This is a genomic window from Peptoclostridium litorale DSM 5388 (assembly GCF_900141635.1).
Classification (GTDB): Bacteria; Bacillota; Clostridia; order Peptostreptococcales; family Peptostreptococcaceae; genus Peptoclostridium; species Peptoclostridium litorale.
This window is the reverse complement of record NZ_FSRH01000001.1, coordinates 1-115343: the sequence shown is the minus strand read 5'-3', so window position 1 is coordinate 115343 and position 115343 is coordinate 1. Positions and strand designations below refer to the sequence as shown.

Here is a 115343-nt window from a genome sequence, read left to right as displayed (position 1 = left end):
TGATTATGAGGATGTCTTTGAATTCCATGTCGTTTTCAGAGCCTTTTACTAGCTCCTTTATAAAATCAACTTCTATATCCACACCTACTACCCCGTAGTATTTGCCGTCTATGACAATTGGCGATGAGCAGGTTGTCATTAGAACTTCTTTTCCTTGGACTTCATATATGTACGGCTCAATCATGACATTTGAAAGAGTCTGTTTTGGCACTATGTAGTAATCCGATATTTCAAGGTCACGAAGAGGCTCTTGTGTTATTGTTGAATACATGTCTTTGCCGCTGTTTAAATTGCCCCTGACAAAATAAGTTGCAAATTGTCCCTTTTCATAATACCTGCTGTCTCCATCAAACTGAGCATCTAACGAGTCAAATGCATTTGGCTCAAACGCTATGCTTATTCCTATAAACTGAGGATTGTCGGCAAGTGCATTTTTAAATATCTCGCTTACTTCATCCCTTGTAAGCGTTGCATTCTCGTTCCTTATTCTACCCTTTAGCATTGAACCCAAATTTTCAGCAACTGTAATCGCCTGCCCCAGCTCATCCGATATTTCCTTTGAATAGTTTTTTGCCACAATCTGAGCTCTTTTTTGAGCCGCATTGAGCGCCTCGTTCCGTGCGTTGATATATGAAAACAAAGTGTTCACAACTACTGTTATGAGTATGCAAAGCGTTGCCCAGTAGAGTATCCTTTTCCTTATGGACTGCTTTTTCACTCTGAAAAGTCTTTTCATTAATCTCCTCCTCGTTTTTTGAATTTTGTAGTATTTTAAAATAAAATGTCTACAAAATACATATTCTTTCAATAATATTAATTTTACCATATATTCGAAGTTTTTCTATATTAAAAAAATAGCAAAAAAACTGCCGCCATAACATTAATACGGCGGCAGGGCTACTTAACATAAGCCTTTGTTTATTACAGTCTCTTGTCTTTAAAACTCAAGCTTTTCTTCTATATAAGGGACAAGCTCTTCTATTTTGATTCTAACCTGCTCCATTGTGTCTCTGTCTCTAACTGTAACTGCACCGTCCTCTAAGCTGTCATAGTCAAAAGTTATGCAATATGGTGTTCCAGCCTCGTCCTGTCTTCTGTATCTCTTTCCTATGCTTCCTCCAAGGTCGTAGTCCGTCATGAACTTTTTAGAAAGCATTTCGTAAACCTTAGTCGCCTCTTCGTCAAGCTTCTTAGTAAGAGGAAGCACTGCAGCCTTGAAAGGAGCAAGTGCAGGGTGGAATCTCAGCACTGTACGTTCTGTTCCATCTTCAAGAACTTCTTCATCATATGCGTCAACAAGGAATGCAAGAGTTACACGGTCAGCTCCAAGAGATGGTTCTATGCAGTATGGAATATATTTTTCATTTGTAACCGGATCCTGATAATTAAGCTCCGTTCCTGAATGCTGGCTATGCTGCTTAAGGTCGAAGTCTGTTCTGTCAGCAACTCCCCAAAGCTCCCCCCATCCAAACGGGAACCTGTACTCTATGTCAGTAGTTGCATTACTATAGTGTGAAAGCTCTTCCTTGTCGTGGTCTCTAAGCCTTATGTTATCCTTTTTCATTCCAAGATTTAAAAGCCAGCTTTCACAGAAATTCTTCCAGTAGTCAAACCACTCGAGGTCTTCCCCTGGCTTGCAGAAGAATTCAAGCTCCATCTGTTCGAATTCCCTTGTTCTGAATGTAAAGTTACCAGGAGTGATCTCGTTTCTGAAAGACTTTCCTATTTGAGCTATTCCAAAAGGAACTTTCTTTCTTGAGCTTCTTGCTACATTTTTGAAGTTTACGAATATTCCCTGCGCAGTTTCAGGTCTTAGGAATATCTCTGCCTGAGAGTCCTCTGTAACTCCCTGGAAAGTCTTGAACATAAGGTTGAACTGTCTTATGTTTGTAAAGTCGCTCTTTCCGCATTCTGGGCACTTTATGCCATTTTCAGCTATGAAGGCTTCCATCTGCTCGTTTGACCATCCATCGGCGTTCATGTCCTCGCCCTTTTCATTCATGAAATAGTCTTCTACAAGCTTGTCGGCTCTGAATCTCGACTTGCATGCCTTGCAGTCTAAAAGCGGATCGTTAAATCCTCCAACGTGTCCTGAAGCAACCCATGTTTGAGGGTTCATAAGTATTGCAGCGTCAAGACCCACATTGTACTTTGATTCCTGTACAAATTTTCTCCACCATGCTTTTTTCACATTGTTTTTAAGTTCAACTCCAAGAGGACCGTAGTCCCAAGTGTTGGCAAGTCCGCCGTATATGTCAGACCCTGGGAATACAAAACCTCTTGATTTTGCAAGCGATACGACCTGAGTCATTGTAAGTTCCTTAGACATTTCAATTACCTCCTCATTTTAGTATGTTTTTGAGTATAAAAAAAAGCCCTTCATCCCCAAAGGGACGAAAGGCTTGCTTTCGCGGTTCCACCCTAATTGATGCAAATTTCTTGCACCCACTTTTGGAAGTTCTGCTCCAAAGCTCCCTTCATCCATACTATCTGCTGGATTTTCACCGTCACCAGCTCTCTAAAAGAATTACACGGACTACTCCTCTTCTTCAACGCAGAGTCTTTAGTTGTTAGTGGAAATTATACCATGAAGATTTTTTTTTGTAAATGATTTTTTGCAAAATTGTATACAGTACTTTTTTAAAGTATGTCCATAAGCTGCCTTACGTCCTTATCTCCCCTGCCTGAAAGGTTTATTATGACTATTTGCTCCTTCGAAAGACCCTTTGCAAGCTCGACTCCATGACTTATAGCATGAGAGCTCTCTATCGCAGGTATTATTCCCTCGGTCTTGCAAAGCAGCTGAAACGCTTCAAGGGCCTGACTGTCAGTGACGCTTACATAGTCGGCCCTTCCTGAATCATTATAGAAGCAGTGTTCAGGTCCAACACCAGGATAGTCAAGACCCGCAGCTATGGAGTAAACCGGAAGGTCCTTTCCGTCCTCGTCCTGTATGGAGTAGCATTTGAATCCATGTATTATCCCCTTTATTCCCTTGCCTATTGACGCCGCATGTTCTCCTGTCTCAATCCCAAGACCCGCAGGCTCCACTCCCACTATTTTGACGTCCTTGTCGTCGTAAAACGGATTGAAAAGCCCTATTGCATTGCTTCCCCCTCCGACGCATGCAACTATATAATCAGGAAGTCTTCCTTCCTTCTTCAGGATCTGCTCTCTCGCCTCCTGGCCTATTATGCTCTGGAACTCCCTTACCATTACAGGATATGGATGAGGGCCCACTGCAGATCCCAGAAGGTAGAACGTGTCTTCGCTGTTTTTGACAAAATCCTCAAGCGCCATGTCAACCGCATCCTTCAGGGTCTTTCTTCCATTTGTTGCAGCTACAACCTTGGCGCCAAGCTGCTTCATTTTGAACACGTTAAGGCTCTGCCTTTCAATGTCAGTCTCTCCCATGTATATAGTGCAGTCCATGTTGAAAAGTGCACATACCGTTGCAGTTGCAACTCCGTGCTGCCCAGCGCCAGTTTCTGCTATTATCCTGTTTTTTCCCATCCTCTTTGCAAGAAGAGCCTGGCCGATGGCGTTGTTTATCTTGTGAGCGCCAGTATGATTGAGGTCCTCCCTTTTAAGATATATCTTTGCTCCGCCATTTTCCTCTGTAAGGTTTTTTGCAAAGTAAAGAGGGTTAGGCCTTCCTATGTACTCCCTGTAGTAATACCTCAGTTCTTTTTTGAAGTCCTCATCTTCTATATACTTGAAAAATGCATTTTCAAGCTCCGAAAGTACCTTTTCAAGCTCTTCTGGAACATATGCCCCTCCAAATTCTCCAAAATATCCGTCTCTGTTTTTCATAATTTTCTCCCCTTTCAAAATATTTCGATTATTTTAATTACTGCTATATCTAAGTATGATCATAACTTGTACAACAAATCAAAAAAGCCCTCTGGAAAAAACCAGAGGGCGAATATACGCGGTACCACCTCAACACATGCAAACTTAGCACGATCTTTAAATACGGGATTTTCATCCGATATTTTTTCTCTGTAACGCGAGAAACGCGGGTTGCCTACTCATACTCACTTTCAGCTTCCTCTCATGAGCCCATTCAAAAATTATGCTACTGCCGAAATCCCACCTCAATCGACTCTCTTTATAGCGCATTTGACTTTTTACTCTCCTCAATCAACGATTTTAAATATTTGATTTTTATAAATTATACAGCCTAAAAATTTAAAAGTCAATAGTTTTTTATACTAATCTGTATGCATGCTTATCCCTTCTGCTCTTGCAGCCTTTAAATTGTCGCTTATATTCTTTATCCTGGACTGCGAATTGAAATTCTTAAGGTTGAGCTTTGCATTCTTAAGTCCGCAGACAGATACAGGACCTCCTATGCAGCCCTGCTCGCACATCATGCCTTCTATAAAATTGCCGTTTAGCTTTCCGAGCTGTGCCAGCTTTAGCGCCTTTTTGATTTCCAAAGCTCCAAGAGCCTTTACAGGCCTCACGTCCACCTCTATTCCAGATTCTTTCACATACTGAACCACGGCATCGCTTACGCCCCCACCAAATGCAAAATTTCTCGCATATATGGACCCATCCTCTATCTCCTCGTGGCTACACGCTCTCAAGTTTAAATCAAACGCATTCAAAAGAGCTGTAAGTTCTTCAAATGTCATTACATAGTCTGTGATTCCCGAGAGGCTTTCATTTTTAATTTCATTCTTTTTCGCAACACAAGGTCCTATAAATACAATCGTGGCGCTTTTATCCAGCTTTTTTATGCACTTCGCCGTTGCTGTCATGGGAGAAACCGTAGAAGATATGTTCCTTTCAAGCTGTGGGAATTCTCGCTTTATGTAATTCACAAATGCAGGGCAGCAGGACGTGGTCATAAATTCATCGCCTTCGGCCATTCTCTGAGCAAACTCCTCGGCTTCAACAGAAACCACTATATCTGCACCAAGAGATGCCTCCACCACATCATGAAAGCCTATCTGCTTTAGCGCATTTTTGAGCTTGCCAAGAGTGATATCACTTCCCAGTTGTCCACCTATAGCCGGCGCCAATACAGCATATATCCTATTGTCTTCACTGTTCATCAATTTATCCATTACAGCCACTATACAGCTTTTATCCGATATGGCGCCAAAAGGACATGCAGTAATACAAGCCCCGCAGTTTATACAGTCATCCTCGTTTATAAGAGCCTTTCTTTCCTTCTGGTCTATGCTCAGCGAACCTGTTGGACATGAAACCCTACAGGGTCTGAGTACTTCCGAGATTGCATTATAAGGACATACCGACTTGCACAGTCCGCATTCCCTGCATAAATCCTGATTGATATATGCTCTTGAATTGACCCTTACAATCGCGTTTACAGGACATACGTCCATGCACTTGTGCTCTATGCACCCCCTACAGGCCTCTGTAACTGTAAATCTATTTATGGGACAGCTGTCGCATGCTGCTCTTATCACATGGACTATCTGTTTGTATTCCATTATGTTTTTCAGTTCAAATTCATCCTCAGCTGGAGAACAGCCGAGTCCAAGCCTGATCTTCTGGGCTGCTATTGCCTTTTCCTTGTATATGCAGCATCTGAAATGCTCTTCCTGATTATCTGCAAAATTGCTCGACAACTTCTCGATTTCGTCTTTTTCCAGCTTTCCATCTTTGAAAAACGTTATGATTTCCTTTAGAATGTCACATTTTTCTTTTTTAAGGAGCGTCTCAAATTTAACTGATTGCGACAAGAATTCCCCCGCCTCTAAGCGTAGCGAAGGCGGCGGGATGAATTGTCGTTTTTCTTTTTCTTGAAGAAGTAAATGAGAAAAGCTGTTATTTTTTCTTGTTTTTGATAAAAAATGCTGTTTTTGAGCTGGTTATAGTGTATAATAAACATACGGAACACCAGTTCTTTTGATGGGAGGTGAACACATGCTAAAGGCTTATAAATACAGGCTTTATCCTAATCGTGAACAGCAAGAGTTTTTTGCAAAATGCTTCGGCTGCGCCAGATTCATATACAATAAAATGCTTTCTGACAGGATTGATCACTATAAAGAAACCGGCAAAAGCCTAAAGAACACGCCAGCTCAATATAAAGCCGATTTTCCATGGCTCAAGGAAGTTGACAGCCTTGCCCTCGCTAACGCGCAGGTCAACCTAAATAAGGCCTATAACAACTTCTTTAGAGATAAGACCGTTGGATTCCCTAAGTTCAAAAGCAGAAAGTTCAACTACTTCAGCTACACTACAAACAATCAAAAAGGCACAGTACATATTGAAAACGGCTACATCAAGCTGCCAAAGCTGAAATCGCCGGTAAGGGTCAAGCAGCACAGGCAGTTTACCGGAACCATAAAGTCTTGCACTATATCAAAGACTCCCGCAGGGAGATACTTCGTATCTGTGCTTGTAGAAACCGAAATTAAACAGCTCCAGCCGATTTCTTCAAAAGTGGGCATCGATGTAGGCCTAAAAGAGTTTGCTGTCCTTTCGGACGGATCAAGATTTGCCAACCCAAAGCACCTTAGAAAGTCCGAAAAAAGGCTCGCAAAGCTCCAAAAGGATCTATCGCGTAAGCGAAAAGGTAGTAACAACCGCAATAAAGCAAGACTCAAGGTTGCAAAGCTTCACGAGAAAATATCCAACCAGCGCAGTGAGTTTCTGCACAAATTAAGCACTAAGATTATTCGCGAAAACCAAGCTATAGTAATCGAGGACCTTAAAGTGAAGAACATGCTTAAGAATCATAAGCTGTCCAAGGCCATTTCAGAAGTCTCTTGGAGCATGTTCAGAACCATGCTCGAATATAAGGCTGAGTGGTACGGCAGAGACATTATTATTGCCCCATCAAACTATGCAAGTAGCCAGCTATGCTCAAGCTGCGGCAACAAATCGAGCCAAACCAAAGACTTGTCATGCCGGGTGTACATATGTCCTGAGTGCGGCCTAGAAATAGACCGGGACTATAACGCAAGTCTGAACTTACTAAAGTTGGCCCTATAATACAAGATATTCGGTCAATCGGGGCAGGTCCTGCCCTTAGAGCCTGGGTAAACTTGTGGCGTTAGCCATATTGACCAGGAAGCCCCCACTTCTAAGCGTTAGCGTAAGTGGTGGGTAGTTCACCCATAGATTTCACCTCATTCAAATAAAATAAAATGACACAGAAACTTCAAAAAACATTTTGTATACAATACATTCCACCTCATAATTATGCACAACTCAATACTTTTTATGCACATTTATGAGATTTTTATTTTTTGACAAAAAACAAACAACCCGTTCGTGGGATCCCAGCCAAAACCATGCGTGTCCCTTGATATCACAATTGTTTGCAATTTGACTTTTTCCGATGACAGCCATGTATATTTCAGAATAATTTTACTTTTTTACATACTTTCATAAAAATAAGGCGCCCGGCAAATTATACCAGGAACCTTATTTTGCATATTGTTACAGATATGTTATAATTTTTATTCACTTCGATTTATTTTACGCTCCTAGTCCAACAGCTCTACTCTAATCCCTCAATTATATCTTTATATATTTCATAATTTTCATCTCCAAAGCATGCGAATATGACCCTTTCTATTGAATCATCCACTTTTATAAACTCTGTAACAGCTTTAATAGCTATAACTGCAGCTTTTTTTGGGGGAAACTTGTATACCCCAGTGCTTATGTTTGGAAAGGCTATACTCTTTATGCCGTTTTGGACTGCGATATTCAAGCTGTTTCTGTAGCAGTTTGCAAGAAGATGTTCTTCATTTTCAAATCCGCCTTTCCAGATTGGCCCTACAGTGTGTATTACATATTTTGAAGGCAAATTCCCTGCTGTAGTAATAACAGCATCACCTGTGGGGCATCCCCCCTGTTCCTTTACTATCTCCTTGCATTCCCTTAGAATTTCAGGGCCACCAGCCCTGTGTATGGCTCCGTCAACGCCGCCCCCTCCCATAAGTGAGCTGTTTGCTGCATTTACTATTGCATCTACACTCAGCTTTGTTATATCACCATTTAAAAGCTCTATGGTCGCATTTTCGACCTTTTTTTCCATAGCAATCCCTCCTTTGCAGGTTATTTATATACCCAATATTTTTTTCTGTATTATAATTTCCCGCTTTATTTAAACGTATTTTAACCTATAGCATCTATCAGCACGCAGTGCCACGTGATTGAACTTTCACCTTCCCACTTTATTTTATTATAATATGAATTTTTCTATTGCATATGCCACTCCTGATTCATCATTTGTAAGTGTTACAAATGATGCATGTTTTTTTACCTCTTCCTCGGCATTTCCCATCGCAACTGAAAGCCCCGCCTCCATAAGCATGCTTATGTCGTTGTGGTTATCTCCAAATGCCGCTATCTCTTGTTTTGAAATCCCCATATTATCTGCAATGCATCTTACCGCACTGCCCTTGCTCACATCTTTTCTCATAAAATCATAAAGGCCGCTTCCGGACTGCACCAGTGTCATTCCTTCTATTTTTTCAACTTCTAACCTTACAGCCTCATATATGTTTTCATCCTGCGGGCACAATATGCCCTTTATTATAGGTGTTCCTCCAAGTACCACTTCGGTGCAGTCTCTTACAAGTCTTATGTCTATTTTATCTTCTTCAGGCAGAGTCTTATTGTATTCGTAAAAAAACTTCGCCCTTCCCTCAATTTTTTCCGTAAACATCGTAGACCTTGAATACATGTGGAACACAGCCCCTTTTGATCTACATATATTTATAAATTTTATGATTTTTTCAGGTTGTATTGTAAATTCCGCAATAGCATTATCTGAACCCAGCTTTCTTATTAGGCCCCCATTACATGATATGACAGGCAAGTCGAGCCCTATCTGTCTCATGTAGTTTTTGACCATGGCATCCATTCTGCCTGTGGCTATTACAATTTGAACTCCTCTTCGGGCCAGTCTCTTGAGAGCATCAATATTCCTCTTCGGTATACTGCTGTTGCTGTCCAAAACAGTACCATCCATGTCGAACACGCACAATTTATAGTTCAATTACATTCCCCCGCCTTCACATAATAGCCGCCTATATTTTTCGGAACAATCGCAAATATTAAATAAATCAAAATAAATTGATATTGGCAGTATATTTTGTTAGAATTGTATGGTGTGTAATAATTTGTCCACCAATTCTAACGTTTTACCCCTGCAGTGTGCCTCTCTAATACGCAATTAAATTTTTAAAAGGAGTTGATTATTTAATGATTAATATCATTGAAAAAATAGTATCTTATTGCAACAATATTCTTTGGTCGTACGTTCTAATAGCACTTCTTATTGTTCTTGGTATATATTTTACAATAAAATCCGGATTTGTACAGTTCAGGTTTCTAGGGGACATGTTCAGACTTCTTGGCGACGGAGCCAGCGACAGCATATCGTCAGAAGAGAAAAAGGGAGTTTCTTCATTCCAAGCATTTTGCATAAGTACGGCCTCAAGGGTTGGTACGGGAAATCTTGCCGGAGTTGCAATAGCAATTTCACTTGGAGGTCCCGGCGCAGTATTTTGGATGTGGCTAATAGCCTTTATCGGAGCGGCTTCAAGCTTTGTCGAAAGTACCCTTGCTCAGATATACAAGGTAAGTGATAAGCACGGCTTTAGAGGCGGCCCGGCATATTACATGGAGACAGCACTTGGTAAAAGAGGTCTTGGAATTGTATTTTCAGTACTCATAACGGTGTCTTTTGGACTTATATTTAACTCGGTACAGTCAAATACAATATCATTTGCATTTGAAAAAGCTTTCGGTGTGGACAGAAACATAATAGGCCTAGTTCTTGCAGCCGCCACTGGATTTATTATTTTCGGGGGAGTAAAGAGGATTGCAAAGGTTACTGAAATAATAGTACCTATAATGGCTGTAAGCTATGTACTAGTTGCACTTTTTGTGCTAGTGAAGAATTTTTCAAGTATACCTTCAGTATTTTCTCTTATAATGAGCAATGCATTTGAATTCAAATCTGCAGCAGGCGGAGGAATGGGCGCCGCTGTTATGATGGGTATAAAAAGAGGACTCTTTTCAAATGAAGCGGGAATGGGAAGTGCTCCAAATGCCGCAGCCACGGCAGGCGTATCTCACCCTGTAAAACAGGGACTCATACAGACTCTTGGCGTTTTTACTGATACAATATTAATATGCAGCGCAACGGCTTCAATAATACTTCTTTCAGGTATGTATACAGATAAAACGCTAGCCGGAATACAACTTACTCAGGCCGCACTGAGCTCTCAGGTAGGTCCGTGGGGAAACAACTTCATAGCACTATGCATACTCCTTTTTGCATTTAGCTCGATAGTTGGAAACTACTACTACGGGGAGACGAACATAGAGTTCATGAACACGAATAAAGCATGGCTTCTTGCATATAGAATATCAGTGGTTTCAATGGTGATGTTCGGTGCAAGATCGGAAATACAGATAGTCTGGGATATGGCAGACCTTTTCATGGGAGCCATGGCTCTTATAAATCTTGTTGCGATATTCTTCCTTGCAAACAAGGCATTTGACGCACTAGGTGACTATGCCGCGCAAAAAAGGCTCGGCATCGATCCTGTATTTTTTAAGGACAGCATTCCCGGCATAGAAAATGCAACTTGCTGGGAATATAAAGACGGAACAAATCTCAAAAAGAAAAAAATGACAAGGTAATAAAAATCCAGCACGGGAATTCCCGTGCTGGATTTTTTATATTCAAAAAAATATTCAAATAAGCGACATTTCATCCGATTCAATCACATGTGTGGTTTACAGCATATCTACCATATCCTATTTCAAATGCCCGAAGGTTCATATATAGATATTTGGAAGGCACATTGTTTTTTATCGCTTCCTCCCATATCTCGTTCGGTATTTCCATGTGCTTTGCCATCATACCAACCAAAAAAGTGTTTGCGATTTTGTCTGAGCCAAGCACCTTTCCCTCTGACGAGGCGTCCATCGTCTCAATATTGAAGCTTTCGGCAAGCCTCTCTTCTATGTCCTGAGGATACTCTTCCACCTCAGCCATCACGTGGGCTGGTGGTATCTTTGCCGTATTCATTATTATAAGTCCGTCTTTTTTAATGTACGTGCTCCACCTGTCACCCTCAAGCGCTTCAAGCGCAAGCAGTATATCTGCTTCTCCAGCTGGTATGTTGGGAGAAAACACTTTTTCTGACATCTTTACGCTTCCCCAGACCTTGCCTCCCCTTTGTGAGAGCCCTATCACGTCATTGCTCTTTACGTCGTATCCATAGGCAAATGCAGCCTCGCATATCAGCTTTGTCGTAAGGACAAGGCCTTGGCCTCCAACTCCAGCAAGAATTATATTGTAACTTTTCAAGCAAATCCCCCCTATTTAGACCTTTTAATTGCATTTACCGGACATACCTGCGCGCATACTGAGCATCCTACGCACATGTCCGGATTTATTGAAGATTTGAGCTTTTCAATGCCCTCGTATTTTTTCATCTGTATCGGCGGGCAGTTTGTCTTTACACATTTCCTGCAGCCTATGCACACTTGCGGATCAACATAAAACTGCGGCTCTTTGACCTTGAATTTGAGTGCGCAAGGCCTTGTGGTTATTATTACTGAAAGCCCGTTGTGTTTCATCTCCGCCTCTATTGTCTCCTTGGCACTTTTGTATTTAAACTGGTCTACAATTTTCACCCTGTCAAAACCCATTCCTTCAAGAAGTTTTCTCATGTCCACATTCATATCGTCCTCTTTTGAATAGCTTCCAGAGCTTGCAGTATGCTGTCCTCCTGTCATGGCGGTGGTTCCGTTATTCAGTATTATTATTGTCATGTTGTCTTTCGGATCAATCTGGTGAAGCATATTGACCATGCCAGTCATGCCTGAGTGGAAAAACGTCCCGTCACCTATTACGGCTACAATGGGTTCCGCCTTCCCCCTTAAAGCATTTGCCTTGGCTATCCCCTTCATTATTCCGAGTGAAGACCCCATGCTTATTTCAACGTCCAAAACCTCCAGCGGGAAAATAGCTGCAAGTGAATAGCAGCCTATGTCTCCTACCACAGTCTTTCCTGATTTTTTGAGTATGTCAAATACCGGCCTGTGAGGGCATCCAGCGCAAAACATGGGCAGCCTTGGAACTGCATGGTCATTCTTCTTCAAAGCATACTTGACCTCTTTTACAACGCCGGCTTCCTTAAGCCCCATTTCTATCTCTTCTATTCCGAGTTCTCCCGTAAACGAGAAGTATTTCTTCCCTTCGCAGGATATTCCATTTATTTTAAGTTCATTTTCGATAAATGGAGTCATCTCCTCTATCACTATAATATTCTTATATTCACTGGAAAGCTCTCTTATCTTGTCTATCGGCAAAGGATATATCATTCCGAGCTTGTATATTGGAATATCTAGTCCAAGCTCCTTGATGTTGTTATATACAATCCCCGACGTTATTATCAGGAAGTCCTTGTTTTTTGACTCCTCAAATATGTTTATATCCATATTTACTGCCTTTTGCTGCAGTTTTTCTATCCTACTTTTCATGCTGTGCTGCTTTTCAAAAGTGTTTGGAGGTATCATGTTGAAGTTCGACTTGTCTTTTTCAAATCCGTCAGGTTCGGGCTCAAACCTTTCGCAAAGCTCGACTGCGCTTCTGCTGTGGCAGAGCCTGCTTGTTATCCTCAGCATTACTGGCGTTGAATTCTCCTCGCTGACTTTTAGGGCAAGTTTTGTAAACTCCTTGGCCTCCTGGCTGTCCGAAGGGTCCAGTATGGCCATGTTTGCGAATTTTCCCATTATCCTGTTGTCCTGCTCATTTTGAGAACTTGCCATTCCCGGGTCGTCACCGGTGACAAGAAGAAAACCACCATTGGTACCACTTTGGGTAAATGTCATCATCGGGTCTGCAGCTATGTTAACGCCCACATGCTTCATGCTCACCATAGCCCTTGCGCCCGAAAAAGATGCTCCAATTGCAACTTCAAGGGCAACCTTTTCATTTACAGAAAACTCCGAGTATATCTCAGCTTTGTAATTATCTTTTACACTTTGGAGTATGTCCACCGTTGGAGAACCAGGATAGCTCGAAGCCACTTGTCCTCCCGCCTCATAAAACCCCCTGGCTATGGCCTGGTTTCCGGTCATGAGAACCTTATTTTCATCCATCATATAATCACCTCTTGTATTTTAAGCATATTATTTAAATACATATATACCCATTTGGGATGCTTTACTCTAAATATATTTATGGCTTTCTCGTTTTCACATCACGAATAAAATTTAATATTGCGTTGTATAAGTTCATGTGTTAGAATACTTAGTATTCCAATTCAATACAAGTCTTCCGGCTGAAGAGGGCAGAATACAATAAGTAAACTGCCTTTGGACGGAGCTCTGGAGAGATCCTTATATGGACACCGAAGGGGAAAGCCGCAAATGCGGTGAAACTCTCAGGTAAAAGGACAGAGAATGATGGCGTATATCGCGTTTTCAGTAGCTTTTAATATTGTATACTGTATTAAAAGCTGCAACCAGTTTTTGCGCCGCATCACGCTGTTCCTCCAGAGACCATTGACTATATGGTCTCTTTTTGATTCTTGGAAAACAAATATATAAATATTCAAGTGGAGGGATATGAAATGAAAGCTTTTATAACCGTAATAGGAAAAGACAACATAGGTATAATACACGGTGTCACTGAAGTCCTGGCGCAAAACAGGGTCAATATACTTGACATAAGCCAGACAATTCTGCAGGATTATTTTACAATGGTTATGCTTGTTGACCTTTCAAAAATGGAAGTGGAGCTCGAAAGATTGAAAGAACTTTTAGAGGAAAAAGGGTCTGAGCTTGGAGTTTCAATAAAAGTACAGCATGAAGACATATTCAATTCAATGCACAGGCTATAATTAAGGGGTGGTAATTATGATGACAATGGACAATATACTTCAGACAATAAAAATGATAGAACGCGAAAAGCTCGACATAAGAACAATAACAATGGGAATATCACTTTTTGACTGTGCCGATGGCAATATAGACAAGTGTTGCGCAAAGACATACGACAAGATAACAAGTCTTGCCCAGAACCTGGTGTCTGTAGGAAGGGATATAGAATCAGAATATGGAATACCCATAATAAACAAGAGGATATCAATAACGCCCGTTTCGCTGTTTTGCCATTCGACTGACGAAGAGGATTATGTGAAAATGGCAAAGACATTGGACAAGGCTGCAAAGGCAGTAGGGGTTGACTTTATAGGTGGTTTTTCAGCGCTTGTCCAAAAGGGTTTCTCATCAAGCGACAGGGCCCTTATATCATCTATTCCAAGGGCCTTGTCTGAAACTGACATAGTCTGTTCGTCAGTGAACATCGGTTGCACTAGAAGCGGTATAAACATGGATGCGGTTAAAATGATGGGAGATATAGTAAAGCAGACGGCATATCTGACTAAGGATAGCGATAGTATAGGCTGTGCAAAGCTGGTTGTATTTGCAAATGCAGTGGAAGACAATCCCTTCATGGCCGGCGCATTCCACGGACCTGGAGAGGCCGAATGCATAATAAATGTTGGAGTGAGCGGTCCTGGAGTTGTAAAATCTGCTCTTGAACAGGTAAAAGGAGAGCCATTCGATATAGTTGCCGACACAATAAAAAAGACATCGTTTAAAATAACCAGAGCGGGACAGCTTGTCGCAAACGAAGCTGCAAAAAGGCTTAACGTCCCCTTTGGAATAGTAGACCTTTCACTAGCGCCCACTCCAGCTGTTGGAGACAGCATAGCAAGAATACTAGAGGAGATGGGGCTTGAAAAATGCGGAACCCATGGAACAACAGCAGCCCTTGCTCTTTTAAATGATGCCGTGAAAAAGGGGGGCATAATGGCATCTTCTCATGTAGGTGGGCTGAGCGGTGCATTCATACCTGTAAGCGAGGATGAGGGAATGATAGATGCAGTCAAGAGCGGCTCACTCACACTTGAAAAGCTTGAGGCAATGACATGTGTGTGCTCTGTAGGCCTTGACATGATAGCTATTCCTGGCGACACGAGCGCCGAGACCATTTCAGCAATAATTGCGGATGAAGCGGCAATAGGCGTGATAAACCACAAGACCACAGCTGTAAGGCTAATCCCAGTATACGGCAAATCCGTAGGTGAACATGCAACATTTGGAGGGCTCCTCGGAGAAGCCCCCATAATAGGGGTCAATAAATTTTCGAGCAATGACTTCATAATGAGGGGCGGAAGGATTCCAGCTCCTGTTCACAGCTTTAAAAGCTAAAAAACAGCTTTAATATAAAAAACAGGAAGCTTTCGCAGTTTGCGAAAGTTTCCTGTTTTTTATATCGCTAAGCAGAACACTTCTACTTTAACTCTTAAATCCTGCCTCCTGCTACCATTTCTACGATGGCAGATATGGCCTTTTCAGCGTCTTCACAAGGCCTCAAATCCGACATATCCCCCGTGTAGTGCATAAGACCGTATGCTGGAAGGCTTTTCCCCGGAATCAGGTTTGAAGGCACAGGCATTGGAATCATGCCCATATGATGTGCAAATGTGTTTATAGCGCCAAGGCAAAAGTCTCCTCCGCCTTCTGGAGTTCCGCATGTTGTAAATGATATAAGCTTTGTGCCGTAGAGCTTCGCATCCACCCAGAAATCACAAAGCGAATCCATGTAAAGCTTCATCTGGCCCGACACGTTACCGAAATACGTCGGGCATCCCATGAAAATATAGTCGCAATCAAGCGCGTCTTTTGCACTTGCAACAGGCACTGCCTTTATTTCGTCCAGATGCTCCCTTGCGACTTCGAACATTCCGGCTATCTTGTCTATATTTTCGTCTTGCACACGGAAAAGAGATGAATCTATTCCATGCCCATTTAGTTTTTCATGAATCATTTTTGCCATTATATAAGTGTTTCCGCAAACACTGTGAAATATTACATTTGCCTTCATAAATTCCTCCTACTCAAAAAGTTTCTTATATTCAGCATAGCCCTCCTTTTCAAGCTCATCCTTAGGTATGAACCTCAGGGCCGCCGAATTCATGCAGTACCTGAGTCCCGAAGGCTCTGGACCGTCAGGGAACACATGCCCCAGATGGGAATCCCCATACTTGCTCCTGACTTCTATCCTCTTCATAAAAAGCCCCCTGTCCTCTCTTTCTACTATGTTACCAGGTTCAAGCGCTTTTGAAAAGCTTGGCCATCCAGTTCCCGAAGCGTATTTGTCAATGGAGCTGAAAAGCGGCTCTCCCGACACTATGTCAACGTATATTCCTTCTTCCTTGTTGTCCCAGTACTCATTTTCAAAAGCCCTTTCAGTTCCGCTTTTTTGCGTGACCTTGTACTGCAGCTCTGTAAGCTCTTCAAGCCTTTTTTCCTTGTCAAAATCCTTGTATCTTGACGAGTCATCACCCTCTCCTTCAGGGAAAACATGGTCTTCTTCTATCCCCTCCCACTGCTTTTTCAAAAAGCCTTTTCTTCCCGAGCCCTGAGTGTATATGTTGTATCTTACGGGATTTTTTATATAGTAGTCCTGATGGTATTCCTCTGCGGGATAGAACTCGCTTGCCGGAAGAATTTCAGTAACTATAGTCCCGTCAAATACACCCGACTTTCCAATCTCCTCCTTCGACTTTTGAGCCTTTTCTCTTTGCTCTTCGTCTTGATAGAATATCGCACTCCTGTACTGGCTACCTCTGTCCGCAAACTGGCCTCCGGAATCAGTAGGATCTATCTGCCTCCAAAACACATGGAGTATCTGCTCGTATGAGACTTTTTCAGGGTCATATATTACCTGGACAGCTTCATAGTGCCCTGTCGTTCCGGACGACACCTCCTCATAAGAAGGATTTGCAGCATCCCCTCCAGTATATCCCGATATGACTTCCTCAACCCCGTCCACCTTCTCAAGGGCTGCCTCCATGCACCAAAAGCACCCCCCTGCAAAAGTCGCCTTATCGTACCTTTCATCGTTTATGTCTACTTTCGCCTTTTTCATGTCCAGTCTCCTTTCAATTATAAAATTGTTGTATGCAAAATATGAAACTAATGCAACTACTAAGGCCAACGCTACAAGTTTTTTAATACTCATAATATATCATCCTCCAAACTTTTCGCCGTGCCTTTTATAGACCACGATATAGTTTAAAAGTGCCAAAACAGATGCCACTGCAGCAATATACATGATCACAAGTCCGATGCCCGGGCTGAAATACAGCGTGAAAACTGCGGCGTAAAAAAACACAGTAGCCAGTTTTCCGAATATATTAGACTGTACTACAACCTCTTTCTTGTATAGCATGGATGATCCTATTATCATGATAACTTCCTTTGCCACAAATACAATAATAATCCAATTTGGCAAATACCCCACATATGCAAGCACTCCAACAACACAAAGAGTCATCATCTTGTCAGCAAGCGGATCTAGGAGCTTTCCAATATCGCTTTCCATTTCGAATTTTCTTGCCACCCATCCATCAAGCACATCTGTTATCCCCGCAAGTGCAAACACCAGCATCGCCTGCAGCTTCATATCTGAAAGAAATAAAAATGCGAAAACCGGAACGAGAAGCATTCTGAATATTGTTAGCATGTTTGGTATGGTCATATGTTCTCCTCTTTTCCCTTTATTTTAATCTTACCCTTTCATCACTAATTTCCACAGCAGTGGCTGTATTTATGGCATTTTAATAAAATTTTAATATTTGCTTATTTAAATGTTCATAAAAAAAGTCTATTATTATAAGTAAAGCACCTATAATGCAAACAGGAGGTTACAATGACAATAAAAAAAAGACTGCAAATGTCTTACATAGCAATGACACTCATATCAATGACCCTTATGATATTTCTCAACTATTTTGTCAATATTAGAGTTTTTAATTCAATAGGCGAAGGCAATACTTCAACCAACCCATACTCCATGCTCAGCAACATATTTGCCGTACAGGAGAGTATAACAAGAAGGATAAATATAGCCGATTTGGAATTTGCAAATGATCCTGATTCACAGGAAGCCGTGGAATTTTTAAAGTCATTTGAATCCGACCTCGCCGAAATACACAGCGGAGTGCTTATTAGAAACAGTGATGATATCGTATACAGCTCGGACATAATAAAAGATTCAATCGGAAAGATATATCTTCCAAAATTCAAAGAGCCTTTTGAGGAAAATCATTTTTTTGTCTCTGATAAGCAGTACATGCTGATTTCACAGCATGATTTTTATCTTGACGACGGTTCAGAATACAGCATGTTTGTAGTGCTAGATACAAAGTTGCTGCATGCCGCTATGGGGCATATGCGAACTAAGTTTTCACTTATAATATCATTTGCAATACTATTCACCTCGGGAATAATAACTTATTTCATGCACAAAAGCATAGCCCTGCCGCTTCAAAGACTTAAAATGGCTTCACAGGAAATCAAAAATGGAAATCTTAATTTCAGCATAGACCCTTTTTCTGATGATGAAATAGGGGAGCTCGGCATAGCTTTCGAGGATATGAGAAAGCGGCTTAAAGATATGCTTCACCTCCACATGAAATATGAAAAGGACAGGCAAAACATTATAGCAAACATATCACACGATTTAAAAACGCCTATAATGTCAATAAAAGGACATATAGAGGGAATACGCGATGGAATAGCAAATTCACCTGAAAAGCTTGAAAAATATATGGATATAATATATAAAAAGGCTTCTGAAATGGAAGTGATGATAGGCGAGGTGTTCACATGTTCAAGGCTTGACCTTGGAAAGGTTTCATTCAATTTCAAGGACATAGACATATGCGACTATATTGATTTTTGCGTTGAGGACCTGAGCCTTGCCGTTGAAAAGAGAAATGGGACACTCGGATTTGAAAAACCGGCTGCAAGCCCGGTAGTAATTGCAGACCCCGAAAAGCTAAGGAGGGTTTTCACAAACATAATAACAAACGCACTCAAATACATGGATAAGGGAATCCCAAAGATTTGGATAACACTTGACGAATGCCATGAAATGGTCAAAATAGGAATACATGACAACGGGATGGGTATTCCAGAAGAATCTCTGCCCTTCATATTCGACAGGTTCTACAGAGCTGATGAGTCAAGAAACACAATTGTTCCAGGAAGTGGAATCGGCCTTGCAATATCAAAACAGATAATAAGCACTCACGGCGGAGATATATGGGCAAAAAGCCACTACGGCAGTGGAACAAGCATGTATTTCACGCTTAGAAAAAAATTGGAGGATGGTAATATTGAAATTGAAAAGGATACTTATAATAGAGGATGATTTGAGCATAGCAGAGCTCGAAAAAGACTACCTTGAAATGAGCGGCTATAGCGTTGAAATAAGCCTTACAGGGATAGAGGGGCTAAATCTTGCAAGAAAAAATGAATACGACCTTATAATCCTGGACATAATGCTTCCCGAAATAGACGGGTTTCACATATGCAAGTCACTGAGATCGGAGATTGACATACCCATACTCATGGTGTCTGCAAAAGGGGAAGGCATAGACAAGATAAGAGGACTGGGGATCGGAGCCGATGACTATATAACAAAGCCATTCAGCCCAAGCGAGCTTGTTGCCAGGGTGAAAGCCCACATCGAACGATATGATAGGCTTACAAACAAAAACTCTTCGAGTGCGGACACCATAGAAGTGAACGGCCTTTTCATTGACAAATTCTCAAGGCGTGTGACTGTTGACAATGAAGAGCTTCACCTTTCGACAAAGGAATTCGACATACTGCTTCTTCTGGCCTCAAACCCAGACAGGGTGTTTAGCAAGAATGAAATATTTGAAAGAATATGGGGCGTGGACTCTCTTGGCGACATATCCACCGTGACAGTGCACATACGAAAGATAAGGGAGAAGGTCGAGTCAGATTCTTCAAATCCAAGGTACATAGAGACCATATGGGGTGTGGGCTACAGATTCAAAATTTGACTATAAACAGGTCTCTTGCCCGTTAAATTGACCATGAGCGGTTTATTCTATGCAGACCTTGTTGAGTAAACCTGCAATCTGACATTGAAACTGCAAACACAATATTAAAATAAAAGTCTGAAAAACTATGTTTTTCAGACTTTTATTTTATTTATTCATTCATATTCAGCCTGTTAATCCCCTGCTGCAAACCTTCTTATCATAGACAGCAGAAGGTCGACTTCTTCAATTGTAGTCCTGTAATTCGAAAAGCAAGCCCTTAAGCAGTGCTCTCCCTTTAGGCTTGCGGGAGATATGAAAAACTCTTCTTCTATTTCGCTTAAAAATTCCATGTTTTCAGAAGCACTGCCAAATGAAAAGCATACAGCGCTTGTCTGGGGCCTGTTTAAAAGTCTCACCCCGTCCATTTTTCCGATCTCGCCTGCAAAATAATATGCATTGTCCATGTTCACATCCACAACCTGGGAAAGCTTTCTGATTCCGTAAGTCTTAAGGGCAAACCACGTCTTTATGGCCCTTGAAGTCCTAGTCGACTGTATTCCGTAGTCAATATAGTTTATGGGGGCATCAGCGTCAAACTCTGCAATGCCTGTACTGTATGCATTGTAAAGATGCCTCCTTTCTTTTACAAGCACGCATCCCGCCTCAGCTGGAACAAAAAACCACTTGTGGGGGTCCACCGATATTGAATCGGCCTTTTCTATCCCCTTTAGAAGCTCTCTCCCCCTTTTTGAAAGTATGGCCCCTCCTCCGTATGCTCCATCGACATGAAGCCATATTCCATATTTCTTTGCAATGCCAGAAAGCGCCTCTATGTCGTCGACAGCGCCACAAAGCGATGTTCCAGCCTGAGCTATTATGCAAAATGGCCTGAAGCTGTTTTTGATGTCATTCTCTATGCGCCCTTCAAGGTCTTGAACGTCTATCCTAAAGTCGTCATCCACGGCCACTTTCCTGAGCATTTTCTTTCCGATTCCCATAACTCCCACGGCCTTGTCTATAGACGAATGTGCTTTTTGCGATGTATATAGGGTAAGGGGCTTTGAAACAGCTTGAATCCCATCCTGGGCGCTTCCAGGCAGAAAAGCTTCCCTTGCGGCTCCAAGTGCCGTAAGGGTAGATATGCTTCCCCCGCTTACAAGAATCCCCCCTGACTCCTTTCCATATCCAAAGAGCTGCGCCATCCAGCTTATCACCATTTCCTCTACTACAGTGGCCGCAGGGCCCGCCGTGAAATTAAAAGGGGCCTGGCTTATCCCTATGTTTGCAATTTCCCCAAGTATCCCCGCCTGAGAAGGGCTCGTTATTATCCACGAGAGAAACCTCGAGCTTCCCACTTTCGTAGAATTCGGTATGACCTTATCCTTGAACTGCTTTATTACATCATTTGCGCTGAGGCCTTCGACTGGGAGCTCTTCAAATAAAAGCTTCTCAATGTCATTTCTCGAAGTCTTCGGAACAACCCTTCCAGTAGATATGTCTCTTTGATATTCCTTTATTGTATTAGAGACCATATCCAAGTATTCATCAAACTTTTCAAGACTTAGCACATCGCCACCTCCGAATATTTTAAAATTGGAATTAATACATCTATTTACATTTTATCATCAATCCTCTTTTTTACACATATATTTCAATCTGCACTAGCCAAAATTCTGTTCATGCACTATGCTCTGATGCAAAGCTTAAAATTATCATAATTCTTGTATGAATGGATAATATTGTATCCATGCGGTGCTATAATTGACTAGTACATCAACTTTGACAAAAACTCGTGTCATAAATTTCAAGGGGGAATTGCAATGAAAAAGCCATCCATATTAAACGTATTTATGATTTCAATGTGCATGAGCCTTGCATATATAAGCCTGGCATATTGTGATTCCAGTGGCTTATACGAAGGAACAGAAATACTTTTTAATAGTTTCATTGGAGAAGACGAAAGCAACATCTACATTGACAGCAAGGAGATCTTCTGGAATCCTGATGCCTATGGCGAAAGGCATTCAAATGAAAATCCCGTGTTTGTGCTTCCAAAATCGAACATTTCGGGAATTTACAAGGAAGACGCCGGCTCATTTTATAAGAGAAATGTGTATGAATACGGCGGTCCGGATTCGGGCACTTACTTTAAATCTGCAGACTGCAATGTAATGGGATCGAACCTGTATGTCGACGGAGTGCTTGTTGACTATGTTGAAAACTACCATGACTCATCAAATCCAGATATGGTAACCCACATATATGCAAGAAAAGCTCCTCTTCCAAACTCGAAGGAATTGATAATTGTAAACAGAGAAGACCTTCCTCCGGGAGTGGTTCCCCCACATTCTTATTACGATAGAACCCTGTATGTCAAGGACTCTTACGGCATAAAAAAGGTGAATATAGACTCATGGTTTTCAATGCAAAGCGCAACTGTATGTTCAAACGGCTCGGTAATACTCTTTGGAAAGACCAATCATCCGGTGTTCTATTTCAATACTGCATACATAATGGATCAGGATATGAACATGACATCGGCCGCAGACTTTATCTCACAAAAGCTCGGAGTCGGAATTGTTCAAAACAGCAGCACCAAAAACATATTCGTAATTGGAATGTCGGGTGAAAGCGTAGTCATGCTTGTCGCTCCAAATCCAGAGAAATCCCTGCTGGATCAGCTTTCACACTCAAACTCCTATGGATTTTACAATCTTAACGGCGACCTTTCCATGGAAAAGAGGGTCGAAAGCTATGATGTGTTTTCGAAGCTGCAGCATGAACTGGACAGTATTGATTCTGATGAAATTCAAGTTTCAGATTCAAAGCATATATATGTCATTTCAGACTCTTTCGACACCGTGGCCAACCTGTCTTCCGGGGAAAGCTTCGAAATCCACAAATTCGGCGAAGAAATAGGGCGGTTCAAAGCTGCCGGAAGTGCAAAAGTAAGCTTTGAAGGCGTATTCAAAGACAAAATGATACCTGTCTACAAATACAAGACCGGAACATGCATATGCGCTGAAGACCTTGTAATCTACGGCTTTGAAATGAAGTGGGACCCAGATAAGAGGAGGACCGACTTTAACACGACGGGCACTCTTAGAAGTGGGAAGCACAGGAATTTAAGAGATGGTCCCGTATACAAAAGTGACGTTGGGATATATGTGAACGGAAAATACACGGAAAGCTTCAATACGGGGGGATATTCTCTCGTTGACATATACAGCCTTGAATACCTTACGGATTATAAAATGGATTTTAGTCTTGAAAACTAGACTATATGGGATCAGATTAAATCCATCTCTGTTTCAAATTGAGTTTCCATCCGCTGTATACAAGTGTAAACTATGCAATTCCAATAATTTGCAGTTTTTAATGCAGAATGCCGGGCCTTTCACAATGAGGTGCCCGGCATTTTGACCTTTTTGGCTTTCCAGTATTCCCCATGCGTCGTTTTACACCCCACACCGAGAGGGTATATAATAATAGTCAAATAGTATACAATGAAACTTGTGAAAGCAGATCATATTCCATATATTTTTAGAAGGGAGCCATATAATGCCTGTAAAGCATCTTATGAAATTAGTCGCAATCACAATCGTGATATTCATAATATCCGCCTTGGTCTTTGCAAATAACATGAAAACCCAAAGCGAATACGAATTCAAGCAGACTGGAGAGTTGCTTACAACCGAAATTTCAGATATGATGGAACTTTGGACTCAGGATCAGCTTAGAATTTTAGCCGGCATTGCAACAAATGAATATGTCATAGACATGTGCCTTGACCCGCAAGACCCTCTCAAGGTCGAAAAGTGCGAAAACTTCCTTAAAGAGCTTCACAGCAGGTATCCTTACTATGAAAATCTTCCCGTCGCGGTAAATCTTGAAAGCCCTGTGAATCGGGCAATAAACGGCAGCAGCATATCCGTTGACTACGGGGAGTTCTTAGTCGACACCGTCGCTGGAGAGACTATAGGGAAAGGAGGGCCTCAGTATTCATATATAAAAGAAGTGTTTGCAGGCAAGCCATATTATATAAGCGAAATATATCCAAGCATACTAAGGGGAACTCCCATTTGCGTCATGAGCATGCCCATAGTTCATGACTCCAGCATAATAGGAATTGCCATAATCTCACCCCAAATGCACTATTTCACAAAGATGTTCGTAGACAACGCAAAGCTTGGAAGTACCGGATACATGTTCCTACTAGACGAGAATTCAAAGATAATAGCTCATCCAAACAGGGATTTCATACTCTCAGATGATGCTGATACTTTAGAAAAATCTTCATTCATAATATCTCAAATTCAAAACAAAAACAATTTCTTTAAGGCCTCGCTTTTGGAGCGCAGCAAGCACTACTACGGCAAAGCCATAAGCCTTGGAGACGGGAATGTAAAGGACAAGTGGTATATAGTCTTCAGCCAGGAGACAGCAGAAGTCCACAGCGACGTTTACGATTTCCTAAAATTAATGGCCCTAATAGCCATAATGTCAACGGCGCTGTTTGTAGGCTGCGTCGCTATAGTCGCAGACATAAACAAAAAAGAGCAGTCGAAGCTTCAGCTCATAGAAATGAATTCAAAGCTTGAACTCCTTGTTGAAGAGAGGACTTCAGAACTTAGAATACTTGCCTACACGGATGGGCTTACGCAGCTTTACAACCACAGGCATTCGTATGATCTCCTTAACAAAATCATAGAGGATGCGCAAAAATCCAGTTCCCAGATTGTCGTGCTGCTTGCTGATTTGGACAAGTTTAAGATAGTAAACGACGTATACGGTCACCCCGTAGGCGATATGGTGCTTAAAGAGTGTGCCGATGCAATAAGGCAAAACATAAGAGCCAACGACATAGCCGGCCGCTATGGAGGAGAGGAATTCTTGATAATCCTTCCTGATTGCACATTCGAATCCGGCGAAAAAATCGCTGAAAGAATCCGAAAATCCATAGAAGACAAGGAGTTTGACATAAAGGGACTTCGCATAACAATAAGCATGGGACTTACCATGTGGAACGGGCAAAACTCAAGCGAGCTGGTAAGTTCCGCCGACGAGCTTCTTTACAAGGCCAAAAATAACGGAAGAAACAGAGTTGAAATAGACCCTTCTATAATATCATTGTTTGCAAAAAACAAGTTGAGTGATTCACAGCCAGGAATATAGAAATAACTTTTTTAAGATGAAAAATACAAAAGGCCAGAAGATCTTGTTTATCACAGATCTTCCGGCCTTAGCACCGGCAATTTTCAGAGCTACCCTCCCCAAGGAGTCCTCATATACTCTTCCATTCTCCTTTGGTATTCTTTTTTAAAAAGCGCCGCATGGCCCTGCTCCCAGCTTGCAAGCATTTCAAATATGTTTTTCAGATTTTCGTCTTCCGTTTCACTGGCAACTCTATTGTAAAAATCAACAGCGTCTTTTTCTATAAGATATGCCATTTTGAGTATTGTGATGTCTGGAATATCCGACTCCACAATTGTCTCTTTTAGGTGCTCAGACTTTTCACGATCTTCAAACATATTCCTTTCGATTCTCATGCGCTTTAGCAGTTCCTCTTTAGTGGCTTTTATTGCGCCCGTCTTTTCGTAGTGCTCAAGTTCTTCCTTCAAAAATTCGTAATGCTCTCTTTCCGTATCAACCAGTTCTTCAAATATGGCTTTGCCCGTTACATTTGAAAGCTTTGCTGCATTTTCATTATAAAATTCAATGCCTTGCAGTTCAATGCCCATTGCATATTTAAAAATAGATTTTATATCCTTCATAAAATTTCACTTCCTTTCGGTAATTATATGCTGTTAGATATTCAATACCCAATATGCCTGCAGAGTTCACAATTTCATGCGCACTTATCAATCCAGCTCGAGCCCTGCAAGTGCGTCCGCAAATCCTAAATCGATAGGAGAATCATCATTGTTATTTGTAAGTTTTTGTTTTTATACCCTATTATTAAGCGCAACCAGAAATTTTTTTGTTTGGATTTTTACAGCTAAACGGCCAAGTTTTCGAGAAATGTCCCCCCAATATGTTCGAACAATCCGTTTTGGCACGCTTATTGCTTTATATACTATAAGGATATATGAAAGGGGGCTATTCACCGGCGAAACCATGAAATTATGCATTAAGCAGACTGGTTGAGTGTGTGAAAACAAGCATACACTGTGTCATATGACACACAATACTAAATTGTAAAAGGAGAATATATTAATATGAGACAGGAAACGTTAAAAATCGGCGGAATGAGCTGTGCGGCCTGCGCAAAGGCTGTCGAAAAGACAGTCGGGAGAATTCCGGGGGTGGAGAATGCAAACGTAAATTTTGCCACAGAAAAACTGAGCGTAACATATAAGGATTCCGTCATTACAATGGAGGATATGAAGCAGGTAATAAAAAAGGCCGGGTTTACAGCACAGAATGACATTGAACTAAGGGAAGTGACCATTCCCATAGGCGGAATGAGCTGCGCCGCATGTGCCATGGGGGCGCAGAAAAAGATAGGAAAGCTTGATGGAATAAGCGATGTGAGCGTGAACTTTGCCACTGAAAGGGCGAATGTGGTCTATGATCCTTACAAAATCAGAATATCGCATATAAAGGAAGTCATAAGGCAGGCGGGATATGAGCCAATGGACATGGATTCATCTTCCAAAATGGACGATGAAGGAATTAGAAGGCAAAGGGAGATAGGCGGCCTCAAGCTCAAGTTCATAGTGTCGCTAATATTTACATTGCCGCTTTTGTATATCGCAATGGGACATATGATGGGGCTTGCAGTGCCAGCGTTCGTAGAACCTTCGGCAAACCCGATGAATTTTGCAGTGGTACAACTGGCTCTTACAATACCGGTCATGATTGCAGGAAACAAATTCTACACGATAGGGTTCAAATCCCTCTTTAGAAAAAGCCCTAACATGGACTCGCTTATAGCAATAGGTACCGCGGCGGCTGTAATATACGGCATATATGCGATTTTACAGATATCAAACGGTAACGTTCACTATGTAAAGGATCTATACTTTGAGTCGGCAGCGGTCATAATCACCCTTATACTGCTTGGAAAATCGCTTGAGGCGGTTTCAAAGGGAAAGACTTCAGAGGCCATAAAAAAGCTTATGGGCCTTCAGCCAAAGACGGCGATTGTCATAAGCGGCGGAAAGGAAATTGTAATGGCTGTTGAAGAGGTTGAAGTTGGAGACATAGTGCTTGTAAGGCCGGGAGAGAAAATACCTGTTGACGGGACTGTTGTTGAAGGATATACGCTTGTTGACGAATCAATGCTTACAGGGGAGAGCATACCGGTTGAAAAAAGCACAGGAGATGCGGTCATAGGGGCCAGCATGAACAAAAACGGGGCGATAAGGCTTAAGGCCACAAAGGTTGGGAAGGATACGGCATTGTCTCAGATAGTAAAGCTTGTAGAGGATGCGCAGGGCTCCAAGGCGCCAATAGCCAAAATGGCCGATGTCATATCCGGGTATTTTGTGCCTGTTGTAATAGCTGTGGCGTCTGGAGCGGCTCTTATGTGGTATCTTTATTCAGGCGATGCGACATTCGCGCTTACAATATTCATATCAGTCCTTGTAATAGCTTGTCCTTGTGCGCTGGGGCTTGCTACGCCTACGGCAATAATGGTGGGTACGGGAAAAGGTGCGGAATGCGGAGTCCTTATAAAAGGCGGAGAGCCTCTTGAAACCACTCATAAAATAGGCACTGTTGTGTTTGATAAGACCGGGACTATAACCCAGGGCAAGCCCCAGGTTACGGACATTGTATCGGCTGGGACATACTCACAGGACAAAATTCTGGGACTTGCGGGCTCTGCTGAAAAAGGCTCTGAGCATCCTCTTGGCGAAGCTATAGTCATAGAGGCTCAAATCAAAGGAATTGAATTTAAAAAGGTCGAGGCTTTCAAGGCAATACCGGGACGAGGAATACAGGTATCCATAGAAGGGAAAGAAATACTTCTTGGAAATAAAAGGCTGATGGATGAAAGGAATATAACTGTTTCGCTTCAGGAAGAATCTGATAAATTGGCCGAAGAAGGAAAGACGCCTATGTTCATGGCTGCAGGCGGAAAGCTCGCGGGAATAATAGCAGTTGCGGACACTGTGAAGGAAAGCAGCTTTGAGGCAATAAAAAAGCTCCATGGCATGGGTATAAAGATTGCTATGATAACGGGGGACAATAAAAGAACTGCCGATGCCATAGCAAGGCAGGTGGGAATAGACATAGTGCTTGCGGAAGTGCTTCCGCAGGACAAGGCAAACGAGGTGAAAAAGCTTCAAGGCCAGGGCGTAAAGGTTGCCATGGTGGGGGACGGAATAAACGACGCACCGGCTCTGGCCCAGTCGAATGTGGGGATGGCCATAGGTTCGGGAACTGATGTGGCAATAGAATCCGCGGACATAGTGCTTATGAAAAGCGACATCATGGATGTTGTAACAGCTATAGAGTTGAGCAGGGCCACAATAAAGAACATAAAACAGAACCTTTTTTGGGCTTTTGCCTACAATACTGCGGGAATACCTGTTGCAGCAGGGCTTCTTTATGCATTTGGAGGGCCCAAGATGAACCCGATGTTTGCAGCCGCGGCGATGTCTTTGAGTTCAGTTTCAGTGCTTAGCAACGCACTCAGGCTAAAGGCGTTTAAGCCGTCCAAAATGAATTAGGGGGCGAGTCAATTGCAAAAAGAGACTTTTAATGTAGGCGGCATGGTGTGCGGAAGCTGTGAGGGCATAATTGAGGAAGAACTGCTGCAAATAGAAGGCGTCAAAAGTGTAGATGCAAGCTTTGGGAAAGGGACTGTTTCGGTTGAATATGATGATGAGAATCTGGATCGGACGGTTTTTAAGGAGGCCATAGGGCAGATGGGATATTGTGTGCTTGAAAAGCCCAACGACTCTAAAAGGAAAACTTTCGCACTCGCTGCAATTCTATTTGGACTCTACTACATTGTAAAAAATACCATAGGATTCAACTATATTCCTCAGATAAGCGAGCAAATGGGATATGGGCTGATATTCACAGCCGGGCTGGTTACTTCTGTCCACTGCATTGCCATGTGCGGCGGCATAGCCGTTTCACATGGCATTGGAAGCGGCGGCAAGACGGGCAATATAAAACCTTCGCTGCTGTACAATGCCGGGAGAGTGGTTTCCTATACCATTGTCGGCGCCGCGGCCGGGGCCATAGGACAGGTGTTGACACCCTCGGGACAGCTAAAGGGCGCAGTTGCAATTTTGGCCGGCATGCTTATGGTTCTTATGGGGATGAGGATGCTGGGGGTCATATCCCTTCCCGACTTTTTAAGTATCAGGATTTCAAAGTTTGTGCCAGGAGGGACTGGAATACTCAAAAAAAGCCCCTTCACGCCGTTTTATGTGGGGCTGGCAAACGGACTCATGCCGTGCGGACCGCTCCAGACGATGCAGATTTACGCTCTTGGAACGGGAAGCGTGCTCAGGGGCGCTACGGCAATGTTCTTGTTCAGTCTCGGCACTGTCCCGCTAATGCTCGGGTTTGGCGCTGTAACCTCGGTAATCGGAAAGGGTCTGGGCAATAAAGTTGCAAAGCTCAGCGGCGCAATGGTAATTGCACTTGGAGTGATAATGACCGGAAGGGGCATGGCGCTGTCAGGGATTTCACTGGAATTTGCGCAGGAGCAAAAAAACGCCCAAGTTGCAGAAATCGAAAACGGGGTTCAAACTTTGAACATGGCAGTAACCGCCTACGGCTACGATGTTGACGCCCAGATAGTAACGGTGGGTACTCCCGTAAGGATAAATGTAGATGCACAAAATATCAACGGATGCAACAATCCAATATCGATTCCCCAGTACGGCGTGGAGGTCGACATTATGGAAGAAAATATAATCGAATTCACTCCAGACAGTGAAGGCGCCATAACCATAAGCTGCTGGATGGGAATGGTCACGACTAAAATATACGCCGTGAATGACACTTCCAGTATTGACGAAAGCTCATTTGAAGCCGATGATGAATATGCAGGGGGAGGCTTTGGAGGATGCTGCGGCGCACAGGGCGAAAGCGAAGCGGCAATTGCAGAAATGGACGGGGAAGGACAGACCGTTAAGATGAATGTAGGCTGGGACGGCTTTTCTCCGAATGTGCTTGTGGTACAAAAGGACATACCTGTGACATGGGAAATATACGGGGACGAGATAAGCTACTGCAACAAAACCATAACCATTCCCGGGACAGACGTTTCAATCGATGTGGAAAAAGGGAAGAAAGAGGTGAGGTTCACACCTAACGCCACAGGTGAGATTCGATTCACATGCTGGATGGGAATGCTTCAGGGGAGGATTGTAGTGGTCGACGATATAGAAAATGTGGATTTGGATTCACTGTAGTATGTTTTGATGCAGTTGCCTTGCAGTCCGGATGGAATAAATACTCCTTCTGGACTGCGGCCTGTTTTATTGGAAAGGAAGGTGTTTGATTTGAAAAAGTGGTTTGAAAATTTTCTAAAAAAGCTTGAGAAGGCGAACAAAAAAAGCCTCGGGAGTGAAAGGCTGGACTGTTGCAGGCTTAATTCCCAAAATCCGAGCCAAAGCAAATAGCACCATATGACGCAGCTACAGTGTCATATGCTACAGTATGTATGAGTCTTGTGTGATACAATGGGTATTAGGGAAAATGTAGAATCAAATGAGACTTGTCATTTGAAATGCTTTTAAATAAGAAAAGAGGGGAGATTCTGTGAGAAAGAGGGACATAAGGGACGCCGCATTTTTGGGGGCGGCCATAATGGCAATAACGTTCGCCCACTACTACACCGCCACATGGAGATGGGACATACATGATTTTTTGAGGAGACTTTACTATATTCCTCTCATAATGGCTGCATTCAGGTTCAGGCTAAAGGGAGGAGTATTGTGCAGCATAATAATATCGGCGGCATATGCGCCCCATTTCCTATTTCCGCACATAAACTGTTGCGACGCTCAGGGGGTTGGGATTTTAAACCAGCTTCTTGAAATGGTTATGTTCATAGGCATTGGAAGTATTACCGGATTTCTGGTGGAATCGGACTACAAGAAAAAAGCTGAGCTGAGCAGTCAGATAGATCAGCTCACCAGGCTTGAGGAACAGGTGCGAAGGGCTGAAAAGCTTTCGGCGGTGGGAGAGCTTGCCTCCGGCGTGGCTCATGAAATAAGAAATCCGCTTGGAATAATAAAGACAATCGCTCAGACCATACTTCCTGACATTCACGATAAAGAGGCCAGCGAAGGCGTCGAGATAATAATACACGAGGTGGACAGGGCCAATGCTGTCATAAAGAGTTTGCTTGACTTCGCAAAGCCTGGAATATCCCATAAAAAGAGTGTCAGTCTGGGCAGAGTGGTAGATGAGGTGCTCATGATAGCTACAAAATATGCAGGAAAGCACAATGTCCAGATAAAATCAGATATTGTGCGAGATATAAGCATTAATGCCGACATAGAAAAGCTGAAACAGGCATTTATAAACATAATATTCAATTCCATAGAAGCGATGCCGTCGGGAGGCACTATAGAGATTCTGGCAGATGAAAATGACGGCATGGCCCAAATCCACATAACTGACAGTGGCAAAGGAGTACCAGATGATATAAGAGACAGGATATTCGATCCGTTCTACACTACAAAGGACAAGGGGACGGGCCTAGGCCTTTCCATAGTGTACAGCATAATAGATGAACACGGCGGACAGATAATATTGGAGAAAAGCGACAGCAGTGGGACTGTGTTTTTAATAAGCTTGCCTGTAGATGCTGGTGAGGAGGCTGAATATGAGAAATAAAATACTTGTTGCAGACGATGAAAAAAACATGCTGTGGGCAATAAAGGCGGCCCTGAAAAAAGAGGATTACGACATAATCACGGCTTCTGACGGAATGGAGGCCTTGGAAAAATTCAAAGAAAATATGCCTCAGCTGGTGATACTGGATCTCAAGATGCCAGGAATGGATGGAATGGAGGCTTTGAGGCAGATAAAAAGCATAAGCCAGAAAGTCTCAGTGATAATGATAACGGCTCACGGAAGCGTAGATTCCGCCATAGAGGCCATGAAGATAGGCGCATTAGATTATATATCAAAGCCGTTTGACGTCGAGGAGCTGAAAATAACAATCAAAAAGGCTCTTGACGTGGAAAAACTCAAGGATACCGTGGACTTTCTGACGGGAGAGATAAAGAGCAAGGAAAAGCAGGTCATAATAGGAAAGAGCCAAAAAATGAAAGATGTATTCGAACTTGTTGACAAGGTTTCAAAAAGCGACGCCACGGTTTTGATAACAGGGGAAAGCGGCACGGGCAAGGAGCTTCTTGCAAATGCCATACACTATAGAAGCAAGAGGAAAAGCGGTCCGTATGTCAAGGTTAACTGCGGCTCAATCCCAGAAAACCTTCTGGAAAGCGAACTATTCGGATATGAAAAAGGCGCGTTTACGGGAGCTGCCGCAAGGAAGATTGGAAAGTTTGAAAGGGCTGACGGGGGCAGCATATTCCTTGACGAGGTCGGGGAGTTGCCCCTGGCAATGCAGGTGAAATTTCTCAGGGTGCTCCAGGAAATGGAAATTGAAAGAGTCGGTGGAACGGAGTCCTTAGGCGTAGATGTGAGAATAATTGCAGCTACAAACAAAGACCTTGAGAAGATGGTGGAAGATGGGCTATTCAGGGAGGATCTTTACTACAGGCTAAATGTAATACCGATTGCCATGCCTGCACTTCGGGAAAGGGCCGAGGACATACCACTTTTGATAGAGCACTTCCTTAAAAAGTATTCTAAAAAGATGAGCATGGACAAACTGGAAATTGACTCGAAAGCCGTAGAGGCAATGGAAAAATACAAATGGAAGGGAAACATACGTGAACTTGAAAACCTCATAGAAAGAATCGTAATCTTATGTGAAAGCGACACTGTAGGGGTGGAGGACCTTCCTATTGAGCTATTGCGAGCAGGTGGAGAGGATTTCGAATTTGCGCTTCCTAAGTCGGGAATAGATCTTGAAAAAGTGGAAAAAAGCTTTATAGTCCAGGCTCTACAGGCTTCTGGCGGAAACCAGACTAAGGCGGCAAAGCTGCTTGGGATAACGAGGCATACACTTATATACAGGATGGAAAAATACGATACAAGACAATAAGTGAAGGTGTTTTTTTATTTTATAGCTGCCGCAGTTTTAAAATAATGCCCTGGGTTGTATAAAAAGATGTTAGGGATATACTGAAGTGGGTAAAATGTATAATATGAAAATATTTAAAAAAATATTATTTTTTATGAAAAGGCAAACTTGTCGAAAGATGAGGACGCAAAGCTAAGGGTCTAAAGTAAATTCAACTATTCTATGATCGCCTGGCTGCCATATTTATGGCAGCCTTTTTATATGCCACTATTTCAAATTATTTAAAAAAGGGAGGTATAGAATTTTAAATTGGAAAGTTTGACTTTACTCGTTCTACGCAACTAGATTATATTGTTCATAACTATGCTAAATAAGTATGAAAGGAGATGTCTTTATGAAACGCAAAATGTTACCGTTGACTATTTTGACCATATTGCTACTGGCGATAACTGCTACTACATAATTGGCAGGCCAAAATAAGGGATTTGTACACGGGATAGTAGTCGAAGTCGATGGCGAAGAGTACTATCTTGACGGTGCTCCAGACGGTCCTAACGGAGAAACAGACGTTCCGGGCCACTACTGGGTAATTGCGGGCAAAAAGCAGCTTGTCGGCAAGCACTATAACACCGGGCCTTTCGGCGCACCACAGTGGTGGTCATCAGATGCGCCCGATGGCGAACTGCTCTATATAGTGCATGGAATAATAGACACTTGGACAGAAGAAAAATCCGAAGAGTATGCAGCCAAAGGCTATACACACTATCATGAGTTAGTTGAAGTAGACGGTGGAGATCCCCACCCAACAAAAGTTGTGTGGTTGAAACACACCGCTAGGACATCATTTACTTTGGACGGCGGTCCTGCGCCACAGTTTAGTCATGAAGTAACACCTGGAATAGACTACGAATTCATACCAAACTATGAAACTCCATATTCACCTTAATATATAATTCAATTTGCATATGAACTACTCAACACTACAAATCCCTGAAAATTCATTCAATGAATTTTCAGGGATTTGTAATTAATCCACCTTCAAAAGTTTTGCGTTGATTGCAACAATTACTGTGCTTAAAGACATGAGTATCGCCCCGACTGCCGGGGAAATTATAATCCCCCACCTGTAAAAGACACCTGCCGCGAGCGGTATGGCGAACAGGTTGTATCCTGTAGCCCATACCAGGTTTTGTATCATTTTTTTGTATGTGGCTCTTCCAAAGATTATAAGCGATGTGACGTCTTTCGGGTTGCTCTCCACAAGTATTATATCCGCTGTTTCTGCTGCAATGTCTGTTCCAGAGCCTATGGCAATACCCACATCAGCCTGGGCAAGTGCAGGGGCGTCATTTACACCGTCTCCAGTCATGGCTACGTATTCATTTTGGGATTGAAGCTCTTTTATTTTTTCAAGTTTTTCGTGGGGAAGCACTTCGGCGAAATAGCCGTCGAGATTCAGCTCGTCATGTACCTTCTTGGCTATCTGATTGTTATCGCCAGTAAGCATCCAGCATTTAATTCCCAGTTCTTTCAGTTTTTGAATCGCATCATATGAATCCTCTCTTATTCTGTCTGAGAGGCTTATTGTTCCTATTATCTTTTCATCCTTCAGCACAAATACGACTGTAAGCTGTTCGTCTTTCGCGTGATCTGGAATATCGATACCCGCTTCCTTCAGGTACCCGGGGCTTACGACTTTTACCTTTTTTCCATCGACAATTCCCTTTACTCCTTTTCCTTTTATTGCTTCAAAGTCTGAAACATCGGGAACGGAAAGCCCAAGTTCCTGAGCTCTGTCTAAAATCCCACGGGCAATAGGGTGTTCAGAGCTTTTTTCAAGGGCCGATGCAAATTGTATTATTTCCTTTTCGCCATAGCCAGTATCAGAGCTTTTGACTGAGCTGACCCCGAATTTTCCTTCTGTCAGCGTACCTGTCTTGTCAAATACTACAATGCTTATATTCCTGGCGTTTTCAAAAGCGGTCCTGTTTTTAATGAGCAGACCGTTTTTTGCGGAAAGGGACGTGGACATGGCGACAACGAGCGGAATGGCAAGTCCAAGTGCATGGGGACATGTAATAACCATAACGGTAGCCATCCTCTCTATGGCAAATGTAATGCTCTGTCCGACTGAAAGCCATGCTGCAAGAGTTGAAAATCCTACGGTCAATGCTATCATAGTAAGCCAGAATGCGGCCTTGTCAGCCAGAAGCTGTGTTTTTGATTTTGACTTTTGCGCCTCCCTCACCAGGTTTATGACTTTTGAAAGGTATGAATTCTCACCGGTGTTTTTCACCTGCATTTCAAGGGAGCCATCCACGTTAATAGAGCCTCCTATAAGTCCGTCGTTTTCCTTTTTCTCAACGGGTACGGATTCTCCCGTCAGCATGGACTCATCGACATAACTCCTGCCCTTTACAATAACGCCGTCTCCTGGAACCTTTTCTCCGGGTCTGATAAGCACGATGTCTCCCTCGGAAAGCTCACTTACACTGATATCCACGATATCTGATCCCTTTAGCAGATGAGCCTCGTCAGGCATAAGCTCGGCCAGTTTTTTGAGGGCGTTTGAGGCGCTTACCACAGATTTCATTTCAATCCAGTGGCCCAGTAGCATGACATCAATCAAAGTCGCCAGTTCCCAAAAGAAGAGCTTTCCTTCAAGTCCGAAGACAACAGCACTGCTGTATAGGTATGCCACGGCTATGGCCAGTGCTATAAGGGTCATCATCCCAGGGGATTTGTCCTTAAGTTCGTTAAACAGCCCTGTAAGAAACGGCCAGCCTCCATAGAAAAACAAAAAAGATGCAAGCAAGAAGAGTACATAACTGCTTCCGTAAAATTCAACCTTAAAACCAAACCACTCTTGTATTATAGGGGAAAGAATTAATATTGGAATTGTTACTACAATTGATACATAAAATCTCTTTTTAAAGTCCTCAATCATCATTTCATGGTGGGCTATGTGGTCGTGTTCTTCGTGGTGTGAATGTTTATCTCCTCCATGATTGTGCATGCTATGGCTGTGCTGCATTATGACACCTCCTTAAAATCTCCAGTTTTATAGGTGAATTTATAGTGAATACATACCCAGTAAAAAGTGTCTTGAATTTCCATTCTAATAAAATTCCTTGTTTTTATTGTTATTATATTTGTCTTGTTAGGGTATAACATTTATGGTAAATCCATATTTAAATAAATATAAAACGGGGGTATGTCAGATGGAAATGAATTATGAAGTCAGGACTAATAAGTCATTTGAAGAGGCTATCAAATCAGTAAAGGAACATCTGGAGAAATACAAATTCGGAGTTTTATGGGAGGTCAATTTCAAAGAAAAGCTTGCAGAAAAGGGATTTGAATTCGGTGGTGACGTCAAAATACTTGAGGTATGCAACCCTGCAATTGCCAGCAAAATTCTTGAAAAAAACATAGAAGTCTCTTACCTTTTACCGTGTAAAGTTGTTGTCTATGAAAAGGATGACGGCATGTATATCGGCATGGTGCGCCCTGAAAAACTTATGGAACTGCTTGGGGATGAGAGTTTGTATGACATGGCTAAGGATGTTGAATCTGACTTGAAAAAAGCTATTCAAGATGCTTCTAAATAAGTCTGAATATATGTGTGGTCTAGATATTAAATAACAACATTATTTGTTTTAGACTATATGCGAGTTCATATATAGTTATATACACTTGAAACCTATACTTTGTATAGGTTTTTTGAATTTGAAGATTGAGCTTTAATAAGAATCATTGCTTTTTCAGAATTAAGCCAGCGGGAACAATCTTTTTTGGAAAAAGTGATTTTTATAGAGTGAATTTGAGCACAGGTTTTATCTCCATGATAATGTTCCTTTCTGTTTTAAAAAGGTTTAGTAAATAGCATGTATATTAAACTTTCCCCAGTGAATAGACCTGCTTTGCACCAGCTGCGTCGCAAGCTATAAATATGCTGCAGCTATTAAGCGGACTTTCAGTATACTCATCTAAAAACAAAATCCATTACAAAATAAAACCTTAAGAATTAAATATATTACTAGAGTACCCAAATATACGGTCTCGAATTTAAAAATGCATAACGAATATTTGTTTGGTGTTTGCGATTTTCATTGAGACAGCAATAGATTTTATAGTGGCAGATGACATAAGAGGTGTGTTATTTGACACGAAAAAATCTCGCGGCAATTGAAAAATTTACGCATATATTGAAAAACACAGGCATATTTCATGTTGGCATGAAATTTGCTTAAACATATAAGTGGATATGTGACGATATGAGGATTTTTTTGAAAGAGCTTTGTAGAATTGGGCATTTTAGCATTTATTTTCTAGGCACAACCATTGGCTTGGGAATGTCAGTGGGGTTTTGGATTACTATGAAGGGAGCGGAAAGGGCTTAAATTATGGACATTTCCATATATATGATTTTGGACTCTATAATAGGTGCTAGACTATATTATATTTTTACTCAGGGAGGAGGGATATAGGGGGATTATCGGAGGTGTTTTATTTGCCTTTTGGTATACAAGGAAGAATATTCCATTTCGGAAACCTGCAGATAGTTTCACACCAGGGATTACCATGAGGCAGGCAATTGATGTGGCGGGGCCTTGGGCCTATTACTTTATACAATAGAGATCATAAGGAGGAAACAAAATGATAAATTTAAACAAAAAAAACCAGCTTGGAAATAATAACGGGGAGTCAAAAAATCATATGAAACACGGCCTGCTGATGATGTTGTGCTGCTTGCTGCCTATTGTAATTATAGCGGGATTGCCTCTGTTTGGTATTAGAAGCGGAATATTATCATCTCTTGCATTCTTGATATGCCCATTGATGCATGTAGGTATGATTTTGATGATGAGAAAATCAGGAAACAGTGGAACTTGCTGTGGGGATAAGAACAACAGTGCCAATGAGTAGGGGACATGACTGCGATGCAATAAGATGTAAATAGATATAAAAATTTTAAAAGCCTCGGACGAAAATGCCTGAGGCTTTTAAAATAACGAATATGATGCCGCCATAAAACCAGTCCTGAAAGCTGGCATGAATGTTACTGTAAAATAAATTGAGAATGCATTAGTAAATTTGATTTAAAAAAGATTAAAATGCAAGGCTTCACTATTAACTAACTGATGGGAGGACACAGCCGAAACCACTGCAGTAAAAGAGAGGAGTGATTCTGAAATGAAACAAGCCAGATCAAGGTTGAAGAGAATTTCGAGGCAAATCAATATAAAGCAGCGGATACGCTGCTTTATATGACTTTTTGAAAGGTTGTTTTAAAGAAAATAAAAACGTTATAGATATTAGCTTTGACTTCCATCAGAATTTAGGCTCAACTGTTTGTTTAAAAATATTTGAGCTTTGCGAATAGCTTTTTGATGGTCTGGGTTTATGCGATTTGTACCATGTGTCTTGCTCTTGAGAAAGTGTACATCAAAATGCCCTTTCATATTATTATCCCCTATAAAATCAGCACCATGGGGCATTCCAGCCATTGAAGCCGCAAGCTTATAATTGCCGACTTCAACGATGATGGGCCTCCTCATCCAAGACCAAGCGTCACCGTATATTTCTTTCATAATCAGAGTGTCTTCCTTGGTTAGTGTTTCAGAATCCGCATGGTTGGTTCCATAGGTACGCTTTACATTAAAAGATTTGCCGGTTTGAATATCCGTAACTCTATATACAGTTCCCCTTGGCAGTATGTCTGTTATTTTTCCGAACCAGGTCCACTCTTCTATTGGTTTAATTCTGCTGGATCCCCTAGATACCAAAATATTCTTTTTATCGCCTGAAATCACTTCATGTGTGCTCTTGCCTACAATGCCGTCAGCCGTCAAATTATAATCCTTTTGCAGTTTCAATACAGCTTTTTGGGTGATACTGCCAAAATAGCCGGTTGTCCTATGATTGAAATATCCCAATTCTTTTAACTTAAGTTGCAGGTCTTCAACCGATTGACCATGCATGCCCATTTTCAATGTAGTTGAATTATATGTCTGGCCGGTGGCATGAGAATTGGTCAATGCAACGGGCTGGGATAACAGGGCAATACTTATGATTCCCACAATTAATCTTTTCTTATTCATTATGTCCTCCTGTTTTGAAAAGTCATATATTAAAAATATGATATACACAGTGTATTAATAAAGCAATTTACATGCCAATAATACATCTGCTCTTTAACCATCAAAACGGAACCCTATTTTGATATTAAACATATTGATATAGTGGGATTTTTGAGATAAAGTTTTTATTTTTTTTGAAAAGGTTGACTTTCAATCTAATTAAAATTATAAAATATAATCATATACTGTTGGATATGCCACACAAAGTGTAGTATATCTACCGTATAGCTTACACTAAAATGGAACCATCATGGTTGATTTGGAAACAAAGTTGACACTTACATATAAACAGCACAAAATGCCAGAAAAGCCTGCTTGCCGCAGACTTTCTGGCATTAATTAACACAATTTTATGCGCGCTTATCAGTCCAGCTTGAGCCCTGCAAGTGCATCCGCAAATGCCGAATTTATAGGAGCCTCGTCAGTGTTCTTTTTAAGATATTTTTGTACATCACTTTTGGATACCTTGGTTCCGCCTTCCTTTTTCCTCTTGTTGAATGCCGAAAGCTTTTCCCTGTGACCGCACGGACACACGAATATCTTGCCTTCCCCTTCGCCTCTCAGCTCCAGCTTTTTGTGGCAATTTGGGCATCTAGCATTAGTCTTTTTTGCCACGCCTTTTCTATGTCCGCACTCCCTGTCCTGGCACACTAGCATCTTTCCTCTTTTTCCGTTGACTTCGAGCATGTATTTCCCGCACTCAGGGCATTTGTTCTTAGTCATATTGTCATGCTTGAAGTTATGGCTGCTCGACTTTATCTCGCCCACAATCTCCTTTGCATAGCCCTTCATTTCGCTTATAAAGGCTTCTTTCTTGAGGCTGCCCTTTGCAATATGTGAAAGCTTTCTCTCCCATTGAGCCGTAAGAGTCGGCGATTTTATGTCATTTGGTACAAGCTCAAGAAGCTGTCTTCCCTTGCCTGTTATTTGTATTTCATTTCCCTTTTTTTCAATAAGAAAGCTTGAAAACAGCTTTTCTATTATGTCTGCCCTTGTTGCAACAGTTCCAAGTCCACCTGTCTCTCCTATGGTCTTTATGAGCTCCTTACTCTCTGTGTTCATGTATTTTGCCGGGTTTTCCATAGCTGACAGGAGTGTTCCCTCGCTGAAGTAAGGGGGTGGACTTGTATGCCCCTGTGTAGGTGATATTTTTTCTATTCTCACGCTGTCCCCTTTGTCTATATGGGGCAATGTCTGGTCTGAAATTCCATCTTCGTCGTCTTCTTCAAGCTCATTTGAATATATGTCCTTCCATCCAGTGTTTGTCACAAGCTTTCCCCTTGCTTCGAATCTACATCCTTCAATTTCCATTGTGAGTGTCTTTTGCTCGTACTCGAAAGGAGGAAACATTACGGACATAAATCTTTTGACCACAAGGTCATATATCCTCTGCTCACTTGCACTGAGGCCGCTTAAAAACACAGGCTCCTCAGTCGGGATTATTGCATGGTGGTCTGAAACCTTGCTGTTGTCCACAAATGACTTGTTTCCATTTACCGGCCTTTTCAAAAGAGATGCTGCAAACTTTCTGTAAGGCCCCACACCACATGCTCGTATCCTGTCTTTTAGCGTTTCCACCATGTCGCTTGTTATATATCTCGAGTCAGTTCTGGGATATGTCAGGAGCTTGTGGTTTTCATAAAGCCGCTGCATTATCGAAAGTGTCTCTTTTGCAGAATATCCGAATATTCTGTTGGCATCTCTTTGAAGCTCAGTGAGGTCGTAAAGCTTTGGAGAAAACACCTTTTTATGCGCGCTTTTGGCCTCACTGACCCTTCCAAGCCTCCCTGATATTGAGTTTACAGTTTTGTCACGCTTTTGTATGTCAAATGTCCTTGTCTGTCCGCTCTTCTCGTCTTTCCAAGTCCAGCTCAACCCCCCGGCAGACACTGATATCCCGTAGTATTGTTTCGGCTTGAAATTCCTTATCTCATCATCCCTTTGGGCTATTATCCCAAGAGTCGGAGTCTGGACCCTTCCGCATGAAAGCTGGGCGTTATGCCTGCATGTAAGCGCCCTTGTAGCGTTTATTCCCACTATCCAGTCGGATTCAGCCCTTGCCATTGCAGATGCATACAGATTGTCATACTCACTGCCAGGCTTCAGCTTTTCAAAGCCTTCCTTTATGGCCCTATCTGTAACTGACGATATCCAAAGCCTTTTTATCCTCTTTTTGACGTTGGCCTTTTCTATTATAAGTCTTGCAACAAGCTCGCCTTCTCTTCCGGCATCTGTCGCTATGACTATTTCAGATACGTCCTTCCTGTGCATCTGCTCCTTTACAGCACTGTACTGCCTTGAGCTTTGCCTGATCACCTCGAGTTTCGGCCTGTCGGGGATTATTGGAAGATCCTCAAGCCTCCAGCTCTTATACCTTTCGCCGTAGCTTTCCGGATCCGCAAGTGTTACAAGGTGTCCAAAAGCCCAGGTTACAATATACTTGCCGCCTTCCATATGGCACTTGCTCTTCTTGCTGCAGCCTAAAACCTTTGCTATGTCCGCTGCAACAGATGGCTTTTCGGCCAGAACTAATGTCTTTCCCATTTTCAAAACCCTCTCTATTTGCCTGTTTTATTGCTGTTTATCTGTCCCTTGATCCCGACTTTCTTGAACTCCCCTTTTTAGGGCCAGACCAGCGGCTATTCGCACTCTTGCCTGAGCTTTTGCCGTTTTTATTGTTTCTGCCGCCCTTAAATTCTGAATTTCTTCCACTTTTGAATTCCCTGTCAGACTCTTTGTTTTTGCGGTCATTCGATCTAGATCTGCCTTCATCTCTTCTTTTTCTTGAAACCCTGTCCTCGCCCCTCTTCTCATGAGAAGATCCGTTTTCATTTGACGATTCTATTTTTCTTCTTTCAATGTCCATCATTATGTCGGCTTCGATCTGTCTGACTGCGTCCATGTCCCTTTGCGTTGCAAAAGTGATTGCCGCACCTTCATTTCCGGCCCTTCCTGTACGTCCTATCCTGTGTATATAGCTTTCAGAGTCCAGTGGTATGTCGTAGTTGAACACGTGGGTCATGCCGTCAACGTCAAGTCCTCTTGCCGCTATGTCAGTCGCTATCAGGAACTGGAATTTCATCTCACGAAATCCCTTCATTACCTTTTCACGCTTTGCCTGCGTAAGGTCTCCGTGCAGCTCGTCGCAGCTGTATCCAAGAAATCCGAGGTTGTTGCAAAGCTTGCTGGCTCTTTTCTTTGTACGGCAAAATATCATGCCCATGAAAGGCCTCTGCTCGTTTATTATCTTGCAAAGCGCATTTTGCTTCCCTCTGTCTGTAGTCTCAACCACAAGCTGTGATATTTCATCAAGAGTCACCCTCTTGCTGCTTACGATGATTTGCTCAGGATTTTTCATGTACCTTACAGCCAGCTTTTTAACCGATTCAGGCATAGTCGCTGAAAACAGCATTGTCTGCCTGCTCTTTGGAGTTTTGGACATTATAACTTCTATGTCCTTTAAAAATCCCATATCCATCATCTGGTCAGCCTCGTCAAGTACAAGCATTGAAAGACCGTCAAGCTTTATAGTTCCTCTTCTTACGTGGTCCAAAAGTCTTCCAGGAGTCGCCACTATCATCTGTATGTCGTTTTTAAGCTTGTGCACCTGTGCAAGAACATCCTGTCCTCCGTATGCCGCCAGTATCCCAACACCCTTGGCTTGGGCAATCTTCTTTGCCTCTTTGCTTACCTGGAGCGCAAGCTCCCTTGTAGGCGTTACGATTAGCGACTGTACGCATTTTTTGTTCGTATCTATCCTTTCCATCATTGGAAGAAGGAATGCAAGTGTTTTTCCAGTTCCCGTCTGCGCCTGCGCTATTACATCAATCCCCCCCAAAAGAGCCGGGATTGACCTTTTTTGAATAGGCGTTGGGTTTACTATGTTGTTTTGCATTAGAATGGACTCAAGCGAGCTGCTGAGTCCTAGATTTGAAAAATTCGTTTTCATTATATCTACCTCATTTATTCTCTCTATTTTTTGTTTTGTCTTATATCTTTATAATTCAAGCCGGCCACTTGGCTTTATATATTTTTTTTATTTTATTTGCACCAACTATTATATTTAAAGACACATATTCCATTTTACCACATTATGAGTCATTGTGTACGCTGTATTTGGGTAAAATCCATGTGTTTTTGATATTTATATAAAATATCCCCTTGATTTTTTCACATCCTTCATGTTATAATTTGGCATAATAAGACAAAATCATAAATGCTTTGAAGGAGATAAGTAGCTTTTTGCGGTTACAACCAAGAGAGTTTGCCGGCGGTGAGAGGCATTCAGCACGCAAAAATGCAAAATACAGCTCTGGAGCTTCGGGGGAGTATCCCGGCGGCTATCCGTCCGTTACAGCGGTCTTAAGGCGCATACATATCTATAGTTTTACGTATCGGTGCGCAAAATAAGGTGGTACCACGTCCCTGTTCGTCCTTAATTCGAACAGGGCTTTTTGTATTATAAAATAAATTAAATAATATATTATTTGACTGCAGGCATACTACCCAGATGATTTCACTTGGATACTGTGCACATAAAAAGGAGGAATAGCAATGGAGAGAAACGTATTTGACGTACTTCAGGAACGTGGATTCATAAAGCAGGCAACACATGAAGACGAGATAAGAGAGCTTTTGGGAAAAGAAAAGGTTACATTCTACATAGGATTCGATCCTACGGCAGACAGCCTTCACGTTGGACATTTCGTGCAGGCAATAGTAATGATGCACATGCAAAAGGCAGGCCACAGACCTATAGTTCTTCTTGGCGGAGGAACTACAATGGTAGGAGACCCTACTGGAAAGACTGACATGAGAAAGATGATGACTAAGGATACAATTCAGCACAACGCTGAATGCTTCAAAGAACAGCTTTCAAAATTCATAGACTTTTCAGATGGCAAGGCAATAATGGTAAACAATGCCGACTGGCTTTTGAATCTGAACTACATCGACTTCCTTAGAGAGGTCGGAGTTCATTTTTCTGTAAACAGAATGCTTACTGCCGAGTGCTTCAAGGCCCGTATGGAAAAAGGCCTTTCATTCCTTGAGTTCAACTACATGATAATGCAGGGATACGACTTCCTTGAACTTTACAGAAAGTACAACTGTAGGCTCCAGTTCGGAGGAGACGACCAGTGGTCTAACATAATAGCTGGAGCGGATCTTATAAGAAGGGTTGAATCAGCACCTGCATTTGGAATGACATTCAAGCTTCTTACTACAAGCGAAGGAAAGAAAATGGGTAAAACTGAAGCCGGCGCGGTTTGGCTTAACCCTGAAAAGACTTCTCCATACGACTTCTACCAGTACTGGAGAAATGTTGCCGATGCTGACGTCGAAAACTGCCTTTCGCTTCTTACTTTCCTTCCTATGGACGAGGTAAAAAGACTTTCTTCACTTGAGGGTGCCGAAATAAACAAGGCAAAGGAAATTCTCGCATACGAAGTCACAAACCTAGTTCACGGAAAAGAAGAGGCTGACAAAGCCCAGGCGGCCGCAAAGGCGCTTTTCGAATCTGGCGCTATGGCAGGTTCAATACCTACAACTTCAATGCCTGCTTCAGAGTTCGACGGAGGAATGGATATACTAGAACTACTTGTAAGAACCGAGCTTGCAGCCTCAAAGAGTGAGGCTAGACGCCTTGTGACTCAGGGTGGAATTTCCGTAGAAGGCGAAAAAGTTGCAGACATATCATTTGCTGTAAATTCTGACAGCTTTACAGACGGAAAAATAATGATCAAAAAGGGCAAGAAAGTATACCACCAGGTGGAACTTGCATAAACCCAATATATTTAAGATTGATGAGCGCTGTGCCTTCTGTATAAATGACGGTACAGTGCTTTTTTATGAAAAATATTATATTATTTAGAATAATCCCGCTCTCTTTGGCTATAAAAATACATATGCAAATGGATTTCTACAGTTAGAAATTACAATTCAACAGATAATGAAGGAGGGTTCCAATGAGTGTCATAAGAAGTGCCAAAAAAATTTTAAAGGCCTCTGCTGTTCTTGAAGGCGCAGGCGTGAAGCTTGACAGGGTGTTTGGCTATAATGAGGTTCCCCTTTTTGATCCTTTCCTGCTGCTTGACCATTTCAACTCTCAAAATCCAAGCGACTACATGGCGGGATTTCCCTGGCATCCTCACAGGGGAATCGAAACGGTTACATACATGCTAGACGGACAGGTTGAGCATGGCGACAGCATTGGAAACAAAGGTGTGATAGAGTCAGGTGACGTTCAGTGGATGACTGCGGGAAGCGGAATAATACATCAGGAAATGCCAAAATCAGAAACTGGAATAAATGGATTCCAGCTCTGGGTCAACCTTCCCGCAAAGGACAAGATGACAATGCCGAGGTATCAAGAGATAAAGTCAAATGAAATACCGGTTGTCACTCTTGAAAGCGGATGCTCCGTCAAAATAATATGCGGTCAGTTTAGCGGAGTCAGGGGCCCTGTAAGCAATATCGCCGCAAATCCGAACTATCTTGACATTCAAATGCCCGAGGATGAGGTTTTTGAACTGGACATAGATGAGTCTAAAAACGCATTTGCATACGTCTACTGCGGCGAAGGTCTTTTTGGAGAAAACCTTGAATTGGCAGAAGAAAAGAGCGCGGTACTGTTCGGCCCTGGAGACCGAATTAAAATCAAGTCCCAATACAGCCCCCTTAAATTTCTACTTGCATACGCTAATCCTCTGAATGAGCCCGTGGCTTGGAGAGGGCCCATTGTAATGAATTCTGACGAAGAGCTAAAAAAGGCCTTCTGGGAGTATAAAAACGATCAGTTCATAAAATAAGTGCTGCAATCAAAAAAACAGCGTTCTCGCGCTGTTTTTTTTGATTGCAGCAAAGTCAGTGACCTCTTTTTTTATCTTTTCTCTTTTGCTGCCTGATTTCAAACTGCCTGTCCTTTTCAACCTTCTTCATTTCTTTTGACTTTTCTTTTCTCTGCAGCTTTTGGCCCTCCCGCTGCTTCTTTATGGCATTTTGAGCTTTCGTCCCAATTCCGGTGCTTTGAAGCTCCTTTTTAATCTTCCTTTGGAGCCTTTTGGGACTTATCTCCTTTTCCACGATTTTATGGTCTGACACCGGCTTGCCAAACACTATGGAATTGAACCTCTTGTTTATAAGATCTAAAATTTCGCCGTCCTTGGGCTCCGGTCCGAATATCACCCTTGCGACCTCATACTTGCCGCCTGATGAGCTTTCAAAAATCCCCACCCAGAACTGGCCTTCAAAAAAAACTGTAAGACTGCCTTTGACTTTCATATTGTTTCCTCCCCTTGGTTTGCATTTTACAAACGAAGAACGGACGACCCGAGGAGGGAAGGTTACTTCTGCCAGTGGCCGGTCCGGACTACCAACCGGACTGTGTTTTTATCTTCGCCTTAGATAATTATACCTTTTTTTGCCTCTTCCATCAAATCCCCTTTTTCTGATTCTCCAAGTCCATAGCCCCTCTTGATTTGAGGGATGAACCATACAAATAGTATTATGCCCTTTATTATGCTGGTCATACTAAATATCCACCATATGGCATTGAGTCCAAACCCCTTTGATGCCGCCCACATTGCAAAAGGCACCCTCATTCCTGTAAATACTATTCCCACTATTGAAGGCGGAAGTGTTTTTCCTATTCCGTTAAACGCACCTGATGCAGTTATCTCTATGCACATCAGTATCTGGGAGTACCCCAGTATCCTCAAATAGTCGGCTCCATATAAAAGAGCCTCCTTCTCGTTTATGAATATCTTGAATATGGGCTCTGCCCAAAACACGAATGCGAAAGTGGCGGCGGCCCCCACAGCCGAAACCATTCCCATTGATGCAAAAAATCCCCGCGTTATCCTGTGTGCTTTTCCGGCTCCGTAGTTTTGTCCTGTAAAGGCCCCAAGGGCTGTCGAAAACCCGACCGATGTCATCCATGATATGGCCTCCACCTGAGCCCCCACCTTCTGGACCGCTATGGCTGCGCTTCCCCACTGCGCTACTACCCTTGCAACAATCATTGTAAATATTGTAAACAATCCGTTTTCAAGCGCTATGGGCATGCCCAGCGTGAATATCCTCTTCACCCTGTAAATTTTTGGCGTTCGGAATATGTTCATGGTCACCAAAAGATCAGTCTTTATTTTAATCATGTATATAAACAATGTAAATGCCACGACCTGTGAAATCACAGTGGCTATTGCAGTCCCATTCACTCCCATTTCAGGAAATGGTCCAAGTCCGAATATTAGAAGGGGATCGAGCACTATGTTCGTCAATAGCCCCGCCGCATTCACCCAAAATGGAGCTCTACTGTCGCCATATCCATTGAATATTCCAGTAAATACCGGGTTTAGAAAATAAAAAACCATGCCCAGTGATATTATAGAAAGGTATCCCATAGCCCAGTCCACCACAGCCTCTTCTCCAAGTCCAAAAAATCCTATTAGGTTTTTCCTGAAAACAATAAGAAATATCGAATAAAAAAGGGCCAGCACTGCCGCTATTTGAATGCTGCATCTTGCATAACACCTGGCCTGCTCTTTATCATTACTGCCTATGGACTGCGAAACACCTATTTCGGCGCCTATTTTGGGTATTAATATGAATGCCATCGCAAGCCATGTAAAGAATCCTGCCGTTCCCACTGCTGCCACGCTACTACTTCCAAGCCTTCCTATCCATATCATGTCTGTCATGTTATATGCCATTTGGATGAATGAAGTCCCCATTATCGGAAGTGCCAGATTTATTAGTGATTTGACTATTTTCCCTTCTGTCAGTTTTGCCCCGCTTTTCATATTAAAATCTCCATTCCAATAGACAAGCCCGAAACCAACGGCCTCGGACTCAGTAGTCATTTATTTTCAATTTTTATTTTCTAGGAAGGTTTATTCCATAAAATATCTCGGTCATTTCCCTTTCAAGCCTTGCCATTATATCATTTCTTTCATCTTCAGCCAGGTTGTCCTCTTCTATTTCAAACAGGTAGTTCGAAAGCTCCATATCACTTAATTTCATCTTGGTGTGGAATATATTGGACTGGTATATGTTCATGTCTATAAGGTTGTATCTGCCTTTTGTATCTTCCTCTATGAAATCCTGTATGGAATTTATATCATGATCTATATAGTGCTTTTCTCCATTTACATCCCTTGTAAAGCCCCTCACCCTGTAGTCAGTAGTGATTATGTCTGAGTCAAAGCTTCCTATGAGGTAGTTTAGCGCCTTTAGCGGAGATATCTCACCGCATGTCGACACGTCTATGTCTACCCTGAAAGTGCTTATGTCATTTTGAGGGTGACTTTCAGGATAAGTGTGTACTGTTACGTGACTCTTGTCCAGATGGTCGACAACGCTTCTTCTCGGCGGCACAAGTATGCCCCTGTTGCATGAAGGATCCAAAACGCAAAGAGGAACTTCCTCTTCCGATATCAATAATGTGACACTTGCTCCCTGAGGATCATAATCCTGCTTTGCAACGTTAAGAACGCTAGCACCTATTATATGCGTAACCTCAGTAAGTATATTAGTTAGCCTTTCTGAATTGTACTGCTCGTCTATATATTCTATATACTTCTTTCTGTCCTCTTCTGTCTTTGTGTAACAGATGTCGTAAATGTTGAAGCTGAGAGTTTTAGTAAGATTGTTAAATCCGTATAGCTTCAGCTTTCCTTCAGTCTTTTTTGTCAATTATCCTTCCCCATTTCTTCAAAATTTTATTTTTCAAAAACCTATTAAAAAATATTGCACAGGCCGCATCTGAGCCTGATACTCCCTAATATCAGTTTCCATTATCACATATTTGCTTTTACGCTTAGTTGCCGTTTTGAATGCCCAGCAGATAATTTGCAACACTGTCTATATCATTTTCACCTATAACAACCTTGGCTGACAGCTTGACCTCTTTCAGTGCATTTGCAACGGCAACACCTATATCTGCACTCTTTATCATTTTTATGTCGTTTACATTGTCACCAAATGCGACAACCTTGGAGTCTGAAAGGCTTGAAAACTCCTTGAGCAGCCTTATGCCATTTTCCTTTGTGGCATACTTACTTTGGGCCGTAAGCCAGCACCACCCTCTGAGGTACATGTCCTCAGAATAGTGTATTTCGAGGCTGTCCCCAAGCTCCGCTTCGAGATTCCCCGCAAGCCTTTCTATCTTGTCAAACTCGTTTATCACATTAAATGTGACAACCTGCTCGAAAAGTCTTCCGTAAAGATCTTCTGTCTTTTTAAGCCTTCTATCCTTATTTTCTACCCTATCTCTATAGAATATATTCATGCCTTCGCAGTTGATATTCGAAAAATACAAATTGTCGCTTCCATTATTGTGCGAAGATATGAAAGGCTCACAACCGCCAGAGTGTATTATCTCAAGGGCTCTTTTTTTAACGCACTTTTCAATTTCACTTACATGTATGTGTCTGTGCGTTTTAAAATCTGTTAAAAAAGCGCCATTTGCAGTGATAACCGGAAGACTTATTTCAAGCTCTTTCGTTATGGGCTTCGAACTTTCTATGCTTCTCGCAGTTGCAAATGTAAAATTCATCCCCTCTTTTATGAGCTTGTTTATAGTGTCTCTCGAATAATCAGAAAGAGTCGCATTGCTTCTAAGCAGCGTTCCGTCCAAATCAGTTATATAAAGATGCTTTTCCAATGTACCCCTCCTAGAATATAACCTTTATTATTTATCTATAACAGTTGTAATAAATGCAATTTTATCTTATCATTATATTATATCATTACTGTGCATAATTTTATTGTAATTTTATATATCTATAATATAGCAGTTAAAAGCTTCACTATGCAATGATAATATTTAAAAATTTATTTATAATATATATTTTTGTCTGGAGAGATTATTATGAGAATAACACAAGAAGCCGATTACGCCTTAAGGGTGATCCTGTTCCTTTCAAAGCTTGGCTTTGGCAATAAGATAGAGGCTAAATCTATTTCTGAAAGTGAGGGAATTCCACTTAGATTTCTTCTGAAGCTTTTGAGAAAACTAAAGCAATCCGGAATAGTCGAGTCTTATAGAGGTGTCCATGGAGGATATTCTCTTGGAAAAAAGCCCCGAGAAATCACTTTGAAGGATGTAATAGAGTCAATAGACGGTCCCATATGCATGAACAGATGCCTTTACGACCCTCAGGCCTGTAATATAGGAAGGACAAGCGAGTGTGAAATACACCATGCTATGGACAAAATACAATCCATGCTTTTAAAAGAGCTTGAAGATATAAATTTCGAACAGCTTATAAACAAGTAGACTTCACGGCGATGGCACCCAATTGAAAGCCAGGGGCAAATCCGCCTGCAAAACACATAATACCTAAAACATCCGCATGTCTTATGCGGATGTTTTAGGTATTATTATTGTAAAGCAAGTTCCAACGTCTATTTCACTTTCTACGTGAACCATTCCCGAGTGCGAATCCACTATTATCTTTGCTATGGCAAGTCCAAGGCCGCTGCCTGAGCTCTTTTTGTCTTCTTCAAGCCTCGTTCTCGACTTGTCAGCCCTATAGAACCGTTCGAATACATGGGCCATGTCATCTTTTGAAATTCCAATACCCGTATCCGATATCGATATTATAACGTCCCTTGATGTACTTTTGAGGGAAATCCCTATTTTCTCTCCATCTGGAGTGTACCTTATGCTGTTGTCTACAAATATTCTTATTGCCTGTTTTAATTTTTCCGCACTCCCATATATAGTGCAGCTGTCCTGTATACTCTCCTCGATCACATGGCTGCCATCTATCAGCTTAGTCTGCCTTGCGATCTCTTCCACAAGCTCCGAAATGTTAAAATCCTCTTTTTCCATTTTGAGTGTGTCCTTGTCGCTTCTCGCTATAAAAAGAAGACTCTCCACAAGGCTTTGCATTCCATCGGCTTCATCTTTTATGGCAGTTATTGACTCTTCCAATATTTCCTCGTCAGTTTTCCCCCATCTTGAAAGCATGTTGGCATATCCCTTTATTACAGCTATAGGCGTTCTCAGTTCATGAGACGCATCTGATACGAACTGCTTTTGCTTTTCATATGAGCTTTCTATGTCATCCATCATTTTATTGAATGTAGAAGCCAAGTCCTTGAGTTCATCCTTGGTTCCCCTTATGTCCAGCCTGGTGCTCAAATCACTGGACGATATGTGCATAACCTTGTTTGTCATTGTCTTTATTGGCTTTAGATGCTTTTTTGACATTCTTTGCGCTAATGCAATTGCAAGCACATAAAGCATTAATGAAACCACCGACAGTATGGCAAATGTCTTTTGGAGCATATTAACAGAATCACCCATGTAGCTTCTAAAAACTATTGTGATTGAATCCTGAATGCGGATTTTTCTGTATATCCATTTTGGAAACCTCAGATCAAAATACCTGTGGCTGTAATCTGGAATGGTACCAACTTTGTCAATCCCACTAAAACCATTGGAATAGAGTATGTTAGACTCTTCATCAACAACTGCAAACTCCACTCCGTTGTCGCTCAAATAGGAATATGAAGGCCTGTCTTCCAGCATGCTTTCATATTGAAATTCGGCTATCACAAGGTCTACGCTTTTCCTTAATCCATCCACTTCATTTTCATATGCAATGTTTCTAATGCTCAAAATAAGCGCAAAGTTAAATATATTTACAAACAAAAACATTATCCATGCAAACCCCAAGGTGAGCTTGAATGTTATATTGAACCTGAAAAGAGAAAGAAACTGATCCCTCATTTGCCCCATTCCCGAAAACAAGAACCTGAAAAGCATTGATATGGCCCTGAAGAAATGCCTGAACACCATAAAAACCCCGACTATTACGGCCTTTATATTGCCTGCAAACCCAGCTGCCCTCTTTATATACGAGTCTTCCCTTTTACCGTATTTGCTGGTACTTTTATTTTTCATGTTTGAATAAATAACCCACCCCTCTTACAGTGTGAATAAATTCCTTTGAAAACCTGTTGTCTATTTTGCTTCTCAAATACCTTACGTATACGTCCACTATATTTGTATCCCCGTAAAAGTCATATCCCCACACATTTTCAAGTATCTGATCCCTTGTAAGGGCTATTCCCTCATTAGTCATAAGGTATGCTAAAAAGTCAAATTCTCTCTTTGTAAGCGATATCTCTTCGCCACCGCAAGTCACCTGATGGCTGTCCATATCAAGCACAAGCATTCCCTTTTTTATGACATTCGACTCTTCCCTTTGCGCTGTTTCAGACCTTCTGAAAAGCCTTCTTATCCTGGCAAACAGCTCCTCTATCGCAAAAGGCTTTGTCATGTAGTCATCTGCTCCAATGTCAAGCCCCATGACCTTGTCCATTGTATCGTCCTTTGCGGTAAGCATTATTATGGGAACATCCAGCTGTCCTCTTACCCTTCTGCACACTTCCATCCCATTAAGACCCGGAAGCATTATGTCCAGGACGATAAGTGAAAATTCACCTGAAAGGGCCCTTTCAAGCCCGCTTCTGCCGTCATGACATGACTCGACCTCGTAGCCTTCGTGCTCCAGCTCCAGCTGCAAAAATCTTGCTATCTTTTTTTCATCTTCAACTATGAGTATCCTATTCATCATATGCACCCCTTGGATTCAAAGCAATGTGTATTTAGCCAGCGCTAAACATACTTGTACATATCTGTACAAGCCCTTTGTTACAATTATAAGCTTTAATCCCTTGATATTACAAGTATATATGATATATTAATACGATCTTTTCTCTCAAAACAACCGTAGAATAAGGCGGCAAAATGCCGCCTTTACATGTGATTCTATTCAATTTGCATATTTATATTTCTATTCGCTTTTATTTTTCTCTTCATTCTCAAAGGCCTCGTCTATTTTCTTTTTCAAATCCAGCTTTGCGCCGTTTTTCTTCTTTATTACAACCTTGCATCCCATTAATATTGCTGCAAACAAAGCTATGACAGTCATTGGGAATGCGAACAGCAAAAGAAGCAGTGCTATTGTAGAAGGAATGTTTATTATACTTTCAGCGTTTTTTTCTATTATGAAGCTGTGGCTGTGTATTTCCTTTACAAAATCCTTTATCCTCTGTCCAAATGTGCTTTCATTCACCCTTCGTCCTATTGAAATTCTTTCCTTTCTTATCTTTTCATCCTTTTCAAGATAAATAAGGGCTTCCACTATGTCTCCCGATGATTTTTCAAGTGCATCCTTTGCCTCTTCATAGCTCACATTAGCCCTTTCCCTTATTAAATCCACCTTGTCTATAGATACTGTCATATTAATCCCTCCAAATTTTGATTGATTTATTCTATGCTTTAATAATACCCTTCAAAACTTAGAGGATTTTTAAACAAAGATTAGAAAGTGATTAAAATCAATCCGTCAAATGCAAAATACCCTATGGAATTGACTTCTAACAAGTCTGTCCTACAGGGTATTTTTAATATAATAAAGTCTAATTAAAAGCAGTTTCTAGTTTCCCGAATTTATGCACCTGTATACAGTGGCCTCTGAAACTAGGAGCCTGTTTGCAACTGATTTTACGCTGCCCTTTATAAGGAAAAAGCCCTTGCCGTCGAGCTCGCATATGATCTCCTTCTTTTCGTCAAGAGACATCCTTTCAACCGGTATCACGAATTTTGATATGGATTCATTCATCATATACTGGGCCACATCTTCTATTGAGTCACACAGGTTCTGGGAAAGGCCTTTTGTAAACGGCACTTCCACCTCTTCAACAGGAGGTATTGTCTTTTGGCCCCTTATTATGTCCTGAAGGTATTCGTCAAATAGCATGGCCTTTGTAACATCAACGTTTATGCAAAGTATGCCTATAAGCTCTCCATATTCATCCTTTATGAAATATGTCGCAGACCTTATTGTCCTTCCGTCAGAAAGAGTGCTTGTATAGTTGACGCAGTATTCTTCATTTTCATATGTCTTTTCCTTTATGAATCTGAGGCCTAGCTGGGTTATGAAGCCTCCTGTCTTCCTGCCCGAAAAATTGTTTTTGATATACACTATTGAATTTTCTATGTCCGATACGTCATGAAGCACCATTTCATAATCCGAGCCGAGAAAGTCGGCAAAGAAATCCATGAGCTTCATATACATTTTTAAAATTTCATCGTTACTTTTATTTTGCAACCTAAAAACCCCTTTTTTTCTATAGTTATAAGACATTATGCAGCCAGGCCAATCAGGCAGTTAGTGCCACATTTAGACTTCCGGCCGTATGAGCTTAGCATATATTGGTTTTTTCTTATGTTTAAATAATACCCTTTCGTATAAGTTTTGTAAATTAAAAATCTCAGACTGAAAATTTTTTCACAAATTTATCCAGTATAAATTATAGCTGAAAATCAGGGTTTTAAATGCTGCGCAATATTCATATTAAACCAAGAGGCTCTTCTATATTTCCTGCGGAATCATTTTTTCAAACTCATCAAATGTAACCGGGCGGCTGTAATAGTATCCCTGGATTAGGTCGCATTCCTTCTCCCTTAAAAACTCCACCTGCTCAAGGGTCTCAACCCCTTCGGCCACAACCTTCATATTTAGTATCTTGGCTATGGCTATTATAGTTGATACTATTGCCGTATTGTTCGGGTCTATATTTATGTCACTTATAAATGATCTGTCAATTTTCAGCTTCCTTACCGCAAATTTTTTGAGCTTGCCTAAAGATGAATACCCAGTTCCAAAGTCATCTATAGAAAGTGCTATTCCCATGTCGTCCAGCTCGCGCAGTATCTCAGTCCTGTTTTTGAGGTTTGTCATGGATATACTCTCAGTTATCTCAAACTCCAAATGCCTTGGATTAATGCCTGTCTCCCTTATTATTCTCTTTACATTATCCAAAAATTCGAGACTTTCAAGCTGCTTTACAGATATGTTTACTGCAATAAACCTCACTGGATAGCCGCTGTCTATCCATTTTTTCATCTGCCTGCATGCCTTTTCCAAAACCCATTCCCCTATGAATCCTATCATACCCTTTCTCTCCGCAAGAGGTATGAATTTTGCCGGAGAAACAAAGCCATGTTCCTTGTGGTTCCACCTTATAAGGGCTTCAACCCCCACTATTTTTTCGCTTGAGACATCTACAAGAGGCTGGTAATTCAATGAAAATTCCTCTCTTTTTATGGCATGCCTAAGCTCATTTTCGAGAATGAACTCCTCAAGCGCCTTCTTCTTTAAGTCTGAGTTGTAAAATTCAAAATTGTTCGACCTGTTCATCTTTGAATTATACATGGCCATGTCGGCCTTTCTTATGAGCATTTCCGCCTCGTATCCGTCATCTGGAAACAGCGATATTCCTATGCTCACACCCACATGGAATTCCTTTTCATCATAAATTATTGGTTCTTCCAGGCTTTCCACTATTTCTCTTGCTATATTTGCAACACATACTCTGGAATCTACATTTTTCAAAAATACGGTGAATTCATCCCCGCCCATTCTGGCCAGGTATCCCTTTTCGCCTATGCATTCAACTATCCTCTTTGAGATCTGCCTTAGTATCATATCCCCCACATTGTGTCCCATATTGTCGTTTATCCTCTTGAAATCATCCACATCTATGAACATAACTGCAAAACCATTGTGTGAGTCTGCTTTTCTGTGCATTATCTCCTTCATTAGGTTCTCTATAAAATAACTTCTGTTGTATGTCCCCGTCAGGCTGTCTTTCATTGCAAGATATTCTATCTTTTTTTCTCGCTTCTTTTTTTCTGTTATGTCTGTATATATGGCATATATACCTACCTGAACACCATCATGTATTATAGGATATCCCAGTATTGAAACATCTATATCCTCTCCATGTTTTGTACATCTTATGCTATCTCGCTTTACAGTCTTTGCACATACAACGTCACCTGAAAGAGTGCTGGCTTCAAGCTTTAATTCCTGTGACACTATCAAATCATTTATGTAGTTTCCCTTTATTTCAATATTGGAATACTTGAATAATTCCTCAAAGCCTCTGTTTACCTTTACGACTCTGTCTTCATTGTCAAGTATTGCTATTGCCTCGGGAGAATTTTCAAATAGCTGCTGAAAGTATGACTTTCTAAGTTCCAGCTCCTTTTTAATATGTCTGATTTCACTTATGTCGTTTACTATGAAATATGAAATGTCCTCATCTGAAGCTGACGGCACCTTGAGCACCTCAACCTCCCTGCACTTTCCCCCAGAAAGCCTGTGAACTACGGTTTTGCTTTTGCCCACTGTCTTATTTGTATTTTCCCCTATAGACAGCATTTCTATATCTTCGATATATTCTATCTCTTCTATCTCGGCATCCTTCATATGCGGTCTTTCATATCCATAAAGCATGCATGCCGCATTGTTGGCGTCTATTATTCTTCCTGTCCTGCTGTTTACAATAAGTATTGCGACATGGCTGTTTTCAAACAGGTCCAAATGATTGCTTATGCCTACGCTTTGAAAAAACTCTCCTTCATATTCGTTTTCAGCAGAAAAATTTGAATCCTTATCAGAATCTGCAAACTTGTCTTTGCCGGTCATATTCAAAATCACCTCCAAAAATTTGCACTTTAATCAGTCTTGTAATACGTATCGCTTTTAATCATGATTTCCATTTGCAAATACATAGTAAAAGTGTCTTCAGCAATCATAAATACACTTTACAGTTTACAATATATGAAAAGACCTTTGGTATACAATAACCATAGGCCTTCTTAGCATCAGTCGATCTTATGGGCTTCACATCTGAATATTTTCATACCCTTTTGAGCGAATTTTTCTTCATACTCCGTAGTAATATTTCCCTCATAGTCACTTGCGTGAAGGTCAAATGTAATGTTTTTAAGCCTTAGCCCGCTGCCACTCATTTCATTGAGGGCAAACTCAAACAATTTTTCATTGTCCGTCTTAAAATGAATTTCGCCCCCAGGGATTAGTATTTCCTTGTATACATCCAAAAACTTTCTGTACACGAGCCTTCTCTTTGCATGCCTTCTCTTTGGCCATGGATCGCAAAAATTGATGAATATCCTTTCAACCTCTCCGTTTGAGAAGTATTCATTCATTCTCAGTGCATCTCCAATGATGAACTTGATGTTTTGAAGTTCCATATCCTCAGCTTTTTTGACAGCCTTTATGAGAACCTCTTCCTTGCACTCTATACCCACATAATTCAAGCCTGGGTTGTTTTTTGCAAAAGATGTTATGAACTTGCCTCTTCCCGTACCTATTTCAATATTTACGGGTCCTTTTGAATCGAATTTATCGGAAATCGAAAAATTTGCTGCATCCTCTTCTTTTACAACATATTTCGAATAGGAAAGAAGCTTTTCCATGGCCCCTCTTTGTTTTCTAAGTCTCATAAATAATCTCCCTCTAATGTCGTTTGCAAAATCAAATTGTAAACATATGTCGCTTATCTGTCAAAATATATGCTTTTTCCACTTGCCGAAAGAGGTATCCCATATACCATCTTCACTTCTTCTCCTAAAAGCCCCAGCTCAAGTGCGGCCTTTCCTATAGTGAACATCACCCTGTTGTCTACTCTGCTGTCTGCAGCTATGGATACGGCTGAACCTACAGCTATCCCAAGGTCCGTAATGTCAAATGCGCATATTCCGGAATGCTTTTGCTTTTCGGCACAGTTTTCATATCCGCAAAAACCGCAGTAAGGCACTCCTCTTGAAGAATATTTCACTCCCAATAAAACCACTGCCTGGCTGTTTCTTATATTTTTTGCATCTCTGACAAAAAACGCTATATTTTCTCTTTCGCCTATTTCATTTATCTTGTCCGCAATGCTTGCCTTGTCTTCGTCCGTTATTACGGCGGTTACAATATTGTCAATACCCCTGCCTTTGGGAGCTGTTCTGGCTGCAACGCACATACTTTGCGCCACTTGCAAAATCGCTTCTTTTTCTATTTTGTCCGAAGTGTATATCATATATGTACTACATCCTTTCCAGTGTTAAAGTATGTATGTTTTTCATTTATAAATAACATTATACCATATAAGCTCCAAACAGCCACCATGTCTGAACAATCAAATGTCGTTTTTTTATTGAAAAATAATTTTAATTTTATTTCGAATTATCCAGTTTTGCTGGATTTCATCATCTGAAAACAAATGTAATCACACGCACGAAATTATTGCTTATTTTTTAACCATTATGCATTCTCATATTGACATTCATCTATTTAAAATATATAATTTCATTAAAATATATCTGTATTATTCAAAATAACATTTCAAAGGAGTGAACAGATGAAAACCTTACTGGATAAGCTCTATATCGAAAATGACCTTTCAGAAAGAGAACTTGCACTGCTGCTTCAAAACATGGACTCAGAATCTGAAAAACAACTTTTCGAGTATTCAAGTATGTTAAAAACAAAACACTATGGTAAAAGCGTATATATGAGAGGGCTCATAGAATTCACTAATTTCTGCAAGCAAGATTGCCTTTACTGCGGAATAAGGCGAAGCAATTCAAATGCCGAAAGGTACAGGCTTTCAAAAGAAGAAATATTAAGATGCTGCGAAGAAGGCCATGTACTCGGATATAGAACTTTTGTGCTCCAAGGCGGCGAAGACAGTCACTATGACGATTCAAAAATAATAGACTTGATAAAATTAATAAAGTCTAATTTTCCAGATTCAGCAGTGACTCTTTCAATAGGGGAAAAGAGCTTCGAGAGCTATAAGTCGTATTATGACGCCGGAGCCGACAGGTATCTTTTAAGGCATGAAACTGCCTCAAAGAGGCTTTACGAACAGCTTCATCCCGGAATGAGCTTTGAAAACAGGATAAACTGCCTTAAAAACCTGAAAAAGATAGGCTTTCAAACGGGAGCGGGCTTCATGGTAGGGCTTCCCGGCCAGACCAACGAGGATCTTGCAAAAGACCTTGTATTTTTAAAAGAGGTGAAGCCCGAAATGGTTGGGATAGGGCCTTATATTCCTCATCCAAACACCCCCATAGGGAAAAATAGTGGAGGGAGTCTTGAAAAGACACTTATAATGCTTGCTCTTGCGAGGCTTCTTCTTCCTGATGTCCTTCTTCCGTCGACCACCGCACTTGGAACCATAGACCCCCTTGGCAGGGAAAAAGCTCTTAACGCCGGTGCAAATGTAGTAATGCCTAATCTGTCACCTACAAACATGCGTAAAAAATACGAGCTCTACGCGGACAAGATATGCACAGGTGACGAAGCCGCCCACTGCAGAAAATGCATAGAGGGTCGAATAAACAGGGCCGGATTTGAAGTCGACATGTCAAGAGGGGACCATCCCAGCAAACAGGCTTAAATCCGATGTGATGTCCCTATTCCAAAATTCATATGTATAGTATGAATACTCTTAATAACATTTGAATGACTGTTCTTAAACACAAAAGAGAGGCGCTGCGATTCATAAATGTAAACATCGCAGCGCCTCTCTTTTGTGTTTTTCCATATGATACATTGCTTTTGATATAGGTCTCATGAGCTCTTAATAAAAATCAAGGTACGAGTGCTTTTCATTGTCCTTTTCCCATCCTAAAATCGCATCCATGTTTACATTTTGCGTGGATTTGAATATGGTTTTGTCTATGTCCTTGAAGTTTTCTTTAAGGGTTTCTATAAGCTTCTTTACTTCATGCCTTTTGCTTGAAGTCTTTTTGGCAGCCACCATGCATGCGCAGTTGAGAGGCCATATTCCGCTGTTTTGAGTAAACCTTTCTATGTGCTTTTCCCTTATATAATACATGGGCCTTATAAGCTCCATGCCGTCAAAATTTGTCGACTTCAACTTTGGAAGCATGGTCTTGAAGCTTCCCGCATAAAACATGTTTATAAGGGTTGTCTCTATTACATCGTTGAAGTGGTGTCCAAGAGCCAGCTTGTTGCATCCAAGCTCCTTGGCCTTTGAATAAAGGGCTCCCCTTCTCATCTTCGCGCACATATAGCAAGGATAGTCGCTTGCAATCTTGTCTACAATTTCGAATATTCCCGACTCGAACAGGTGGAGAGGGATTCCAAGGTGGCTGCAGTTGTCAATCAGAAGCTCTTTTATGCTCTTATGATAACCCGGGTCCATTGCCACAAATTCAAGCTCGAAGTCTATCTGTCCATGGCGCTTTAGCTCTTGGAAGAGCTTTGCCATTAGCATGCTGTCCTTGCCTCCCGATATCGCTACCGCTACCTTGTCTCCGTCTTTGACCATTTCAAAATCCTTTATTCCCTTTATGAAATTGGACCATATGTCTTTTCTGTATTTTTTTATTATGCTGCGCTCTATTTCCCTAAGCGAAAGCCTTTCATTAAAAGGTACTAGTATATCGCAGCCGCTGCCCGCAAGGCCGCTTTCTTCAGACGTTAAATTGCTATCTAGAACTTCACTCAAAGTATCTCCTCTTTCCGTAAAAATAATATGTCATTCAAACTATATTTTCAGCAAAGCAAACATATAGATATATATGAATATTTTATAATCCAATTCATTTTTTTGCAATAAGAACATTATAGTTCCAACTACTGTGTAGTAAATAAACGCGGCAATTGATTTTCCAGCCGTAAAATCAAACCATCCTCTTTATTATGTCATCGCCGTATCTCAATCTTATGTTGTCGATAACACTATCAAGCTTACCCTCTCCGCAATTTCCCTCTTCCAGAAAACTCATCTGCTGCTCGTTGCCGCTTTCAAGCTGCAGTGCCCTGATTCCAATATGCCTCACCGGCCTTTTTTCCCAAAGTTTTTCAAAGAGGCTCTTGGCATTTTGATATATTTCCAGATCACCCTCAACAGGTGAGTGCAAAGCTGACTGCATTTGCACATTTCTAAAGTCGCTATACCTTATCTCAATGCCTATGCAATGTGACACGAGCTTTTTTTGCCTGAGCCTTCTTCCGACGTTTTCCGAAAGCTTAAGCAGATACTTGCACGCTTCTTCAATGCTTTCAACATCTCTCGGCGTGGTTGTCGAATTTCCTATGCTCTTTGCCTCTCCTCTAGGCTCTACAGGACTTTCATCAATTCCATTTGCCTTTTGGTGCAGTACTGCTCCATAGCTTTTGAATATGCTCTTTAGGTATATCTCATTGGCTACTGCTAAGTCCCCTATGGTTTTTATCGCAGCTCTATTAAGCTTTTTTTGCGCGCTGCTTCCGACCCCGTTCATCTCCCTTACTGGCAGAGTCCAATACTTGTACTCTATTTCATCTGGATACATTGTATGGGTTCTGTTTGGCTTTTCAAGCTCGGATGCCGCCTTTGCAAGAAGCTTGTTGCAAGATATCCCTATGTTCACCGTGAATCCAAGCTCATTTTGAACCCTTCTCCTTATGCCGTCTGCCAGCTTTACAGGTGGAACCCCTAGTTTTTTTACAATGCCACTTACATCCATAAACGCCTCATCTATGCTGCACTGCTCAACAGCATCAGTATATTCATATATCAAATCCATGAGCGCATTTGAATATCGCTTGTATATTCCCGGCGTGGGCGATACCACCTTTAACCCCGGACATTTTTTCAAGGCTGCATTCAGGCTCTCACCCGTATTTATACCGTATCTTTTTGCCGAGGTCGACTTTGCAAGAATTACTCCCCTTCTCTTATTCGGATCCCCCGCCACTGCGCTTGGGATGTCCCTGATGTCTATGTCTTCACCGCTGGACATCCTGTGTGCTGCCTCCCAGCTTAAAAACGCCGAATTGACATCTATGTGGAATATGGTTCTCACCACACTCACCTCCAAAGCTAAAAAATCAAATCCCGAGAACTAATGTTCTTATTTATATTTTATAATTTGACCGCCCAATGTCAATACTACATCATGTTGATTTCTGAATACTGTACTATTCATATCCCCCATTGAAGCATATGGATGCCAAATTGCTCATTTTAAAAACAAAAGATATATAAATATTTTTTATTTTTAACTTATATTGACAATACTTTTCGACATATTATATCCTTAATTTAGCCTATGCAAGCAGTCATTGCATTTGTCTAAATAAAGCAAAGCCATAAGGGGGTAAATATGTTAAAAAATCATGTACTAAAGAAATTAAAATCAACTGCATCAATTGCAATAGCTTTTTTCATTTGTATTCCTCTAGCAATACCGCAAAACTACACTTCAAATGCTATGCAAGACTTCGAATCTAAAAGGACTCTTGCGCAAAAACCTCAAATGCAAATCAGTTCTGTCGACGAGATAGACGACATAACTGTTGAAGATTCAGAGAAAGGAAACACATACATACGGGTTGCTGACTTGAACGAACAGTCCGCCGAGGATATTGTAAGTCAGATAATGGGAGACGGAGTTGAAATAAACGAAGTAAGGTATTTTGGCACTTCCGAATCTGCAGGAACATTTGAAACAGATGACCCAAATACCATAGGCTTTTCTAATGGGATTGTACTTAGCAGCGGGAACGTCAAATATATAGACGGCCCAAACAGCGACTCAGGCGTTACTTATGAAAATATGACCGGCGGAGATGAGTACCTTGATCTTTTGATCCCAGGATATACAACTTACGATTCAACCGTACTCGAATTCGACTTTACTCCGAATGAAAACACGCTTTCATTTGAGTATGTTTTCTCATCTGAAGAATACAACGAATTTGTCGGCTCAGACTACAATGACGTGTTCGGATTTTTCTTGAATGGTGAAAATATAGCTCTTATTCCAGACTCTAACAAAGCTGTTGCCATAAACAATGTGAACAACGGATACAAAGAAGACTTCTCTGAATCGGAGGACTACTACGATGAAGAATATGCTCCAACAAACCCTCAGTACTTTAGAGACAATACAGATGGGCACTTGAATACCGAAATGGACGGTCTTACTACCGTCTTGACTGCAAAAGCTTCGGTTAACGTAGGAAAGGTAAACACAATACGCCTCGCTATTGCTGATGCGGGTGATGAGATCCTGGATTCAAACGTGTTCATAAAAGCTGCGAGCTTTACAGCCGTTGAATCAGATGTGGTTCAATTTTCTTCTAAAGGCTTCGACTGCTCTGAAGACGAAGGATATGCTACAATCACGGTAGAACGCAGTGGCAATGCAGACAGCATAGTGGAAGTTTCTTACTATACGCAAAGTGGAAGCGCAGATTCTGGTGTTGACTATTCCTCTGCAAGCGGCACTCTTACATTCGCACCTGGTGTCACAAGCAAGACATTTAAAATTCAGCTGCTTGACGATGATATGACAGAAGGCAGCGAAACTGTGAATATATTTTTGAAGGAAGCCAGTGGAAATGCATTTATAGGCCAAAATATACAGGCAAAACTATACATTGAAGACAACGACGCTCAAACTGATTCACCTGCTGAAAAAACAGTCGTATGGGACAAAATGGATGAAGTTCCTACAAACAAGAATTTCGTAATAAAATTCAATATGGAAATCGACCCTGAAACTGTAACATCAGATAATTTCTATGTAACTGATTCAGCTGGGGATATTATCTCTGGAATAAACCCTGAAATCGCATTCAATAATCTTTCTGTGATAATGAAACCCGAAGGATACTTCAGCTACAATTCAGGAAGCACTTATTTCCTAAATATTGGATCGGCAGTAAAAACAAGCTCAGGTAAAAGCCTTGGACAACTTGTAAAAATGCAGTTCACAACTAGTGATTTGACAAACTAAACATATTTGGAATCTATTTTTCACATTGCAAAAAACCCCTGGAACCTTTGAAGGTTTCAGGGGTTTTTGATATACTGAATCAAAAATACTATTTTGACTCTCTGACCATGTTGACAAAGTATTCATGCACCCTCAAATCATCCGTAAGCTCAGGATGGAATGATGTGACAAGCATGTTTTTCTGCCTTGCCGCAACAGTATTTCCGTCTACAACAGAAAGCGTCTCGACATTATCTTCAGACTTGTTTATATAAGGGGCTCTTATGAATACCATAGGGACATCTCCCTCTACGCCTTTCATTGGAACATCCGCTGAAAAGCTTCCAAGCTGCCTTCCATATGCATTTCTTGTGACTTCAATGTCCATCATAGGCATGTGCACCACATCTGAGCCTGTAAGCTTTTTGGCAAGAAGTATCATTCCGGCGCACGTTCCCCAAACAGGCAGGCCTCCAGTTATAAGTGCTTCCATCCTATCCTTTATTCCAAGCTCCCTTATGAGCTTTCCTATTGCGGTACTTTCTCCGCCTGGAAGAACTAGCCCGTCGAGTCCTTCAAGCTGTTCAGCCTTTCTGACTTCTTTCACTTCGACTCCAAGCCTTTCAAGGGAGTTTCTGTGCTCAAGAAACGCACCTTGCATGCAGAGTATGCCTACTTTTAATTTGTCACTCATTATTACCACCCTCTGTTTGCCATTCTGTCTCTGTCTGCCATTGTACTTATGTTTATTCCGACCATGGCCTCTCCAAGGTCCTCTGAAAGTTCAGCAAGCATTTTAGGATCATTGTAATTTGTAACTGCCTTTACTATTGCCTGAGCTCTCTTAGCAGGGTCTCCAGATTTGAATATTCCAGATCCTACAAACACTCCGTCACATCCAAGCTGCATCATCATAGCGGCATCTGCTGGAGTTGCTATTCCACCTGCAGCAAAGTTCACTACAGGAAGGCTCTTGTTTTCATGAACATATACGACAAGATCGTAAGGAGCGCTTATTTCCTTTGCGTAGTTCATAAGCTCTTCTCTTCCCATTGAAGCCACTCTGTTTATCTCAGAAGTCATTGCCCTCATGTGCTTTACAGCCTCGACAACGTCGCCTGTTCCCGGCTCTCCCTTAGTTCTTATCATTGAAGCTCCTTCGCCTATTCTTCTAAGAGCCTCGCCAAGGTTTTTGGCTCCGCACACGAAAGGCACCTTGAAATCTGCTTTGTTTATGTGCAGTTTGTCATCTGCAGGAGTTAGTACTTCACTTTCGTCTATATAGTCCACTTCAAGAGCTTCAAGTATTTGAGCCTCTACAAAGTGTCCTATTCTAACTTTTGCCATTACAGGTATTGAAACTGCAGCCTGAATTTCCTTTATAAGCTTTGGATCAGACATTCTCGCAATTCCGCCTTCTTGTCTTATATCTGCAGGAACCCTTTCAAGAGCCATTACAGCGCAAGCTCCCGCTTGTTCAGCTATCTTTGCCTGAGTAGCATCTGTAACGTCCATTATTACTCCGCCCTTTAGCATCTGAGCAAGGTTCTTGTTTAATTCGTATCTGTTTTCCATTATTAATTCCCCCTATATTATGTTATGTATCCATACATTTTATTGTTTTAGTGTTTTCTTGTACTTAATTATCACACCAATTGACAATTTTATCAATACAATTTATTTAAAAACATCATAAACGAAGTTTGTATCCATACAATAGGGCCCTTTATTTAAAAACACCTATAACTACCTTTCTCTACAATATAAGGATGAAAGCCCTGCAGAGTATTCATACTCTGCAGGGCTTTCATCTATTACAGTATTGATACAACTTTCAGCATATTCTATTTTATACATTTAAATCCATTTGGTTATATTTTTATCCAGTAGCTTTTTAAATTAAGCACACATTCTAAAATTACATTTCAATTACTCAGCCTGCGACATCTCAGAAACATATTCCCCTTTACTCCTCTGCTTATCGTGTTTAATTATTTTATAAACACCCACAGTCATTAGCGGAAGCGCATATACGGCTATCATACCATACGCCATCAAAGTGTACCCCTTGCCTATGAGGTCTATTATACCTACCTTTGAAAGCACCATCGCAATCAACAACACACCCATTGTAAGAACGGCTTTTTGAGAATTGCTCATGGATTTTCTTCCAACCTCGCAAAGACCTGCATCTATTCTCTCCACAAGAGCATGGAGTATCCCTGTTGAAGTTTCTATAAGTGTCCATCCCATTACCATACCAAACACTCCAATAACCCATGGTCCCGCACTATTTTGAAGCATTGCAAGCCAAGGAACCCCTGCTTCAAGTACGTCTTTTGAAGGATAGTGACCCATAATTGAAAAATATGTCATAAACCAAGGTATTGTCATAAGCACTCCTGAAATTATTCCCGATATTACAGTTTCCCTTCTCTTAGTCTGTCTTTCAAGAGTAAATAGTGTCGCAGGATAAACCGCAAGGTTGTATCCAACATAGACTATTCCAGTCCAAATAACAGTTCCTACACCTACGTTTCCTTGAATATAGCTCGTATCAGTATTTGCAAACACATTTTGTATGTTTCCCTTTGTGCTCGATATCACTATCACACTGAAAATTATATATCCTACGTAAAGCGCTATTGTCCCATATGTTTCAAATCTTTCAATAAGCCAGCTTCCATAAAAGTTTAGTATACCAACCAAAATTGCAACTCCTCCCACTCCTATCCAGTATGGAAGGCCCAGCGTCTGTTTTACAATTTCTCCAGTAGCCGAAGACATTACAGCTATTATAAGCACGCAAAGAAGTATATATATGACATCATAAAGAACACTGAACTTGCCTGCAAATTGCCTGACAAGAGATTTATAGTCATAAGTCCTGTATATCCTTGCGACTTCAAATGTCAATATGCTCATGAGTGTGAATCCAATGAATATACCTATTCCTCCGAGCCATCCCAAAGCTCCAAATTTGCCTCCAAAGGCTACGATTTCACGGCCTGTTGCATAACCTCCTCCTATTAGGACAGACTGTAGTACAATCCCCGGAATCAAATATCTTCCAAAAGCTCCATCAAAAAAACTATTTTTTGTTCCACCTGAATTAGACATAGTTTTCACCCTCCTCTATATTTTGAATATTCAAATTTTGCAAATTTTCAGACCCCGCTGCCACATTTACATCTTCAATATCACCAGCCCTTAGTAGTTTCAAACACCTCTTCTCCTATATCCCCATTCAAATATTCATTCATCGACTCTTCTATTATTTCAATCGCTTTGTCCACCTGACCCCTTGTTATCACTATCGGGGGCTGTACCCTAAGCGCCGACTGCCCTACAAATATAAGCACAAGACCCTTTTGAATGCATCTGTAGCATATCTTCGCAGCTGCCTTATAATTTTTGTCCATGGATTCCCTGTCTGTCACCAAGTCCACTGCTATGGACATTCCTATGCCTCTTACATCTCCTATTATTTCGTATTTTTCTTTAAGCTTTAAAAACTTGTCCTTGATGTATTCTCCCATTTCAATAGACCTGTTATTCAAGTCTTCCCTTTCAAAAATTTCAAGCATTTTTAAGGCCGCTGCGCAAACAGTGGAATTGCCCGACATAGAAAACAAGTGTCCAGGAGAGTCCAGGCTATCCATTATATCAGTTTTTCCTATCACCACGCCAAGAGGAAGGCCTGCCCCTACCGATTTTCCCATCACTATAAGATCCGGCTCCACTCCAAAATGCTCTATTCCAAACCACTTGCCAGTTCTTCCCATTCCCTGCTGTATCTCATCAGATATGAACAGTATTCCGTTTTTTTTGCACAGTTCATGCAAAGATTTCACATATTCTTCAGGTGGAACTATAAGCCCTGCGTCACCTGCTATTGGCTCCATGAAAACAGCGGCAACTTCTTCTGTAGGCAGATAGTGATCAAATGCGTATTCTATTTCTTTTAGGCATTCCATTTCGCAATTGTCTTTATCTTTTCCATACTTGCATCTCAGGCAGTTTGGATAGCTGAAATGATATGTTTCGGGAAGCAGCGGACCCATTTTCCTCCTCATGTTTGTGCTTATTGCCGATATAGACAAGGCTCCAAATGTGCTCCCGTGGTATGACTCGTAGAATGATATTATTTTACTCCTGCCCGTATACGCCCTTGCCAGTTTGATAGCTCCATCTATCGAAGCAGATCCAGTGGTGCTAAAAAGCACCTTTTTGTCATCGTCTCCCGGCGCCATTTTTACAAGCCTTTTCGCAAGTTCAACAGGCTCGTTTGCATAAAAGTAAGCCAGTGTATACTGCGCCAAATTTACCATCTGTTCTTTCACCACTTGTGCTATCTCTTCGTTTCCATGTCCTATGTTCGCAGATGAAGCGCTGGACAGAAAATCTATATACTCATTGCCTTCAACGTCATAAAGCAGTGCTCCGATGCCCTTTTTAAACGCTACAGGATAGTACGGTATCTTCTGAGCCCTTGACACATATTTTTTTTCATTTGCAGCAATGACATCGTTTTGATTTAAAGTCTTCTCATTCATTTTTATACCTCCATAACTTTAGAATGGTTTTAATTTTTCAGCTTGCACAGTTACATGCGTTTGTACTTGTTTTCATTAAACTCTATATTTTGTTTTCAATATCACCCAGTATTCTAGCCAACTCATATGGCTCTTTTGGAATTCTGAGTCTTACGTAATTTTTTCCAAGATTTACAAAATCCGATCCTGCCTCTGCTAATACTCCATTTTTAATAAGCAGCTTTTTAAAATCAACACTTGAGTCCGGATACTCTAAAGTCATTATTGGCACACCCATGTCTGTTTGCATTACACTGATTTTTGATAGTGAGTCCATTATCACAGACTTGCTCTTCTTTATATTGGATATGGAGTCTTTCAAAAATGATTCATCACTCAAAGCAGTGACAGCGGCATAGTGACCAAATGAGTTGATATCAAAGGGCATACTCACTTTTTTATAAAATTGTGAAAATTGCCTAGAACATATTGCATAACCAATTCTAAGGCCTGCAAGGCCAAAACCCTTTGAAAATGTCCTTACTACTATAAGGTTTTCGTTGTCCTCCACCAGTTTAATTGCCGAATTCTCCTTTTTCATAAAATCACCATATGCCTCGTCGACTATCACCCAAATATCATTTTTTTTAGCCGCTTTGACAATCTCGTTGATTTTAGATATCTCTATCACTTGTCCTGTCGGATTATTCGGATTGTCAATATACAAGACCTTATATTTTGTAGATATTTTGCTTTTAAACTCCTCCAGATCAAATTTCAATTTGGATTCTTTCCTAAGAGGGACATATTCATATTTTCCATTATGAATGGCAACACAGTTCATATAATCTGTAAACTGAGGACAGTACCCTAATACAGTTGCACCCTTATCAATAATCAATCCACTGATCTTATCAAGTATTGAAATAGATCCGTGTCCGATTATCACATTATGATCATTTATGCTTGCATGTTTTTTCCAATAGCTGCATATCCTTTTTTTAAGAACGCTGTAAGGGTACTGAGGGTATGAATTAATAAAGCTTTCACTTAATTCTTCTTCCCAGCGTATTCTTTTTGAAAATCCAAATGGATTTATGCCGTGAGAACAATCAATAATGTCATCCATTGTGTCCACTTCCAAATCTTCCTTAATGTAACTCTTCTTCTCAATGTCTTTGATATGCTCCTTCAAATTTAATCCCAAATCATCAATCCTCCTCCCAATGATAAGCTTTAGCTTTCAAAATATTAATTAGCAATTTCTATGCCAAAAATAAAAGCAACTGCTGAATCAGTTGCAAATATCATATTAAAGAATATTTTTAAAATTCAGAACAAAATAAAAAATCCGTTTGGAGTGTAAATGCATTTACACTCCAAACGGATTTTTTGAAGTCTTTAATCTCTTAATTCGTTTATATATCAAGTATAGAGGCGTTGTGTAAACACTTTACATGTAAAGCATTTACAGTTAATCTATGTTATATTTTTTTAGCATTTTATATAGAGTGGGTCTTGAAATTCCAATTGTCTCTGCAACCCTCTTTTTGTTACCATTCATCTCAGACATAATCTCCACGAGGATCTCCCTGTTTATTTTTATGCTGTCTTTTTTTATGATTTCATCATATCGGGACCCTTTTATTCCAGCCTTGAAAAGTATCTTTTCAGTCAGTTCGTCCCCTTTGCATATAAAAACCGCCCTTGAGATTAAATTTTCAAGCTCCCTTACATTTCCAGGCCAATTGTATTCCAAAAGAGCCTTCTTGGCGCTGTCCGTAATAATCATAAGGCCCTTGCCTGACTTGTCGGCTATTTTTCTCATGAAATATTCGGCCAAAAATATCACGTCTTCTCCCCTCTCTCTAAGGGAAGGAGTCTCAAGACAAAGCACCTTGAGCCTGTAGTAGAGATCTCTTCTGAAAGTACCCTCTTCTACAAGCTTTTCCAGACTCCTGTTGGTGGCCGCAATTATCCTTACGTCTATCTTTACCTGGTTATTTCCTCCTATCCTGGCTATGCACATTGTTTCAAGCACTCTTAAAAGCTTTGCCTGAAGATGGATTTGCATCTCACCTATCTCGTCCAGAAAAAGTGTCCCTCCGCTTGCAAGCTCAAATTTCCCCTGCTTTCCACCTTTTTTAGCTCCCGTGAATGCCCCTTCCTCGTATCCAAAGAGTTCGCTATCTATAAGCTCATTTGGAAAGTTTGCACAGTTCAAGGCAATAAAAGGCCCTTCCTTTCTATCGCTGTAATTGTGTATAGCTTGAGCTACAAGCTCCTTTCCGGTTCCGCTCTCACCAAGCACAAGCACCGTCTCATTACTTTTTGCAAACAGCTTGGCATGGTCTATAAGCTCAACTATTTTTTTGCTTTTCCCTATTATGTTGTCAAATGTAAAAAAAGCCCGGTATCCCGCAATGTCGTTTGCAAGCTTTCTAGAACGTTCAATACTTCTGAATATATCTATTGCACCAATAACATCCCCTTCGTCTGAATATACCGGATATCCTGAATTTATGAAGTGAAATTTCTTGTCATTGTATTTCACAAAATAATCAACATCTATTATGCTCTTTTTGTTTTTCAGCACTTCAAGAAGCATGGGCTTTCCGCTTGTCAACTCCACAAGATTGTGCCCAAAAAGCTCCTCCCTGTTCGTTTCAAGTATTTCAAAGCACGCCTTGTTTGCATACCTTACATATCCATTCTTGTCGCAGTACGAAATTGCATCGTTTACGTTGTCAAGAGCCCTTAATACCATGTCTCCATAACTAGAATGCTTCTTTGATATATTGGCGCACCCTTCTATCATGTTTGAAATGTTTTCTAAAAGCACATCTATACTGCCATGTTCATTTTTTCCCGTAATCATGTATACGACATACCTGTCGTGGTCAAGGCTTAAATTTTTGCTCTCTACATGGATATCTGCATTTTCATATATGCCATCTGAAATAACCCTGCCTTCATATCCATGAGCAAAAGAATTGATTTCAAAATCATATGCAAAAATCACGCAGCCGTCTTCATTTGAAATCACAACAAGCCCCTTTTCCAGGCTCTCTTTTGCGCATGCATTTTCTACTGCAAAATGAAAGCAGTCCCTTAAAAGCTCAATACTCCCGTTTTCATATGAGCTGTGTTCGTTCGAAAAAAATCGAGAATAAAAATCAAATCTATTCATAAAAATGCCTCTCCCCCAAACTTTTATCTCATTATATACCTATTCTAAACCATTTTTAAAATTTATTCCTCTGTTCGTCCAAAAATCTTTCCGCACTTTTTTGCCTCGGCTTCTAATTTATTCCGCTTATAGTTGCCGATGTCGCCTTATATTTCATTGACATGAATTTTTATTGGATTTAGAATAGTATAATCAATAGATTGCATTAGCCTGCTAACCTTTATGCCGTCTCATGGTAAAACCTATAAAATCAATGTACACGCACATTTCGAAAGGAGATGAATTTTTAGTATGATGGAATCTGCTCCAATACCGTCAGTAAAAGCAATCGATTTATTTCCAGACAGCATAGTCACCGAATGGACAATCGCAGGAAAAGAAATTTCATTCGAAAAAGGAGCGCTAATATCAACCCACCGCATATCAACTGAAATCGCGCTGATTATAAAAAGTGGAATCGCAAATGCATACCAGCTCCATGTGGACGGCAAGGAATGCATACTTGGACTAGTCTCTCCCGGCGAGTTCACCGACGTATTCAACATATTTGACAGCAAGGAAAGCGATGTATTATGTCGAGCCCTGACAGACGTAACAGTCACAGCCGTTCCCAAGAAAAGAATAAAAGAAGCCGTAAAACAAAATACAAACCTTGCCACCGAGCTTCTTGGCTATTTCTCAAAGCAATACAAAGATGTAATCAACATACTCAGCCACGTTGCGTACGGAAAAGTTGAAGAAAGGCTTATATTTCTTATGGAAAAGCTGGCTGACCCCTATTCTGCAGATTCGAACTGGCAGCCTATACCATCAGTTATAACCCACAAGGATATTGCAGGCATGATTGCCTCTACTCGCGAAACAGTCACTGCACTTATAGGCAAGCTTATCAATTCTGGAATTTTGCGCCAACATGAAAACAGGCTCTGGATTCGAGTGAAATAATATGGATCAGCTTTACAATTTATTTTGGCCGATGTAATCCTCCTTACATACATCCCTTTAAAATTTTGTTACCATGAATACACAGACTAAACACATATTGTTTTGAAGGAGGATTTGAAATGAATAACATCGACTTTAACACACTGTCTCAAACTGCAAATGCAATGAGTGAAAACAGGGAGCTTGCAATGAAAAAATGGAGCGCCAAAATAAACTGGATTGATGGTGTCCAAAACCAAATTTCAATAAGGGACTTTTCACCATTTTTAGTTGACGAACCCACTCCCCTTGGCGGAACAGACAAGGCTCCAAATCCTGTAGAGTACTTGATCGGGTCTGCAGGCAGCTGTTTTGCAATAACATTCCAAGTAATGGCAAGCCAAAACAATATAAAGCTAAACGATGTTCAAGTTGAAATTGAAGCGGATTTAAATGCCGCGGTATTTCTTGGGCTTGAGGACGGCAACGGCGGAATATTAAAACCAGTTATAAAACTTACAGCCAGAACTTCCGCCAAAGAAGCTCAAATAAAGGAGATCGCGTCCATTGCACTCTCCAAGTCCCCTGTCCTTTTAAGCCTTAATCCAGAAATAGAACTGGTTATTCAGTAGCATCATCTGAATGATCAAGCACTTACAATTACCTTTTCAATATAAAAAAAGCTGCTGACACGCAGCTTTTTTTATATTAGATCAATTTCCCGTTTAATCTTTACTTTATCTGGATTTAAGTGTAATATTATCTCACAAGCAGGTGTATATACACCTGTAAATACATCTGTTAAGGAGCGATACCTACATGAATATCAGTATTTTTAATAAAATACTTCAGCTGAAAAAGGAGAAAAACGCCATTATTCTCGCACACTACTACCAAAGACCTGAAATACAAGAAATTGCCGATTTTGTTGGAGATTCATACTATCTTAGCAAGGTCGCAAGGGACTGTAGCGAGGATATAGTTGTATTTTGCGGAGTGAAATTCATGGCTGAAAGCGCCAAGATAATGTCTCCTCAAAAGACTATTCTGTTGCCGGCTATTGATGCTGGCTGCCCCATGGCCGACATGGCTGAAGCTGAAGAAGTCCAAAAGATGAAAGAAGACCATCCAAACGCCGCTGTCGTAGCTTATATAAACTCTTCAACCGAGGTCAAGGCGCTTTGCGACGTGTGCGTAACCTCTTCAAGCGCCGAAAAGATAATAAGCAAAATAGAAAACGACGAGATATTATTCCTTCCCGACAAAAACCTCGGGGGATATATAGCAGAGAAATTCCCCGACAAAAAATTCATACTCTGGGACGGCTTTTGCATAACCCATGCAAAGGTGAACAAAGACAGCATAATAGAGCTTAAAAATATTTTGGAGGATGTACAGGTGCTAGTTCATCCCGAGTGCGAAAAGGAAATAAGAGACATTGCGGATTATATAGGCAGCACTAGCGGGATAATAGAACGTGCCACAGTATCTGAAAACAAGAGCTATGTTGTAGTTACGGAAAAAGGAATTCTCCACGAGCTTAAAAAGAAAAACCCTCATAAAAACTTCTACACTCCTGGAGCTACAATGACATGCATGAACATGAAAAAGACCACGCTTGAAGACGTCTATGCAAGCCTTTTAAACATGAAACATGCAATTGAAATTGACGAGAAGATGAGGCTAAAAGCACTAAACGCACTGGTTAATATGCACAACATGGCCAAATAGTCTGAATTTTTTCAACTTTACCATTGACATATAGATGGTGATTGATATATCATTATATAAATTAAATATTTCTTATCAAGAGCGACCGAGGGACTGGCCCTGTGACGTCCAGCAACCTGATTCAAATCAAGGTGCTAAATCCAGCAGACGTATAGTCTGAAAGATAAGGTGTGGTGCTGTATTCAAATCCTGATCTTGTATTGGGATTTTTTTACAGCCAAAGTATTAGGCTTCCCATCTTATATAGACGAGGGGCTTTTTTAATCCATTTTTTTAAAAATAGGGGGGACTATTATGAAAAAAGAATTAGGATTCGAAACCATTCAACTGCACGGAGGATATACTCCGGAAAAAGAGAACAAGTCAAGGGCTCTGCCCATATACCAGACTTCTTCATTCGTATTTGAAGATGCCCAGGATGCTGCCGACCTTTTCGCACTCAAAAAGTTTGGCAATATATACACCAGGATCACCAATCCGACAACAGGGGCATTCGAAACGAGGCTTGCCGAACTCGAGGGGGGAGTCGGAGCTGTGGCAACAGCTTCGGGAATGGCCGCAATAACATATTCAGTACTTAACATCGCAAAAACAGGAGACAACATAGTTGCCGCATCGACTCTTTACGGAGGGACATATACGCTTTTTGCAAACACCCTAAAGGACTTTGGGATAGATGTGACTTTTGCAGATTCTGACAACATCGATAGCTTTGAAAATGCAATAGACCAAAATACAAAGGCCGTATATATAGAGACCATAGGAAACCCAGGAATAAACGTCGCTGACATTCAAAAAATTGCCGACATAGCACATAAATGTGAGGTTCCGCTGATTGTAGACAATACATTTGCCACAGCGTACCTTTGCAGACCTTTCGACCACGGGGCCGACATAGTTGTCTATTCTGCGACAAAATATATAGGCGGAGCCGGAACGTCTATAGGCGGCCTTGTAATCGACTCTGGAAAGTTCAACTGGGACAACGGAAAGTTCCCAAAGCTTGTCGAACCCGACAAGAGCTATCACGGTATTTCATACACTGGAAGCTTCAATGAAGCTGCATATATAGCACGTCTTAGGGTTGTCCTTTTGAGGGATCTCGGAGCATGCCTGTCGCCGTTCAATGCGTTTCTTCTGGCACTAGGCACTGAAACCCTGTCATTGAGGATGGAAAGGCACATTGAAAACGCAAAAAAAATTGCAAAGTACCTTCAGGATCACCCTAAAGTCGAGTGGGTAAACTACCCTGGCCTCGAAAGCAGCCCTTACAAGTCACTTGCCCAGAAGTACCTTCCAAAAGGGGCAGGCGCCATACTCTCATTCGGTGTAAAAGGGGGATATGAAGCAGGGAAAAAATTCATAGAGTCTTTAAGCATATTTTCCCACCTTGCAAACATAGGCGATGCAAAGTCTCTCGTAATACATCCGGCATCGACCACTCACCAGCAGCTTGACGAGCAGCAGCAAAAGGCAAGCGGAGTGAGTCCTGAAATGATAAGGGTGTCCGTAGGGATAGAGACCGTATCAGACCTTATAGATGACATAGAGCAGTCGCTTTCTCGAATATAGGCAATTTTGGCGCCAGATGTGTGAATGATACAAAAAGGCCCGGCTTTAAGCCGGGCCTTATAATGTCAGTAAATCTGATAACTACTGCTCTTCTATCCAAATGTTGCAAAAAAACGGCTGAATCGTGTCAGGATATCCCTGAAGCGACTTGTTCGCCAGATGAAGTCTGCTGTAGTTTATTGTCTTGATGTATGGGAGTGTGTCCCAAAACTCATTGTACCATTCCTTTACAATTTCATAACGCTTCTGATAGTCTGTCTCCCCAAGCATTCTTGCAAATATCTCATCCATTTGCTTTGAATGCTCATCATCCCAGTTGGAAATTCATCCATTGCTTCCAACCCACGCGCCAAACACCTGAGGGTCCGGATTCGTTTCAAGAAAATACGTAAGGTGAAGATTCCAAGCATCCACCTTTGACCTTTGTTCTACAACAGTAGGCCTGTCGTAAAGCTGAAGCTCTACATTGAATCCTATGTCTTCAAGCTGATCCTTAAGGGCTATTGCACCCTGGCTTTCGACATTGTCATCCTTGCCGTTAAGTATCACTATAGGAGTTCCGTCATAGCCCGACTTTTTGAGCATTTCTTTTGCATTTTCAATATCATGCACATTATATACGCCCTCTCCGGCGTTTCCATCATACCATATGTTTCCCTTGCTAAACAGCGAACCACCTGTACGCCAGAATTTCTGGTTCCCTATTTGAGAAAGTCCCAGCTCATCCATGTCCATACCATATGCCAGAGCCTTTCTTGCATATATGTTGGATTCCCGCAGTTTATGGCGATCATTCCCATAAGATCAGGCTCTACTATAGCATTATAACTGCAATTGATATGTTTTTCTTCATCAGATGCTCCTCCTAGCTATTACTTATAATTCCTTATTCTAGTCAAAATCCAAATGGTATTTCCCATACTTTTTAACGGCTCTTGCCATGGCTCTTATGTTTTCCATCTTGCAGTAGTTGGGCAGCCCATTCGACATACCTGTCCAGGACCCGTTCAACCAGTTTGGGATTCTTGTAAAGCGCACGTGAAAGCCCTTCTATCCACATGGAATAGAGTACCCCGTCAACACCCCATCTGCATTCAGTATACATCGCATAATCCGCATTACCGTACTTCTCCACAAACCTCTTCGCCGGATCATAGAAGCTCTCATCATGCGGATCCGGAAAAACCATAAGGTCAATATCCTTGTCCTCCTTTATGAGTCCATCCACTATGAATTCCCTTCCTCCAACCTTTTCAGTCCTGCAAAATATCGGCGCGGAGTAGCCTGTAAACTTTATCGCATCAAGTCCCATCTCCTTTGCAAACTCTATCTCCGAAAAGTCATTTCTGCCCATTAACAGGTCCTTGACATCCTCGTCAAAATCGTCAGCAAAAGGTATCCTGTCGGGCTGCTTAAGCGCCAGTGCTGCCATAATTCTTTCTCTTGAAGTCATAAACAAGACCCCCAGTGTATTAATTTTCCCCTTTTAATATGTGCACATAATAAAGCGGTAGTCAGTGGTTATTTTATCATCGCATAATACACATGTCCAATTGAAATAATCTATTAATTGGAATAATCTATCAAAAGGAACAGGATATTAAAAACTTTTATGTGATTTTGTTCCAAATCAATCATTTATTGCATGCCGAACATCTGCGAGCATGTCCATAAACGAAGTCTTTATTTGCAAAGCTCTATGAATTTATTTATACTTCCATTTATAAATTTTCCTAGATTGAAATAATCTGTAATTTTAAAGGTATAAATATCAATAACACTATTTTATTTTTTAAGGAGATGATTAACTTTGAAAAGTTTAAAAAGCAGATTTGAGCTTTCCATACTTAACATAATCATTAAAATGTATTCCATAAAAAGAGCCGAACATTTTGCCCCCGAAAAGATTAAATCAATACAAAGACTGCGCCTGCAGAAATTATTAAAACATACTCTCTCAAATTCTGAGTTCTACAGGAGCTACTATAAAAGCCGCGGTATAACCATAAATGACATTTACGATGTGCATCTAAAAGACCTGCCTATAATAAACAAAAAAATCATGATGGAACATTTTGACCAGTTCGTATGCGATAAGGCTCTCAAAAGGTTTGAACTGGAAAACTTCATAGCCGATGCTTACACACAGGGACAAAAATATAAGGGCCTGTATGAAGTCATACACACATCGGGTTCGAGCGGCACTGTCGGCATATTCGTATACGGCCCAAATGACTGGGCTACTCTAAAGGCCCTAACCATAACAAGGGTTGCCAAACCAAAAATAAGCTTATTCCATAAGACAAAACTAGCCTATATAGGCCTTATCCACGGGCACTATGCCGGAATAAGCCTCACTCAGGATGCACCAAAATTATTTTTTGATTTTCTGCCCATAGACGTAAATGAAAAACTTGAACAAGTCCTATTAAAATTAAATGACTTCCAGCCTGAAAGTTTAAGTGGCTATTCGTCCCTTATACACATGTTAGCCGAGGAGCAGCTAAATGGCAATTTAAGTATAAATCCCAAAAGGGTGATGTGCTCTGCAAACGCCCTAACCCCTGGCATGCACTCTGTCATAAAAAGTGCCTTTGGCATAGACCCCATAAATTTTTATGCAGCATCCGAATCAATAGGCATGGCTTCACCATGTGATTCTCACGGAACAATACATCTGTTCAACGACTGGCACTGCTTTGAATTTGTGGACAATGACTATAACGTTGTAATCCCTGGCAGCCCTGGCAACCTAATTTTAACAAACCTGTACAATTACACCCAGCCTCTAATACGCTATCAAATGAACGACGAGATCATGCTGAAAACCAATCGCTGTGAATGCAGCTGGCCATTTCCTGAAATAGAAGAGATTGCGGGAAGAGAAGAGGAATTCCTGTGGTTTGAAAGGGCAGATGGCAGTAGAGACAATATACACCCTTCATTGATGGTTGAGTTCATGGTTCCGGGTCTTGAAAGATTCCAGATTATTCAGACCGGAAAAAACAAGCTTCTCATGAAGGCTATAATAAGAGATGACATTGAAAATGTGATTCCGAATATACAAAATATGATGAGGGCTATCCTCAATACAAAGGATTTTTCTGAAACAGTGCGCTTTGACATTGAAATAGTGGATGAAATAAAAAATGACCCAGTGACAGGAAAGTTCAAATTGATAATTCCATACAAGGTATAATATATACTTATGATTGGCCTTCAATATTTGAATTGCAAATTGAGAACCTATATATTGTTTGCATTAAAATCGGCACCTAAATACATGAACAACAAGAGGGCTTGCGCCAATATAGTGTACATTGGCGCAAGCCCTCTTGTTTTATTGGGGCATTTTAAATTTTACAAACAAACTCTAAATATTGCCTTGAAAAGCGCTTTCTATTTTCTCCAGAGCTTCCATTATGTAATCCCTCGGACATCCTATGTTAAGCCTTGCAAATCCTTCTCCCTGTTCCCCATAGTCCTTGCCATCATTAAGGCCCACCCCAGCTTTTCGAACGAGAAAATCCTTAAGATCTTTAGATGTCTTGAATTTTCCTCTGAAGTCAAGCCACATGAGGTACGTGCCCTCCTGCTTTTTAACCTTTATGAAAGGTATCCTGTTTTCTATAAAGTCAACCACATAGTCCGCATTTCCCTCCACATATGAAAGCATTTCTTCAACCCAGCCTTCGCCTTCCCTGTATGCGCTCATCGCCATAGATCCGTTAAATGCATTCACTGCCGGTATATGGAGTTTTTCAATTTGCTTTTTGAATATATCTCTCATATTTTCATCTGGTATTACTATTATCGAGAAGAACAGCCCAGCCATGTTAAAAGTCTTGCTTGGCGCAAATGCCACTATGAGGTTTTCAAATCCTTTTGCCGCTGAAAGCATGGAACTGAATCTGCTGCCTTTAAATATTATATCCGCGTGTATTTCATCCGAAAAAATCTTTACTCCGTATTTTATGCAAAGCTCACTTATCCTGGCAAGGTCTTCCTTTTTCCATACCCTCCCCACCGGATTGTGAGGGTTACACAGTATGAAAAGCTTAACACTTTCTCTTTTCAGCTTTTCTTCAAAGTCCTCAAAGTCCATCTCATAATATCCGTCATTAAATTTAAGCTTGTTTTCCACAACCGCCCTGTTGTTTTGCTTTGCAGTCTTGAAAAACGGCGGATACACTGGTGTTTGGACTATAATTTCATCCCCCTCGTTTGTAAATGCGTTTATGGCCATAGCTATTGCATTTACAACTCCCGGAGTATTAACTATGTGGTCCTTGTCAACAGTTATGCCATATCTCTTTGCAGCCCAGTCCGCAAACGGCTTGAACTCCTCGCTTTCAATGAATGTGTATCCATATACCGGATGCAATACTCTTTCCGCAAGAGTCCTTCTTACGTTTGCCGGAACTGCAAAATCCATGTCAGCCACCCAAAGCGGAAGCACTTCGCCGCCGAACACCTTTTCAGCAGCATCCCATTTGTAGCAATTCGTACCTTTTCTTTCTATCTTTTCATCAAATCCATAATCTACAAATTCCATATCTCTCCTCTTTTCTAATATTTTAAGTTTTTGAAATTCACCTCAAACTAATCAAATCCATATACAAGCTCCGTTCAGTGCCTTCAATACAATGATTATTTTACTACTCATGCTAATTTTTTCAATAAAAATAAAATTTTTCTATCGCATCCAGTATGCCAATTGATTTTTATACAGCCTTTCGTCAGAAGCTACGGAATTCTTATATAGTTTTAACAGCCACCATTTATACTACGTTAATTCCACATATATGCAAACTTTAGGACACATTTGCCTTCGGATGATTTTATTCTTGCACTAAAAAACCATGCTTGTTTTCAGCATGGCATTTATGCAAAAATCATTTGATTTTTGATAGCAATATATTCTTCTTTTCAGTGAATTCCTCTTCACTTTATAATTCCATCAGTCATAAGCTCATGCAACTTTCTTATGCCCTCTGCAAAATCAATAAAGTGAGTTTCACATTTTTCCATTTCAACAACAGTCCCGTTGGCTATCAATCCAATTCTGTTACTTGTAAACTCCGTGTAATCGATATCAATTCCTATAACAGCATTTCCGCCTTTTTCAGCTGCATGCATCCTTAATTTTTTAAATGCAATTTCCTTAGCGTTCTTCAACTTATTTTCAAAAGCAGTTGACCTTTCACCAAGAAAATCCTCTATTCCAGTGGATATCTCCGAAAACACTCCCGTACCTATCACTATCTCAACACTCTCAATGCATATGTATTTTCTTACTCCAAAACCGTCTATGTTATTGGTTGAAGTCATAAGAATGCTGTTTACACTACTCCCCTCTCTCTAAGTGTATTTGATTTAAAATCTAATGCCGTATATGCTTCAAACAACTTTACTATTCATTATACTATAACTCCACTTATATATCCCGCAGCTTATTATAAAACCACCCAAAGCTTAATTCCCGAAATTTTCAAACCCAAGAGTCATCTAACCTTCCAATTCACTCAAAAGCCTTTCAACAATCTCCTTTGCCACATCTACATCCTCCGCATGGTACACTCTGCTTCCCCTTCCGTAGTCGTCCATTCCAAAACTCTCCCAACCTATAACCACTATGGGCTTTTTATTTTTTACTGCAAGCCCTATTTCTGATAAGGTTCCTCCTCCGGGGAACGCCACTATAATGCTTGATGACTTTATGTTTATTGAATTTCGGGCATCAGACATACCAGTATATATCGGTATATGGACGTATTCATTTGGATACCTCTTTGAATATCTCAAGTCATCAGGTCCATCCGATGGAAGAATTCCAATTACAAGCCCTCCTTCTTCAAAAGCCCCCTTTGAAGCCGCCTTCATTATGCCGTCGCCCCCACCCGTTAAAAGTATGCAGCCTGATTTTGCAATGAATTTTCCCATTTTGTAAGCCTTGTTTTCATATGCACTTTCAAGACCAGATCCTATAACCCCTATTATGGGCTGTTTTTTGTAAAATTGCTTCACATCTCTTCCCTCCTTTTTTCTTCAATACCTTGTTTGTATACGGTTTCTTAAGAACATGATAGTGTAATTTTAAATTTTTCTCAATGTTGAATATAGTTCGAATTAGTTTACTCTTTTATAGCGTTTTTTAATTTCTTTTTTATTTTTGTTTTCAATTTTAAATTTTATATCATTTAAGATAATATATATTAAGATAATTAATTGCTTTCTAGTTTTACTTTTTTGTATATCCCCATTTGAAACTGTAATCTTCTTCGCTGTTGTATTCAATCTGAAATATCTTCAAAAATAAAAAACACATTGATTATCCCAATATCAGGGTATATCAATGTGTTTTTAAATCTGTGATTTTGTATCCTGAATCAATCTGAAAACGCTAAAGCAAAAGTTTTATTCCATTTCAGCAGTCAAACCGAATAAAGCGAATTCTTGGCGTTTCTACTGAGTCTTAATTTCTATAAGTTCTAGGCTTCCTTCTCCACCCTCAATCACTTCCTCTAAAATCATTCCTACTCCCTTCGCATAGTATTTGCTTTCTACAACGCCTGGCTCCAAAGGAGTCCACTCTTTAGTCCTTAACACATCGTCATATTTTCCATATTCGACTTCCAAGCTTTCGTCAAGGCTTATAACTTCCGCCATGTCTTCTGCTTCTCCCTTGTAGTATTCCTGGCGATATGCATCTCCTTCCTTTGGATCCGCCTTCATTGCTATTCCAGGCTGAGCTCCATCAACTCCGGCCTCCCATGAGCCTTTAGTGCTTATTACTTTTCCTTCGTCAATCTCTTTTGAATCCTCACCAAAATACCATACGTTCCCATTTATATCTTGAGCAAACCAATCGTATGTGTCTTCTTCAAGTTCATCGTCCACCCATACCCTGTCCCTTACAACTGTACATGTTATTCCCATTACTTCTCTTTTTTCATTAGTCACATAAACCTCAACGTGCTCAAGCTGACCATCCGCTTCTCCCTCATAAACAAATGTGGTTCCAGGGATTAGCGGAAAGTACGGATTGTCAATTGTTTTGACAAAATTTTCAGGCTCTACTGCAGAATATGAAGGGTCATTAATTATAATGGTCTCCGTTTCTTCATCCCACTCGATTTCCAACCCAAAAGTCTCCAGTACGAATCTGAGCGGCACGTACGTCCTGCTGTTTGTTATTTGCGATTGGACATCCAGCTCGATTTCTTCATCATCCACTATGGCTTTATTCGTATCCAGTATAATAATTATTCTCATGTCATCTTTTTCTATTTTCGCCTGTCTGCTTTCTTCATCCCATTCTACCTTTGCTCCAAAGCCTTCTGTTAGAGCTCTTACAGGAATCAACGTTCTCCCATCTTTAATCACTGGAGGCGTATCGAATTTAAACTCCACTGCATTTGAAAGTATGCTTCCTACAGGCAATACCTTGGCACTCGCATCCTCTTCTTTTATTTTATCTTCGGAGTTCCTGGCTTTTTCCATTTCAAGTTCAGTATATCTGGATCTAGTCAGTTCTCTTCTTTGCAAAATCAGCAGGCGCCTTTCTTGCTTTAAATTTTCAAGCTGATTTTCGACTTTTTCCATCTCCTGTTCTAATTTTTCCATCAATTTCACGTCTTCGCTTTTTTCGGCTTCTTCATAGTCCTCTTCGAGTTTATCTTTTAATTCTTCCAGCCTGTCTTTTTTATCTTTAATTTCCTTTTCATTTACAATTAATCTGTTTTTCAACTTCATCCATTCCTCATCTTTACCGTCGTCATCATCCGAATCACTGTCGTCATCATCCGAATCACTGTCGTCATCATCCGAATCACTGTCGTCATCATCCGAATCACCGTCGTCATCATCCGAATCACCGTCGCTATCGTCGATACTGTCGTCATCTTTTACAATTTCAATCCCATCCGAATCTCCTGATTCGCTATTTGGATCAAAAGCAAACGAAAATGTTGTACCCAGTAAAATCAGCATGAGAATCAATGTGAACAGAAAAAACCTTCTAAACATAACAATGCCCTCCTTTTCAATATATTATAAGTATTTTACCCGTCTGAGTTATCTTCAAAAGTAATTACAGATTTTAATATAATTAGATTCAAGTAAGCCCTTATTATATAAAATCACAGTGCTGCAAACAATCTATTGAATTATCTAAGCTCTTGTAGCCTAGAATATCCGATTTTTATAACTACTACGCAATAAATTTGTAATAGTTATACGATAATTATGCTTAATATTTCGATGGTATTCATATGAAGTTTCTGGTATCAAAATAGAGACCATAGCTTTTTCAATGGTTTGAATGATATTTTACACACTATGCGAATGTTTTCTCTCTGTTCCAAATGTCATTGCCTCGTGCCTTGCTTCGTTGTTAAAAAAGTCACTTACATTTTTAAACTTTTTTTGTGCTATAATTAAATATACAAAGAGTAGTTTGGATGGCGTAAATCTAGTTGTCCAAACTATATTTTTTGCCAAAATATATATGAAAATAGTATTTTGAAACTCATACGTAAGGAGGAATGATTATGTTCAAGATAAATGATTATGTCATGTACGGTTCTATGGGCGTATGCCAGATTATAGATATTAGTAAAGAAAAATATTTGAATTTAAGCAGTGACGAAACTGAATTCTATGTTTTACAGACCGTTTACAATAATAAAATGACCATCAAAACTCCTGTGAATAATCCAAAAGTTTCGATGAGAGAAATCATAACAAAAGATGATGTTTTATCATTGATATCTACTATATCGGAAACAGAAACAATGTGGGTAAATGATGATAGAAAAAGAAATACAGATTTTAGGGCCGCCCTTAGAAGAGGTACTAGCGAAGACTATATAAAAATCATCAAGACTCTATACCTAGAAAAAAAAGAAAAGTCTGCCGCTGGTAAAAAACTAAGAAAGATGGATGAAGAGATTATGAAAGCTGCAGAAAAACAATTATATGAAGAGTTTGCAATAGCTTTAAACCTTTCACCCAGCGAAGTTGTTCCATTCATCCTGAATAATATTTCATAAAATAATCATGATCTTTAGTTCTGTTCACTATATATCATTCTATTGATTTGGGTTGCTACGCAAAATTTCAGAGAATTGAAAAAGCTATGTTCTCAGAAAAAGAACGTAGCTTTTTTAATAGTTTTGATACACTCCATCAGGGATTCAAGTCCTGGACACCCTGATTAAGAGCCAAGTGCTCCAGCCTGCCAAGCTAATATTTACCAGAATTTAAGCTTTAAAACCATGAGCTTTATGTTTTCAAGTATTTCTTCAAGAAACGACTTTGCCTCTTCGTTTTGCTCTATGATTTTCGAAAGCTTGTCGCTTATCCCTTTGAGCTGCTTGGATATTTCCTTTATGTCTATGTCCAGCTTGCTTATTCTTTGCATTACGTCTATTATCTGATTTATCTGGTCTTCCGATAGTTTGACTCCATTGTGCTGTGCGATTTTTTCTATTATGGTCCTTATGTCGTCTGTGTCCTTGATCTTGTTTTCAAGCACTTCCTGCTTTATGTCGTTCATGAGCTTTACGGCCTGGTCTTTCCCAATCTCCTGTGCAAGCTCTCCCGTTGTTATCATTTCCCTGTTTGCGGCATCCTTTGCTTCCACGTCAAGCTTCTTCCCCGTGGCCTTTTCAAACCCCTTCATCACCCCGGTAAGCGCTGCTGTTCCAGAAACCTTGAACGGTGCGCCCGCAACAACCTTGGCGTCCTTCACTCCCGCTGTAGCAAGAGAGTTCGCTATCATCTCCTCGCTCACCCATGTAAGGTTTGAAACCGAAACATCCAGCCCGCTTCCCTCTCCAAGAGGCTCCACATAAGAGCAGGATATTGCCTTTTGGCCTATTGCGGATTCAGATGCTATCCCCGAAAGATACTCCCTCTCTTCATCGTTTGTGACAGTCACTATCATGGCTTCGTCCTGTGAAACTCCGAAGAAATCGAGCATTTGCTCCCTCTGGCTTTGCGAAAGGTCGACCCCTATGCTCACCGTCTTGAAGCTGTCGGCGTATGCGGAAAAGCTTGTTGCAATTAAAATAAGAGCCAATGCAATCAGACTCTTTTTCATGTCGTATTCATCTCCTTTGATATTCTCAGAAATTCCAAAATTCAGGCATTGGCTGAATTCTGATGCTTCCTGACAAAATTTGAAATCCCAATTTATTCTGGTGACAATACAATTATAATCGCATTTTCAAATAAATCAACATAAACATTGAATCTCTCTTGATTTCCAGAAAAAAACAAATTTTCCGGTCTTCAGATTTTTCAGAATGTTTTGCATATATAAAAATTATTATACTATTTACTTTTGATTCCAAAGCGATACAATATATATAATTTCTTTTTTCAGGGGGTCTCAACAGTTGAAGTGAATCTATAAAAACATGTAAAAATCTATTGATTTTTCACATGCATCTCATCATAATTATAATTGAGGTGATGTGAATGAAATACTATTCAATAGGTAAATTTGCTGCATTGATAGGAAAAACACCGCAAACACTAAGAGATTGGCATAAGAAAGGCTCTTTTATGCCGCATCATGTTACAGAAGGTGGCACAAGGTATTATTCTCAAGAACAACTGAATCATTTTCTTGGTATTAAAGGCATAGAAGCTAGGCAAAAAAAAATAATTGGATATTGTAGAGTTAACTCGCCCAAACAAAAGAATGATTTAGCGCGACAGGTTGAAAATGTTAAATCGTACATGATTGCTAAAGGCTATCAATTTACAGTCATTTCAGATGTCGGAAGCGGAATAAACTACAATAGAAAAGGGCTGAACCAAATTATAGATATGATAACCAACTCTGAGGTCGAAAAATTAGTAATCCTATACAAAGACAGGCTGCTGAGATTCGGGTTTGAACTCATAGAAAGCCTATGTGCAAAGTACGGGACTGTTATTGAAATTATCGATAACACGGAAAAGACCGAAGAGCAGGAGCTAGTTGAAGATTTGGTTCAGATAATCACAGTTTTTAGCTGTAAACTTCAAGGCAAAAGGGCTCATAAGGCGAAGAAAATGATTAAGGAGTTGCTTGAAAATGATAATGGGTGTGAAGGTTAGGCTCCGTCCAACCGAGGGGCAAGAGCAATCATTATGGCAGTCCGCTGGAACAGCTAGGTTTATCTATAACTGGACGCTTGCAAGGCAGGAAGAAAACTACGCAAACGGCGGCAAGTTCATATCCAACAACGACTTGAGGAAAGAAATAACCCAGCTGAAGCGAAACGAGTTGTCGTGGCTTAAAGAAGTGTCAAACAATGTAGCCAAGCAGGCCGTCAAAGACGCTTGCGATACCTATAAGAAGTTCTTCAAGGGGCTCTGTGATAAGCCAAAATTTAAGAGTAGAAAGAAATCGAAACCGTCTTTCTACAATGACAACGAAAAGCTCAAAGTCAAGGAATCAGCGGTATTAATCGAGAAGGTCGGTTGGGTCAAAGTCAAGAAAAATGCAATTCCAATGAGCCTTAAATACTCGAATCCGAGAGTAAGCTTCCACGGCAAGTACTGGTTCATATCCGTTGGAATAGAGAAGGAACAGCCCAAGCTTGAGCTTACCGGCGAGAGCATAGGCATAGATGTAGGCATAAAAGACCTCGCCATATGCTCAAATGGAATGAAATTCAAAAACATCAACAAGACACAATCAGTCAAAAAACTTGAAAAAAGGCTACGCAGGTTACAGCGTAGGGTATCTTGCAAATACCTAAAAAATAAGAATGGAGGCACGTTCGCCAAAACTTGTAATATCATAAAAATCGAAAGAGAGATTAGATTGCTCCACAGGCGATTAGCCAACATCAGAAGCAATCACAATCACCAAGCAACGAATGCTATAGTGAAAACCAAGCCAAGCAGAGTTGTCATGGAAACGCTAAATATCAAGGGAATGATGAAAAACAAGCACTTGTCAAAGGCAATAATGCAGCAATGTCTGCACGAGTTCAAAAGGCAAATTAAGTACAAATGTGCCTTTAGTGGCATTGAGTTTGTCGAAGCCGACAGGTGGTATCCATCGTCAAAGACTTGTAGCGGGTGTGGTCACATAAAAGCAAAGCTTTCACTGTCCGAAAGGACATATGTCTGCGAAGAATGTGGCTCTGTAATAGACAGAGACCTCAATGCGAGCATCAACCTGAGCAGATATGAATCAGTAGTGTAATCACCAAACGATACTACTGATATGTACCACTCGTTGTATGGGAATTTAAGCCCTTGGACTGTTATATCAAACCAGAGTAGCATGCTTCACCGCAAAACGGGACAGGATGAACAGGGAATTAAACAAAAATCTTGGATTTTTGAATTTTCTTTAGATTTTTATAGATTTTCGGCAACGTATTATTATGAAAAGCAAAATCAGGATCGCAGCCTCAATGCTTGTATGGGGAAGCATTGGAGTTTTTGTACGGGGGATAGAGCTCCCTTCGATAGGAATAGCACTTCTTAGGGCAGTCAGTGCAAGTGCGTTTTTAGGCATAGTCGGAATATGGCTTATGGGAGACGAATCAGTACATACAATAAAAAAGAACATTAAGCTTCTCATTTTTTCGGGAATTGCAATGGGGTTCAACTGGTTCTTCCTTTTCCAGGCTTACAAATACACAACAATATCAAACGCCACTCTCAGCTATTATTTTGCACCTGTATTCATCACTCTGCTTTCTCCTATATTTTTAAGGGAAAAGCTCACTTTCAGTAAGCTCTTTTACGTGCTTTGTGCTATGGCCGGTCTTTACATGATACTTTCATCCCAGCCTTCATCGTTGCCAAACATGAACTTCAACCATCCTCTCGGCATAGGGTACGGACTTTCAGGGGCTCTAATGTACGCCGCAATAGTTCTTATGAATAAGAACATGAAGGGTTCAACTGGATTTGAAACCACGCTTGTACAGCTTTCAATAGCATCACTTGTCATTCTTCCAGTGGCACTTGCAAGTACTGGAATTACTCCATTTTTGAGCATGAGCTCAAAATCATGGATTCTCATGATGACTCTTGGGATCGTACACACAGGCATAGCATATATTAACTTTTTTTCTTCCATAAGGGATATAGACGGACCTTCAATAGCAATACTCAGCTATATAGACCCTATATCTGCAGTAGTAATAGCATCGCTCTTCCTTGGCGAGAGCATGAGTCCGCTTCAAATGATCGGTGGCGCTTTCATACTGGCGTCCACCTTTTTCAGCCAATTCGACTCAATAGGCTCTGTTATTTCAACAGTATTCAAGAAAAAAGCTGTCAATCAAAACCCATAATTTCAAATCAATATACAATCAGTAAACATACCCAAACCAAAATGCGGCATATGCCGCATTTTTTATTTATTCGAAACTCTCTAATCTATTCGTTTGCGATATCTTAATGAGTCTGTTTGTGTTAAAATATCATTGGTGAATTAGTATATTTAACACCTATAAGGAGGGTTCCGTAAATGAAAAAGAATGCTACAACGCTTGCAATAGCCCTTATTCTTTGCCTTTTCCCCGCTTCGGATTCATCGGCTTCAGATGGTTTCCAGCCCGAAAAGCCTTTCGATGTGAATCAAAGCTCACATTCAAATCAGTATTCTGATGCAGCTGTGGCAAGGGATGTAATTTATAAAACCACAAATGAAAAAGAACTTACTCTGGACATATACAAACCCCTAGTGCAGGTTTATCAAAAAAGCCCTGCCATAGTCTATATACACGGCGGTGCATGGGTCATGGGCAACAAGAATGGAACGGATACAAAATCCCTTATGCCGTATTTCAACATTCTAAGGCAAAACGGGTATACAATAATCACTATAAACTACAGGCTGCTTTCAGACGGTTCGGCTTTCCCCGGCCCTGTTTCAGACTGCAAGGATGCACTCAGGTGGATTGTCCAAAATAGCGACTCATATTCAATAGACAGCAATAACATAGGCCTTTGGGGGGTCTCTTCTGGTGCTAGCATGGCATTACTTTGCGCATATTCTTCTGACAATGAGTTTAAAGATGAAGGCAGCCTGTCTTCGCAAAGCACCGCCGTGAGATATGTAATTGACTTTTCAGGGCCTACTTCATTTGAAGGGTATTTAAAAAACACCCCTGCGGCTTTCAGAAAATATGTAAGCGCTTTTTCTCTCGATAAAAAAATAAGCCGCTCGCCCACACCCTTGCAATATATAAAAAACACTTCGCCGCCAACATTGATAGTTCATGGTAAAAACGACAGAATCGTCCCTTACTATCACTCTAAAAATCTTTATGAAACTGCCCTTTCAAGGGGTGCAAATGCAAAATATATTTTATTAAGCGGAGCCGACCACACTCTTTCTGGGGCGTCTGCAAGTGATATCTCAATGCTTTCAGAGACTATTTTCGACTTCATTGATGAAAATTACCAAAACTGAACATATCGCCCTACAGATAATGGGCCTTTTGCAAGCTCTGAAAGTTAAAGTATGCAAAGCCCATATGCAAATACTTCATGTTTAAGAGGCTTGATTTCTTTACCATTTTGGTGTATATTTAATTTTGTAATCGTTATAAATCAAGGGAGGGTTTTATATGCTTAAGTGGAATGACAAATACAGCGTCGGGGTAGAGTCGATAGACTCTCAGCACAAAAGACTTTTTGAAATAGGAAACGAACTCATAGCTGCAATGAAATCAGACAAGTTCGACAAATACGATGACATAATGTACATATTGGGAGAGCTTAAGGACTACACCGTATATCATTTTGACTTCGAGGAAAGTCTGCTTAAATCCAATGGCGTTGAATTTACAGATTCACATGCCCAGCAGCACACGTTTTTCATCGATAAGCTCATGGAAACCACTACATTGGATATAGACGCGCAGCAAGGCCAGGTCCTAAATGACATATTTGAATTTCTTACCGACTGGATAGTAAACCATATAATGAATACCGACAAAACATACCAGGCTTCTTTAAACAGCGCCGGCGTCCATTAATAGGCTTTATATCTCATGCGCCAGTTTCAATCCGGCTTTGATTCAAATGTATATTAACCAGCTGACCTTTATCGAAAAGCAAGTGGTCTGCCTATCCAGTCAGACCGCCTGCTTTTCACTTTAGTAATTCAAATTGGATTCTCACGCCGCAGTGTCTCTTTAAAATCCGGCCTATAAATTCAAACTGTCCCTGTATATCTTCAATATGTCCTTCTCTTCTACGCAGCCCGGATGGTTTTTAAGCTTCTTTTTATTTTTCATCATATCCCTTGCATACGATTCAACCTGAACAAGAGCTGCGCCGCAGCTAACGTCCAACACTTCCCTTAAAAACTGTCCAAACTCATCAACACTTGAAAATCCAAGTTTTTTAACTATTGTGTCTTTTTTTACAGTGTCTCTGCAAAACTCAATATATGCCTTTAGCAATATTCCATTGGCCCTTCCGTGCTCCATCCCGTGAAAGTATGTAAGCGCATAGCCCATTCCATGAGGAAGCGAAGTTCCAGCCTGAGCTATAACCATGCCTGCGATTGAAGAGCAAATCATGAAGTTTTCCCTGTCTTCATATCTAAAATCTCCGCTTTTAAGTGAGTCCATACTCCTTCCAAACAGCTCAAGACCTTTTTCTGCAAGCGCATCGCTTACAATATTCGCTCCGCTTGACATATATCCCTCAACAAGATGAGAAAGAGCATCCACTGCGGTGTTTACTGTAACTGAATGTGGCATAGATTGAGTGTACTTCGGGTCTACGATGGCGTATTTTGGAAAAATGCAGTGGGAAAAATTCTTCTTCGTCTTTTCCTCATGGTCTGTAAATATGGCGTACTGAGTAACTTCAGATCCTGTTCCGGATGTCGTCGGAATTGCTATGACCGAAAGCCCGTCATGCCTGTCGCCCCTTACAAGGTCCCTGGCTTTTAAATTTTTATGCTTTGCAAGCACTGCTATTCCCTTTGCAGAGTCAAGTGCAGATCCTCCTCCGACCGCCACTATGAACTGTGCATCCATATTTTTTGCCATTGTTGCCGCTTTTTCAACCATTTCAAGTGGAGGGTTTTCCTGCATATCGTCAAATATACTGTACTCTATTCCCATTTCGTCCATTGCAGATTCCAAGTCTCCAAGCGAGCCGTTTTTTCGCGACGAACTCTTGCCTGTAACTATAAAAGCCCTGCCTCCTTCTCTTTTTAATACTTCCTTGTTTTTAGAAAGCGAATCCCTGCCGAACAAAACCTTTGTCGGCATGTAATAATCAAATTCTATCATGCTTTTCCTCCTTGTGTTTGAGTTTTAGTGTGGCCTATTAATAATTTTACCATATTCGCTTTTTTTATATTGAATTTGTTAACTCTTCATAACCAGTCTATATTCAATCCCCGTAATATCCATACACCAAACCAAATATTTGTGCTACAATATTTAACATACCCATATGTATTTCTCCAGTCAAATCAATTTTATAAACAATCTAGCAAAGGAAGGTGCAGCAATGCTTTTTGACCTTGATTCATGCATAGCATTCATAACAAACAACGCATCAAAAAAAATATCGGACTGCTTCAACGAAAGGCTTATAAAACAAGGCCTTACAAGGGTCCAATGGATAGCGCTTTATTTCCTTGAAAAGCACGGAGATATGAGCCAAAAGGACCTAGCTCAAAAAATGGACATAAAAGGTTCTTCTACAGCACGGCTTGTTGACCGGATGGAAAGGGATGGATATGTAAAGCGAATTCCCGACAAAAATGACAGAAGGGCTGTAAAGCTTATGATAACCGACAGCGGCAAGGATATGCTGCAAAAGCTCACACCTATCGGGGAGCAGCTAAGCCAAGACATTTCAAAAGGCCTTTCCACAGAAGAAATTGCCGTGTTCAAAAAAGTAATACAAAAAATGATTGAAAATGTAGAACCCTAGACCCCTCGCATCCATGTAAAGACTTTGCGCGGGGTCTTTTTCATTATTTCAACCATATCTATCCCTGCCGACAATTCTACATCGATCCAAAACGCTACATATTTTATCCATTCAAAATTCCTATAACAGCACTTTATTTGATAAATATATTTAAAAATCATGTTAAAGTATTGTTTTTTGAAAAAATAGTTGCTATACTAATTAATGTAGCGCTAACAAAATAAAGCGAATGGCTGAGGAGGAATTTAAAATGGCAAAAGACCCAAGACAAATGCTTAATGAATTTACCGGAGGACTTGAAAACCTGGGAGCTACAAACCCTGCAAATCTTGAAGCTTTCATGAATCTTATGGGAACTTCATACGAGCCTGTAAGTATTGACCTTAAGACGAAAGAACTTATAAGCGTTGCAATAGGCGTTTACAACCGTTGCGAATATTGCATAGTGTTCCATGCCTACAAGGCCCTTGAAGCGGGAGCTACAAGAGCAGAGTTAATGGAAGCTGCAATGGTTTCAGCTGCATTTGGCGGCGGCCCTACAATTGCTTACTCTGTTACACTTCTTAAAAATTCAATAGACGAATTTGAAAAAGATTTCAACTAGCAATTTCGCTCTAACTATTCACATCAGTAATTGCAAATAACAGTATCACAGCACAAGAGACAGTCGCCACTGTCTCTTTGCTCTTTGAAATAAACACTTCAAACACGGAGGTATTAATATGGCAATAGATTTCAAGCTTGAAAAACTGACAGGACATGCAAGGGATGCAAAGCTTTGCAAGATCAATATCGCGCCCGGTGATGAGGTTTCAGTCGGAGATATACTTTTTGAAGCCGAGTCGAAAAAAGGAAACATATCCATAAAGTCGAACGCGATTGGAAAAGTCGCATCCATACATGTTGATGAAGGCGACACCGTGAAAATAGGCGACCTGCTCGCCCGGATAGAAGGCGAAGTCTGCGCCGGCAAAGCCGAATCTCCAGCTTCAAAAGGAGGCTATTTCGCAGGACTTATAAAACCTTCCAAAGAGGATATCGAGGTCGACATAGCAATAATAGGAGGAGGCCCTGGAGGATATGTAGCAGCGCTTCACGCCGCAAAGCTCGGTGCAAGCGTTGTCGTTGCCGAAAAGGAAAGCATTGGAGGAACATGCCTGAACTGGGGATGTATCCCTACAAAGACATTTGTAAGGTCTGCCCATCTTCTTGAGGACATGAAGTCTTCGTCTTCTTACGGAATAAACTGCGACAATATAAACATAGACATGGGCGCAATAGTCGACAGGAAAAACAGTGTGAAAAGCGAGCTCGTAGGCGGAATAGAGTTTTTATTCGAGAAAAAGGGCATAAAGCTAGTCAAGGGAGATGCCGAACTTGTTGAAAAAGACAAAGTTGTTATAAAAGGCTCAAGGTGCGAAACCACAGTAATCGCTAAAAACGTGATAATAGCCACAGGCTCTGAAAGTTCAGTCATTCCAATACCTGGAATTGAAAGTTCAAATGTGGTTACAAGCACTGAACTTCTCGACATACAAGAAGTGCCTGAAAGACTTGTGGTTGTAGGCGGCGGAGTCATAGGTATGGAATTTGCCTTCATATTCTCAAGCCTTGGAAGCCATGTAAGTGTTGTAGAATACATGGATTCAATACTTCCAATGCTTGATGCCGATGTATGCGAAGAGATAACTGCCATAGCGCAGGAAAGCGGAATAAGCATAAATACCGGCTCAAAAGTGAAACAGATTCTCAGCGGTGAAAACGGTGAAAGCATAGTTGTATTCGAATCCGAAGGTGTGGACAGATATGTATGCGCCGATAAAATTCTGATTTCAGTCGGAAGAAAGCCAAGACTTGACGGCGTAGATGTTCAAAAGCTTGGAATTGAACTCAACATCAACGGAAGAGGTATAAAGGTTGACGACAGGCTTAGTACAAATATCGAAGGCGTATACGCAATAGGCGACGTTACAAACAGGCTCCAGCTGGCACACGTAGCCTCGCATCAGGGTATAGTTGCAGTGGACAATATAATGGGTGTAGACAGCCTTATGGACTACAGCGTCGTTCCAAGTGCGATATTTACAATGCCGGAAATAGCGACAGTGGGATTATGTGAAAAAGAACTTGCAGAAAATGGCGCCGATGTTGAAATAGGAAAATTCCCATTCGGCGCAAACGGAAAGGCCCTCACACTCGGAGAGTCCAGGGGCTTTGTGAAAATGATAAAGGACAAGACAACCGGCAAAATACTAGGCTCCACAATAATAGGCCCTAATGCAACAGACCTTATTGCCGAAGTCGCCCTTGCCGTAAAAAACGGCCTTACGGCAAACGACATAATCCACACTATACACGCTCACCCTACAACTGCAGAATCAATACACGAGGCTGCATTATCTGTAGAAGGTGGTGCACTGCATTTTGAATAATATCAAAACGAGAATAATAATATCAAACTCGTTAAATCCGTGGGAAAACCTGGCTCTTGAAGAAGCCCTTTTGGACGATGTACAAAAGAACGAGGCTATACTGTATCTTTGGCAAAATGAAAACACCGTGGTCATAGGAAGAAACCAAAACCCTTGGAGGGAGTGCGACCACAGAAGACTTGAAAGCGACGGAGGAAAACTTGCCAGAAGGCTTTCCGGAGGCGGAGCCGTGTTTCACGATAAAGGAAACCTCAATTTCACATTCATAGTCGATCGAAAGCTTTTTGACATCAAAAGGCAGCTTTCAGTAGTTCTCTCATGCGTAAATGAAAACAAAATACATGCAGTAGCTTCAGGACGAAACGATATACTTGCAGATGGGAAAAAATTCTCGGGCAATGCCTTTTATTACAAGGACGACAAGGCCTATCACCACGGGACAATACTTGTCGATTCCAACCTTGAAAATCTTACGAGATATCTGACCGCTCCAACTGAAAAAATAGTTTCAAAGGGCATAGATTCTGTAAGATCTAGGGTTGTAAACCTCAAATCCCTGAACACCTCAGTAAGTATACAGTCTATTTCGGACTCAATGGTCAAAAGCTTTGAATCCGAATACGGCAAGGCTTTTTCAATAATCGAACCTTCTGAGTTCGATATATCATCGCTTGTTCCCAAGTATTCATCTTGGGATTGGAGATTCGGCCAGGCTCCCAAATTTGACATATCATTTGAGAAGCGCTTTGGCTGGGGAGATTTTGAAATCTGCCTTACTCTCAGAAGCGGTAAAATCGCAGCATCAAAGATATATTCCGACGCCCTGAATGTAAGCATAATGCACAAGATAGATGGGGGCTTGAGCGGATGCGAATTTAAAATGGCTTCAGTGATCGACAGTATAAGCTCCTGTGCGTTCACGCAAGACGAAAAGCTTATTGCAGACGACATAGTATCACTTTTGCTCGAAAAGAAACATGTGTTCTAGTCGCATGAAGTTAAAGCCGGCTTAGGGAATTTGAGCCGGCTTTGACGTCATACTTCTTTCTATTCTATTCCTTCCATTTCTCTTTGCCCTGTATAAAAGCTCATCAGCCCTTCTTATGGCATTTGTCGGACATTCTTCGTTTTCAAGCTCTGTAACCCCTCCGCTTATAGTTACCCTGACGCCCAGATTTTTGACTATCTGTTTTTCCACTTCTATCCTGAGCCTTTCAGAAACTTCAAAACTCACATTTTCATCGGCGCCGTCGAATATTACTATGAACTCCTCTCCTCCATACCTTCCCACCGCATCTGAATTTCTGGTATTTTCCGACAATATTCTCGCGACTTCTACTATGACCTTGTCGCCAAACTGATGCCCGTAATTGTCATTTACATCCTTGAACCTATCTATGTCAAACATTCCTATGCTCAAACAACTGCCATACATATTCGCCTTTATAGCTTTTTCTGCAAGCTTTTCATGTATATGCCTGTGGTTGTACAGTCCAGAAAGCCCGTCCCTTGTAACCCTGTTTACAAGGTCGCTGTTTCTCCTTTTTAGCTTTTCATTAAGCTCATTCACCTTTTCCACCATCTTTTCTTTTTCAAGCGCAAGTTTTTCAGTATCTATAACAGCCGCCGAAAACTGCTTTGAAATCGCAATCGAAATCATCAGTATAAAAAATATCATACCCCAAAACAAAGTGCCCTGATACCCGAGCACTTTTTGAACGCTCACTATCTCCACAAGCACAGCTGCAAAAAAACCAAAAAAACCAACCGAAAACTCCTGCGCTCCATTTATATTATCCCTTACGGCACTCACAATGGCTCGTATTACGTATATTCCAGATATTATTATAAGCACATGGTATGCGCTTAGTGTACGCGTATATGCCTTAGCCGGAAATACCAGCACAATGATTGAAAATATAAAAGAAAAAGCATATACTGTTTTTAAAAAGGCCCTGCTAAATTTGCATTCAAACAGATAGTCTATAAATCTTATGAACACAGGTAACATCATGTAAAAAGAGAGGTACTCAATTTTTTGAAGAGTCTCCCAGTTTGTGTTTTCAAATAAGTCCACTATGCATCTTTCACCCGTTATAAAAATTCTAATCGACATTAAAATGCAAAAAACAGAAAAGAACAAAAATGCCTTCTCCTTTCTTATAAGCGATGCTATTACCATGTGGTATATCGCCATGCTGACTATGAAACCCATTACAAAAAAATTTGCCATGAGGCTCTTACCGTTCATGGCCTCTACGGACTTTTCATTTCCTATTATTATTGACTCCCAAAAGCCTCCCTTGTAGTGGCTGTAGTTTGATACTTGGACTATGATTTCAACCCATTCATTTTCGCGGTTGAATTTGACTATTTGGGGGTTGAACTCCGGATGTGCCATATCTCTGTCAGCTGAAACGTCGCCGTTTTTCCCTATCAGCGTTCCATCTGCATAAATCCTGTATGCACTCGACATGTCATATGCCTTAAGGTAAACGGTCTCCATTCCTTCGGGTAGCTTTATACTGGCAATGTAGGTTGCAAAGCCTTCCCCTCCTACATTTTTGCCATTTACAACATGCCCATTCCATATGGACGGTACATCAATGTAACTCACCCGGGTGTGGCTAGGTTTTATTTTAAAATCATCGCTATATAAAAGTTTTTCCCAGTAAAATTCCCACTCCCCCGAAAGCCTTACACCTCCTTTTTCGTCAAAATCCCAGCTGCTTAAATCTGCCTGTCCATTTTTCACTACCGGTTTGTTGCCATCACTCATCCCTCTAATACAGACTGTGGTTATTATTAAAAATATAATAGCCGCGAAACAAGCAGCCAAGCTAATTTTTTTCATGCTCATCTCACACCTCCCTACTATGAATATTATTTTAAGTCTATCCGGAAAAAGCATTCTTATCGAGTATAATTTTTTGTTAAATATAAGTTGAAATCATTCTGTCGTTTTGCCTATGTATGATTTTTTATACCCAATATCGAGCCACTTACACCTATTCAATTCGACATTTTTTTCACGGATCACCATAAAAAAACGGCCTCTATCGGCCGTTAGTCCCGAAATTCAAATACTATTTTTACGCCTTGCAAACATCAACCCAGTCGGCTTTTGTAACCGTCTTAAGCTCATCAGGCGTTATCTTTACTGCTGAATTTGTCGAACCCGCTGCAGGGTATACATATTCGAACTGCTTTAACGAAACATCAAGATATATTTCCATTGAGGTTTTCAGCCCAAACGGGCAAACTCCCCCAACAGGATGTCCCGTAGCCTCCAGGACCTCTTCATATTTCATCATCTTTGCCTTTGTATTGAATGTATCCTTGAACTTTCTATTGTCTATTTTTGCATCCCCCTTTGAAACCACCAATACATCCTTTTCCTTTAATCTAAATGCCATCGTCTTGGCAATAAGCTCAGGCTCGACACCTATGGCCTGTGCTGCAAGCTCCACGGTAGCAGTGCTTGCTTCCTTTTCTATTATTTCGTAATCGTATCCATTCTCCTCAAAAAACTTTCTCACGTCTTCAACAGCCATGTTTAACCCCCCAAATACTTTTTGGTATATATTATACTACAAATTTTCGCACGCAAATGTCTTTTTAATGAACACAATGAGAATTTCGTTAATACTGCTATTGTTCGTAATATCGTCCTTTCAGCAATAAAAACGGATATGCTCCAAATCCAATATTGAAGGATTGCAATTCGGAACCGTCAAAACTACAAGCCGCTTGTCCATATCAAAAGAAGCTGTATGCCTTGAAAACCTTTTCACACAGACCATTTAAATTATTTTCAGAAAATTTCAAAAAAAGCTTTACAGTGCAAGATTGCCGTGGTAGAATTTCATTATATCAATTTCAGGGGGCAAGGCTGCTTCAGCAAAAAACCGGCACATCGTCTGTTTTAAAGGTTTTCAGCAGTTTCACTCCGACTGTATCGCTTTTTATTTTTGAAGGAATGACAGGTTCGCGCGTCATTTTTCAACTTAAAATCAACAGCGATACCTGAATTGAGGTATACAATACTTTGCATATAGTATATTTAAGGGAGGAATTGTAATGTCAAAACTACAAAATTTACTGGAAGATGTGAAAAAGAAAAATCCTGGCGAGGTTGAATTTCATCAGGCAGTGGAAGAGGTTCTCACTTCACTTGAGCCTCTTGTCGAAAAGGAGCCTCAGTACTTTAAAACCGGACTTATAGAAAGGTTCTGTGAACCCGAAAGGCAAATAATGTTCAGGGTTCCATGGTTTGACGACGAAGGGAACGCAAGAACAAACAGGGGTTTTAGAATCCAGTTCAGCAGCGCTCTTGGGCCTTATAAAGGGGGCCTTAGATTTCATCCATCCGTTTATTTGGGTGTTGTAAAGTTCCTTGGATTTGAACAAATACTCAAAAATTCACTCACCGGCCTTGCCATAGGCGGCGGAAAGGGAGGCTCCGACTTTGATCCAAAGGGCAAGTCTGACAACGAGATAATGAGATTCTGCCAGAGCTTCATGACTGAACTTTACAGGCATATAGGCGATTCAGTCGACGTTCCTGCAGGTGACATAGGAGTTGGCTCAAGAGAGATAGGATATCTTTACGGCCAGTACAAGAGAATAAGAGGTGCATTCGAAAACGGAGTCCTTACTGGAAAAGGACTGGTTTATGGAGGTTCTCTTGTAAGAAAAGAGGCTACCGGATACGGCCTTATGTATTTTGTAAAGGAAATGATAGAAGATAACGGCCACAGTCTTGAGGGTAAAAGGATAGTGGTTTCGGGTTCTGGAAATGTCGCTACATATGCGTGTGAAAAGGCTGAGCAGTACGGTGCCAAGGTAGTAGCAATGAGCGATTCAAACGGATTCATACACGATGAAGGCGGTATAAGCCTGGACACGGTAAAGCAGATAAAAGAGTTCGAAAGGGGCAGAATAAAGGACTACCTCAAGTACCACCCACAGGCTTCATACCATGCGGTTGACAGCAGCGATAAAAAGTCGATATGGTCGATACCTTGCGACATAGCCCTGCCTTGCGCAGTCCAAAATGAAATCGGCATGAGTGAAGCGAAAATGATTGTAGAAAACGGCGCCATAGCTCTTGGCGAAGGGGCAAACATGCCTACTACAAACGAAGCTGTGAAGTTCCTCGTAGAAAAAGGAATTCTGCTGGCACCTGCAAAGGCTGCAAATGCTGGCGGAGTTGCCACATCGGCACTTGAGATGTCCCAAAATGACATGAGGATAAACTGGACATTTGAAGAAGTCGATCAAAAGCTAAACGATATAATGGTTAACATATACAAGTCTTCAAAAGAGGCTGCAAAAGAATATGGTTTCGACAAAAACTATGTAGTCGGAGCAAACATAGCCGGTTTCAAAAGAGTTGCTCAGGCAATGCTTGAACAGGGGGTAGTTTAATACACTAAAAGCCGCCAATTTGGAATATCCAAACCTGGCGGCTTTTATCAGTTTCAATATTTTCATTTAATTTGCATTACAATTCGAATGCCTTTTTAAGCAGCCCTTACAGCACGCTCACCACTATTTCATCTCCCTCTATATCGACAAATACAGATGATCCTTCATTTATTATGCCCCTTATATACCTTTCAGCTATCTCATCTTCAATGTATCTTTGAATTGTTCTTCTAAGAGGCCTTGCTCCGTACTTTTCGTCGAATCCCTTTTCTATGAGGAAGCTCTTCATCCTCTGCGAAACCTCTATCTTTATGTCTTTTTCCACTGCTTCCTCAGAAACCTCGGCAAGCATAAGTTCAACAATCTGCACTAGCTCCTCCTTTCCAAGAGGTCTGAACACAACCGTCTCGTCAACCCTGTTTAGAAATTCCGGCCTGAAAGTCTCTTTGAGTGCGTTATTGACCTTTTCTTCTAGAGCATCATACCCTGTATGGCCAAATCCTATACCGGCTGATTTCGTATCAGTTCCGGCGTTGGAAGTCATTATTATCACGGTATTTTCAAAGAATACCGTCCTCCCCTGGCTGTCAGTAAGCCTTCCATCGTCAAGTATTTGAAGAAGCATGTTGAATACATCGGCATGAGCTTTTTCAATTTCATCCAGAAGTATCACCGAATAAGGCCTTCTTCTGACTTTTTCAGTCAGCTGGCCTCCTTGGTCATATCCCACGTACCCTGGCGGAGCCCCTATTAGTTTTGAAACGGTGTGCTTTTCCATGTATTCCGACATGTCTATCCTTATCATGGCCTCTTCACTTCCAAAAAGCTCTGTCGAAAGAACTCTCGCAAGCTCAGTCTTTCCAACTCCCGTAGGCCCTACGAATATGAACGATGACGGCTTTCTCTTTTTCTTGAAGCCCGACCTGTTTCTCCTTATGCTTTTCGCTATAAGGGATACCGCTTTGTCCTGGCCTATGACCTTTTTCCTGAGGGTTGCCTCAAGTTCTATGAGCTTTTGCGATTCTTCCCTTGTAATCTTCTTAACTGGAATCTTAGTCCACGACTCTATTACGTGGGCCACATCCTCCACAGTTATTTCACAGGAGCTTTCCGCCCCGAAATTTTTTATCTTTTCCTGCACTTCAATCTCTTTCATTTTGAAATTTGCCGCCGCTTCGTAATCATCCTTGAGCGCTGCTTCTTCCTTTTGCTCCTGGATTGATTCAAGCTCCCTTTTAAGCGCTTCAATCTCAAATGCACACTGGTTTTTAAGGTTGACCATGGAGCCCGCCTCGTCTATGACGTCTATAGCCTTGTCCGGAAGGAACCTGTCAGTTATATACCTTTCCGACATTTTGGCTGCCGCAACTATTGAATCGTCAGGTATTTTCACCTTGTGGTAGTCCTCGTAGTAGTCCCTTATCCCCTTTAGTATTTCGATGGTCTCTTCAATGGAAGGTTCGTCCACCATTACCGGCTGGAACCTTCTTTCTAGCGCCGAATCCTTTTCAATGTGCTTTCTGTACTCCTCTATCGTCGTGGCGCCTATTACCTGTATGTCACCCCTTGCAAGGGCGGGCTTTAATATGTTGGCGGCATTCATCACTCCGCCTTGAACCTCTCCTGCTCCGACTATGTTGTGCAGCTCGTCTATTACAAGAATGACATTCCCACTTTCAGTCGCCTCGTCTATTATGGCTTTCATACGGCCCTCAAACTGACCCCTGAACTGTGTTCCTGCAACTATTGCTGTAAGGTCGAGAAGGTATATCTCGCAGTCCAAAAGCTTCGCCGGAACCTCGCCTTCTATTATCCTCACTGCAAGCCCTTCGGCTATTGCCGTTTTTCCAACTCCAGGCTCCCCTATTAGCACTGGATTGTTCTTGTTCCTTCTGTTTAGTATTTGTATTACACGTTCAATTTCGACATTCCTGCCTATAACCCTGTCTACTCTGTTTTCCCTGGCCTTGTCAGTAAGATTGCTGCCGTACTTATCCAGGTATTTTCTCTTTTTCCTCTTCTTTTTTGTCTTTTCATTTGATTCCAGTTCCATATCTTCAAAATGCGCATCTTCCCTTATTTCCTTGTCTTCATCTAGTTCAAAGTCCTCATCCTTAGGCTCCGGCGAGAACATGCCGTTCATCATTCCAAGCAGCGACTCATCCGCATCCAAATCGTCAAGATTTATGTCTCCAAGCATGTTACCCATCTGCTTTGTTATGTTTTCTATATCTTCAGTGGACATGCCCGTTTGCTTTATAAGCTCATCCATTATTGTAAATCCCATTTTCTGGGCACATTCCAAGCAGTATCCCTTGAGCTCCTTCTTTCCGTTTTCAATGCTGGATGTAAAAATAACTGCGATATTTTTATTGCATTTCGAACAAAGCTTCATAAAATCATCTCCACAATCAATCACTTATTTTTTCTGCCACACTTAAATTATACCATATACCTATACATTTATTTACAACCGGCCGACACTTTAATGAAATTTTAATTTTCATGGATAGAATACCCACAAGCGGCTTGATAATATACAATGTCGCCCAATTTCATATGCAATTCAGTGTATTTTTAAGCTGCGTTTAAATTGATTATACCTTTTTGGTCTAAATAATTAATTTTAAAGCTTATGTACCCATGTATTTGGGTATTTTATATAGTATTGCTTAAAATTTTTTCATAATTATACTATTATCGAGGTGATACATATGGATGAAAACAAAAAATTTGTTCTAGACAAGAAAATAGCACACACTATCGAAAATCTCAATAAGAATAACATGGACGCATATTACGTCCAAAATTCTGATGAAATGCTTCAAAAAGTCGGTGAGCTGCTAAAAAACGGAGATACAGTTTCCGTAGGCGGTTCAATGACTCTTTTCGAAACCGGCCTCATAGAATTTTTGAGAAACGGAAGCTACAATTTCCTTGACAGGTACAAGGATGGTCTTACTCCTTCAGGCATCAAAAACATATACAGGGAGAGCTTCTACGCCGACGCTTATTTGGCAAGCTGCAACGCCATAACCGAAAAAGGCGAAATATACAATGTCGATGGGAACGGAAACAGGGTTGCAGCCATTATATATGGCCCTGACAGTGTAATACTAGTTGTTGGAGTCAATAAGATAGTAAAGGACATAGACGAGGCAGTAGAAAGGAACAGAAGATATGCAGCTCCTGCCAATGCAAAAAGGCTCAACAGGGACACGCCTTGCGCCAGCCTTGGATACTGCACAGATTGTTCAAGCTCTGACAGGATATGCAGCAGCTACGTGACACTCAGGCAGCAGCAAATCAAGGGAAGGATAAAAGTAATAATAGTCGGGGAGGAGCTGGGATATTAAATTCATATTTTGAAACAATTCAAAAAGCAGCGCTTCTACTTGGCGCTGCTTTTTAGCATTTATATTGAACATATATTCATATTGCACTTTTCATTTTGAAACTCCGACTCTTTATCAATTCCTTCATATTCATTACACGCTATTTTAAGATGCATTCAATACATCACTAATCCCGCTTTGTAGTTTCGTCAGCAATCTCCTTCCACGCTTTGTATTTTTCTATATCAGAGCTTATCTTCTTTATTAAAATTGATATTACTGCAGCGTCGTCTACTATTCCCATGCCCATTATAAAGTCCGGTATTACATCCATAGGCGCTACAAAATAAAGAAGGGCGCCTATTATCATAATTATGGAGTTCATAGGAACACTGTTGTATTTGCCGGATATCCAGTCCCTGAACATTTCAAACAGTAGCACTAAATTTCCCCACACCTCTTCAAGTGCTCCATTTCTACTCTTAATGGCTTTTTTCATGGCCACCGCGAGGAGTTCCTTGGACTTTTCCCTGTCATTTGCATACTGAGACGCCCTACGCCTGTACTTTGCATATTCCTTTTCTACATCTTTTTTTTCCACTGAATCCACCACCTCTATGAATCATTCTCGTGAATGCTGCTTCTAACAATCCATTTCACTATATATATTCGAAATAATATAAAACTTTAACAAGAGGAATGTGTAGGTATGAATCATCACTGCTTTTTTGAGGCTTTCTAGAGCCGCTCATTGAAATTTTGACCAAGAACCTGTATTACAGCTCTGTTTTAAAGCTTAAAGTCCACCCCTATCGCTCCGACAATTTTTCCGTTTGAACGGACTGTTTTCGAAGCGCTCACAATCTCCCCTCCATTTATTATGTCTGCATACGGATTTGACACATATATTCCCTTTTCCACCGCCACCTTATACCATTCGCGTTCTCTCGGGTCATATCCTTCAGGCAGCTGCACACTCGGGATTATTTGCATATTTCCATTTTCATCTGCGAAGTAAATATTTTCGATACCTGCATCATAACTATCCATTTCCGCTTTTAAAAATGCATTCATGTCGTCCGGCCAGCCGCTTTCAAGTTTTGATGCAATCTTTGAAACCACACTTTCATACTGCTCTATTTTAAAACTTTTGTCAATCTCACCACTCTCTTCCTGTGGCTTAACCATTGTTATTCTACCTGTCTTGCCATACCACTCAAGCTCTCGCCCGAATGCCCTTACCGCATCCCCCAGATATACATACGTCCTGCCTTCATATATGAACGGCTTTTGCTCCATATGCAGAGCTTTCCCGTCCATTACAATATCATTTACATTGTAAAACACTTATATAAATGCTCCCGATCCAGAAGCGCTCACCACTCCCCGAGATATAACAATCCCCACTATCAATCCCAAAATAAATTTTTTCAAAAGACCACCCCTTCATATTCTCTATTTTTCATAAATTTCAGCCTGCCCCACCTGGATAGGAATCTCTCTCACATAGACTTCCCTTACATTTGGATTATACCATTATCGGACTCATTTTCTCAAAATATTCACAGAGCCAATCTATTTAAAAAAACATGCCGATTCAGGACTCCAGGCTCTAGGTATCTGCCTATAGCTTCTTGTTTTCGTCATAAAAAATTCTAAGGTCTATTTTCGTCTTTTCGTCCAGTTCATGCCATCTCATTCCCCTGACTGCACCTTCAAGCGCGCAAATGGTATTAAAGCAGGTGTCTCCTTCCAAATCCAAAAGCATCTTGAAAGCATCATTGCTTCCAATTTCCTCAAGCTTTTGGGGATTTTCTATTCCCACCCTAAATAAACGCTGTTCAAGCTTTTTACCTATATTATGACAATCTGAAAGTTTTTCCATTTTTAACCATCTCCATTTTTACAATTTTATATAAAGCATACAAATTTCGAAATATTAGTGCTTATATAATCCTGTTGTGGTATAAATAATACAAATCAAATGCAACTTACCCTTTGATGACAATTACGAGATATGGAGGCGAGAATATGAATTTTAAATTTGCACACAATAACATAAACGTGCTCAACCTTGAAAAAAGTCTGGCGTTTTACAAGGATGCCCTTGGCCTTGTCGAGACGAAGAGATACGAACCTGAAGACAAAAGCTTTGTTCTTGTATACCTAGGAGATTCACAGACTCCCCATCTTTTGGAGCTCACCTGGATACGCGACAGGTCAGAGCCTTATAACCTGGGCGAAAATGAATTCCATCTCGCATTTGAAACCGATGATTTTGTAAGCGCCCACAAAAAACACAGTGAAATGGGCTGCATATGCTATGAAAATACCAAAATGGGCATCTATTTCATAAACGACCCTGACAATTACTGGCTTGAAATAATACCTTCTAAAAAAGATTCGCCAGAAGACGAGCGTATGGCAAGACTTTACCTTCAGGGTCTATAATAGCACACTCATCCATATAATAAAGCATTGGAATAAAAATCAATTTCCAATGCTTTTTGTATGTGCTCTGCAAATCCACAAGAAAAACTAGGCATTCATATTGTCCCTTTAAGCCCACTGAATTCTTGCAGCTGATTTTCACGATTAGCCAGACCTCCAAGTCACAAGCTTAATATGTGCGTCATAGCAATTTAGGAGTATCGGATGAGTTCCTGTTTACCTGTTAATGCTCCAAAATGCATAATTTAAAACGCTAGCAAAAGACACCCACATAATATATGGAATCATAATATAACCTGCAAATCTGTCTATATTGAAAAATTTAACAGTAGTTAAAACAATAAACGCAAGGAGCAAAATTATATCCACAAATGCAACGCCCCGAAGCTGCATTCTGAAAAATAGTATAGTCCATATAAAATTCAAAAACAGCTGAAGAGAGTAAACTCCAAGCGCACTGCTTGCATTTGAATCCTCTTTTCTTTTGACCCATATCCTAAATGATGCATATCCCATCAGTGCATAAAGAAGTGTCCATACCGGCCCAAACATCCATCCCGGAGGTGAAAATGAAGGCCTCCTAAGATCCATATACACCATCATTGTATCCGCTGTAAGCAACGCACTTAACATTCCCACAGCTTCCGGTATTGCAATGGCAACCAGCATATCTTTTATGTTCTTCATTTAAAACACCCCTTCCCAACATTCACACATACAATCTGCAATGCTTCCCTTTATATTATATGAAATAGCTGCAATAGGCAGGATTTCCCAAGTTGCAATCCGCATAACGCATGACTTTTTTGATTTCAATATAGTTATACCCATGTCAGAATAGTTCCAACACGGGCATAGGCTTCCAATATTTTTTTGTGTTTGTTTTACGGTTCCATAAGTATTTCAAGCATTTTATCAGTATTGTTCAAAAACTCCCTTGCAACCTGATAGTGCTCCGTTTGTCTGTAGTCAATCCTTCTTATTCCGTTATTGACTTCATATATGCAGCTTCTTGGATATGCCATTATTATGGGCGAATGGGTTGCTATCACAAACTGTGAATCGTCATTCACGAGTTCATGCAGCCCTTGTTTAGTCAAATTTAAGAAAATACAAGTTCTTCAACGCAGTCGAGCACTCTTCCCAGATGATAGTTGAAAACAATTCCAGCCTCATCATTTGCGCTTCCCTTATTTTCAAGATGAGCGCCCTTAAAACCGCAAATCCCCTCAAGCCTTTTTGCATTGCTTTCACTTATATTCAGTTTCCCCGGAATGCATGCAATTGCAGCCAAGTGAGTGCACGCCTCCTTGAATATGCTCAAATCTGCCCTTACTGAGTCTATTTTTTCAATTTCATGCTTTTGGGGTCTTCTTTCTTTCGAAAAGGCATCAACCTGACTTTCCAGCTTTGAAATTTCTTTTCGAAGGCCGTCCAAGTCCATATGACCTCCAAATCTAGTGGTGTCCGAAGCCATCGAAATCATTTTTTTTGAAAGTTCTCCGTGCCTTTTTATTATGCTGCCGTAATAATTGTATGGAAAAAGCATATAGTTGACAGTCAGCGCTATGCTTATTCCCATGAAAGTGTCGATAAGTCTGCTTATGCTGTATTCAAAAGGGTTTTTGCCATCCATATTGACCATTATGGCCATGAATACAATGCCCGCTATTGTCACCGAGTCATTCCATTTGAGTACGTTGCATATATATATGAGAACCACCATGCCTATGCCGCACAGAATTGCGTTTCCAGGCTGTATCAGGGCAAATAGAAGGCCTGTAAGCGCTCCCACAGCGGTTCCCATCATTCTGTTTTTGCCAACCTTGAATGAATTGGCCATGGAAGTTTTCATGGATATTACCGCCGCAATTGCAGCATAAAACGGATATTCCATCCCCAGTGCGTTTGATGTGGCCACGCACAAAAATACTGCTGTTGCAGTTTTAATATTTCTCATTCCAATTTTAGGTATCATGATTATTTTTACTCAGCCCCCTGTTTCCATATCTTTTAGTCATTTATAAAACCTTTCAGCACATTATTTTTTCTTCCATTTTGGTATGAACCTGCCGTTTTTTTTAATCATTTTTCCCTCAATATTACAGTTTCACTTTATCACCACAGCTTGTCAGACTATTTTAACACACAAAGGAATCCATGTGAAATAGCCCCAAGGCCTTTTCTCATGGATTCCCTCTTTATTTTTAATATTTAATTCGATTTTCTTGTACCCTTATGTGTTTCTAATGTTTTTATTTAGTTTTCAAATACTCTCCTTGCTACCTCCACGGCTTCCTTTGCATCTTTTGAATAATAGTCTGCGCCTATCTCCTTTGCGTATTCCGGATTTAAAACAGCTCCTCCGACCATTACCTTGCAGTCTAGATTTTGATCCTTTATGAGATTGATTGTATCCTCCATGCTTGAAACCGTAGTTGTCATAAGTGCGCTGAGTCCCACAAGCCTTATGTCTTCATCTTTTGCTGTCTGGACTATTGTCTCGGGTGCCACGTCCCTTCCAAGATCTATAACATCATATCCGTAGTTTTCAAGGAGTATTTTGACTATGTTCTTTCCTATGTCGTGTATGTCTCCCTTTACGGTCGCAAGTATCATCTTTCCCTTGGATATTGACTCGCTTCCCTCGCTTACTATTTTCTCCTTTACAGCATCGAATGCCATCTTCACTGTCTCTGCCGACCTTATAAGCTGAGGCAGGAATATATCTCCCTTTTCATACTTCTCTCCGACCTCGTCGAGCGCCGCTATGAGTTCGTTGTTGACTATGTCCATGGCATCCCTTTCATTAAGGGCGCTTTTTGTGGCCTCGTATGATTCGTCCTTCATTCCGTTTAGTATTATGCTTTTAAGGCTCCTCTTCTCATCTGCAGCTTTCGAAAGCGTTTCCTTGGCCTTTTGGCCGTCTCCCCCGTAAGCCCTTATATAGTCCTCGGCCATAGGGTCCTGGTTTGTTATTACCCTGAAAGACCTTATCGCCTCCATAAGCCTTTGGTTTGTCGAATCCGTTATGGGAGCGTCAAGCCCGTATGAAAGTGCCATTGCAAGGTATGTCGAGTTTATTATCCCTCTTTGAGGCAAGCCGTACGATACGTTGCTTGCGCCAAGAGTAGTCCTGACCCCAAGCTTCTCCTTCACAAGAGGTATGGCCTTTAGAGTCTCCATTACGGCCTCCTGCTGGGCAGAAGCCGTAAGCACAAGGCAGTCTATTATTATGTCCTTTTCGTCTATCCCATGCTCCTTAGCCCTATTCACTATCTTTTGGGCTATCTCCACACGCTTTTGAGCGGTTTCAGGAAGGCCTTCCTCGTCAAGTGTAAGCCCTATTACGCAGGCTCCGTACTTTTTGGCTATCGGAAGTATCTTTTCAAGGCTCTCGTCCTTGCCGTTTACGGAGTTTATTATGGCCTTTCCGTTATATATCCTGACTGCGGCCTCTATGGCATCCGGATTCGAGCTGTCTATTTGAAGCGGAAGGTCAATAACCGACTGAAGCTCCCTTACAGCCCTTGTCGCAGCGGCCACCTCGTCTATCCCCGGAACTCCCATGTTGACATCTAGTATGTCCGATCCCGTCTCCTTTTGGGATATGGCCTCAGATACCACATAGTCGAAGTCCCCTGCCTTTATTGCTTCCCTGAGCCTTTTCTTTCCGGTGGGGTTTATCCTCTCCCCTATTATGCTCACACCCTGTCCAATCACTACGGCTTTTGTGGACGAGCAGACGCATGCTAGGTTCTTTTTTGTGGCAGGCTTTGGCTTTTTGCCGTTTAAAGCCTCTTTTACGCTTTTTATGAATTCAGGAGTTGTACCGCAGCACCCTCCGAACATCGCCACTCCCATATCCGCCATTTGGGCTATGTAAGATGCGAATTCATAAGGTTCCACGTCGTATACCGTTTTTCCGTCTTCAATCCTCGGAAGACCCGCATTGGGCTGGACCATTACCGGAATGCTTGAATAATCCACTATATCCTTTACTATAGGCATCATCTGAACAGGTCCAAGCGAACAGTTCATCCCAATGGCGTCGCAACCCAGCCCTTCCAGTATGTTTACTGCCGCAAGGGGGTTTGTTCCCGTGAGAGTCCTTCCGTTTTCCTGGAAAGTAAGTGTGCAAAGCACCGGCAGGTCTGAGTTTTCCTTTGCCGCAAGCACTGCAGCCTTGGCCTCGTATATGTCCGATATGGTCTCTATGAGTATAAGGTCTGCGCCTTCTCCAGCAATCACCTGCTCCTTGAATATTTCATAGGCCTGCTCGAATGAAAGAGTTCCAATCGGCTCCATCATCTGCCCTATGGGCCCTATGTCGAGAGCCACAAGACCATCTTCACCTGCTGCTTCCCTCGCTATTGAAACCGCGCTTTTCACGATCTCCTCTACGCTGTATGGGCTTTCATCAAGCTTGTACCTGTTGGCCCCGAATGTATTTGTTATTATGACCTGTGCTCCGGCAGACACATACTCCCTGTGTATTCCAAGCACTATATCCCTTTTTTCCATATTATAGCTTTCAGGCAGCTCGCCGGGCTTTATTCCGCTCTTTTGAAGCATTGTTCCCATGGCCCCGTCAAATATTAAATGTCTGTTTTCAAGTATCTCCCTAAGATCCACAGCTTTTCCCCCTTTTTTGGTAACTGCATTTTCCATTCATGCTGCATATTCCGCATGTAAGCCTCGAGTGCGTCTTTTTCTTCGAAAAACCTATCACTGCAGTGACCGATTTTCTCGGTATGAGAAGGAGGCTGTCGGTTGCCGTAAGCCCTATCTTCTTTTGCGCGTCCAGCAGCCTCAGTATCCCAGGTTGAACGTCGAGGGGCAAATCCCCGTATCCCGGGCTGTATCTGAAAGTGGTATTGTAACCTTCATTTTTCGCTATTGCCTTTATGGACTCCTCTGCCGCGTCGCAAAGCGACTCCACTCCTGCCGCCCCGCAGGCATCCAGTATTATCCCCTTTGAAAGGCTCGCCTTCGAATAGTACCTTATCCTCATGTCAAGCTCGCTTCCAAGGGTCGCCGCCATTATGGCGCATTTCTCACAGCCCTCAAGGTGCTTTACTATGCTATCTCCAGTCAGTACGATTCCCGAATTTTCAATCTCTATTCCGCCCTTGACCTTTTTTATGTCAAATATTCCGAATGTCACTCCCTGTGATGCCAGCCCCTTCGCCTCGTCTATGCACTCGTCGATTGATCTCATTGTAATTTCATCATCAATGCTTTCGTGGCACCCCATGTATCTAAGCACTTCTTTTTTTTGTATGTCCACCTGTTGCTTCCCCCTTCGCCTTACGAAGCCTCCACTTCTCCAAGCACGTTTCTTATCGTTGATATGCTCTTTAGTATATTTATAGTCTCCTGCGATTTGTTCATAGTGTATATGTGAACCCCGTCGACTCCCCACGAGAGAAGGTCAATTATCTGCTCCGTCGCATATGCTATGCCAGCCTCTTTAAGGGCTTCCGGCTTGTGCTCGTATCTTTCAATTATCCTCGTGAATTTTTTTGGGAACGTGCATCCTGTAAGGGAGACTATCCTGTCTATTTGCTTCTTGTTAACGACGGGGAGTATTCCCGCAATTACAGGAACGTCTATCCCCATGCTCTTGCTCTTTTCCATGAATTTGTAGAATATCTCATTGTCAAAGAAAAGCTGGGTTATAAGAAAGTCCGCACCGCAGTCAACCTTTTCCCTCAGATGCACTATGTCGTCCCATACGTTTTTGCTCTCACTGTGCTTTTCAGGATAGCAGGCGGCACCTATGCAAAAGCCGCCTCTGTCCTTTATGTGTCTTATAAGATCAGTTGAATGCTCGTATCTGAACTCATTCGAAAAATCCAGGCAGCTGTTTTGGGGAGCATCGCCCCTTAGCGCCAATATGTTTTTCACTCCGTTTTCCTCCAGCCTGTCAAGCACTCCGTCAATTTCACTCTTTTCAGAAGTAAGGCATGTGAGGTGTGCCAGTGCCGGAAGCTTGTAGTGGTTTTGAACTTTTGAAGATATCTCAACGGTAGTTCCCCTTGTACTTCCCCCTGCACCATATGTGACGCTTATAAAATCCGGATGGAGCCCCTTGAGCTCATCCAGAGTGCTGTATATTGTATCCAGCGATCCGTCCTTCTTCGGCGGAAATATCTCAAACGATATTGTAGGTTTGGCCTTTTTTACTTTTTCACTTATATACATAATTCATCCCCCTTGTATGGTTCTTTTTGGGAGATGTGAAAAACACGCCCTCCCATCTTTGTCTTTTGTTTCACTTTTAAAAGATGAGCGTTTTTTGTAAACAAAAAAACTCTTTCGACATTGAAAGAGTTTTAAGCACGTGCCTTTTCTCATCTTCCGGTCGAATAACCGCTGGATTTAGCACCTTGCATATTAATACAGGTTGCCGGGTTTCACAGGGCCAGTCCCTCCACCGCTCTTGATAAGAACAATATTAATTTGATTATTAAAAAAGATTATATACATTTAATCGTTTCTTGTCAACAAAATTTTCGAATATTCCGAATATCTATCTGTGATCATTAAAAAACCTCACGTACTCCTTTTTATGGCTCTCTACTATTTCCAGTTCTCCATCTATAAAGGCCATCTCCCAGACGTTCTTCGAGTCGCCTTCACCGCTTTTGTAATAGTATATCCTCATATGGTTTTCCATTATGAATATTCCAAACTCTGAAAGCATATGGTCCACCTTCTTTACAAGCAGTTTCTTTATGCCGTCAATCACCTGCCTATTTGAAAGATCCAAGTCAGTTGTACTTTGAATTATCACGGCCATGAGATGGTCTTTGTTTTCCATTCTGCCGTATCCCCTGAGCTGTATGTTGAACCCCAAAATCACACCTTCCACTTCAAATAGAACGTCCCTTTCAAATATAGCATACGGTATCTTTTCTATGTGATGCCTTTCCAATCCTTCCAATACTCCGTTCACAGTCACAGGATTGCCCATTTTTTCATCCCCCTTCAATATTCGGCAATATACACACCATATGTGTCAAGCTTCTATTAGGATTTTTACCCATGGCCAGCCCGTCTATTCATCCCTTCATTTGAAACTGGGTATTCTTCAGCATTTAAGTGAACGCTCACTGATTTGTCAACCTATTCCAATATGCAAAGTATATTTTTACGCAGCCGGCTTTTCAAGCCATCTTTCTCCCAAAAACTTTATTCCTGCCGCACCTATTGGCGCAGTTAGAACTATTGAAAGCACCGCCATCGCAAGAATCAAATCCCCGCTTGCCACTCCTGCCGAAAGTGGCACCGCACCTATTGCAGCCTGAACTGTGGCCTTTGGCACATATGACACCGCACAAAACAGCCTTTCCTTAGTATTGAGGTTTGTTCCAATAAGGGATACCATAACTCCCACGCTCCTGAAGGCAAGTCCCGCTATTATTATGAGTATTCCCTTTACTCCCGCATCCATTGCAACGTGCACGTCAACCTGGGCCCCCACAAGCACAAACAAGAACACCTCCGCAAAAATCCATATCTTAGACAGAGTCTGAGCCACTCCTATAGCTTCCTTTGGAATCCTCTCCAGTATTACAAAACCTGCAAACATTATCCCTATGAAGCTTGAAAATGGAACCTTCCCTTCGAAAAGCGTTTCTGCCCCGGTAAGAAGAAATGCCATTGAAAGTAGTATTATTATCTTCTTAACCTGGGGCATTACAAGTTTTTTCCCAAGTCCTATGTATGCAAGCGCAGCTATCGCTCCGGCCGCAGCACCGAATATTATGGAAAGTGGTATGTTTAGAGCCGCAATGGCTATGCTTGTTCCCTTTCCCGAATATATGCCCAGCAGTGATGAAAACACGGTTATTGCAAATATGTCATCTATTGAAGCTCCAGCAAGTATTAAAGTAGGTATTCCCTTTGCATCGCCAAGCCTTCTGTCTATGAGCGATATCATCTGAGGAACTACCACAGCAGGCGATACTGCTGCTATTATGAATCCCATTATGGCCGCCTCAAGCTTTGGTATCCCAAGAAGTGCACTTGCAACAAATGTTATGGCAACTCCTTCAAGTATTCCCGGTATGCAGCTCATTTTCATAGCCGGCACCCCGACCCTTGCAAGGGTGTCCCTTCTTATCCCAAGCCCTGCCCTCAGGAGTATCACAACAAGTGCTATTTTTCTTATATCCGAAGATATGCCCAGAAGATCCGGACTTATGATATCCATTCCATACGGGCCTATCACAACCCCGGTTATAAGCATTCCCAAAAGTCCAGGAAGTCTTAGTTTTTCAAATGCCATTCCCGCCAAAATTCCAACTGCAAGTATTATTCCAACGCTTGTTATCATTTTTCTACCTCCATGTGTATATTTTGCCCAACCTTTCCCTTAAACGCAAAAAACTCCTGCAGAGCCTAAGGCCAGCAGGAGCCATCAATTGCAACAGCAATGTTTGAAGGCGAGCTCCATCGCCTGATATTGATTTGTACAATGTATATATTAACATCTGCCTAATTATATTTCAAGGTGTTTTTCTCATTATAAAACTTGCGTATTAATACATCTCCAAGATATGTATTTCCGATACTCGGAAGTATATCAGTTTCAATCCACGCACCCGTATGGGGTGCGACGTTTGCAAAATATATCTGTTGCAGTTCCAGATGTGTTTCAATCCACGCACCCGTATGGGGTGCGACGACAGGGAGAGCATAGAAAATTATTTAGAAATAGTTTCAATCCACGCACCCGTATGGGGTGCGACCTTTCGATTTTTATTCAAGTTACCTATTGGTACGGTTTCAATCCACGCACCCGTATGGGGTGCGACCCAAACCACAGATTTAATCCAGACATATTAATTGTTTCAATCCACGCACCCGTATGGGGTGCGACCCGACATTAATGTCGGTACCAGACAGGAGGGATGTTTCAATCCACGCACCCGTATGGGGTGCGACAAGGCAGAGCCTTGCATGGGCTGACATTGCGGCGTTTCAATCCACGCACCCGTATGGGGTGCGACAC

Annotated in this window: 98 protein-coding genes, 1 CRISPR repeat array, 5 riboswitches and 1 other annotated feature (1 of these 105 running past the window's edge); of the genes, 39 read left to right on the top strand and 59 right to left on the bottom strand. The window is 41.1% G+C overall.

The annotated features are described in order from the left end of the window. From BUQ87_RS00485 to BUQ87_RS00470, 4 genes are all read right to left on the bottom strand, one after another. Nucleotides 1–736, bottom strand: the 5' end (the start) of a protein-coding gene (locus BUQ87_RS00485; RefSeq protein ID WP_052635864.1) for a response regulator. Its footprint begins 2897 nt before the window's first position; the window shows 736 of its 3633 coding nt (coding positions 1–736); it begins with the start codon at nt 734–736; its stop codon lies off the left edge, out of view. A gap of 201 nt (nt 737–937) precedes the next feature. Beyond that, a complete protein-coding gene (locus BUQ87_RS00480; RefSeq protein WP_038261192.1) occupies nt 938–2329 on the bottom strand; it encodes a glycine--tRNA ligase in 1392 nt (463 codons plus the stop codon). A 57-nt stretch (nt 2330–2386) separates the two neighbouring features. Further along, nucleotides 2387–2562 (bottom strand) — a binding site (T-box leader). 78 nt (nt 2563–2640) lie between these two features. After that, entirely contained in the window at nt 2641–3813 is a 1173-nt protein-coding gene (gene trpB / locus BUQ87_RS00475) for a tryptophan synthase subunit beta (RefSeq protein WP_038261195.1), read from the bottom strand. A 401-nt stretch (nt 3814–4214) separates the two neighbouring features. After that, a complete protein-coding gene (locus BUQ87_RS00470; protein WP_038261197.1) occupies nt 4215–5717 on the bottom strand; it encodes a 4Fe-4S dicluster domain-containing protein in 1503 nt (500 codons plus the stop codon). 184 nt (nt 5718–5901) lie between these two features. On the opposite strand from BUQ87_RS00470, the gene tnpB reads away from it, so the two are divergent. Then, nucleotides 5902–6975, top strand: a complete 1074-nt coding sequence (tnpB, locus tag BUQ87_RS00465) for an IS200/IS605 family element RNA-guided endonuclease TnpB (protein ID WP_038261200.1) — start codon at nt 5902–5904, stop codon at nt 6973–6975. A 511-nt stretch (nt 6976–7486) separates the two neighbouring features. Here the strand turns inward: tnpB and BUQ87_RS00460 are convergent. Then, nucleotides 7487–8029 (bottom strand): O-acetyl-ADP-ribose deacetylase, encoded by a 543-nt coding sequence (locus BUQ87_RS00460; RefSeq protein ID WP_038261203.1) that lies wholly within the window; start codon nt 8027–8029, stop codon nt 7487–7489. 147 nt (nt 8030–8176) lie between these two features. Further along, nucleotides 8177–8995, bottom strand: a complete 819-nt coding sequence (locus BUQ87_RS00455; protein ID WP_038261206.1) for a Cof-type HAD-IIB family hydrolase — start codon at nt 8993–8995, stop codon at nt 8177–8179. Nucleotides 8996–9201: 206 nt separating this feature from the next. Between BUQ87_RS00455 and BUQ87_RS00450 the strand changes: the two genes are divergently transcribed. Further along, complete coding sequence (locus BUQ87_RS00450) at nt 9202–10650, top strand: alanine/glycine:cation symporter family protein (protein ID WP_077216429.1); 1449 nt, start codon at nt 9202–9204, stop codon at nt 10648–10650. A 79-nt stretch (nt 10651–10729) separates the two neighbouring features. On the opposite strand, the gene BUQ87_RS00445 is transcribed toward BUQ87_RS00450, so the two are convergent. Both BUQ87_RS00445 and BUQ87_RS00440 read right to left on the bottom strand, forming a co-directional pair. Continuing rightward, a complete protein-coding gene (locus tag BUQ87_RS00445) occupies nt 10730–11323 on the bottom strand; it encodes an indolepyruvate oxidoreductase subunit beta (protein ID WP_038261209.1) in 594 nt (197 codons plus the stop codon). A gap of 11 nt (nt 11324–11334) precedes the next feature. Further along, complete coding sequence (locus BUQ87_RS00440) at nt 11335–13125, bottom strand: thiamine pyrophosphate-dependent enzyme (protein WP_242943746.1); 1791 nt, start codon at nt 13123–13125, stop codon at nt 11335–11337. Nucleotides 13126–13340: 215 nt separating this feature from the next. Next, a riboswitch (glycine riboswitch) is annotated at nt 13341–13432 on the top strand. 163 nt (nt 13433–13595) lie between these two features. On the opposite strand from BUQ87_RS00440, the gene BUQ87_RS00435 reads away from it, so the two are divergent. Continuing rightward, nucleotides 13596–13865, top strand: coding sequence for an ACT domain-containing protein (locus BUQ87_RS00435; protein WP_038261210.1), 270 nt, complete (start codon nt 13596–13598; stop codon nt 13863–13865). A 19-nt stretch (nt 13866–13884) separates the two neighbouring features. After that, nucleotides 13885–15240, top strand: a complete 1356-nt coding sequence (locus tag BUQ87_RS00430; RefSeq protein ID WP_408635087.1) for a PFL family protein — start codon at nt 13885–13887, stop codon at nt 15238–15240. A gap of 94 nt (nt 15241–15334) precedes the next feature. Here the strand turns inward: BUQ87_RS00430 and BUQ87_RS00425 are convergent, their stop codons facing one another. From BUQ87_RS00425 to pgsA, 3 genes are all read right to left on the bottom strand, one after another. Continuing rightward, nucleotides 15335–15916, bottom strand: coding sequence for a flavodoxin family protein (locus BUQ87_RS00425; protein ID WP_038261217.1), 582 nt, complete (start codon nt 15914–15916; stop codon nt 15335–15337). Between the two features lie 9 nt (nt 15917–15925). Next, nucleotides 15926–16963, bottom strand: coding sequence for a peptide-methionine (S)-S-oxide reductase MsrA (msrA, locus tag BUQ87_RS00420; RefSeq protein ID WP_038261652.1), 1038 nt, complete (start codon nt 16961–16963; stop codon nt 15926–15928). Between the two features lie 99 nt (nt 16964–17062). Next, nucleotides 17063–17575: a CDP-diacylglycerol--glycerol-3-phosphate 3-phosphatidyltransferase gene (pgsA, locus tag BUQ87_RS00415; protein ID WP_038261220.1), complete on the bottom strand. Its 513-nt coding sequence runs from the start codon at nt 17573–17575 to the stop codon at nt 17063–17065. A gap of 171 nt (nt 17576–17746) precedes the next feature. Here pgsA and BUQ87_RS00410 point away from each other — a divergent pair, with 171 nt between their 5' ends. Both BUQ87_RS00410 and BUQ87_RS00405 read left to right on the top strand, forming a co-directional pair. Then, complete coding sequence (locus BUQ87_RS00410; RefSeq protein ID WP_038261223.1) at nt 17747–19252, top strand: sensor histidine kinase; 1506 nt, start codon at nt 17747–17749, stop codon at nt 19250–19252. Continuing rightward, nucleotides 19218–19913, top strand: coding sequence for a response regulator transcription factor (locus BUQ87_RS00405; RefSeq protein ID WP_456299551.1), 696 nt, complete (start codon nt 19218–19220; stop codon nt 19911–19913). The genes BUQ87_RS00410 and BUQ87_RS00405 overlap by 35 nt, the downstream gene beginning before the upstream one ends. A gap of 173 nt (nt 19914–20086) precedes the next feature. Here BUQ87_RS00405 and BUQ87_RS00400 read toward each other — a convergent pair whose 3' ends face one another. Continuing rightward, a complete protein-coding gene (locus tag BUQ87_RS00400; RefSeq protein WP_038261226.1) occupies nt 20087–21463 on the bottom strand; it encodes a pyridoxal phosphate-dependent decarboxylase family protein in 1377 nt (458 codons plus the stop codon). Nucleotides 21464–21715: 252 nt separating this feature from the next. Between BUQ87_RS00400 and BUQ87_RS00395 the strand changes: the two genes are divergently transcribed. After that, nucleotides 21716–23173, top strand: coding sequence for a hypothetical protein (locus BUQ87_RS00395; RefSeq protein ID WP_038261229.1), 1458 nt, complete (start codon nt 21716–21718; stop codon nt 23171–23173). Between the two features lie 301 nt (nt 23174–23474). Then, nucleotides 23475–25070, top strand: a complete 1596-nt coding sequence (locus BUQ87_RS00390; RefSeq protein ID WP_159434242.1) for a sensor domain-containing diguanylate cyclase — start codon at nt 23475–23477, stop codon at nt 25068–25070. Nucleotides 25071–25159: 89 nt separating this feature from the next. Here BUQ87_RS00390 and BUQ87_RS00385 read toward each other — a convergent pair whose 3' ends face one another. Continuing rightward, nucleotides 25160–25669 carry a ferritin family protein gene (locus BUQ87_RS00385; protein ID WP_038261233.1) on the bottom strand — a complete coding sequence of 170 codons (510 nt, stop codon included), beginning with the start codon at nt 25667–25669 and terminating at the stop codon, nt 25160–25162. Between the two features lie 444 nt (nt 25670–26113). Between BUQ87_RS00385 and BUQ87_RS00380 the strand changes: the two genes are divergently transcribed. The 6 genes from BUQ87_RS00380 (at nt 26114) to BUQ87_RS00360 (ending at nt 33976) form a co-directional block, all read left to right on the top strand. After that, a complete protein-coding gene (locus BUQ87_RS00380; RefSeq protein ID WP_038261237.1) occupies nt 26114–28573 on the top strand; it encodes a heavy metal translocating P-type ATPase in 2460 nt (819 codons plus the stop codon). Between the two features lie 12 nt (nt 28574–28585). Continuing rightward, complete coding sequence (locus BUQ87_RS00375; protein ID WP_052635867.1) at nt 28586–30277, top strand: urease accessory protein UreH domain-containing protein; 1692 nt, start codon at nt 28586–28588, stop codon at nt 30275–30277. Nucleotides 30278–30367: 90 nt separating this feature from the next. After that, a complete protein-coding gene (locus BUQ87_RS15635; RefSeq protein ID WP_278309021.1) occupies nt 30368–30487 on the top strand; it encodes an LDCC motif putative metal-binding protein in 120 nt (39 codons plus the stop codon). A 139-nt stretch (nt 30488–30626) separates the two neighbouring features. Continuing rightward, nucleotides 30627–31709, top strand: a complete 1083-nt coding sequence (locus BUQ87_RS00370) for a two-component system sensor histidine kinase NtrB (protein ID WP_038261240.1) — start codon at nt 30627–30629, stop codon at nt 31707–31709. Further along, the gene (locus BUQ87_RS00365; RefSeq protein WP_038261243.1) at nt 31699–33051 is read left to right on the top strand and encodes a sigma-54-dependent transcriptional regulator; all 1353 of its coding nucleotides are present in this window, start codon (nt 31699–31701) and stop codon (nt 33049–33051) included. The genes BUQ87_RS00370 and BUQ87_RS00365 overlap by 11 nt, the downstream gene beginning before the upstream one ends. Before the next feature lie 130 nt (nt 33052–33181). Next, nucleotides 33182–33272, top strand: a riboswitch (cyclic di-GMP riboswitch). A 221-nt stretch (nt 33273–33493) separates the two neighbouring features. Next, nucleotides 33494–33976, top strand: a complete 483-nt coding sequence (locus BUQ87_RS00360) for a hypothetical protein (protein ID WP_038261246.1) — start codon at nt 33494–33496, stop codon at nt 33974–33976. 81 nt (nt 33977–34057) lie between these two features. Here the strand turns inward: BUQ87_RS00360 and BUQ87_RS00355 are convergent, their stop codons facing one another. Next, a complete protein-coding gene (locus BUQ87_RS00355) occupies nt 34058–36064 on the bottom strand; it encodes a copper-translocating P-type ATPase (protein ID WP_052635868.1) in 2007 nt (668 codons plus the stop codon). Nucleotides 36065–36251: 187 nt separating this feature from the next. Between BUQ87_RS00355 and BUQ87_RS00350 the strand changes: the two genes are divergently transcribed. Together BUQ87_RS00350 and BUQ87_RS00345 are read left to right on the top strand one after the other, a co-directional pair. Further along, nucleotides 36252–36641 carry a DUF302 domain-containing protein gene (locus tag BUQ87_RS00350; protein ID WP_038261248.1) on the top strand — a complete coding sequence of 130 codons (390 nt, stop codon included), beginning with the start codon at nt 36252–36254 and terminating at the stop codon, nt 36639–36641. A 1048-nt stretch (nt 36642–37689) separates the two neighbouring features. Beyond that, a complete protein-coding gene (locus BUQ87_RS00345; protein ID WP_038261250.1) occupies nt 37690–37959 on the top strand; it encodes a hypothetical protein in 270 nt (89 codons plus the stop codon). Nucleotides 37960–38348: 389 nt separating this feature from the next. Here BUQ87_RS00345 and BUQ87_RS00340 read toward each other — a convergent pair whose 3' ends face one another. The 3 genes from BUQ87_RS00340 to BUQ87_RS00330 form a co-directional block, all read right to left on the bottom strand. Beyond that, nucleotides 38349–39134, bottom strand: a complete 786-nt coding sequence (locus BUQ87_RS00340; RefSeq protein ID WP_052635869.1) for a peptidoglycan-binding domain-containing protein — start codon at nt 39132–39134, stop codon at nt 38349–38351. A 402-nt stretch (nt 39135–39536) separates the two neighbouring features. Further along, the gene (locus BUQ87_RS00335; RefSeq protein ID WP_038261253.1) at nt 39537–41717 is read right to left on the bottom strand and encodes a DNA topoisomerase III; all 2181 of its coding nucleotides are present in this window, start codon (nt 41715–41717) and stop codon (nt 39537–39539) included. Between the two features lie 37 nt (nt 41718–41754). After that, nucleotides 41755–43122: a DEAD/DEAH box helicase gene (locus tag BUQ87_RS00330; RefSeq protein ID WP_038261256.1), complete on the bottom strand. Its 1368-nt coding sequence runs from the start codon at nt 43120–43122 to the stop codon at nt 41755–41757. A 605-nt stretch (nt 43123–43727) separates the two neighbouring features. Here BUQ87_RS00330 and tyrS point away from each other — a divergent pair. Continuing rightward, nucleotides 43728–44957: a tyrosine--tRNA ligase gene (tyrS, locus tag BUQ87_RS00325; protein ID WP_038261259.1), complete on the top strand. Its 1230-nt coding sequence runs from the start codon at nt 43728–43730 to the stop codon at nt 44955–44957. Nucleotides 44958–45139: 182 nt separating this feature from the next. Next, on the top strand, nt 45140–45982 hold the full coding sequence (locus BUQ87_RS00320) for a pirin family protein (protein ID WP_038261262.1): 843 nt from the start codon (nt 45140–45142) through the stop codon (nt 45980–45982). A gap of 55 nt (nt 45983–46037) precedes the next feature. Here BUQ87_RS00320 and BUQ87_RS00315 read toward each other — a convergent pair whose 3' ends face one another. The 4 genes from BUQ87_RS00315 to BUQ87_RS00300 all read right to left on the bottom strand — a co-directional run bounded on the left by BUQ87_RS00315 (nt 46038) and on the right by BUQ87_RS00300 (nt 49836). Beyond that, nucleotides 46038–46454 (bottom strand): YjdF family protein, encoded by a 417-nt coding sequence (locus tag BUQ87_RS00315; RefSeq protein WP_038261265.1) that lies wholly within the window; start codon nt 46452–46454, stop codon nt 46038–46040. A 119-nt stretch (nt 46455–46573) separates the two neighbouring features. Next, complete coding sequence (locus BUQ87_RS00310; protein ID WP_330391155.1) at nt 46574–48034, bottom strand: MATE family efflux transporter; 1461 nt, start codon at nt 48032–48034, stop codon at nt 46574–46576. A gap of 13 nt (nt 48035–48047) precedes the next feature. After that, nucleotides 48048–48866, bottom strand: a complete 819-nt coding sequence (gene speD / locus BUQ87_RS00305) for an adenosylmethionine decarboxylase (RefSeq protein WP_038261270.1) — start codon at nt 48864–48866, stop codon at nt 48048–48050. 124 nt (nt 48867–48990) lie between these two features. Beyond that, entirely contained in the window at nt 48991–49836 is an 846-nt protein-coding gene (locus BUQ87_RS00300) for an HAD family hydrolase (RefSeq protein WP_038261273.1), read from the bottom strand. A gap of 207 nt (nt 49837–50043) precedes the next feature. Here BUQ87_RS00300 and BUQ87_RS00295 point away from each other — a divergent pair, with 207 nt between their 5' ends. Further along, a complete protein-coding gene (locus BUQ87_RS00295; protein ID WP_038261275.1) occupies nt 50044–50451 on the top strand; it encodes an RrF2 family transcriptional regulator in 408 nt (135 codons plus the stop codon). Between the two features lie 81 nt (nt 50452–50532). On the opposite strand, the gene BUQ87_RS00290 is transcribed toward BUQ87_RS00295, so the two are convergent. From BUQ87_RS00290 to BUQ87_RS00260, 7 genes are all read right to left on the bottom strand, one after another. Continuing rightward, entirely contained in the window at nt 50533–52086 is a 1554-nt protein-coding gene (locus BUQ87_RS00290) for a sensor histidine kinase (RefSeq protein WP_052635870.1), read from the bottom strand. Continuing rightward, the gene (locus tag BUQ87_RS00285; protein WP_038261279.1) at nt 52076–52762 is read right to left on the bottom strand and encodes a response regulator transcription factor; all 687 of its coding nucleotides are present in this window, start codon (nt 52760–52762) and stop codon (nt 52076–52078) included. The genes BUQ87_RS00290 and BUQ87_RS00285 overlap by 11 nt, the downstream gene beginning before the upstream one ends. A gap of 219 nt (nt 52763–52981) precedes the next feature. Next, nucleotides 52982–53431, bottom strand: coding sequence for a DUF4342 domain-containing protein (locus BUQ87_RS00280; protein ID WP_052635871.1), 450 nt, complete (start codon nt 53429–53431; stop codon nt 52982–52984). A gap of 195 nt (nt 53432–53626) precedes the next feature. Further along, nucleotides 53627–54301, bottom strand: a complete 675-nt coding sequence (locus BUQ87_RS00275; RefSeq protein WP_052635872.1) for a helix-turn-helix transcriptional regulator — start codon at nt 54299–54301, stop codon at nt 53627–53629. Between the two features lie 264 nt (nt 54302–54565). Further along, the gene (locus tag BUQ87_RS00270) at nt 54566–56686 is read right to left on the bottom strand and encodes a sensor domain-containing protein (RefSeq protein ID WP_052635873.1); all 2121 of its coding nucleotides are present in this window, start codon (nt 56684–56686) and stop codon (nt 54566–54568) included. A gap of 179 nt (nt 56687–56865) precedes the next feature. After that, nucleotides 56866–57507, bottom strand: a complete 642-nt coding sequence (gene trmB / locus BUQ87_RS00265; protein WP_038261280.1) for a tRNA (guanosine(46)-N7)-methyltransferase TrmB — start codon at nt 57505–57507, stop codon at nt 56866–56868. A gap of 53 nt (nt 57508–57560) precedes the next feature. Continuing rightward, nucleotides 57561–58088, bottom strand: a complete 528-nt coding sequence (locus tag BUQ87_RS00260; RefSeq protein WP_038261282.1) for a ferredoxin domain-containing protein — start codon at nt 58086–58088, stop codon at nt 57561–57563. 321 nt (nt 58089–58409) lie between these two features. On the opposite strand from BUQ87_RS00260, the gene hydE reads away from it, so the two are divergent. After that, the gene (gene hydE, locus BUQ87_RS00255) at nt 58410–59453 is read left to right on the top strand and encodes a [FeFe] hydrogenase H-cluster radical SAM maturase HydE (RefSeq protein WP_038261284.1); all 1044 of its coding nucleotides are present in this window, start codon (nt 58410–58412) and stop codon (nt 59451–59453) included. A gap of 183 nt (nt 59454–59636) precedes the next feature. Here the strand turns inward: hydE and BUQ87_RS00250 are convergent, their stop codons facing one another. Both BUQ87_RS00250 and BUQ87_RS00245 read right to left on the bottom strand, forming a co-directional pair. After that, the gene (locus tag BUQ87_RS00250; protein WP_052635874.1) at nt 59637–60530 is read right to left on the bottom strand and encodes a tRNA 2-thiocytidine biosynthesis TtcA family protein; all 894 of its coding nucleotides are present in this window, start codon (nt 60528–60530) and stop codon (nt 59637–59639) included. A gap of 175 nt (nt 60531–60705) precedes the next feature. Next, nucleotides 60706–61875 (bottom strand): DNA polymerase Y family protein, encoded by a 1170-nt coding sequence (locus tag BUQ87_RS00245; protein ID WP_038261287.1) that lies wholly within the window; start codon nt 61873–61875, stop codon nt 60706–60708. Nucleotides 61876–62172: 297 nt separating this feature from the next. Between BUQ87_RS00245 and BUQ87_RS00240 the strand changes: the two genes are divergently transcribed. Then, complete coding sequence (locus BUQ87_RS00240) at nt 62173–63810, top strand: choice-of-anchor L domain-containing protein (protein WP_052635875.1); 1638 nt, start codon at nt 62173–62175, stop codon at nt 63808–63810. Nucleotides 63811–63898: 88 nt separating this feature from the next. On the opposite strand, the gene pdxT is transcribed toward BUQ87_RS00240, so the two are convergent. From pdxT to BUQ87_RS00210, 6 genes are all read right to left on the bottom strand, one after another. After that, on the bottom strand, nt 63899–64483 hold the full coding sequence (gene pdxT, locus BUQ87_RS00235; RefSeq protein ID WP_038261290.1) for a pyridoxal 5'-phosphate synthase glutaminase subunit PdxT: 585 nt from the start codon (nt 64481–64483) through the stop codon (nt 63899–63901). 2 nt (nt 64484–64485) lie between these two features. Then, nucleotides 64486–65364, bottom strand: coding sequence for a pyridoxal 5'-phosphate synthase lyase subunit PdxS (pdxS, locus tag BUQ87_RS00230; protein WP_038261293.1), 879 nt, complete (start codon nt 65362–65364; stop codon nt 64486–64488). Between the two features lie 354 nt (nt 65365–65718). Next, nucleotides 65719–66909 (bottom strand): YkvI family membrane protein, encoded by a 1191-nt coding sequence (locus BUQ87_RS00225; RefSeq protein ID WP_038261295.1) that lies wholly within the window; start codon nt 66907–66909, stop codon nt 65719–65721. An 80-nt stretch (nt 66910–66989) separates the two neighbouring features. After that, nucleotides 66990–68345 (bottom strand): aminotransferase class III-fold pyridoxal phosphate-dependent enzyme, encoded by a 1356-nt coding sequence (locus BUQ87_RS00220; RefSeq protein WP_038261298.1) that lies wholly within the window; start codon nt 68343–68345, stop codon nt 66990–66992. Nucleotides 68346–68427: 82 nt separating this feature from the next. Further along, entirely contained in the window at nt 68428–69531 is a 1104-nt protein-coding gene (locus tag BUQ87_RS00215; RefSeq protein ID WP_052635876.1) for a pyridoxal phosphate-dependent aminotransferase, read from the bottom strand. A 267-nt stretch (nt 69532–69798) separates the two neighbouring features. Continuing rightward, nucleotides 69799–71514 (bottom strand): sigma-54 interaction domain-containing protein, encoded by a 1716-nt coding sequence (locus BUQ87_RS00210; protein ID WP_052635877.1) that lies wholly within the window; start codon nt 71512–71514, stop codon nt 69799–69801. 291 nt (nt 71515–71805) lie between these two features. Between BUQ87_RS00210 and BUQ87_RS00205 the strand changes: the two genes are divergently transcribed. The 4 genes from BUQ87_RS00205 to BUQ87_RS00190 all read left to right on the top strand — a co-directional run bounded on the left by BUQ87_RS00205 (nt 71806) and on the right by BUQ87_RS00190 (nt 75741). Next, entirely contained in the window at nt 71806–72459 is a 654-nt protein-coding gene (locus BUQ87_RS00205; RefSeq protein ID WP_052635878.1) for a Crp/Fnr family transcriptional regulator, read from the top strand. 119 nt (nt 72460–72578) lie between these two features. Beyond that, nucleotides 72579–73070, top strand: coding sequence for an OsmC family protein (locus BUQ87_RS00200; protein ID WP_038261301.1), 492 nt, complete (start codon nt 72579–72581; stop codon nt 73068–73070). A gap of 187 nt (nt 73071–73257) precedes the next feature. Beyond that, entirely contained in the window at nt 73258–74169 is a 912-nt protein-coding gene (nadA, locus tag BUQ87_RS00195) for a quinolinate synthase NadA (RefSeq protein ID WP_038261304.1), read from the top strand. 69 nt (nt 74170–74238) lie between these two features. Beyond that, nucleotides 74239–74339, top strand: a riboswitch (SAM riboswitch). Nucleotides 74340–74463: 124 nt separating this feature from the next. Then, nucleotides 74464–75741, top strand: coding sequence for an O-acetylhomoserine aminocarboxypropyltransferase/cysteine synthase family protein (locus BUQ87_RS00190; RefSeq protein ID WP_038261306.1), 1278 nt, complete (start codon nt 74464–74466; stop codon nt 75739–75741). Between the two features lie 81 nt (nt 75742–75822). Here the strand turns inward: BUQ87_RS00190 and BUQ87_RS00185 are convergent, their stop codons facing one another. The 3 genes from BUQ87_RS00185 to BUQ87_RS00175 all read right to left on the bottom strand — a co-directional run bounded on the left by BUQ87_RS00185 (nt 75823) and on the right by BUQ87_RS00175 (nt 77194). Then, nucleotides 75823–76032, bottom strand: a complete 210-nt coding sequence (locus BUQ87_RS00185; RefSeq protein ID WP_052635879.1) for a hypothetical protein — start codon at nt 76030–76032, stop codon at nt 75823–75825. Between the two features lie 33 nt (nt 76033–76065). After that, entirely contained in the window at nt 76066–76506 is a 441-nt protein-coding gene (locus BUQ87_RS00180; RefSeq protein WP_278309027.1) for an ABC transporter substrate-binding protein, read from the bottom strand. 160 nt (nt 76507–76666) lie between these two features. Then, nucleotides 76667–77194, bottom strand: a complete 528-nt coding sequence (locus BUQ87_RS00175; RefSeq protein ID WP_038261309.1) for a hypothetical protein — start codon at nt 77192–77194, stop codon at nt 76667–76669. 357 nt (nt 77195–77551) lie between these two features. On the opposite strand from BUQ87_RS00175, the gene BUQ87_RS00170 reads away from it, so the two are divergent. Beyond that, nucleotides 77552–78940, top strand: a complete 1389-nt coding sequence (locus tag BUQ87_RS00170; protein ID WP_038261312.1) for a phenylacetate--CoA ligase family protein — start codon at nt 77552–77554, stop codon at nt 78938–78940. A 174-nt stretch (nt 78941–79114) separates the two neighbouring features. Here the strand turns inward: BUQ87_RS00170 and BUQ87_RS00165 are convergent, their stop codons facing one another. From BUQ87_RS00165 to BUQ87_RS00150, 4 genes are all read right to left on the bottom strand, one after another. Continuing rightward, nucleotides 79115–80296: a MalY/PatB family protein gene (locus BUQ87_RS00165; RefSeq protein WP_038261314.1), complete on the bottom strand. Its 1182-nt coding sequence runs from the start codon at nt 80294–80296 to the stop codon at nt 79115–79117. Nucleotides 80297–80685: 389 nt separating this feature from the next. After that, entirely contained in the window at nt 80686–81072 is a 387-nt protein-coding gene (locus BUQ87_RS00160) for a YbjQ family protein (RefSeq protein ID WP_052635881.1), read from the bottom strand. 177 nt (nt 81073–81249) lie between these two features. After that, nucleotides 81250–81768: an SLOG cluster 4 domain-containing protein gene (locus BUQ87_RS00155; RefSeq protein WP_038261316.1), complete on the bottom strand. Its 519-nt coding sequence runs from the start codon at nt 81766–81768 to the stop codon at nt 81250–81252. 438 nt (nt 81769–82206) lie between these two features. After that, nucleotides 82207–83769 carry a stalk domain-containing protein gene (locus tag BUQ87_RS00150; RefSeq protein WP_074209996.1) on the bottom strand — a complete coding sequence of 521 codons (1563 nt, stop codon included), beginning with the start codon at nt 83767–83769 and terminating at the stop codon, nt 82207–82209. A 524-nt stretch (nt 83770–84293) separates the two neighbouring features. Here BUQ87_RS00150 and BUQ87_RS00145 point away from each other — a divergent pair. Beyond that, a complete protein-coding gene (locus BUQ87_RS00145) occupies nt 84294–84794 on the top strand; it encodes a CarD family transcriptional regulator (protein ID WP_038261319.1) in 501 nt (166 codons plus the stop codon). A gap of 200 nt (nt 84795–84994) precedes the next feature. Here the strand turns inward: BUQ87_RS00145 and BUQ87_RS00140 are convergent, their stop codons facing one another. Continuing rightward, nucleotides 84995–85846 carry a DUF1002 domain-containing protein gene (locus BUQ87_RS00140; protein WP_038261322.1) on the bottom strand — a complete coding sequence of 284 codons (852 nt, stop codon included), beginning with the start codon at nt 85844–85846 and terminating at the stop codon, nt 84995–84997. 380 nt (nt 85847–86226) lie between these two features. On the opposite strand from BUQ87_RS00140, the gene BUQ87_RS00135 reads away from it, so the two are divergent. From BUQ87_RS00135 to BUQ87_RS00115, 5 genes are all read left to right on the top strand, one after another. Continuing rightward, nucleotides 86227–86853, top strand: coding sequence for an IS607 family transposase (locus tag BUQ87_RS00135; protein WP_038261326.1), 627 nt, complete (start codon nt 86227–86229; stop codon nt 86851–86853). Continuing rightward, a complete protein-coding gene (locus tag BUQ87_RS00130; RefSeq protein ID WP_038261329.1) occupies nt 86831–87952 on the top strand; it encodes an RNA-guided endonuclease InsQ/TnpB family protein in 1122 nt (373 codons plus the stop codon). The genes BUQ87_RS00135 and BUQ87_RS00130 overlap by 23 nt, the downstream gene beginning before the upstream one ends. Before the next feature lie 184 nt (nt 87953–88136). After that, the gene (locus BUQ87_RS00125; protein ID WP_038261331.1) at nt 88137–89057 is read left to right on the top strand and encodes a DMT family transporter; all 921 of its coding nucleotides are present in this window, start codon (nt 88137–88139) and stop codon (nt 89055–89057) included. Nucleotides 89058–89233: 176 nt separating this feature from the next. Beyond that, complete coding sequence (locus tag BUQ87_RS00120; RefSeq protein ID WP_052635883.1) at nt 89234–90181, top strand: alpha/beta hydrolase; 948 nt, start codon at nt 89234–89236, stop codon at nt 90179–90181. Between the two features lie 157 nt (nt 90182–90338). Continuing rightward, a complete protein-coding gene (locus BUQ87_RS00115; RefSeq protein WP_038261334.1) occupies nt 90339–90749 on the top strand; it encodes a bacteriohemerythrin in 411 nt (136 codons plus the stop codon). Nucleotides 90750–90920: 171 nt separating this feature from the next. On the opposite strand, the gene BUQ87_RS00110 is transcribed toward BUQ87_RS00115, so the two are convergent. Next, entirely contained in the window at nt 90921–92021 is a 1101-nt protein-coding gene (locus tag BUQ87_RS00110; protein WP_052635884.1) for an iron-containing alcohol dehydrogenase family protein, read from the bottom strand. Nucleotides 92022–92244: 223 nt separating this feature from the next. On the opposite strand from BUQ87_RS00110, the gene BUQ87_RS00105 reads away from it, so the two are divergent. The 4 genes from BUQ87_RS00105 (at nt 92245) to BUQ87_RS00090 (ending at nt 96093) form a co-directional block, all read left to right on the top strand. After that, nucleotides 92245–92673 (top strand): MarR family winged helix-turn-helix transcriptional regulator, encoded by a 429-nt coding sequence (locus BUQ87_RS00105; protein WP_038261336.1) that lies wholly within the window; start codon nt 92245–92247, stop codon nt 92671–92673. Nucleotides 92674–92923: 250 nt separating this feature from the next. After that, the gene (locus BUQ87_RS00100) at nt 92924–93277 is read left to right on the top strand and encodes a carboxymuconolactone decarboxylase family protein (RefSeq protein WP_038261339.1); all 354 of its coding nucleotides are present in this window, start codon (nt 92924–92926) and stop codon (nt 93275–93277) included. A 118-nt stretch (nt 93278–93395) separates the two neighbouring features. Then, nucleotides 93396–95105 (top strand): dihydrolipoyl dehydrogenase, encoded by a 1710-nt coding sequence (gene lpdA / locus BUQ87_RS00095; RefSeq protein ID WP_052635885.1) that lies wholly within the window; start codon nt 93396–93398, stop codon nt 95103–95105. After that, complete coding sequence (locus BUQ87_RS00090) at nt 95098–96093, top strand: lipoate--protein ligase (RefSeq protein WP_242943745.1); 996 nt, start codon at nt 95098–95100, stop codon at nt 96091–96093. The genes lpdA and BUQ87_RS00090 overlap by 8 nt, the downstream gene beginning before the upstream one ends. A 21-nt stretch (nt 96094–96114) precedes the next feature. On the opposite strand, the gene BUQ87_RS00085 is transcribed toward BUQ87_RS00090, so the two are convergent. Beyond that, nucleotides 96115–97884, bottom strand: a complete 1770-nt coding sequence (locus tag BUQ87_RS00085) for a sensor domain-containing diguanylate cyclase (RefSeq protein ID WP_161694522.1) — start codon at nt 97882–97884, stop codon at nt 96115–96117. Between the two features lie 313 nt (nt 97885–98197). Then, complete coding sequence (locus BUQ87_RS00080; protein WP_038261345.1) at nt 98198–98659, bottom strand: YbaK/EbsC family protein; 462 nt, start codon at nt 98657–98659, stop codon at nt 98198–98200. 526 nt (nt 98660–99185) lie between these two features. On the opposite strand from BUQ87_RS00080, the gene gdhA reads away from it, so the two are divergent. Next, nucleotides 99186–100535, top strand: coding sequence for an NADP-specific glutamate dehydrogenase (gdhA, locus tag BUQ87_RS00075; RefSeq protein ID WP_038261349.1), 1350 nt, complete (start codon nt 99186–99188; stop codon nt 100533–100535). A 106-nt stretch (nt 100536–100641) separates the two neighbouring features. On the opposite strand, the gene BUQ87_RS00070 is transcribed toward gdhA, so the two are convergent. Further along, complete coding sequence (locus BUQ87_RS00070; protein WP_038261351.1) at nt 100642–102930, bottom strand: ATP-dependent Clp protease ATP-binding subunit; 2289 nt, start codon at nt 102928–102930, stop codon at nt 100642–100644. 319 nt (nt 102931–103249) lie between these two features. On the opposite strand from BUQ87_RS00070, the gene BUQ87_RS00065 reads away from it, so the two are divergent. Then, nucleotides 103250–103891 carry a lactate utilization protein gene (locus BUQ87_RS00065; protein WP_038261353.1) on the top strand — a complete coding sequence of 214 codons (642 nt, stop codon included), beginning with the start codon at nt 103250–103252 and terminating at the stop codon, nt 103889–103891. Nucleotides 103892–104057: 166 nt separating this feature from the next. Here BUQ87_RS00065 and BUQ87_RS00060 read toward each other — a convergent pair whose 3' ends face one another. The 3 genes from BUQ87_RS00060 to BUQ87_RS00050 all read right to left on the bottom strand — a co-directional run bounded on the left by BUQ87_RS00060 (nt 104058) and on the right by BUQ87_RS00050 (nt 105755). Beyond that, a complete protein-coding gene (locus tag BUQ87_RS00060; RefSeq protein ID WP_038261354.1) occupies nt 104058–104471 on the bottom strand; it encodes a YkvA family protein in 414 nt (137 codons plus the stop codon). A 188-nt stretch (nt 104472–104659) separates the two neighbouring features. Further along, entirely contained in the window at nt 104660–105217 is a 558-nt protein-coding gene (locus BUQ87_RS00055) for a PDC sensor domain-containing protein (RefSeq protein WP_038261357.1), read from the bottom strand. 277 nt (nt 105218–105494) lie between these two features. After that, nucleotides 105495–105755: a TfoX/Sxy family DNA transformation protein gene (locus BUQ87_RS00050; protein WP_038261361.1), complete on the bottom strand. Its 261-nt coding sequence runs from the start codon at nt 105753–105755 to the stop codon at nt 105495–105497. Between the two features lie 146 nt (nt 105756–105901). Here BUQ87_RS00050 and BUQ87_RS00045 point away from each other — a divergent pair, with 146 nt between their 5' ends. Further along, nucleotides 105902–106321 (top strand): VOC family protein, encoded by a 420-nt coding sequence (locus tag BUQ87_RS00045; protein WP_052635886.1) that lies wholly within the window; start codon nt 105902–105904, stop codon nt 106319–106321. Between the two features lie 216 nt (nt 106322–106537). On the opposite strand, the gene BUQ87_RS00040 is transcribed toward BUQ87_RS00045, so the two are convergent. The 8 genes from BUQ87_RS00040 to BUQ87_RS00005 all read right to left on the bottom strand — a co-directional run bounded on the left by BUQ87_RS00040 (nt 106538) and on the right by BUQ87_RS00005 (nt 114665). Then, nucleotides 106538–107008, bottom strand: coding sequence for a TspO/MBR family protein (locus BUQ87_RS00040; protein WP_038261364.1), 471 nt, complete (start codon nt 107006–107008; stop codon nt 106538–106540). 197 nt (nt 107009–107205) lie between these two features. Continuing rightward, nucleotides 107206–107421, bottom strand: coding sequence for a hypothetical protein (locus BUQ87_RS00035; RefSeq protein ID WP_207647158.1), 216 nt, complete (start codon nt 107419–107421; stop codon nt 107206–107208). 2 nt (nt 107422–107423) lie between these two features. Beyond that, a complete protein-coding gene (locus BUQ87_RS00030; protein ID WP_159434240.1) occupies nt 107424–108281 on the bottom strand; it encodes an FUSC family protein in 858 nt (285 codons plus the stop codon). A gap of 299 nt (nt 108282–108580) precedes the next feature. After that, nucleotides 108581–110956 carry a homocysteine S-methyltransferase family protein gene (locus tag BUQ87_RS00025; protein WP_038261372.1) on the bottom strand — a complete coding sequence of 792 codons (2376 nt, stop codon included), beginning with the start codon at nt 110954–110956 and terminating at the stop codon, nt 108581–108583. After that, nucleotides 110946–111611 (bottom strand): vitamin B12 dependent-methionine synthase activation domain-containing protein, encoded by a 666-nt coding sequence (locus BUQ87_RS00020; protein ID WP_038261375.1) that lies wholly within the window; start codon nt 111609–111611, stop codon nt 110946–110948. The genes BUQ87_RS00025 and BUQ87_RS00020 overlap by 11 nt, the downstream gene beginning before the upstream one ends. 20 nt (nt 111612–111631) lie before the next feature. Further along, entirely contained in the window at nt 111632–112528 is an 897-nt protein-coding gene (gene metF, locus BUQ87_RS00015; protein ID WP_038261377.1) for a methylenetetrahydrofolate reductase [NAD(P)H], read from the bottom strand. A 146-nt stretch (nt 112529–112674) separates the two neighbouring features. Then, nucleotides 112675–112776, bottom strand: a riboswitch (SAM riboswitch). Between the two features lie 80 nt (nt 112777–112856). After that, nucleotides 112857–113300, bottom strand: a complete 444-nt coding sequence (locus tag BUQ87_RS00010; protein ID WP_038261380.1) for a hypothetical protein — start codon at nt 113298–113300, stop codon at nt 112857–112859. Between the two features lie 177 nt (nt 113301–113477). After that, a complete protein-coding gene (locus BUQ87_RS00005; RefSeq protein WP_038261383.1) occupies nt 113478–114665 on the bottom strand; it encodes a cation:proton antiporter in 1188 nt (395 codons plus the stop codon). Between the two features lie 68 nt (nt 114666–114733). After that, a riboswitch (Fluoride riboswitch) is annotated at nt 114734–114798 on the bottom strand. 119 nt (nt 114799–114917) lie between these two features. Beyond that, nucleotides 114918–115341: direct repeats of the CRISPR family, unit length 32 nt; unit sequence GTTTCAATCCACGCACCCGTATGGGGTGCGAC. Nucleotides 115342–115343: the final 2 nt, after the last annotated feature.

Excerpts from the sequence above, each read along its gene's own strand:
- BUQ87_RS00480 (WP_038261192.1), bottom strand. The coding sequence starts at position 2,329 with ATGTCTAAGGAACTTACAATGACTCAGGTCGTATCGCTTGCAAAATCA.
- trpB (WP_038261195.1), bottom strand. The coding sequence starts at position 3,813 with ATGAAAAACAGAGACGGATATTTTGGAGAATTTGGAGGGGCATATGTT.
- tnpB (WP_038261200.1), top strand. The coding sequence starts at position 5,902 with ATGCTAAAGGCTTATAAATACAGGCTTTATCCTAATCGTGAACAGCAA.
- BUQ87_RS00460 (WP_038261203.1), bottom strand. The coding sequence starts at position 8,029 with ATGGAAAAAAAGGTCGAAAATGCGACCATAGAGCTTTTAAATGGTGAT.
- BUQ87_RS00450 (WP_077216429.1), top strand. The coding sequence starts at position 9,202 with ATGATTAATATCATTGAAAAAATAGTATCTTATTGCAACAATATTCTT.
- BUQ87_RS00440 (WP_242943746.1), bottom strand. The coding sequence starts at position 13,125 with ATGATGGATGAAAATAAGGTTCTCATGACCGGAAACCAGGCCATAGCC.
- BUQ87_RS00435 (WP_038261210.1), top strand. The coding sequence starts at position 13,596 with ATGAAAGCTTTTATAACCGTAATAGGAAAAGACAACATAGGTATAATA.
- BUQ87_RS00430 (WP_408635087.1), top strand. The coding sequence starts at position 13,885 with ATGACAATGGACAATATACTTCAGACAATAAAAATGATAGAACGCGAA.
- BUQ87_RS00425 (WP_038261217.1), bottom strand. The coding sequence starts at position 15,916 with ATGAAGGCAAATGTAATATTTCACAGTGTTTGCGGAAACACTTATATA.
- msrA (WP_038261652.1), bottom strand. The coding sequence starts at position 16,963 with ATGAAAAAGGCGAAAGTAGACATAAACGATGAAAGGTACGATAAGGCG.
- pgsA (WP_038261220.1), bottom strand. The coding sequence starts at position 17,575 with ATGACCATACCAAACATGCTAACAATATTCAGAATGCTTCTCGTTCCG.
- BUQ87_RS00410 (WP_038261223.1), top strand. The coding sequence starts at position 17,747 with ATGACAATAAAAAAAAGACTGCAAATGTCTTACATAGCAATGACACTC.
- BUQ87_RS00395 (WP_038261229.1), top strand. The coding sequence starts at position 21,716 with ATGAAAAAGCCATCCATATTAAACGTATTTATGATTTCAATGTGCATG.
- BUQ87_RS00390 (WP_159434242.1), top strand. The coding sequence starts at position 23,475 with ATGAAATTAGTCGCAATCACAATCGTGATATTCATAATATCCGCCTTG.
- BUQ87_RS00385 (WP_038261233.1), bottom strand. The coding sequence starts at position 25,669 with ATGAAGGATATAAAATCTATTTTTAAATATGCAATGGGCATTGAACTG.
- BUQ87_RS00380 (WP_038261237.1), top strand. The coding sequence starts at position 26,114 with ATGAGACAGGAAACGTTAAAAATCGGCGGAATGAGCTGTGCGGCCTGC.
- BUQ87_RS00365 (WP_038261243.1), top strand. The coding sequence starts at position 31,699 with ATGAGAAATAAAATACTTGTTGCAGACGATGAAAAAAACATGCTGTGG.
- BUQ87_RS00355 (WP_052635868.1), bottom strand. The coding sequence starts at position 36,064 with ATGCAGCACAGCCATAGCATGCACAATCATGGAGGAGATAAACATTCA.
- BUQ87_RS00350 (WP_038261248.1), top strand. The coding sequence starts at position 36,252 with ATGGAAATGAATTATGAAGTCAGGACTAATAAGTCATTTGAAGAGGCT.
- BUQ87_RS00345 (WP_038261250.1), top strand. The coding sequence starts at position 37,690 with ATGATAAATTTAAACAAAAAAAACCAGCTTGGAAATAATAACGGGGAG.
- BUQ87_RS00340 (WP_052635869.1), bottom strand. The coding sequence starts at position 39,134 with ATGAATAAGAAAAGATTAATTGTGGGAATCATAAGTATTGCCCTGTTA.
- BUQ87_RS00335 (WP_038261253.1), bottom strand. The coding sequence starts at position 41,717 with ATGGGAAAGACATTAGTTCTGGCCGAAAAGCCATCTGTTGCAGCGGAC.
- BUQ87_RS00330 (WP_038261256.1), bottom strand. The coding sequence starts at position 43,122 with ATGAAAACGAATTTTTCAAATCTAGGACTCAGCAGCTCGCTTGAGTCC.
- tyrS (WP_038261259.1), top strand. The coding sequence starts at position 43,728 with ATGGAGAGAAACGTATTTGACGTACTTCAGGAACGTGGATTCATAAAG.
- BUQ87_RS00320 (WP_038261262.1), top strand. The coding sequence starts at position 45,140 with ATGAGTGTCATAAGAAGTGCCAAAAAAATTTTAAAGGCCTCTGCTGTT.
- BUQ87_RS00315 (WP_038261265.1), bottom strand. The coding sequence starts at position 46,454 with ATGAAAGTCAAAGGCAGTCTTACAGTTTTTTTTGAAGGCCAGTTCTGG.
- BUQ87_RS00310 (WP_330391155.1), bottom strand. The coding sequence starts at position 48,034 with ATGACTACTGAGTCCGAGGCCGTTGGTTTCGGGCTTGTCTATTGGAAT.
- BUQ87_RS00295 (WP_038261275.1), top strand. The coding sequence starts at position 50,044 with ATGAGAATAACACAAGAAGCCGATTACGCCTTAAGGGTGATCCTGTTC.
- BUQ87_RS00290 (WP_052635870.1), bottom strand. The coding sequence starts at position 52,086 with ATGAAAAATAAAAGTACCAGCAAATACGGTAAAAGGGAAGACTCGTAT.
- BUQ87_RS00285 (WP_038261279.1), bottom strand. The coding sequence starts at position 52,762 with ATGATGAATAGGATACTCATAGTTGAAGATGAAAAAAAGATAGCAAGA.
- BUQ87_RS00280 (WP_052635871.1), bottom strand. The coding sequence starts at position 53,431 with ATGACAGTATCTATAGACAAGGTGGATTTAATAAGGGAAAGGGCTAAT.
- BUQ87_RS00270 (WP_052635873.1), bottom strand. The coding sequence starts at position 56,686 with ATGACCGGCAAAGACAAGTTTGCAGATTCTGATAAGGATTCAAATTTT.
- trmB (WP_038261280.1), bottom strand. The coding sequence starts at position 57,507 with ATGAGACTTAGAAAACAAAGAGGGGCCATGGAAAAGCTTCTTTCCTAT.
- BUQ87_RS00260 (WP_038261282.1), bottom strand. The coding sequence starts at position 58,088 with ATGATATACACTTCGGACAAAATAGAAAAAGAAGCGATTTTGCAAGTG.
- hydE (WP_038261284.1), top strand. The coding sequence starts at position 58,410 with ATGAAAACCTTACTGGATAAGCTCTATATCGAAAATGACCTTTCAGAA.
- BUQ87_RS00240 (WP_052635875.1), top strand. The coding sequence starts at position 62,173 with ATGTTAAAAAATCATGTACTAAAGAAATTAAAATCAACTGCATCAATT.
- pdxT (WP_038261290.1), bottom strand. The coding sequence starts at position 64,483 with ATGAGTGACAAATTAAAAGTAGGCATACTCTGCATGCAAGGTGCGTTT.
- pdxS (WP_038261293.1), bottom strand. The coding sequence starts at position 65,364 with ATGGAAAACAGATACGAATTAAACAAGAACCTTGCTCAGATGCTAAAG.
- BUQ87_RS00225 (WP_038261295.1), bottom strand. The coding sequence starts at position 66,909 with ATGTCTAATTCAGGTGGAACAAAAAATAGTTTTTTTGATGGAGCTTTT.
- BUQ87_RS00220 (WP_038261298.1), bottom strand. The coding sequence starts at position 68,345 with ATGAATGAGAAGACTTTAAATCAAAACGATGTCATTGCTGCAAATGAA.
- BUQ87_RS00210 (WP_052635877.1), bottom strand. The coding sequence starts at position 71,514 with ATGAATAGATTTGATTTTTATTCTCGATTTTTTTCGAACGAACACAGC.
- BUQ87_RS00205 (WP_052635878.1), top strand. The coding sequence starts at position 71,806 with ATGATGGAATCTGCTCCAATACCGTCAGTAAAAGCAATCGATTTATTT.
- BUQ87_RS00200 (WP_038261301.1), top strand. The coding sequence starts at position 72,579 with ATGAATAACATCGACTTTAACACACTGTCTCAAACTGCAAATGCAATG.
- nadA (WP_038261304.1), top strand. The coding sequence starts at position 73,258 with ATGAATATCAGTATTTTTAATAAAATACTTCAGCTGAAAAAGGAGAAA.
- BUQ87_RS00190 (WP_038261306.1), top strand. The coding sequence starts at position 74,464 with ATGAAAAAAGAATTAGGATTCGAAACCATTCAACTGCACGGAGGATAT.
- BUQ87_RS00185 (WP_052635879.1), bottom strand. The coding sequence starts at position 76,032 with ATGGATGAGATATTTGCAAGAATGCTTGGGGAGACAGACTATCAGAAG.
- BUQ87_RS00175 (WP_038261309.1), bottom strand. The coding sequence starts at position 77,194 with ATGACTTCAAGAGAAAGAATTATGGCAGCACTGGCGCTTAAGCAGCCC.
- BUQ87_RS00165 (WP_038261314.1), bottom strand. The coding sequence starts at position 80,296 with ATGGAATTTGTAGATTATGGATTTGATGAAAAGATAGAAAGAAAAGGT.
- BUQ87_RS00160 (WP_052635881.1), bottom strand. The coding sequence starts at position 81,072 with ATGACTTCAACCAATAACATAGACGGTTTTGGAGTAAGAAAATACATA.
- BUQ87_RS00150 (WP_074209996.1), bottom strand. The coding sequence starts at position 83,769 with ATGTTTAGAAGGTTTTTTCTGTTCACATTGATTCTCATGCTGATTTTA.
- BUQ87_RS00145 (WP_038261319.1), top strand. The coding sequence starts at position 84,294 with ATGTTCAAGATAAATGATTATGTCATGTACGGTTCTATGGGCGTATGC.
- BUQ87_RS00140 (WP_038261322.1), bottom strand. The coding sequence starts at position 85,846 with ATGAAAAAGAGTCTGATTGCATTGGCTCTTATTTTAATTGCAACAAGC.
- BUQ87_RS00135 (WP_038261326.1), top strand. The coding sequence starts at position 86,227 with ATGAAATACTATTCAATAGGTAAATTTGCTGCATTGATAGGAAAAACA.
- BUQ87_RS00130 (WP_038261329.1), top strand. The coding sequence starts at position 86,831 with ATGATAATGGGTGTGAAGGTTAGGCTCCGTCCAACCGAGGGGCAAGAG.
- BUQ87_RS00125 (WP_038261331.1), top strand. The coding sequence starts at position 88,137 with ATGAAAAGCAAAATCAGGATCGCAGCCTCAATGCTTGTATGGGGAAGC.
- BUQ87_RS00120 (WP_052635883.1), top strand. The coding sequence starts at position 89,234 with ATGAAAAAGAATGCTACAACGCTTGCAATAGCCCTTATTCTTTGCCTT.
- BUQ87_RS00115 (WP_038261334.1), top strand. The coding sequence starts at position 90,339 with ATGCTTAAGTGGAATGACAAATACAGCGTCGGGGTAGAGTCGATAGAC.
- BUQ87_RS00110 (WP_052635884.1), bottom strand. The coding sequence starts at position 92,021 with ATGATAGAATTTGATTATTACATGCCGACAAAGGTTTTGTTCGGCAGG.
- BUQ87_RS00105 (WP_038261336.1), top strand. The coding sequence starts at position 92,245 with ATGCTTTTTGACCTTGATTCATGCATAGCATTCATAACAAACAACGCA.
- BUQ87_RS00100 (WP_038261339.1), top strand. The coding sequence starts at position 92,924 with ATGGCAAAAGACCCAAGACAAATGCTTAATGAATTTACCGGAGGACTT.
- lpdA (WP_052635885.1), top strand. The coding sequence starts at position 93,396 with ATGGCAATAGATTTCAAGCTTGAAAAACTGACAGGACATGCAAGGGAT.
- BUQ87_RS00085 (WP_161694522.1), bottom strand. The coding sequence starts at position 97,884 with ATGAGTGATGGCAACAAACCGGTAGTGAAAAATGGACAGGCAGATTTA.
- BUQ87_RS00080 (WP_038261345.1), bottom strand. The coding sequence starts at position 98,659 with ATGGCTGTTGAAGACGTGAGAAAGTTTTTTGAGGAGAATGGATACGAT.
- gdhA (WP_038261349.1), top strand. The coding sequence starts at position 99,186 with ATGTCAAAACTACAAAATTTACTGGAAGATGTGAAAAAGAAAAATCCT.
- BUQ87_RS00070 (WP_038261351.1), bottom strand. The coding sequence starts at position 102,930 with ATGAAGCTTTGTTCGAAATGCAATAAAAATATCGCAGTTATTTTTACA.
- BUQ87_RS00065 (WP_038261353.1), top strand. The coding sequence starts at position 103,250 with ATGGATGAAAACAAAAAATTTGTTCTAGACAAGAAAATAGCACACACT.
- BUQ87_RS00050 (WP_038261361.1), bottom strand. The coding sequence starts at position 105,755 with ATGGAAAAACTTTCAGATTGTCATAATATAGGTAAAAAGCTTGAACAG.
- BUQ87_RS00045 (WP_052635886.1), top strand. The coding sequence starts at position 105,902 with ATGAATTTTAAATTTGCACACAATAACATAAACGTGCTCAACCTTGAA.
- BUQ87_RS00040 (WP_038261364.1), bottom strand. The coding sequence starts at position 107,008 with ATGAAGAACATAAAAGATATGCTGGTTGCCATTGCAATACCGGAAGCT.
- BUQ87_RS00030 (WP_159434240.1), bottom strand. The coding sequence starts at position 108,281 with ATGAGAAATATTAAAACTGCAACAGCAGTATTTTTGTGCGTGGCCACA.
- metF (WP_038261377.1), bottom strand. The coding sequence starts at position 112,528 with ATGTATATAAGTGAAAAAGTAAAAAAGGCCAAACCTACAATATCGTTT.
- BUQ87_RS00010 (WP_038261380.1), bottom strand. The coding sequence starts at position 113,300 with ATGGGCAATCCTGTGACTGTGAACGGAGTATTGGAAGGATTGGAAAGG.
- BUQ87_RS00005 (WP_038261383.1), bottom strand. The coding sequence starts at position 114,665 with ATGATAACAAGCGTTGGAATAATACTTGCAGTTGGAATTTTGGCGGGA.